The 96654-nt window shown below is 64.5% G+C and carries 86 protein-coding genes, 1 tRNA gene and 2 pseudogenes; 29 read left to right on the top strand and 60 right to left on the bottom strand.

The window, feature by feature from the left end:
- Positions 1 to 840: 840 nt before the first annotated feature.
- Together UP10_RS45835 and UP10_RS42095 are read left to right on the top strand one after the other, a co-directional pair.
- A pseudogene (locus UP10_RS45835) lies at positions 841 to 1026 on the top strand (IS5/IS1182 family transposase); the annotation flags it as partial.
- A 144-nt stretch (positions 1027 to 1170) separates the two neighbouring features.
- Positions 1171 to 2121, top strand: coding sequence for an ankyrin repeat domain-containing protein (locus UP10_RS42095; RefSeq protein ID WP_245321770.1), 951 nt, complete (start codon positions 1171 to 1173; stop codon positions 2119 to 2121).
- On the opposite strand, the gene UP10_RS17290 is transcribed toward UP10_RS42095, so the two are convergent.
- The 8 genes from UP10_RS17290 to UP10_RS17255 form a co-directional block, all read right to left on the bottom strand.
- Entirely contained in the window at positions 2103 to 2669 is a 567-nt protein-coding gene (locus UP10_RS17290) for a c-type cytochrome (RefSeq protein ID WP_044588516.1), read from the bottom strand. The genes UP10_RS42095 and UP10_RS17290 overlap by 19 nt on opposite strands.
- Before the next feature lie 181 nt (positions 2670 to 2850).
- Positions 2851 to 4563: a pyrroloquinoline quinone-dependent dehydrogenase gene (locus tag UP10_RS17285; protein WP_044588515.1), complete on the bottom strand. Its 1713-nt coding sequence runs from the start codon at positions 4561 to 4563 to the stop codon at positions 2851 to 2853.
- A 416-nt stretch (positions 4564 to 4979) separates the two neighbouring features.
- On the bottom strand, positions 4980 to 6476 hold the full coding sequence (locus tag UP10_RS17280; protein ID WP_044588514.1) for an ABC transporter substrate-binding protein: 1497 nt from the start codon (positions 6474 to 6476) through the stop codon (positions 4980 to 4982).
- Positions 6477 to 6538: 62 nt separating this feature from the next.
- A complete protein-coding gene (locus UP10_RS17275; RefSeq protein ID WP_044588513.1) occupies positions 6539 to 7567 on the bottom strand; it encodes an ABC transporter ATP-binding protein in 1029 nt (342 codons plus the stop codon).
- A complete protein-coding gene (locus UP10_RS17270) occupies positions 7564 to 8574 on the bottom strand; it encodes an ABC transporter ATP-binding protein (protein ID WP_502692206.1) in 1011 nt (336 codons plus the stop codon). Before UP10_RS17270 ends, UP10_RS17275 begins: the two co-directional genes overlap by 4 nt.
- 2 nt (positions 8575 to 8576) lie before the next feature.
- Entirely contained in the window at positions 8577 to 9473 is an 897-nt protein-coding gene (locus UP10_RS17265; protein ID WP_044588511.1) for an ABC transporter permease, read from the bottom strand.
- Positions 9470 to 10420: an ABC transporter permease gene (locus UP10_RS17260; protein ID WP_044588510.1), complete on the bottom strand. Its 951-nt coding sequence runs from the start codon at positions 10418 to 10420 to the stop codon at positions 9470 to 9472. The genes UP10_RS17265 and UP10_RS17260 overlap by 4 nt, the downstream gene beginning before the upstream one ends.
- Before the next feature lie 72 nt (positions 10421 to 10492).
- Positions 10493 to 11914: an amidase gene (locus UP10_RS17255; RefSeq protein WP_044588528.1), complete on the bottom strand. Its 1422-nt coding sequence runs from the start codon at positions 11912 to 11914 to the stop codon at positions 10493 to 10495.
- Between the two features lie 124 nt (positions 11915 to 12038).
- On the opposite strand from UP10_RS17255, the gene UP10_RS17250 reads away from it, so the two are divergent.
- On the top strand, positions 12039 to 12926 hold the full coding sequence (locus tag UP10_RS17250) for a LysR family transcriptional regulator (protein WP_044588509.1): 888 nt from the start codon (positions 12039 to 12041) through the stop codon (positions 12924 to 12926).
- A gap of 32 nt (positions 12927 to 12958) precedes the next feature.
- Here UP10_RS17250 and UP10_RS17245 read toward each other — a convergent pair whose 3' ends face one another.
- From UP10_RS17245 to UP10_RS17205, 9 genes are all read right to left on the bottom strand, one after another.
- Positions 12959 to 13897, bottom strand: a complete 939-nt coding sequence (locus tag UP10_RS17245) for a carbohydrate kinase family protein (RefSeq protein WP_044588508.1) — start codon at positions 13895 to 13897, stop codon at positions 12959 to 12961.
- Positions 13898 to 13910: 13 nt separating this feature from the next.
- Complete coding sequence (locus UP10_RS17240; protein WP_044588507.1) at positions 13911 to 15566, bottom strand: FGGY-family carbohydrate kinase; 1656 nt, start codon at positions 15564 to 15566, stop codon at positions 13911 to 13913.
- 83 nt (positions 15567 to 15649) lie between these two features.
- Positions 15650 to 16423, bottom strand: a complete 774-nt coding sequence (locus UP10_RS17235; protein WP_044588506.1) for an SDR family NAD(P)-dependent oxidoreductase — start codon at positions 16421 to 16423, stop codon at positions 15650 to 15652.
- A gap of 78 nt (positions 16424 to 16501) precedes the next feature.
- Positions 16502 to 17509 carry an ABC transporter ATP-binding protein gene (locus UP10_RS17230; RefSeq protein WP_044588505.1) on the bottom strand — a complete coding sequence of 336 codons (1008 nt, stop codon included), beginning with the start codon at positions 17507 to 17509 and terminating at the stop codon, positions 16502 to 16504.
- Positions 17510 to 17525: 16 nt separating this feature from the next.
- Positions 17526 to 18356 (bottom strand): carbohydrate ABC transporter permease, encoded by an 831-nt coding sequence (locus UP10_RS17225; RefSeq protein WP_044540678.1) that lies wholly within the window; start codon positions 18354 to 18356, stop codon positions 17526 to 17528.
- Between the two features lie 4 nt (positions 18357 to 18360).
- On the bottom strand, positions 18361 to 19233 hold the full coding sequence (locus tag UP10_RS17220) for a carbohydrate ABC transporter permease (RefSeq protein ID WP_044540733.1): 873 nt from the start codon (positions 19231 to 19233) through the stop codon (positions 18361 to 18363).
- Between the two features lie 134 nt (positions 19234 to 19367).
- Positions 19368 to 20681, bottom strand: coding sequence for an ABC transporter substrate-binding protein (locus tag UP10_RS17215; protein WP_044588504.1), 1314 nt, complete (start codon positions 20679 to 20681; stop codon positions 19368 to 19370).
- Between the two features lie 286 nt (positions 20682 to 20967).
- On the bottom strand, positions 20968 to 21132 hold the full coding sequence (locus UP10_RS17210; protein ID WP_197086837.1) for a YjiS-like domain-containing protein: 165 nt from the start codon (positions 21130 to 21132) through the stop codon (positions 20968 to 20970).
- Between the two features lie 74 nt (positions 21133 to 21206).
- A complete protein-coding gene (locus UP10_RS17205) occupies positions 21207 to 22634 on the bottom strand; it encodes an MFS transporter (RefSeq protein WP_082077161.1) in 1428 nt (475 codons plus the stop codon).
- A gap of 248 nt (positions 22635 to 22882) precedes the next feature.
- On the opposite strand from UP10_RS17205, the gene UP10_RS17200 reads away from it, so the two are divergent.
- Entirely contained in the window at positions 22883 to 23623 is a 741-nt protein-coding gene (locus UP10_RS17200; protein ID WP_044588502.1) for an ArsR/SmtB family transcription factor, read from the top strand.
- Between the two features lie 351 nt (positions 23624 to 23974).
- Here the strand turns inward: UP10_RS17200 and UP10_RS17195 are convergent, their stop codons facing one another.
- The 7 genes from UP10_RS17195 to UP10_RS17165 form a co-directional block, all read right to left on the bottom strand.
- A complete protein-coding gene (locus UP10_RS17195; RefSeq protein WP_044588501.1) occupies positions 23975 to 24928 on the bottom strand; it encodes a sugar-binding transcriptional regulator in 954 nt (317 codons plus the stop codon).
- Between the two features lie 9 nt (positions 24929 to 24937).
- The gene (locus tag UP10_RS17190; RefSeq protein ID WP_044588500.1) at positions 24938 to 25603 is read right to left on the bottom strand and encodes an HAD family hydrolase; all 666 of its coding nucleotides are present in this window, start codon (positions 25601 to 25603) and stop codon (positions 24938 to 24940) included.
- Positions 25604 to 25623: 20 nt separating this feature from the next.
- Positions 25624 to 25872 (bottom strand): hypothetical protein, encoded by a 249-nt coding sequence (locus tag UP10_RS17185; RefSeq protein WP_044588499.1) that lies wholly within the window; start codon positions 25870 to 25872, stop codon positions 25624 to 25626.
- Positions 25872 to 26297: a hypothetical protein gene (locus UP10_RS17180; RefSeq protein WP_044588498.1), complete on the bottom strand. Its 426-nt coding sequence runs from the start codon at positions 26295 to 26297 to the stop codon at positions 25872 to 25874. The genes UP10_RS17185 and UP10_RS17180 overlap by 1 nt, the downstream gene beginning before the upstream one ends.
- 69 nt (positions 26298 to 26366) lie before the next feature.
- A complete protein-coding gene (locus UP10_RS17175; RefSeq protein WP_044588497.1) occupies positions 26367 to 29486 on the bottom strand; it encodes an efflux RND transporter permease subunit in 3120 nt (1039 codons plus the stop codon).
- On the bottom strand, positions 29483 to 30670 hold the full coding sequence (locus UP10_RS17170) for an efflux RND transporter periplasmic adaptor subunit (RefSeq protein WP_245321769.1): 1188 nt from the start codon (positions 30668 to 30670) through the stop codon (positions 29483 to 29485). Before UP10_RS17170 ends, UP10_RS17175 begins: the two co-directional genes overlap by 4 nt.
- Positions 30660 to 31214: a hypothetical protein gene (locus tag UP10_RS17165; protein ID WP_050043707.1), complete on the bottom strand. Its 555-nt coding sequence runs from the start codon at positions 31212 to 31214 to the stop codon at positions 30660 to 30662. The genes UP10_RS17170 and UP10_RS17165 overlap by 11 nt, the downstream gene beginning before the upstream one ends.
- Before the next feature lie 138 nt (positions 31215 to 31352).
- On the opposite strand from UP10_RS17165, the gene UP10_RS17160 reads away from it, so the two are divergent.
- Complete coding sequence (locus tag UP10_RS17160; protein ID WP_044588496.1) at positions 31353 to 32270, top strand: LysR family transcriptional regulator; 918 nt, start codon at positions 31353 to 31355, stop codon at positions 32268 to 32270.
- A gap of 15 nt (positions 32271 to 32285) precedes the next feature.
- Here UP10_RS17160 and UP10_RS17155 read toward each other — a convergent pair whose 3' ends face one another.
- The 10 genes from UP10_RS17155 to UP10_RS17110 form a co-directional block, all read right to left on the bottom strand.
- On the bottom strand, positions 32286 to 33800 hold the full coding sequence (locus UP10_RS17155) for a glycerol-3-phosphate dehydrogenase (protein ID WP_044588495.1): 1515 nt from the start codon (positions 33798 to 33800) through the stop codon (positions 32286 to 32288).
- Positions 33797 to 34528 (bottom strand): class II aldolase/adducin family protein, encoded by a 732-nt coding sequence (locus UP10_RS17150; protein WP_044588494.1) that lies wholly within the window; start codon positions 34526 to 34528, stop codon positions 33797 to 33799. The genes UP10_RS17155 and UP10_RS17150 overlap by 4 nt, the downstream gene beginning before the upstream one ends.
- Before the next feature lie 18 nt (positions 34529 to 34546).
- Complete coding sequence (locus UP10_RS17145) at positions 34547 to 35587, bottom strand: 2-hydroxyacid dehydrogenase (RefSeq protein WP_044588524.1); 1041 nt, start codon at positions 35585 to 35587, stop codon at positions 34547 to 34549.
- A complete protein-coding gene (locus UP10_RS17140) occupies positions 35580 to 37160 on the bottom strand; it encodes an FGGY-family carbohydrate kinase (protein WP_044588493.1) in 1581 nt (526 codons plus the stop codon). The genes UP10_RS17145 and UP10_RS17140 overlap by 8 nt, the downstream gene beginning before the upstream one ends.
- Positions 37161 to 37162: 2 nt before the next feature.
- Positions 37163 to 38278 (bottom strand): ABC transporter ATP-binding protein, encoded by a 1116-nt coding sequence (locus UP10_RS17135; RefSeq protein WP_502692204.1) that lies wholly within the window; start codon positions 38276 to 38278, stop codon positions 37163 to 37165.
- Between the two features lie 13 nt (positions 38279 to 38291).
- Positions 38292 to 39389, bottom strand: coding sequence for an ABC transporter ATP-binding protein (locus UP10_RS17130; protein WP_044588492.1), 1098 nt, complete (start codon positions 39387 to 39389; stop codon positions 38292 to 38294).
- A 4-nt stretch (positions 39390 to 39393) separates the two neighbouring features.
- Positions 39394 to 40251: a carbohydrate ABC transporter permease gene (locus tag UP10_RS17125; RefSeq protein ID WP_044588491.1), complete on the bottom strand. Its 858-nt coding sequence runs from the start codon at positions 40249 to 40251 to the stop codon at positions 39394 to 39396.
- A 16-nt stretch (positions 40252 to 40267) separates the two neighbouring features.
- Positions 40268 to 41197: a carbohydrate ABC transporter permease gene (locus UP10_RS17120; protein ID WP_197086839.1), complete on the bottom strand. Its 930-nt coding sequence runs from the start codon at positions 41195 to 41197 to the stop codon at positions 40268 to 40270.
- Between the two features lie 115 nt (positions 41198 to 41312).
- Positions 41313 to 42752 (bottom strand): extracellular solute-binding protein, encoded by a 1440-nt coding sequence (locus UP10_RS17115; protein ID WP_044588489.1) that lies wholly within the window; start codon positions 42750 to 42752, stop codon positions 41313 to 41315.
- A gap of 26 nt (positions 42753 to 42778) precedes the next feature.
- Positions 42779 to 43795, bottom strand: a complete 1017-nt coding sequence (locus UP10_RS17110) for a sugar-binding transcriptional regulator (protein ID WP_044588488.1) — start codon at positions 43793 to 43795, stop codon at positions 42779 to 42781.
- Between the two features lie 145 nt (positions 43796 to 43940).
- Here UP10_RS17110 and UP10_RS17105 point away from each other — a divergent pair, with 145 nt between their 5' ends.
- Genes UP10_RS17105 through UP10_RS17095 form a run of 3 tightly spaced genes read left to right on the top strand, consistent with a single transcriptional unit; the run spans position 43941 to position 47126 of the window.
- A complete protein-coding gene (locus UP10_RS17105) occupies positions 43941 to 45221 on the top strand; it encodes an FGGY-family carbohydrate kinase (RefSeq protein WP_044588487.1) in 1281 nt (426 codons plus the stop codon).
- Positions 45218 to 46087 carry a TIGR01459 family HAD-type hydrolase gene (locus tag UP10_RS17100; protein ID WP_044588486.1) on the top strand — a complete coding sequence of 290 codons (870 nt, stop codon included), beginning with the start codon at positions 45218 to 45220 and terminating at the stop codon, positions 46085 to 46087. Before UP10_RS17105 ends, UP10_RS17100 begins: the two co-directional genes overlap by 4 nt.
- Before the next feature lie 10 nt (positions 46088 to 46097).
- Positions 46098 to 47126 (top strand): class II aldolase/adducin family protein, encoded by a 1029-nt coding sequence (locus tag UP10_RS17095; RefSeq protein WP_044588485.1) that lies wholly within the window; start codon positions 46098 to 46100, stop codon positions 47124 to 47126.
- Positions 47127 to 47134: 8 nt separating this feature from the next.
- On the opposite strand, the gene UP10_RS17090 is transcribed toward UP10_RS17095, so the two are convergent.
- The 4 genes from UP10_RS17090 to UP10_RS46355 all read right to left on the bottom strand — a co-directional run bounded on the left by UP10_RS17090 (position 47135) and on the right by UP10_RS46355 (position 49953).
- Complete coding sequence (locus UP10_RS17090) at positions 47135 to 47359, bottom strand: hypothetical protein (protein ID WP_044540694.1); 225 nt, start codon at positions 47357 to 47359, stop codon at positions 47135 to 47137.
- A 27-nt stretch (positions 47360 to 47386) separates the two neighbouring features.
- Complete coding sequence (locus tag UP10_RS17085) at positions 47387 to 47665, bottom strand: chaperone modulator CbpM (RefSeq protein WP_044588522.1); 279 nt, start codon at positions 47663 to 47665, stop codon at positions 47387 to 47389.
- 2 nt (positions 47666 to 47667) lie between these two features.
- Positions 47668 to 48570 (bottom strand): DnaJ C-terminal domain-containing protein, encoded by a 903-nt coding sequence (locus tag UP10_RS17080; RefSeq protein ID WP_044588484.1) that lies wholly within the window; start codon positions 48568 to 48570, stop codon positions 47668 to 47670.
- Between the two features lie 153 nt (positions 48571 to 48723).
- Positions 48724 to 49953 carry a YXWGXW repeat-containing protein gene (locus UP10_RS46355; protein WP_082077158.1) on the bottom strand — a complete coding sequence of 410 codons (1230 nt, stop codon included), beginning with the start codon at positions 49951 to 49953 and terminating at the stop codon, positions 48724 to 48726.
- 355 nt (positions 49954 to 50308) lie between these two features.
- On the opposite strand from UP10_RS46355, the gene clpB reads away from it, so the two are divergent.
- The 3 genes from clpB (at position 50309) to UP10_RS17060 (ending at position 55007) form a co-directional block, all read left to right on the top strand.
- The gene (gene clpB / locus UP10_RS17070; RefSeq protein ID WP_044588483.1) at positions 50309 to 52921 is read left to right on the top strand and encodes an ATP-dependent chaperone ClpB; all 2613 of its coding nucleotides are present in this window, start codon (positions 50309 to 50311) and stop codon (positions 52919 to 52921) included.
- Positions 52922 to 53131: 210 nt separating this feature from the next.
- Positions 53132 to 54196, top strand: coding sequence for a Dyp-type peroxidase (locus tag UP10_RS17065; RefSeq protein ID WP_044588482.1), 1065 nt, complete (start codon positions 53132 to 53134; stop codon positions 54194 to 54196).
- Positions 54189 to 55007: a family 1 encapsulin nanocompartment shell protein gene (locus UP10_RS17060; RefSeq protein WP_044588481.1), complete on the top strand. Its 819-nt coding sequence runs from the start codon at positions 54189 to 54191 to the stop codon at positions 55005 to 55007. Before UP10_RS17065 ends, UP10_RS17060 begins: the two co-directional genes overlap by 8 nt.
- Positions 55008 to 55117: 110 nt before the next feature.
- On the opposite strand, the gene UP10_RS17055 is transcribed toward UP10_RS17060, so the two are convergent.
- Positions 55118 to 56338: an MFS transporter gene (locus UP10_RS17055; protein WP_156180069.1), complete on the bottom strand. Its 1221-nt coding sequence runs from the start codon at positions 56336 to 56338 to the stop codon at positions 55118 to 55120.
- 420 nt (positions 56339 to 56758) lie between these two features.
- Between UP10_RS17055 and UP10_RS17050 the strand changes: the two genes are divergently transcribed.
- Positions 56759 to 57559, top strand: a complete 801-nt coding sequence (locus tag UP10_RS17050; protein ID WP_283807654.1) for a tetratricopeptide repeat protein — start codon at positions 56759 to 56761, stop codon at positions 57557 to 57559.
- Positions 57560 to 57700: 141 nt separating this feature from the next.
- Here UP10_RS17050 and UP10_RS17045 read toward each other — a convergent pair whose 3' ends face one another.
- The 6 genes from UP10_RS17045 to mnmA all read right to left on the bottom strand — a co-directional run bounded on the left by UP10_RS17045 (position 57701) and on the right by mnmA (position 63877).
- Positions 57701 to 58393: a hypothetical protein gene (locus UP10_RS17045; protein ID WP_044540702.1), complete on the bottom strand. Its 693-nt coding sequence runs from the start codon at positions 58391 to 58393 to the stop codon at positions 57701 to 57703.
- A 279-nt stretch (positions 58394 to 58672) separates the two neighbouring features.
- Positions 58673 to 60256: a porin gene (locus UP10_RS17040; RefSeq protein WP_044588478.1), complete on the bottom strand. Its 1584-nt coding sequence runs from the start codon at positions 60254 to 60256 to the stop codon at positions 58673 to 58675.
- A gap of 1148 nt (positions 60257 to 61404) precedes the next feature.
- Positions 61405 to 61481, bottom strand: a tRNA-Met gene (locus UP10_RS17030).
- A gap of 116 nt (positions 61482 to 61597) precedes the next feature.
- Complete coding sequence (locus tag UP10_RS17025; RefSeq protein ID WP_044588476.1) at positions 61598 to 61963, bottom strand: hypothetical protein; 366 nt, start codon at positions 61961 to 61963, stop codon at positions 61598 to 61600.
- Positions 61964 to 62017: 54 nt separating this feature from the next.
- Complete coding sequence (locus UP10_RS17020; RefSeq protein ID WP_044588475.1) at positions 62018 to 62656, bottom strand: class I SAM-dependent methyltransferase; 639 nt, start codon at positions 62654 to 62656, stop codon at positions 62018 to 62020.
- Between the two features lie 24 nt (positions 62657 to 62680).
- Positions 62681 to 63877, bottom strand: a complete 1197-nt coding sequence (mnmA, locus tag UP10_RS17015; protein WP_044588474.1) for a tRNA 2-thiouridine(34) synthase MnmA — start codon at positions 63875 to 63877, stop codon at positions 62681 to 62683.
- Positions 63878 to 64242: 365 nt separating this feature from the next.
- Between mnmA and UP10_RS17010 the strand changes: the two genes are divergently transcribed.
- Together UP10_RS17010 and UP10_RS17005 are read left to right on the top strand one after the other, a co-directional pair.
- Positions 64243 to 65805, top strand: coding sequence for a flagellar hook-length control protein FliK (locus UP10_RS17010; RefSeq protein ID WP_044588473.1), 1563 nt, complete (start codon positions 64243 to 64245; stop codon positions 65803 to 65805).
- A gap of 10 nt (positions 65806 to 65815) precedes the next feature.
- Positions 65816 to 66520 carry a flagellar hook assembly protein FlgD gene (locus UP10_RS17005; RefSeq protein WP_044588472.1) on the top strand — a complete coding sequence of 235 codons (705 nt, stop codon included), beginning with the start codon at positions 65816 to 65818 and terminating at the stop codon, positions 66518 to 66520.
- A gap of 202 nt (positions 66521 to 66722) precedes the next feature.
- On the opposite strand, the gene eno is transcribed toward UP10_RS17005, so the two are convergent.
- On the bottom strand, positions 66723 to 68018 hold the full coding sequence (eno, locus tag UP10_RS17000; RefSeq protein ID WP_044588471.1) for a phosphopyruvate hydratase: 1296 nt from the start codon (positions 68016 to 68018) through the stop codon (positions 66723 to 66725).
- Positions 68019 to 68204: 186 nt separating this feature from the next.
- Between eno and UP10_RS16995 the strand changes: the two genes are divergently transcribed.
- On the top strand, positions 68205 to 69092 hold the full coding sequence (locus UP10_RS16995) for a LysR substrate-binding domain-containing protein (protein ID WP_044588470.1): 888 nt from the start codon (positions 68205 to 68207) through the stop codon (positions 69090 to 69092).
- 95 nt (positions 69093 to 69187) lie between these two features.
- Here the strand turns inward: UP10_RS16995 and UP10_RS16990 are convergent, their stop codons facing one another.
- The 3 genes from UP10_RS16990 to mdcA are packed head-to-tail and all read right to left on the bottom strand — an operon-like array spanning position 69188 to position 72925.
- Complete coding sequence (locus UP10_RS16990) at positions 69188 to 69967, bottom strand: alpha/beta fold hydrolase (protein ID WP_044588469.1); 780 nt, start codon at positions 69965 to 69967, stop codon at positions 69188 to 69190.
- 36 nt (positions 69968 to 70003) lie between these two features.
- Positions 70004 to 71263 carry a malonyl-CoA decarboxylase gene (locus UP10_RS16985; RefSeq protein ID WP_044588468.1) on the bottom strand — a complete coding sequence of 420 codons (1260 nt, stop codon included), beginning with the start codon at positions 71261 to 71263 and terminating at the stop codon, positions 70004 to 70006.
- A 15-nt stretch (positions 71264 to 71278) separates the two neighbouring features.
- A complete protein-coding gene (gene mdcA, locus UP10_RS16980) occupies positions 71279 to 72925 on the bottom strand; it encodes a malonate decarboxylase subunit alpha (RefSeq protein ID WP_044588520.1) in 1647 nt (548 codons plus the stop codon).
- Positions 72926 to 73030: 105 nt separating this feature from the next.
- Between mdcA and UP10_RS16975 the strand changes: the two genes are divergently transcribed.
- The 7 genes from UP10_RS16975 to flbD all read left to right on the top strand — a co-directional run bounded on the left by UP10_RS16975 (position 73031) and on the right by flbD (position 79758).
- Positions 73031 to 73891 (top strand): LysR substrate-binding domain-containing protein, encoded by an 861-nt coding sequence (locus tag UP10_RS16975; RefSeq protein ID WP_044588467.1) that lies wholly within the window; start codon positions 73031 to 73033, stop codon positions 73889 to 73891.
- 265 nt (positions 73892 to 74156) lie between these two features.
- Positions 74157 to 74432 (top strand): CtrA inhibitor SciP, encoded by a 276-nt coding sequence (gene sciP / locus UP10_RS16970; protein WP_002714638.1) that lies wholly within the window; start codon positions 74157 to 74159, stop codon positions 74430 to 74432.
- A gap of 174 nt (positions 74433 to 74606) precedes the next feature.
- A complete protein-coding gene (gene fliF, locus UP10_RS16965) occupies positions 74607 to 76241 on the top strand; it encodes a flagellar basal-body MS-ring/collar protein FliF (protein ID WP_044588466.1) in 1635 nt (544 codons plus the stop codon).
- Between the two features lies 1 nt (position 76242).
- Positions 76243 to 77325, top strand: a complete 1083-nt coding sequence (gene fliG, locus UP10_RS16960; RefSeq protein ID WP_044537167.1) for a flagellar motor switch protein FliG — start codon at positions 76243 to 76245, stop codon at positions 77323 to 77325.
- Positions 77325 to 77948 carry a FliH/SctL family protein gene (locus UP10_RS16955; protein WP_044588465.1) on the top strand — a complete coding sequence of 208 codons (624 nt, stop codon included), beginning with the start codon at positions 77325 to 77327 and terminating at the stop codon, positions 77946 to 77948. The genes fliG and UP10_RS16955 overlap by 1 nt, the downstream gene beginning before the upstream one ends.
- 19 nt (positions 77949 to 77967) lie before the next feature.
- Positions 77968 to 78318, top strand: a complete 351-nt coding sequence (gene fliN / locus UP10_RS16950; protein ID WP_044588464.1) for a flagellar motor switch protein FliN — start codon at positions 77968 to 77970, stop codon at positions 78316 to 78318.
- A 54-nt stretch (positions 78319 to 78372) separates the two neighbouring features.
- Complete coding sequence (gene flbD, locus UP10_RS16945; RefSeq protein WP_044588463.1) at positions 78373 to 79758, top strand: sigma-54-dependent transcriptional regulator FlbD; 1386 nt, start codon at positions 78373 to 78375, stop codon at positions 79756 to 79758.
- A 39-nt stretch (positions 79759 to 79797) separates the two neighbouring features.
- Here the strand turns inward: flbD and UP10_RS45285 are convergent, their stop codons facing one another.
- Entirely contained in the window at positions 79798 to 79953 is a 156-nt protein-coding gene (locus tag UP10_RS45285; protein WP_044588462.1) for a hypothetical protein, read from the bottom strand.
- 167 nt (positions 79954 to 80120) lie between these two features.
- Between UP10_RS45285 and UP10_RS16935 the strand changes: the two are divergent.
- A pseudogene (locus UP10_RS16935) lies at positions 80121 to 80503 on the top strand (hypothetical protein).
- On the opposite strand, the gene UP10_RS16930 reads toward UP10_RS16935, so the two are convergent.
- The 8 genes from UP10_RS16930 to UP10_RS16895 form a co-directional block, all read right to left on the bottom strand.
- Entirely contained in the window at positions 80493 to 82565 is a 2073-nt protein-coding gene (locus UP10_RS16930; protein ID WP_245321767.1) for a putative bifunctional diguanylate cyclase/phosphodiesterase, read from the bottom strand. The pseudogene UP10_RS16935 and the gene UP10_RS16930 sit on opposite strands and share 11 nt — an antisense overlap.
- A gap of 328 nt (positions 82566 to 82893) precedes the next feature.
- Entirely contained in the window at positions 82894 to 83484 is a 591-nt protein-coding gene (locus tag UP10_RS16925; RefSeq protein WP_044588460.1) for a flavin reductase family protein, read from the bottom strand.
- Positions 83485 to 83491: 7 nt separating this feature from the next.
- Positions 83492 to 84337: an ATP-binding cassette domain-containing protein gene (locus tag UP10_RS16920; protein WP_044588459.1), complete on the bottom strand. Its 846-nt coding sequence runs from the start codon at positions 84335 to 84337 to the stop codon at positions 83492 to 83494.
- Between the two features lie 8 nt (positions 84338 to 84345).
- Positions 84346 to 85152 carry an aliphatic sulfonate ABC transporter permease SsuC gene (gene ssuC / locus UP10_RS16915; protein ID WP_044588458.1) on the bottom strand — a complete coding sequence of 269 codons (807 nt, stop codon included), beginning with the start codon at positions 85150 to 85152 and terminating at the stop codon, positions 84346 to 84348.
- Complete coding sequence (ssuD, locus tag UP10_RS16910; RefSeq protein WP_044588457.1) at positions 85149 to 86330, bottom strand: FMNH2-dependent alkanesulfonate monooxygenase; 1182 nt, start codon at positions 86328 to 86330, stop codon at positions 85149 to 85151. The genes ssuC and ssuD overlap by 4 nt, the downstream gene beginning before the upstream one ends.
- Positions 86312 to 87265, bottom strand: coding sequence for a sulfonate ABC transporter substrate-binding protein (locus tag UP10_RS16905; RefSeq protein ID WP_044588456.1), 954 nt, complete (start codon positions 87263 to 87265; stop codon positions 86312 to 86314). The genes ssuD and UP10_RS16905 overlap by 19 nt, the downstream gene beginning before the upstream one ends.
- Positions 87266 to 87291: 26 nt before the next feature.
- On the bottom strand, positions 87292 to 88242 hold the full coding sequence (locus tag UP10_RS16900; RefSeq protein WP_044588519.1) for a sulfonate ABC transporter substrate-binding protein: 951 nt from the start codon (positions 88240 to 88242) through the stop codon (positions 87292 to 87294).
- 237 nt (positions 88243 to 88479) lie between these two features.
- Positions 88480 to 89685: an LLM class flavin-dependent oxidoreductase gene (locus UP10_RS16895; protein ID WP_044588455.1), complete on the bottom strand. Its 1206-nt coding sequence runs from the start codon at positions 89683 to 89685 to the stop codon at positions 88480 to 88482.
- 223 nt (positions 89686 to 89908) lie between these two features.
- Here UP10_RS16895 and UP10_RS16890 point away from each other — a divergent pair, with 223 nt between their 5' ends.
- Positions 89909 to 91018, top strand: coding sequence for an ATP-dependent DNA helicase (locus UP10_RS16890; protein ID WP_044537154.1), 1110 nt, complete (start codon positions 89909 to 89911; stop codon positions 91016 to 91018).
- Positions 91019 to 91155: 137 nt separating this feature from the next.
- Here UP10_RS16890 and UP10_RS16885 read toward each other — a convergent pair whose 3' ends face one another.
- The gene (locus UP10_RS16885) at positions 91156 to 92889 is read right to left on the bottom strand and encodes a caspase family protein (protein WP_044588454.1); all 1734 of its coding nucleotides are present in this window, start codon (positions 92887 to 92889) and stop codon (positions 91156 to 91158) included.
- A 278-nt stretch (positions 92890 to 93167) separates the two neighbouring features.
- Between UP10_RS16885 and msrA the strand changes: the two genes are divergently transcribed.
- The 5 genes from msrA (at position 93168) to UP10_RS16860 (ending at position 95818) form a co-directional block, all read left to right on the top strand.
- Positions 93168 to 93884 carry a peptide-methionine (S)-S-oxide reductase MsrA gene (gene msrA, locus UP10_RS16880; protein WP_082077157.1) on the top strand — a complete coding sequence of 239 codons (717 nt, stop codon included), beginning with the start codon at positions 93168 to 93170 and terminating at the stop codon, positions 93882 to 93884.
- 115 nt (positions 93885 to 93999) lie between these two features.
- Entirely contained in the window at positions 94000 to 94413 is a 414-nt protein-coding gene (gene msrB / locus UP10_RS16875) for a peptide-methionine (R)-S-oxide reductase MsrB (protein WP_044588453.1), read from the top strand.
- Between the two features lie 108 nt (positions 94414 to 94521).
- The gene (locus UP10_RS16870; protein WP_063775384.1) at positions 94522 to 94899 is read left to right on the top strand and encodes a hypothetical protein; all 378 of its coding nucleotides are present in this window, start codon (positions 94522 to 94524) and stop codon (positions 94897 to 94899) included.
- A 237-nt stretch (positions 94900 to 95136) separates the two neighbouring features.
- Positions 95137 to 95301, top strand: coding sequence for a DUF3309 family protein (locus tag UP10_RS16865; RefSeq protein WP_082070006.1), 165 nt, complete (start codon positions 95137 to 95139; stop codon positions 95299 to 95301).
- Between the two features lie 223 nt (positions 95302 to 95524).
- A complete protein-coding gene (locus UP10_RS16860) occupies positions 95525 to 95818 on the top strand; it encodes a hypothetical protein (protein ID WP_044588452.1) in 294 nt (97 codons plus the stop codon).
- A gap of 154 nt (positions 95819 to 95972) precedes the next feature.
- Here the strand turns inward: UP10_RS16860 and UP10_RS16855 are convergent, their stop codons facing one another.
- Positions 95973 to 96509, bottom strand: a complete 537-nt coding sequence (locus tag UP10_RS16855; protein WP_044537148.1) for a DUF4112 domain-containing protein — start codon at positions 96507 to 96509, stop codon at positions 95973 to 95975.
- Between the last annotated feature and the right edge of the window lie 145 nt (positions 96510 to 96654).

Below are 96654 nucleotides of genomic sequence, written 5' to 3'. Positions count from 1 at the left end.
TTGTCGCCTCAAATCGTCCGACAATTCATCGCGTGCGACCCCATCCGCAGCTCATTGGTCAGCCGCTCAACTGCCGAACATCTCGTTGTATCGGCGCGATTCCAATCAGTCGGCTCACCCGTGGCGCTCAAATCGCCATAGCGCCTGCGGCACCGCCGCACGTTCCCCAAGCGCGCTTTCCTCCCTTGGAGGCTTTCGGACGCCGGCCGCCGAACTCGCGGCCACGTCATTCATGCGGCCGGCATCCGAAACCCTTCACAAAAGGCGACCAAAGCTCTGCCTCCGAACCAGGTCGATACCCTTAATTCGAATTTCTGAGGTGAGGTGGAAGTGAAGGAGAAGACACTGACTGTGTTTCGGTGCCGTCGTCGTCATACCAAATCGCGATTGAAATTCTTTGTTGAAGTGCAGTGTTCCCCGATAGGTTCGGGATGGTGTGATAGGAGATGTTTGTTTCGCTCTTGATAATGCTGCAATTTGGCGATTCTCGACGCCAAATGTTTACCTGCCGTTCAATGTCTTTGGCATCCGGACCGATAAACATTTTGAGTTTCATGTGCGTGCTCCCTTCGCTACCGTTGATAGGCATTTCCGAGCCGGTTGGGGGCCGCCGTCAAGCCGGGACCGTAATCGGTTCCTTACAAGCCAATCGGGGAAAAGAAATGTACCAAGTCTGATGTCCTTAGTCGAATGCCCGATGTCCGGTTCGGGTCATGAACGACAAAACTGAAGGTAAACATAGTAGGTCCGCTTTCGGGTGCATAGCGACCAGTTGAGCCTGACAGCCGAGCCATGATTCAAGCCACCAGACGGAAGGGGCCGATCATGCGCTACGAACTCAACATCCCGCCGAAAAGCAATCGCAGCGATCCGATCTGCTTCAGCCCGCACCTCCACCGCGCTCGCAATCAGGTCGAACGGTTCTTCAACAGGATCAAGCAATTCCGTCAGGTGGCGACGCGCTACGACAGGCTGGCCGCCAACTACCTTGGATTTGTTCAACTCGCGTCAATCCGGTTGTGGCTACGCCTTAATGAGTCCGCGTCCTGGCACGGCACGACAAAGCTGCACGGCTCAACTTCGCTGCGCGGCTCAGTTTCGCAACGCAGCTTGGCAGCGGAGGAGGATCATGCGACCTTGAACCGACATGACAATGCGCTTAGCAGCGCCATGCCGGAGGAAGACGTCTTGTATCGCCGCATCGGCCTCGCCGCGCTGCTTGTCGCCGGCAGCATCCACAGCAGCCTCGCCGCACCGGATCCTGCGCGGTGCCGCGAGCTGATCCGCAAATACGAGACCGACAAGGCGCAGTTCACCGCGATCGAGGTGTCGCTGACGCTGTTCTCCGCCGCCGACGCCGATTGCCTCAACCTCGCGACCGAGCTGCTCGACCGGGGCGCCTCGGTCGATGCGCGGGATCGGCTCGGCGCGCGGCCGCTGAGCCACGCCGCCCGCTCCGGCCATCTCGACATGGTCGATCTCTTGCTGGGGCGCGGCGCGCCGGTCGATGCGCGCAATCTTGCCGGATCGACGGCGATGTATTTTGCTGCCGAGCGCGGCCATGTCGCGATCGTGCAGCGGCTGATCGACCGCGGCGCCGACGTCAACCTCACCGGACAAAGCGGCGCCTCGCCGGTCGCAGCTGCCGCCTATGCCGGCCGGGACATGGTGGTGCGACTGCTGCTGGCGCATGGCGCAGACGGCCGCAAGGCTGACGATACCGGCAAGCCGCCGGTGGTGTATGCGGCAGCCGGCGGCCAGCTCGGCATCGTCAAGCAATTGCTGGTATCAGATATCGACGTCAACGCGCGCTACGCCAACGATCTCACGCTGTTGATGTGGGCCTCGGGCCCTGACGAGGCCGTGGCGGAGGCGCAGGCGCTCGACATCGTCTCATATCTGCTCGACGCCGGTGCGAAGATCGATTTTTCCGATGCGCGCGGGCGCACGGCGTTGATGATCGCAGCCGAAGGCAATCATCCCGCGATCGTCAAGGCGTTGCTGGCGCGTGGCGCAGATCCAGCGCTGACCGACAAGGCCGGCAAGCATGCCGCCGATCTCACGGTGCTGTCGGCACTGCGCGAGGAACTCAGCGCGCGTACTCAGAGCCCCGCCAGATAGTCCACCAGCGCGGCGAGATCGTCGGGCGAGGTCGCCAGCATCAGGTCGGACATACCAGGGTTGTTGCCGCGCGCGCGCGTCCGGAAATCGTCGATGGTCCTGGCGAGGTAATCGCGTCCCATGCCGGCGAGGCGCGGCACCGTGCCGTCGCCCTGGAAGTGGTCGAGATGACAGGCCGGGCACCCGACCGAGCCGCTGGCACTGACCGCCTTCGCCGCGACGTCCTTGGGCGCGCGCGGTTGGCCAAGATCGGGCCACGGCTTCTGCGAGAAATACTCGCCGATCGCCAGCATGTCGTCGCGCTCGAACTGCGACGCGATCGGCTGCATGATGTCGCTCTTGCGGTCGCCGCGCTTGAAGTCGCGGAGCTGAATGTAGAGATAGCCGGCCTGCTGGCCCCAGATCGTCGGAATCGTCTTGTCGATCGGCTTGCCGTCCGCACCGTGGCACCCGGCGCAGATCTGGACCTTGTCCTCGATCGTTTCAGCATGCGCTTGTGCCGCAATCAGCAACAGCGCAACACCGCAAATCGCAAGTTTATCGAACATCGGTTGATCCCGAAAGACTATGCCTCGTCATTGCGCGCGAAGCGAAGCAATCCATGTTTCCGTGTACGCTGCGCGATGGATTGCTTCGCTTCGCTCGCAATGACGTGGATGGACGTTTCCGCCGGAGAAAACGGAAGCGGGACCGACCGGGTCCCGCTTCATAGTCATTATTTTCTTCTTCTTAGTCGAGCGTGAAGGCGATGATGTTGTTGCCGCGCTTGAAATCGAGCTGGGTGTTACCGCCAGCGCCGACCACGACATATTGCTTGCCGCCGATCATGTAGCTCGACGGCGGTGCATTGACGCCGGCACCGGCGTGGAAGTTCCACAATTCCTTGCCATTGGAGGAGTTGTAGGCTGCGAACTTGCCGTTGCCTTCGCCAGAGAACACCAGGCCGCCGGCGGTGGCGAGAATGCCACCGATCATCGGCTCAGGCGTCTTGACCTGCCACTTGATCTTGCCGGTGTTGTAGTTGACAGCGGTGATGTTGCCCGACTGTTTCTCGCTCGGGATAACCTTGAAGGCGCCGCCCAGCCACAACTTGCCGTTCGGATAGGCCGAGCTTTCGACGTGATAGGTCATCGGCTGGTGCAGGTTGATGGCGTAGGCCAGCTCCTGTCCCGGATCGGTCGCGATCGGCGACCATTCGACGCCGCCATTGGCGCCCGGCAGCATCCGCGCGCCTTCCTTGGTCGGCAGCACCCACATGTTCTCCTGCGGCACCATCGCCTCGGAGAAGCGGATCAGGCTGCAGTCCTTGCGATCGTGCACATAGATGTGCCCGGTCTTGCCGGCATGGATGACGCCGGGAATGGTCTTGCCGTCCTTGTCCTTAACGTTGACCAGCACGGTCGGGCTGACCGCGTCGAGGTCCCACACGTCATGGGCGATGTACTGGGAGTGGCAGACATACTTGCCGGTGTCGAGATCGAGCGAAACCAGCGAGTTGGTGTAGAGGTTGTCGCCGGGCCGATTCGATCCGTCGAGATCGGGTGACGGGTTGCCGACCACGAAATAGATCCGGTTGGTCGCAAGGTCGACCGAAGGGTTCTGCCACACGCCGCCGCCGAGCTTGGCAAAGGGATCGCCGATCTTGGCAAGCGTATCCTTCTCGGCCTGGATATTGCGATGCATGTCGCGACCGGTGGCGTCCTTGGTCGCCCAGACGCCGACGGAGTTGTCCGGAATGGTGTTGAAATTCCAGAGCTGCTTGCCGGTCTTGGCGTCATAGGCGCGCACGAAGCCGCGGATGCCGTATTCGCCGCCATTGGTGCCGATCAGCACCTTGTCCTTGACCACGGTCGGCGCCATCGTCTCGCTGTAGCCGGCCTCGGGATCGGCAATGTTGGTGGTCCACACCACTTCACCGGTCTTGGAGTTCAGCGCAAGCAGCTTGGAATCGAGGGTCGCCAGATAGACCCGATCGTCCAGCACCTGGACGCCGCGATTGTTGGGACCGCAGCAATAGGTGGTGATCGGCCCCATCTTGTGGGCGTAGTGCCACAGCTGCTGGCCGGTCTTGGCATCGAGCGCGTAGACATGGCTGAACGACGTCGTGACATACATCACGCCGTCGACGACGATCGGGGATGTCTCCAGCGATTCCTTGACGTCGGTCTGGAAGATCCAGGCGACGTGCAGGTTCTTCACATTGTCGCGGCCGATTTGCTTGCCCGGATAGAAACGCGTCTGGGCATAATTGCCGTTGGTCAGCAGGAAATCCCGCGTGTTCTTGTCGGCCGCATTGAGCTGCTCCTGCGTCACCGGAGCGACGTTGGCATTGCCGATCTGGGATTTTTGGTCCTGCTTGACTTCCTGTCCGACGGCAGCGCCTGACAACAGGCCAACGCCGACCGCCGCGGCGAATGCCGCAAGCGCTTTCACATTCTTCATGTTTCCCCACCGCGGTTGTTGGTTGCAGCGTTATGCATGGTTTCTGTTTCTACCCTGTCCAAACCTGACCGAGGTGAGCTGCCTACATAGGCGACAACCGTTGGGTTGTTTGCACTGCAATAGGTAATCAAAACGACGGCAAGCAATATGGACGGGTTCCACCTTACCGCCGTCTTGCGCAAAGACAACTGATGCGCGCAATGCGAAGCGCAAACCGCACGCGCACCTGCGTCATCCTCGCGGCAGACGGAAATTCACGCCATTCAGCCCGGATAAAGGGCTCACCACATCGCAATCACGTGGTGACGCCGCAAGACTCTTTGCGGCGCAACAATCAAAATGAGACTGCGCGTCAAGTAACGGTATCGAAACAGGAGGTAGCCGGCGGGAGCGTCTGCGTCCCGCCGGGCACTCAGCTACTCCCAGGACCAGGTCGAGAAATCGTTCTCGAATTGCGGGACTTCCTTCCACACGCCCTTCAGCTTCTTGCTGGCAACCGTGATCCATTGCGGCTGGAACAGGAAGCCGGCCACCGCATCGGTCGCCAGCATGCGCTGCGCGTCGCCGAGCAGCTTGGCGCGGTCGGCCTCGGCCGGCGTCGCCGTGATCTGCTTGTAGAGCGCGTTGAACGCCTGTGACTGGTAGCCGAGATAGAAGTCGGGCTCGGTCAGCTTCACGAGATCGAACGGCTCGACATGCGACACGATGGTCAGGTCGAAATTATGCGGGCCGTTGGGGGCGAAGACCTGCGACAGCCATTGCGCCCATTCGATGTTCTCGATCTTGGCTGTTATGCCGACCTTGGCAAGCTGGGCCGCGAGGATTTCGCCGCCCTGCCGCGCGTAAGGCGGCGGCGGCAGCCTGAGCGACAGCTCGAGCGGCGTGGTGACGCCGGCCTCGCTGAGCAGCTTCTTGGCCTTTTCGGGGTCGTAGGGATTGATATCGGTGGTGTCGATATAGCCAAGCGACCCCGGCGTATAGAAGCTGCCGATCGGTGCGCCGAAGCCATCGACGGCGCCGTCGACCATCGCCTTGCGATCGATCGCGGCAAGGATGGCGCGGCGGACGCGTACGTCGTCGAGCGGCTTCTTGCGTTCGTTGATGGCGACGATGGTCTTGGCCTTGGAGCCGCCGACCAGCACGTTGAAACGCGGATCGGCCTTGAACTGTGCCAGGCTGCGGGCGGCTGCGACCCGCGGATACGCGTCGACGTCGCCCGACAGCAGTGCTGCGACCTGCGCCGCAGGATCGCTGATGAAGCGGATGGTCACCTTGGACAGCTTGATCGCGGCGGCGTTGCGATAGTCCGGCCACTTGTTCAGCGTGATCGACGATCCCTTGGCCCAGGCGCCGAGCGTGTAGGGTCCGGTGCCGACCGGCTGGGTGACATCGGTTGGCGCGCTCTTCGGCTCGACGATCGAGGCGGACGCCTGGGCGAGCAGGAACGGCAGGTTCGGTTCGGAATATTTCAGCGCGACCACGATCGTTTCCGGATCGGGCGCAGTTACCGTCTCGAAGGCCTGGAACAGGCTCTTGTCCTTGTTGGTCGAGGTCGGCGCTGCAGCACGCTCGTAGGAGAATTTCACGGCGGCGGAATCGAACGGCTCGCCATTGTGGAATTTGACGCCCTTGTGCAGCTTGAACGTGTAGGTCTTCAGGTCCGGCGTGGCCTGCCAGCTCTCGGCCAGCAAGGGCGACACCGAGCCGTCCTCATTGATCTTGGTCAGCGTCTCATAGAGGTTATAGAGCGTGACCTCGGCGATGGCGGCGGCAGCCGCATTGGTCGGATCGAGCCCCGGCGGCTCTAGCGTCATGCCCACGACGACGCCGTCCTTCTTGCCCTGCGCCAGGCTCGGCAGCGGCACCGCGGCGAATGCGGCGGCCACGGCGAAAACAGTCAATCTCTTCAACATACGCTTGCTCTCCGGACCTATTGCGCGACCAGTTTAGGCCGGTCCCGCACAAAATACTAACCTCACTCAGCCGCCGCCGGCGGCAGCGTCATCACGGCCTCGGCGTGGTGGCACGCGGCCAGATGGGCTTGTCCCACTGTCCGTAGCGCAGGCGCGGTCTCGCGACAATGCTGGTCGGCCAGGACACAGCGCGACGCATAGGGGCACCCCGTCGCACCCGTCGACTGCGAAGCGATCGCCTGCGCCCCGCGGCGCCGGCGGACGCCGCCGGCCCTGATACGCGGCACCGCCTCCAGCAGCGCGCGGGTATAGGGATGGGCGGAGTGCGCGAACAGATCTTCAGAACGCCCCTGCTCGACGATCCGGCCGAGATACATCACCGCGATCTCGTCACAGAGCAGGTCGACGACAGCGAGATCATGGCTGATCAGGACGTAGCTCAGACCGAACTCGTCCTGCAGGTCCTGCATCAAATTGAGCACCTGCGCCTGCACCGAGACGTCGAGCGCGGAGACCGGCTCGTCGGCGACGATCAGCTTCGGCTGGGTGATCAGCGCCCGCGCGATTGCGATCCGCTGGCGCTGGCCGCCGGAGAATTCGTGCGGGAACTTGTCCATGTCGGCGTCGCGCAGCCCGACCTGCCGCAGCACCTTGGCGACGCGATCGCGCAAACTGCTCCCGTCCATTCGCCCCAGCGCCGTGAGCGGCTCGGCGACGATGCGGGCGATGGTCTGCCGCGGATCGAGCGAGCCATAAGGGTCCTGGAACACCATCTGGAAATCGCGCCGGGCGTGACGGAGTTCGTCGGCCGGCATCTGGTTCAGGTCGCGCCCCAGCAGCGCGACCGTCCCCGACGACGGCCGCTCCAGCGCCATCACGACCCGCGCGAAGGTCGACTTGCCCGAACCGGACTCACCGACGACGCCGAGACTCTTGCCCGACACCACTTGAGCCGTGACGCCGTTGAGCGCGTGCACCTGCGGCGCCGGTTTGAACAGGCTTTCGCGCGGCAGCGTGTAGCGCTGCACGAGGTCCTTCACCTCGAGCAGTGGCGCGGCGCGCGCGGACGGTGACTGGTCGAGCAAGGTCATGCGCTCAGCACTCCGGCCGCGTCAGCCATCGACACATCCGTCCTGACGCAGCGCACGCCATGGCCGGCGCCGACATCCACCACGACTGGCAGTGCCGCGCGGCAACCCGCCTCGACGATCGCGCAGCGATCGGCGAAGGTGCAGCCGGCCGGCAAATCGGCAAGCTCGGGCACCGTGCCGGCAATGGTCGTCAGCCGCGTCCCCTTCTTTGCTCCAAGTCGTGGCCGTGCGCGGAACAGGCCCTGGGTATAGGGATGCCCCATCCGCGTGAACACGGCATTGGTGACGCCGCTTTCGACGACGGTGCCGCCATACATCACCATCATGCGCTGGACGTTCTCGGCGATCACGCCGAGGTCGTGCGAGATCAGGATCATCGCCATGCCGCGCTCGGCGACGAGATCGGCGATCAGATCGAGGATCTGTCCCTGGATCGTGACGTCGAGCGCGGTGGTCGGCTCGTCGGCGATCAGCACGTCGGGCTGGCAGGCCAGCGCCATCGCAATCGTGATGCGCTGACGCTGGCCGCCGGAGAACTGGTGCGGATAGGCGTCGACGCGCTTGGCAGCGTCGGGAAGGCCGACGCGATCGAGCAAGGCAATGGTCTCTTTCCGCGCCTGCGCCGCCGAGCAGCCGGTGTGACGCCGCAGCGGCTCGGCAACCTGCCGCCCGATCGTGTGCATCGGATTGAGCGCGGTCATCGGCTCCTGGAAGATCATGCTGATTCGATTGCCGCGCAGCTTGCAGTAGCTCGCATCCGGCAGCCCCACCAGCTCGCTGCCCTCGAGCCGAATGCTGCCGCTGACCACGGCGCTGTCGGGCAACAGGCCCATCAAAGCGAGCGCGGTGATCGACTTGCCGCAACCGGACTCGCCGACCAGCCCGAGTGTCTCGCCGCGCCTCAGTGCAAAGCTGACGCCACGGACGGCCTGTGCCGGACCGCGGCTGGTGTTGAGCCGGATGCCGAGATCCTTGACTTCGATCAGGGGTGCGTTGGCGTCGTTCACAATCATCGCTCCCGCGCCAGCCGCGGATCGAACAGGTCGCGCAGCCCGTCGCCGAGGAGATTGAGGCCGAGCACGGCGATCGCGATCGCCACACCCGGATAGACCGCAAGCATCGGCGACTGGAACAGCAGCGTCTGCGCGTCGTTGAGCATGCGTCCCCAGGACGGTTGCGGCGGCTGTGTCCCGAGCCCGAGATAGGACAGCGCAGCTTCGGCGAGGATCGCCAGCGCAAACTGGATCGTCGCTTGCACGATCAGGATCGACAGGATGTTGGGCAGAACGTGCTCGATGGTGATGCGGAATTTGCCCTTGCCCGCGGCACGCGCCGCGAGAATGAATTCGCGCGCCCAGATCGCATTGGCCGATCCGCGGGTGACGCGGATAAAGGTCGGAATCTGGAAGATGCCGATGGCGATGATCGAGGTCACCATGCCCGGACCGACCACGGCGGCGAGCATGATCGCCGAGAGCACGGCCGGAAAGGCAAAGGTGAAGTCGCTCAGCCGCATGATGAGCTCTTCGGTCCAGCCCTTGCGGGCGGACGCGACCAGGCCGAGACAAACGCCGAACGTCAGGCCGATGCCGACAGCGATGATTCCGACCATGATGGTGGCGCGGGCACCGACCAGCAGCAGCGAAACAATGTCGCGGCCGAGCACGTCAGTGCCGAGCCAGTGCGCGGCCGACGGCGGCCGCAGCTTTGCGGCGACATCGATGTCGTAGGCCGACCACGGCGTCCAGACCAGTGACAGCAGGGCCGCTCCCAGCACCAGCAGGCTCAATACAGCGCCGAGCACAAAGCTGCGATGGCGCATCGCGCGCCGCCAGAAGCCGATCGCCGGTCTGGCGCCGGGAACAATCGCCGGCTCGCCGGCCGCAGCGGTCAGCGGCGTATTCACAGGTTAGCCACCTTGATGCGTGGATCGATGAAGGCATAGAGCACATCGACCACGAAGTTGACTGTCACGACCATGGCCGCCAGCAGCATCACGCAATTGCGCACCACGATCAGGTCGCGGTTGGCGATCGACTGGAAGATGAGGCGGCCGAGCCCCGGCAGATAGAACACGTTCTCGATCACGATCGTGCCGGCCAAGAGATTGGCGAATTGCAGGCCCATCACCGTCATGACCGGGATCATAGCGTTGCGCAGCACATGACGCCACAGCACCTCGCGCTTGCCGAGCCCCTTGGCGCGCGCGGTGCGCACGAAATCCTCGCGCAGCACCTCGAGCACGGCCGAACGCGTGACGCGGGCGAGGATCGCGGCCTGCACCACGGCGAGCGAGATCGCCGGCAGCAGCAGCGATCGGATGCCGGCCCATATGCCGTCGTCCCAGCCGGCGAATCCGCCGGCTGACAGCCATTGCAGCTTCACCGCAAACAGCAGGATCAGGAGGATCGCGAACCAGAAGTTCGGCAGCGCGATGCCAACTTGCGTCAGCGACATCACGCCGACGTCGCCGAGCTTGTTATGGTTGGCGGCGGTGTAGATGCCGGCAGTCAGCGCCAGCACGACGGAGATCGACATCGACATGATCGCAAGCGGAATGGTCAGCACCAGCCGCTCCGCGATCAATCCGGCCACCGGCGTGCCGTAGACATAGCTGTTGCCGAGATCGCCGACCGCCATGCCCTTGATCCAGAGCAAATAGCGCAGCGCGAGCGGCTGATCGAGCCCGAGCTTGACGGTCAGCGCACGCACCGCATCGGGTGACGCGTCCGCCCCCATCAGCATCTGGGCGGCATTGCCGGGCAGCGCGTCGAGCACGAGAAAAATGATCAGCGAGGCGGCGAACAGCGTCGCCACCAGGGTCAAGATCCGCCGTAGGACGAATACGCTCATGCGCTTCCGGATTCAGTGAATGGACCCGCACGTTTCAACATGTTCGCCGCCGAAAGCAAGCCCCGCATGACATCAGGCCGGCCAGCGGCCGAGCAGATCGCTCGCGGCCTCGAACAGCGCCGAGACGCGCAAAAGCTCGGCATCGTCGCGGAAGCGCCCAACGAGGTGCAGGCCGATCGGCAGGCCGTCGCGGCCAAAGCCGGCCGGGAGGCTGATCGCCGGGTGCCCGGTCATGTTGAAGGGCATGGTCCAGGGAAACCAGTGCGGCCGCACGCTGTCAAAAATCTGCCCGTCGATATCGATGGTGCCGAACAGGTCCTGGTCGATCGGCAGCGCAGTGCGCGTGAGGGTCGGCATCGCGAGCCAGTCGGCAGTTGCAAGCATCGACTGCACACGGCGGAACAGCGCGGTGCGATCGAACATGGCCTGCTGGTAATCGACGCCGCTGACCTTCTCGGCAAGCGCGAGCTGTTTGAGGAACGTTGCGCTGAGGTTGTTGGGATGATCGGCCGCGAGCTTTTCGAAGCGGGTGCGCCAGGCGGTGTGGTTGATCGCGCGCCAGATCGGCTCGATATCAAAGCCCTCGCCGGAAAACTCCTCGAGCTCGGCACCCAGACTGGCCAACCGATCGAGACTTGCCTTGAACGCAGCGGCGACGTCCGAGGTCACCGGACGTCCCGGCGGCGAGAGGCAGAACAGGATTTTCTTAGCCTTGAGATCGCCGCGCGGCGCGGCGACGTCTGGATAGTCCGGCACCGGCACGCCGATCGACCAGGGATCGGAGGCGTCCTCGCCCGCCATCGCCTGCAGCATCAGCGCGGTATCGGCGACGGTACGCGTGGTCGGCGTGACATAGGTCTGGTTGCCGAAGGCATCCTGCACCTGGCTGTGCGGGATCACGCCGTTGCTTTGCTTTAAGCCGACGACGCCATTGCAAGCGGCCGGAATCCGTGTCGACCCGCCGCCATCGCTCGCCACCGCCAGCGGCGCGATGCCGCTTGCGACCGCCACCGCCGCGCCACCGCTTGAGCCACCGCTGGAGCGGTCAGCGCTCCACGCATTGCGCGTGCGGCCGAACAGCGGCGAGTCGGTGAGGCACTTGCTGCCGAACTCCGGCGTCGTGGTCTTGCCGATCAGGATTCCACCCTGCGCGCGCAATCGAGCTACCGCCACCGCATCGTGATCGGGCACATTGTCCTGGAACGGCACCGCGCCGAACGTCGTCCGCACACCCCTGGTGTTGACGAGATCCTTGACCGTGAAGGGAATGCCATGGAGCAGGCCGAGCGGCGCACCGGCCATGATTTGGCGCTCGGCGTCCTTGGCCTGCGCCATCGCTTCGTCGCCGCACAGTGTGATGAAGCAGTTCAATTCCGGCTGCAACCGCTCGGCCCGGGCCAGCACGGCGCGGGTGATCTCGACGGGCGAGACGTCCTTGCGAGCAATGCGCGCGCGAAGCTCGGTCGCAGAGAGAAAGCAAGGATCGCCGCTCATCGTCGAGAACTCTCCGTCAAGGCCGCCTCGCAAGAGCGACGGCATTGACAGCCAGAATGACACTCCTGTTAACTCGCCGTCCAATACGAATTTGAAGACCAACCCATACGTTTTTGGTATGCCTATGGATCTCCGTCGGCTTCGTTACTTCGTGGCCGTGGCTGAGGAGCGCAGCGTCGGCAAGGCGGCTGAACGGCTGCGGATGGCGCAGCCGCCGCTCTCCGTGCAAATCCGAAAGCTCGAGGCTGAACTGGGCACGCCGCTGTTTCGCCGCGGGACGCGCGGCATGGATTTGACCGAAGCCGGCCTCGCTTTGATGTCACGGGCGAGCGAAGCGCTCGCGCTCGCCGCCGAAGGTGTTGAAGCGGCGCGTGCGGTCGCGGCCGGGCGGCGCGGACGGTTGTCTGTCGGATACATGTTCGTGCTCGCCAGCGCCGTGCTGCCGCAGCTGGTGCCGGAATTGCGCCGGTCGCTACCGGGCGTCGATCTCGACTTCGTCGAGCTGAGTGCGTCGACGCGCGAGCCCTTGCTGCTCGACCGTGCCGTCGCCGTCGCGCTCTGCATGCCGGCGATTCATCACCCGGAGATCCAACTGGCCCAGATCGGCACGCAAAAGCTGATGCTCGCCGTGCCGGCCCGCTCACCGCTGGCGCGCCTCACCGCCGTGCCCGTCGACAAATTGCAGGGACGCCCTCTGATCGCGCTGCCGAGACCGGAGGAAGAGCCGACCTCGTCCGCGGTGGCGGCGTTACTTCGGCGGCATCAGGTCGTGATGCCGATCGCCAGCCGGGTTGAAACCGTGCATTCGGCACTCGGTCTTGTTCTCGCCGGGGAAGGTCTCTCGATACTGCCGGCCTGCGCCAAACTGGGAGCGCCGCCCGGCATCGTGTTTCGTCCCTTCCTCGACGCCGCCGACACGATCGAGATCGCGGCGTGCTGGCGGCGGGATTCCTCGTCCCAACTGATCCGGACCTTCCTCAAGAGCGCGGAGAAAGTGGTTGCACGGATCTGAGGCCCGCATCCGGCGCCGTCGGATGGCATGGCCTACCAATAATCCACGGGTAGCTCGCGGCTGCGCGGCGGATCGGCACCGGCGCGCGTGCAGGTGAAGGCGGCGCATTTGCAGGCAAAGGACAGCGCGCGCTTGAGCTCGGCCGCGGTGATGTCTCGCAACCGCTGCCGGTCGATCCGCCCGAGCCGATGCAGTGCGGCCAGCAAAGCGGCCTGAAAGCTATCGCCGGCGCCGATCGTATCGACCACCTTGACTACGGGCGCGTCGACCTCGATCAATCCCGTCTGATGAGGCCAGGCGCAGGCGCCGTGGTTGCCGCGTGTCACGACGACGAGGGACGAGCCGTCCGAAAGCAGTTTCTCCGCCCTGTCAGCATATGGCTCGTCGCCGAACAGATAGGCGAAGTCGACGTCGGACATTTTTACGATGTCGGCCTTGCCGCAGAAGGTCATCATCCGCGCGCGATAGGCCTCCTTGTCCTTGACCAGGTTTGGCCGGCAGTTCGGATCGAGCGAAATCGTCGCGCTCGGCCGGGCGTCCTCGATGAGAGCCAGTGTTTCGGCCGCGCCCCTGTCATGAACCAGCGTTGTCGAGCCGGTGTGAATGCATTCAACGCCTCCGAGCGCTATCGCATCACGCCAATAGACCCAGTTTCGCGACGCGGTGTCAGCGTCATAGAACGCGTATTGGGTCTCGGTTCCGGTCACGCGCGCAAACGCAAGCGTCGCCTGGCGATCGCTTCGAGTCGCGAAACGAAGATCCACCGCCGAATTCAGCGCGTGATCGGCGATCATCTTGCCGAACGTATCGTTAGCGATGCCGCCGACGAAGCCTGTCGGGACATCGAGCCGCGCACAGCCGATCGCGATGTTGAGACAGGAGCCACCAACCGCGGGCGTCAACGCTTCGCGGCCATCTGCCGTCTTCGACGGCAGGAAATCAATCAGCGCATCTCCGCAACTCAGCAGCATCTTTCAAAACGTCCTAAGTCGATAGTGCTTCGCCGGGCGCCCGCTTCATCGCCTCGCGCGTGCTGCGATCGACCTCCCGCAGCATCTTGTGCACGCCGCGCTTCCGGCGGTGGAACTCGGCCATCTCGGGCCTGGTCGGCTCGCTCAATCGGCCCAAAGCCGACATGCCGGCCATCGCTGCATTGATCGAGTTGTGCGCACCGCTTGCGACGGCACCCAGCATCGCAGCGCCCAGCAACACCGGCTCCTGGGTCTGCGGCAGCGCCACGGTGTAACCTGTCGTGTCGGCCATGATCTGGCGGACCAGCGGGCTGCGACTGGCGCCGCCGCCGATCACGATGGTCTTGCCGTCGACGCCGTGGGCCTGCAAGGCGTCGATGACATCGGCAAGGCCATAAGCGAGCCCGCACAGGCCGGCGATGAACAGCCGCTCCATCGCCGACGCGTCGGTATCGAGATCGAGTCCCGCGATCACGGCGCGCGATCCCGGATCGGAATAGGGCGAGCGGTTGCCGAGGAATTCCGGCAGCACGTGAACGTTGCGCGCCAGCAGCGCCGCGGCGCCGGCGTTGCCCGCGCGCGCAAGGATGCGCTTCTCGAGGAACTCGATGACATCGACGCCGTCGCTCTTCGCCGCAGCCAGAATCTCGGCATGCGCCGGATGCGAGCGGAGCAGATGATCGATCGCAGCACCCGCCGCGGACTGACCACCCTCGTTCAGCCAGAAGCCCGGCACCATGCCTGCGAAATACGGCCCCCAGACGCCGGGCACAAAACATGGCTCGACTGTCGTCGCCATGATGCAGGCCGACGTTCCCATGATGTAGGCGAGCCGCTGGCAGACATCGACGTCGGCACCGGACCCGTCGCGACCGCCGATCGCGCCAACCCCGCCGGCATGGGCATCGATCAGCGAGGCGCCGACTGCCGTCCCCGGCATCAAACCGAGATCGCGGGCGGCGTCTTCCGATAGTCCCCGTCCGAGCGGCGACCCGGGCGGGACGATCTCGGTGCCGATCCGCGCGAAACGATCGGCTGCGAGATCCTCGAGCCCAACCCGCCTGAAGAAGGCTTCGCTCCAGCCGCCCTCGCCGGCCACATAGGTCCATTTGCAGGTCACCGTGCAGGTCGACCGTGCCAGCGAGCCGGTGGCGCGGAACGAGAGATAGTCGGCAAGGTCGAAGAAATGCCCCGCGGCATCGAAGGTCGCGGTCAGATGCCGCTTCAGCCAGAGGATCTTTGGGATTTCCATCTCCGGCGAGATCGCGCCGCCGACGTAGCGCAGCACACGATCGCCGGTTGCGTTGACGAACTGGGTTTCGTCCATCGCACGATGATCCATCCAGACCACGACATTGCGCGCAGGATCGCCCGACGGACTGACGGTGAGCGGCCGCCCCGTTTTGTCGAGCACCACGAGCGAGCAGGTCGCGTCGAAGCCGACGCCCTTGACGTGCTCGGCCGCGACCGCGGCCTCGCGCATCGCACCGCGGACGGAAGCGACGCAGGCCGCCCAGATGTCCTCGGACGATTGCTCGACGATGTCGCCGGTCTCATGCCAGACGCGAATCGGATGCCGGGCCGCGCCCAGCAATTGTCCGGCCTCGTCGAATACCCCCGCCCGGGCGCTGGTGCTCCCGACGTCCACCCCGATATAGGCTTGCCGCATAGTCGCGCTCTACGTTTTGAGCATGCTCTTTTCGGAAAACCGGTCGCCACTTTTCCGGAGCATGCTCTAGCTTCGGCGCGAGCTTACCAGCAAGTGTAGCCGCCATCGACCAAAACGATGCTTCCGGTCATCAGGCTGGCGGCCTCGGAGGCGAGGAACAGAACGACGGAGGCGATCTCGTCGACCTGGCCCATCCGGGCCATCGGAGTTCCGCCGATCCAGGCGTCATACATCCGGGGGCTGTTCTTCACAAAGGCGTTCAGCGGCGTCTCGATATAGGTCGGCGCCACCGCGTTGACGCGGACGCCGCGCGCCGCCCATTCGGCGGCCAGCGATTTGGTCAGGTGGTGCACTGCGGCCTTGGACGCATTGTAGAAGCACTGTTCCTGCGGCTTGTTGACGATGAAACCGGACATCGAGCCGACATTGACGATGGTTCCCGACTTCGACTTCAGCATGTGGTTGCCGAAGGCCCGGCAGCACCAGAACGTGCCGTTCAGATTGACGTCGACGACATTGAGCCAATGCTCGTCGGTCACGGTCTCGGCCGGCGTTTCGCTGCGGGCAATGCCGGCATTGTTGACGAGGATGTCGACCTTTCCATACTTTTTGACCAGTTCGTCCGCGACCTCGGACACGCGTTTGGAATCGGTGACATCCATCACGGCGATATCGGCGTCAAAGCCCTTGGCCTTCAGCTCCGCCCTGGCGTCATTGGCGGCCTTGGCGTCGCGATCGCCGATGATGACCTTGGCGCCGGCTTCGGCCAGCGCCTCGGCACAGCCGAGACCGATGCCCTGGCCCGCACCGGTGATGATCGCGGTCTTGCCGTCCAATCTGAACTTCTCGAGATACATTTTCTTCTTCCTTTGCCTGTGCCCGCGAACAGCGGGCGCGTCGCCCCGGCCTGAGCGTATCCAACCCTCGTCCGCGTCTTACGCGTGGATCGATTTTCCGCTGTCGTCGAAACGATAGACCCGCGACGGTTCCGGGATCATTGACACCTTGTCGCCCGGGTGCAGGCCGAGCTCGCCGACATAGCGCGCCGTCAATGTCCCGAGCGGTCCGGCGTCGATATAAAGGAAGGTGTCGCTGCCGAGATGCTCGGCAACCGCGACCGTCCCGGGCCAGCCGCCCTTCCCGTTCGGTTCGACCTTCAGATGCTCGGGCCGCACGCCGATGGTGGTGGCGCCCTGCTGTTTCGCCGGCTCGCCAGTGACGAAATTCATCTTGGGCGAGCCGATGAAGCCGGCGACGAACAGGTTCGCGGGCTTCTCATAGAGTTCGAGCGGAGAGCCGTACTGCTCGATCTTGCCGGCGTTCAGCACCACGATCTTGTCGGCCATGGTCATGGCCTCGACCTGGTCGTGGGTGACGTAGACCGCCGTGGTGCCGAGCTGCTTCTGCAGCCGCGTCACCTCAAGCCGCATCTGCACCCGCAGTGCGGCGTCCAGGTTCGACAGCGGCTCGTCGAACAGGAACGCCTTCGGCTCGCGCACGATGGCGCGGCCAATCGCGACACGCTGCCGCTGGCCGCCGGACAATTCGCGCGGCTTGCGATCAAGATACGGTGTCAGATTGAGCGTCGACGCGGCGCCCTCGACCTTGCGGTTGATCTCGTCCTTCGGCAACCCGGCCATCTTGAGGCCAAAGGCGATGTTGCCGCGCACGCTCATATGCGGATAGAGCGCGTAGGACTGGAACACCATCGACAGCCCGCGCTTGGCCGGCGGCACGTCGACCACGTTGCGTCCATCGATCAGGATCGCGCCGCCGGTGACGTCTTCGAGCCCCGCGATCAGCCGCAGCAGCGTGGTCTTACCGCAGCCGGACGGTCCGACGAAGACGACAAAGGAGCCGTCGGTGATATCGAGGTCGGCCCCCTTGATGATGTGGACCGGCCCGAACGATTTTTGCACACCCTGCAGCGTAATCTGACCCATGGCAAAAGCCTTTCTGCTACTTGACCGCACCGAAGGTCAGACCGCGGACGAGTTGCCGCTGACTGAACCAGCCGAGCACGAGGATGGGCGCGATCGCGAGTGTCGACGCCGCGGACAGTTTGGCCCAGAACAACCCTTCCGGACTCGAATAGGATGCGATGAACACGGTGAGCGGCGCGGCATCGAGCGTCGATAGATTCAGCGTCCAGAATGCCTCGTTCCAGGCCAGGATCAAATTGAGCAGCATGGTCGAGGCGAGCCCCGGTATCGCCATCGGCGTCAGCACATAGATGAGCTCGCGTCCGATGGTGGCACCGTCCATTCGCGCAGCTTCAAGGATGTCCTTCGGAATCTCCTTGAAATAGGTGAACAGCATCCAGATCACGATCGGCAGATTGCCGAGGCACAGGATGAAGACCAGCCCGGCGCGGGTGTCGAGCAGGCCGAAATTGCGGTAGATCAGGTAGATCGGCACCAGCACGCCGACCGGCGGCATCATCTTGGTCGACAGCATCCAGAGCAGGATGTCCTTGGTCCGCTTGGTCGGCGAGAACGCCATCGACCACGCCGCAGGAACCGCGATGACCATCGCGATCAATGTGGATCCGCCCGCGATGATGATCGAGTTGAGCGCATGGTGGAGATAGTCGCTGCGCTCCTGTACCGTGACGTAATTTTCGGTCGTCCAGTGAAAGAACAGGAACGACGGCGGGATCGAGAAGGCATCAAGTTCGGTCTTGAAGCTCGTCAGCACCATCCAGAGGATCGGGAAGAAGATCAGGAAGCCGACCAGCCACGCCGCCGCCGTCGAGATCACCTTGTTCTGTGTCGTGACCATCCGTGCCATGACGTTACGCCTCCAGATTCCGGCCGACGATACGAACGAGGAAGAAGGCGACGATGTTGGCGATCACCACGGCGACGAGGCCGCCAGCCGAGGCGCTGCCGATATCGTACTGGATCAACGCCTGTGAGTAGATCAGGAAGGCGATGTTGGTGGTTTGCAGGCCGGGGCCGCCGCCGGTGGTGACGAAGATCTCGGCGAACACCGTCAGCAGGAAGATGGTCTCGATCAGGATCACCACCGTGATGGGGCGCGCCAGATGCGGCAGCGTGATGTAGATGAAGGTCGACATCGCCCTCGCCCCGTCCATCTCGGCCGCCTCCTTCTGTTCTTCATCGAGCGACTGCAGGGCGGTCAGCAGGATCAGGGTGGCGAACGGCAGCCATTGCCAGGAAACGATCAGGATCACCGCAAGCAGCGGCGCGTCGGTGAACCAGTCGATCGGCGTCGCGCCGAATAATTTCGCGATCCAGGCAAACAGGCCCGACACCGGATGCATCAGCAGGTTCTTCCACACCAGCGCGCTGACGGTCGGCATCACGAAGAACGGCGCGATCACCATCAGCCTCACAATACCGAGCCCGACCACATGTTGATTGAGCAAGAGGCCCAGCGGCACGCCGAGCAGGATCGTGATCGCGAGCACCGAGCCGACCAGCACCAGTGTGTTCTGCAGCGAGGCGAGGAACGCCGGATCGGTCAGGAAGTAGCGGAAGTTCTCGAGGCCGACGAACGCTTCGGACCCGGGATCGAGCAGGTTGTAACGCAACGTCGAGAAATAGATCGTGAGCGCGAGCGGCACGATCATCCAGATGAACAGCAGCGCCACGGCAGGAGTGAGCAGTGTTCGCGCGAGCAGTTGGGTCTGCCGGGTCGCCATCTCCGCCTCCTTTTGGGAAAGTGCGACCATCCCGTTGCGGAACAGGATGGTCGCGAGTGGCCCAGCTCGGGAGGATTGAGCTGGTCAGAAGGCCAAGGCGCTAGTCCGCATTGCGTCTTGGCTTTTCGTTTGCGCTACTTGATGTAGCCCGCCCGCTTCATTTCCCGCTCGGTCGAGATCTGCGCCGCCGCGAGCGCGGCGTCCACGGAGGTGTTGCCCGAGAGCGCAGCCGCGAACTGCTGGCCCACCGAGGTGCCGATGCCCTGGAATTCAGGGATCGCCGCATATTGCACGCCGACATAAGGCACCGGCTTCACGGTCGGGTGGCTCGGATCAGCCGCATCGATCGAGGCCAGCGTCATCTTGGCGAACGGTGCCACCTTCAGATAGTCGGGGTTCTTGTAGAGCGAGATGCGCGTTCCGGGAGGTGCCGAGGCCCAGCCTTCCTTGTCCGCGACGAGCTTGGAGTAATCCTTGCTGGTCGCCCAGGCGATGAACTTTTGGGCCGCGTCAACCTTCTTGGAGCCGGCGGGGACCGCGAGGCTCCACGCCCACAGCCAGTTGGCGTTCTTGCCGAGCCCGGTGTTGGGCGCCAGCGCGAAGCCGACCTTGTCGGCAACCTTGGAATCCTTCGGGTTGGTCACCATGGACGCCGCCACCGTGGCGTCGATCCACATTGCGCACTTGCCGGCGCTAAACAAAGCGAGGTTCTCGTTGAAGCCGTTCGAAGAGGCGCCGGGAGGGCCGGCCTGCTTCATCAGGTCGACATAGGTCTCAAGCGTCTTCTTCCATTCCGGCGAATTGAACTGCGGCTCCCACTTCTCGTCAAACCAGCGCGCGCCGAACGAATTCGACATCGCGGTCAGGAAGGCCATGTTCTCGCCCCAGCCGGCCTTGCCGCGCAGGCAGATGCCGTAGGTGCCGGCCGACTTGTCGGTTAGCTTCTTGGCGGCATCGACCACGAAGTCCCAGGTCGGGCTGTCCGGCATCTTCAGGCCGGCCTTGTCGAACAGGTCGGTGCGATACATCACCATCGAGCTCTCGCCATAAAACGGCGCGGCGTAGAGCTTGCTATCGACCGAGACGGCGTCGCGGATCTTCGGCAGAAGGTCACCAACGTCGTAGTCGGCGCCGAGCTTGTCGAGCGGCACCAGCCAGCTCTTCTTGGCCCAGATCGGCACTTCATATGTGCCGATGGTCAGCACGTCGAACTGACCGCCCTTGGTAGCGATGTCGGTGGTGACGCGCTGACGCAGCACGTTCTCCTCGAGCGTCACCCATTTCACGGTGATGTCGGGGTTCTTGGCGGTGAATTCGCTGGTGAGCCCCTGCATGCGGATCATGTCGCTGTTGTTGACCGTCGCGATCGTCAGCGTGGTCTGGGCAAGCGAGGGGGCGGATAACAAAAGGGCAGCGGCGCCCGCAACGGCGCGAAGGACGTTTTTCAAGGTAACCTCCCATAGCCACGTTGAGCATATGCCCACGTGTTGAGCGTATGTTCACCCTGTCGCCGAATTTTGTCAAGCGCGCGAATGCACCGTGGCGCGCGATTGTTGACGTCGTCACAGCTTGAGTTATTGCAGGTGCGAAGGACGCGCTGAGTACGGACAGGCCAGTTCGAATCGTGGCCGCGGCTTCATATGGTGCCGCTGCAATGCCAAACACTGTCCAGACAAACACTTACGACCCCCGACGGCGCGGGGCGACATCGTCGCTTTTATCTTGCCGTCGCCATCAATCTCGCCAATCGCGAGGGGGCCGCCAGAACGGCTGGCACACCTCGTGGTTGACGACGCCAGGATCGATGCAGAGGTCGCGCAGTGTCCGCTCGTCGCACTTCGCGAGCTCGCGGCGTCCCACGTGGCGGCGGCGCCGCTCGCGCAGCGTCGCGACGATCAAGCCCAGGGTCAGGCTCCAGCTCCCGCGCGGTGCCACCACCGGTGCAAGACCTGAAGACCCGGCCCTGTTGCCCCTCACCGCGGTTCCCTCGCGCGGCCATAGGAGATCGCGATCGCGCCTGCGAGCAGCACGGCGGCCGAAATCACAAGCGAGGCATGCGCGCCCGCAATGAACTCGTTGCCCCCTCCGACCAGCGAGCCGAACAGGGCAACGCCAAGCACGCTGCCGGTCTGCCGCGTCGCGTTCAGCACACCCGCGGCGATGCCAGATCGCGACTTATCTACACTGCCGAGCAGCGTCGAGGTCAAGGGCGGCACTAGCAGGCCGAGCCCGCCGCCAAGGACGAGGAGCTGAGCGCCGATCGCCCAGTAGCTCGTGTCTGAGGCCATGGGCAGCAGCGCAACGCAGCCCGCGGCCGTGATCACCGAAGCCAGCGCGATGGTTTGCGGCGCGCCGAGGCGTTCGCTGACCGACGCGGCGACGAGGTTGGCGGGCAGCACCATGGCCATCATGGGCACGAAGGCGAGGCCCGTTGCGAACGGCGACCAGCCACGGATATTCTGGAAATAGAGGCTCAGCACGAAGATCAGGCCGTAGAAGGCGATGTTGAAGAGAACCCCGACCAGCGCGGTGAGCGCGAACATGCGATGGGCAAACAGCGAGAGCGGGAGCATCGCTTGTGGCGCGCGCGCCTCGCGCCACGCGAACAGGAATCCGACTACGGCCGCCGCCACGAAGCCCACGATGACGAGCGGATGGCTCCAGCCGAGCCTGCCGCCCTCGATCAGGGCGCCGGCCAGCGTGCCGAGCGCTGTGATCGCCGCGATCTGGCCCGGCAGATCGATTTCGCGCTGCGAGAGCCGCGGCGTCTCCTCGGCATAACGCCAGGCGAGCCAGAGGCCGGCGGCGCCGATCGGCAGGTTGACCAGAAAGATCGAGCGCCAGCCAACCAGCGCGATCAGCACGCCGCCGACGAACGGCCCTGAGGTGAGTGCGACGCTCGCGCCTGCGGCCCAGAAGCCGACCGCGCGGCCGCGCTCCTTCGGATCGGCATAGGCGTGATTGAGCAGCGTCAGCGAGTTCGGCACCAGGATCGCCGCCGCCAGGCCCTGCACGGACCGCGCGACGATCAGGAACACCGCCGACGGCGCCAGCGCGCAGGCGAGCGACGCCAACGTGAAGATCGCAAAACCCGCCATGAAAATCCGTTTGGCGCCGAGACGGTCGCCGAGCGCGCCGGCGGTCAAAATGAAGGCGGCAAACGCGATGGTATAGGCGGTCACGACCCATTGCAGCTCGGCGACGCTACCGCCGAGCGAGGCGCCGATGCTGCTCAGGGCGGTATTGACGATGGTGATGTCGAGCTGCACCACGCCAAGGCCGAGGCTCATGGCGGCAAGCGCCAGCGCCGTCGCGAGCGGCGAACGGGATGACGTGTTGTCGGAGTGGGCTTGTTCCGGCCGCCCCGCGACTGCGCGAATGTTGGGCGAAGTTGTTTGCATGGGTCATCCTCAGTTATCTCGGGAATTTTGCGGCTCAGATAGGCCCGATTTTGCGATTATCCTTCGATATCAATCGAATTGTCGAAGCGCGGGATGATCTTTCGCTTCATGGCGGCGCTTGCTTTCGCGGGGCACATCGGTGTCTGCGCAATCTATGTTCCGCGATCGGACCAGTCTCGCGGAACTGCTACCGTCCTGGCCGTAGTATTTGTGCTTGGCGGTGCGTTCTCATCGGCGTAGGAGGAGACATGGACACGGGACCCAAAATCGCCCAGGTCGCGGCACTCGTCGGCGATCCGGCGCGCGCCAACATGCTTAGCGCGCTGATGGATGGCCGAACGTTGACCGCCACGGAACTCGCCTATGTGTCCGGCGTGGCGCCGCAGACAGCGAGTGGCCATCTTGCGAGACTCAGCGACGCCGGATTGCTAGCGCTCGAAAGGCAGGGCCGACGACGATATTTTCGCCTGGCCTCTCCGCTCGTCGCGCGCATGCTGGAAGGTCTCATGGTCTTGGCGCAGGAAGGCCCCGCCCGGCAGCGCAATCTCTGGCGCGGTGGAGAGACGCTCCGACACGCGCGTACGTGCTATGACCACATGGCCGGCCGCATTGCCGTCGCGATCGCCGACCGGCTGGCCCAACAGTCGTTTATTCTCCTCGACGAGGATGGCGGACAACTAACCGATGCCGGTCGGTCGTTCTTCGATGAGGTCGGCGTCGATCTTCGCCTCACCTCCAAGCGCCGAGTGTTCTGCCGACCCTGTCTCGACTGGAGCGAGCGCCGGCCGCATCTGGCCGGGGCGGTCGGTGCTGCCATTCTTCGACACGCTCTCGATCACGATTGGGTCGAGCATGTCCGGGATAGCCGCGCGCTCGTCGTGACCCCTGTTGGTGTTAGTGGACTCGCCACAACCTTCGGCATCGAGGACGCACCCCCGACGGACGGCCGCGAAGGGCGGGTTGCATCATGCGGCGTGCCGAGCGTGTAGCTTGTCTAAGACCGCGAAGATGTCAGAGGCTTGGGCCGCCGCAGGCGTAGCGCGAATTCGCAGGTCGTCGCGGTATTGCCGATTGGAGCGCGTGGCAGGCTCCGGCATCATAGCGCCACGGCGAAGCAGTAGTGCCCATCGTCATCTGCCGTGGCGCGGGACTGCGCTCCCTCGCCCCGTTCTTACGGGGAGAGGGTTGGGGTGAGGGGCTCTCTCCGCGCATACGGCGGCAGATTAATACGTGGAGACTCCCCCTCACCCGGAACGCATCTAACGATGCGTTCCGACCTCTCCCCGCACGCGGGGCGAGGTCAAGCTTGCCCGTTGCTCAATTCGACAAACTCGCCGCGCTCAGCGCTCGAGGATCGCCCGCGCGGTCGCCTCGTCGGTGATCAGGCCGTTGATGACCCGGCCTGCCAGCGCGGCCTTGATGGCCGGTACTTTGCCAGTGCCGACCGCTGCGGCAATCGTGGCAGATTGCGCGGGGATCTGCGGTGGAATGCTGGTCAACCGCTTGTTGGTGCCGCCCTTGATCAGCTTTCCCTTGGCGTCGTAGGCCCAGCCGGTCACCTCGCCGACCGCGCCGAGCCGCATCATCTCCAGCAGCTCTTCGCGGGTGACGAACCCGTCGACATGGATCTGCGCCTTCTGATCCATCTGGCCGATGCCGATCAGCCTGAGATCGGCCCTGGCCGCGACCGCCTTGACCCGCGCGATCGGCTCGATGCGGACCATGCGATTGCGCTCGTCCTCGCTCGACATCAGGAACGGCAGCGGCATCGGATAGTGGCGCGCGCCGGTGCGGTCGGCCAGCCGCCCTACGGTGTCGTAGAAGCTCGCCGAGCCGTCGGCGGAGATGTTGCCGACCAGCGAGACGATCTGGTGATCGGGCCGCTCGATCGGCGAGACGCGCTCGACCGCGGCGCGCACGGCGCGACCGGTGCCGAGCGCGACGATGACGGGCGTTTCCGAACGCAGGGTCCTCTCCAGAACATTCGCGCAGCGTTCGGCGATCCCGGCGGTCGAGAGCGGCGCCGACGGATCGGTCGGCACGACGTCACAATGCGCCAGCTCGAAGCGGTCCTTCAGCCGGGAGGCCAATTCCATGCAGGCCGCAATGGGATGCTCGAGACGAAACGTGATCAGCCGTTCGGCGAGACAGAGCGACACCAGGCGCTGCGCCGAGGCGCGCGACACCTGCAGCATTTTCGCGATTTCATCCTGGGTGTGGCCGGCGATGAAATAGAGCCAGCCGGCGCGCGCCGCATCGTCGAGGCGGGACTTTTCGTTGTCGGGCGTCGCCATGATCGTGCGTCAGCTTTCGATCCAGAAATCCGTCATGGAAGCGAATATCCGACTCGCTCCGGCTTCCCGCAACAGACTATTGCCATCGTGCGCGCGATAGTGGGCGCCGCCAACAAATCCCCACACTTTCATGCCGGCCGCCTTGGCCGCCATCACGCCGCTGACGCTGTCCTCGATCACCAGTGCCCGGTGCGGCTCGCACCCCATCTCGGCTGCTGCATGCAGAAACAGATCCGGCGCCGGCTTGCCGCGCCTGACCATCTGGGAGGTGTAGAGCCGTTGCCCGAAATACGCCGCAAGGCCGGTCAACTCCAGCGAAAACCGGACGCGCTCGAGGTCGCTCGATGACGCGACGCAATGCGGCAGCGACAACTCCGCGAGCACTGCTCCGACACCTTGTATCGGCTTAAGCTGGGATCGGAAGGTTTCACGGACCCGTCCGGCCAGATCGGTCAGGAAGTTTGCGGGCACGGGCTGTCCGGCGGTCCGGCAATACTCGACCACGGCCGCCGTGCTGCGGCCGAGGAACAGTTTGAGCGCCAGCTCGGTGCTCATCTCGACGCCGATTTGCCCCAACGCGTCGGACAGGCAGCGGCAGCTCAACTCCTCGCTGTCGACGAGGACGCCGTCGCAGTCGAAGATGACGAGATCGGTCTCGGGCAGCCGGGAGTCCATTCCGCCATGAGATCATATGCTCAGACGATGAGCAATAGATCAGAATTTGCGAGCAGGCGTATCAGCAGGTCGCCGCACAGCGCACCCAGGATTCCGGTCAGCACAAAGGCGATCCAGAACAGCGCGGGGTGCGATATCCGCGCCCACCGGAAGGCCGCGGCCAGCGCGGGCAGGCCGAGCGCGATCGCGACCAGCACGATGGCCGAACCGATCTGGCCGGGATCGATCACCCAATCGGCCAGCGCACTGGCGTATGTCTGCGCAAGCATCACAACGATCCAGACCTGAACGCTATTCCGGATCGAACCGATGGAGCCGATCGCGACGTTCCGGTGCTCCGAAACCACACGATCAGCGAAACCGCGAGCAGCGCAGCGAGATGAACGGACGCGAAGAAATCGCCGATGCCGAGCGAGCGGTCTGTCGCATGCGCCAGCACCGCGCTAACGATGGTCACGGCGACCATTGCGAGCCAGAAGCCGGCCTGACCGACCCGATCGACCGCAAACAGGACTGCGACCGACGCAGCGCAGGTGATAGCGACGCGATAGCTCCCCGCCGCCGCGACGCCATGGGCGCCGATCTCGCCCAACGCCGTTGCACCGGTCTGCATCACCCAAAATCTGAATGTGATCTCGGGGATTCCACTCAAATATCCGGTCGTCCCCAGCACCTTTTCCTGACCCATCTCCATGCTTGGCTCCACGCTAGCGAACAGGCTGGAATGTCGATCGTCGAGCACCGGAATCGGCTCGGCTCCGGTTCAGCCGGACAATGATGGGTGCGCGGCTGGCTCGGTCGAACGGCTGCCGCGCTTTTGCCTGATCCAATGCGCGAACCCATCGAGATAGATGTAGACCACCGGCGTGGTGAACAGCGTTAGGAGCTGCGAGACGATCAACCCGCCGACCATGGCGTAGCCGAGCGGCTGCCGGAGCTCGGCACCGGTGCCGGCGCCGACCATCAGCGGCACGCCAGCGAGCATCGCGCACATCGTCGTCATCAGGATCGGGCGGAAGCGGGTCTTGCAGGCTTCGAACGCCGACTGCTCGGCGGTCAATCCGCGATTCCGCTCGGCCTCCAATGCGAAGTCGATCAGCATGATGCCGTTTTTCTGCACGATGCCGATCAACAGGATGATGCCGATGATCCCGATCACGTCGAGGCCGAAGCCGAACGCCATCAATGCCGCCAGCGCGCCAAGTCCGGCCGACGGCAGCGTCGACAGGATCGTGATCGGATGGATCGCGCTCTCATAAAGCATGCCGAGGATGAGATAGACCGCGACCAGCGCTGCCACGATCAGGATCGGCGTGCTGGCGAGCGACGCCTGGAAGGCCTGCGCGTTGCCCTGGAAACTGGTGGCGACCGTCGTCGGCATGTGCATGTCCGCCGTCGCCTTCTGCACGGCGGCGACCGCGGTGCCCACCGCCGTGCCGGGCGACAGGTTGAAGCTCAGCGTCACCGACGGGAACTGGCTCTGGTGATTCACCGCCAACGGCGCGGTGCCATACTCGATCGAGGTAAACTGGCCGAGCGGCACCATCGTGCCGCTGCCGGAGCGGACATAGATTCGGTTCAGCGCGTAGGGCCCGAGCTGGAACGACGGATCGACCTCGAGAATGACGTAATAGGTGTTGAGCGTGGTGAAGAGTTGCGCCACGTGGCGCTGGCCGAACGCATCGTACAGCGTGTTGTCGACGGTTGCGGGATCGATGCCGAGGCGCGAGGCGGCGTCACGGTCGATCTTGAGCTTGAGCTGCCGTCCGGCATTGGCCTGGTCGCTCGCGACGTCTGCGAGCTGCGGCAAGGTCTTCAGCTTGTTGTACAGCCTGTCCGACCAGGTGTTGAGCTCGTCCTGGTTCACGTCGGTGAGCGTGAACTGGTACTGCGTCTTGGACAGGCGGCTCGCCAGGTTGATGTCTTGCGTCGCCTGCATGAACACCTGAATGCCCTGAAGCTTCTGCAATTTGCCATTGAGCTGGCGGATCACCTCGTCGGCGGTGAAGTCGCGCTGCTGGCGCGGCTTCAGCAGGATGAACAGGCGGCCATTGTTCTCGGTCACAGTCGGCCCGCCCGGTCCGATATAGCCCGTCGCGTTCGCAACCGAGGGATCGCGCGCGATGATGTCGATGACGTTGCGCTGCAGGCTGGCCATCTGCGCCGGCGAGACGTCCGCGGACGCCTCCGTGATGCCGGCGATCATGCCGGTATCCTGCTGCGGAAAGAATCCTTTCGGGATCACCACGAACAGCACGCCGGTCAGCGCGATGCTCGCGAGCATCACCGACATCGTCGCCGGCTTGTAGCGAAGGGCCAGCCGCAGCACGGCCTCATAGCCGGACTGGATCGCGACAAAGCCGTTTTCCAGCCATCGCGACACCGCACCCGGCCGTGCATCATGCAACGGCGTGAGCAGATAGGCACACATCATCGGCGTCAGCGTGACCGAAACGATGACCGAGACCGCGATCGCGACGCACACCGTGACGGCAAATTCCTGGAACATGCGGCCGATCACGCCGCCCAACAGCAGCAAGGGGATGAACACCGCGACCAGCGACACCGAGATCGAAATAATGGTGAAGCCGATCTCGCCCGCGCCCTTGAGCGCGGCCTCGCGCGGCGACAGCCCCTCCTCGATATGCCGCGAGATGTTCTCGATCATGACGATGGCGTCGTCGACCACGAAGCCGACCGCGATCGACAGCCCCATCAGCGAAAGATTATCGAGGCTGTAGTTGAACAGGTACATCACGCCGAAGGTCCCGATCAGCGAAATTGGCACCGCGACGCCGGGAATGATGGTGGCCCAGACGTTGCGCAGGAACAGGAAGATGACGCCGACCACGAGCGCAATGGTCAGAAGCAGCGTGAACTGGACGTCGGCGACGCTGGCGCGGATGGTCAGGGTGCGGTCCGAAGCAATCTTGACCTGGATGTCGCTCGGAAGGCCCGCAATCAGTTGCGGCAGGATCGACTTGATGCGGTCCACGGTGGCGATCACGTTCGCGCCCGGCTGACGCTGGATCGCCAGCACGACGGCCGGCTTGTCGTTGTACCAGCCGTGCAGCGTGATGTCCTCGGCGTCGACCACGGCATGGCCGACGTCGCGCAGCCGGAGCGGCGCACCGTTGCGATAGGCGATGATCAGATTGTCGTAATCGTCGGCCTTCAGGACCTGGTCGTTGGTCGCGAGCGTATAGGCCTGCTGGTTGCCATAGAGCACGCCCTTCGGTTGGTTGACGGTCGCAACCCCGAGCACCGAGCGTACCTGTTCGAGGTCGAGGCCGGTGGCCGCGAGCTTGGCTGGATTGATCTGCACCCGGATCGAGGGCTTTTGCGCGCCGCCGATGGTGACGAGCGACACGCCGGGCACCTGCGACAGTTTCTGCGCCAGGATGCTGTCGGCATAGTCGTTGACCTTGGTCAGCGGCAGCGTGTCCGACATCAGCGCGATCAGCAGCACCGGGACGTCGGCCGGATTGATCTTCTTGTAGGTCGGCGGCGATGGCAGGGTCTTCGGCAACTGCCCCGCCGCGGCATTGATCGCGGTCTGGACGTCTTGAGCCGCCGCATCGACGCTGCGGTTCAAGGCGAATTGCAGCGTGATCTGGGTGTTGCCGAGCCCGCTGCTCGAGCTCATGCCGGTCAGCCCGGCAATCTGCCCGAACTGCCGTTCCAGCGGGGTCGCGACCGAGGAGCCCATGGTCTGCGGATCGGCGCCGGGCAATTGCGCGGTCACCTGGATCGTCGGCGTATCGATCGACGGCAGCGCCGAGATCGGAAGTTGAAAGAACGCGATCATGCCGACCAGCGTGATGCCGATGGTGAGGAAGGCGGTCGCGATCGGCCTGAGGATGAAGGCTCTGGAGATGTTCATGGCAGCATTCCCGCGCTCGCAGTCGATGCATTCTGCACCCGCGATTCCTGGTCGGCGGGAACGGCCTCCACCGCGGCGCCGTTGGCGAGGCGATACTGGCCGGCGACGACCACCGTGTCGGATGCTGACACGCCCTGCTCGATCATGGCCTCACCCGCCCGCGATTGACCGACGGTGACATTGCGCACCTCGACCGTGTGATCAGGCTTGACCAGATAGACGAACGGGCCGTTCGGTCCCTGCAGCACCGCCGTCAGGGGCACCGTGAGTGCATTGGGCTTGACGGCAATGGTCAGATGGATGTTGACGAAGGCGCCGGGCCACAGCGTCCGGTTGGCATTCGGGAAGGACGCCTTCAGCCGCACTGTGCCGGTCGAAGCGTCGATCTGGTTGTCGATCAGCATCAGGCTGCCTTGGTCGAGTTGCCTGCGGTTCTGCGCATCGAACGCGTCGACCGAGGCATTGCCTGCCGTCATCGCCCGCTGCACGTCGGGGATCTGCGTCGACGGCAAGGTGAAGATCACCGAGATCGGTTGCAACTGGGTGAGGATGACCAGGCCGTTGACGTCGGTGGGCGCGACGATGTTGCCGGGGTCGATCCGGCGGATCCCGGTGACGCCGTCGAACGGCGCCGCGATCGACGTGAAGCCCAATTGGGTGCGCGCAGCTTCCAGCGCCGCCTGGTCGAGCTGCAGCGTGCCCTCGCCCTGCGCCACCTGTGAGGTCTGGGTATCGAGCAATTGCTGGGTCGCGAAGCCGCGGTTGGCCAGCGGCAGGGTGCGCGCAAGGTCGGTTTTCACGTTCTTCAATGTCGCCTGGTCGCGGGTGAGCGCCGCGGCGGCCTGATCCACCTGGGCCTGGTAGACGCGCGGATCGATCTTCGCGAGCGGCTGCCCGCGCTTGACCGGCTGCCCCTCGACAAAGTCGACGCTCTCGAGCGTGCCTTGCACCTGGGTCCGGATGGTCGCGGTGTTGATTGGCGTGACGGTACCGAGCCCTTCGAGCACAATCGGCACGTCGTGCTGCCGAACATGCGCGACGGTGACGGGCACCGCACTTACGGCTTGAGAGAGACCGTCTCCGCCTGGGTGCGAAGCCGGCCGATAGCGGACATAGGCGCTCCCGGCGATCAGAACGCCGATCGCCAGAGCCGCCATGCTGATTGTCTTCGTCCTAGTCATCATGCGATCGAACTCCATTGCTGGCCTGACGGCTGATGGTGGCGACCAGCTCAAGCAGGAAGGTTCCGGTTGCGCTCGCGATCGCCTGGGCGTCGCGGGTGGCTCCCGGCGGGAGCATCAAGATTCGCTCGTCGAGATCGGCCGCGCGCAACGCATCGATCAGGCCATCCGCCGGTACCGGCCCATCCTTGCGCACGACCAGCCGCACCGCGGTGGTGCTCGACACGATCGGCAATCGCGGCGGCGCGCAGGGAATATCGGCGACGACAATGCCGGCGCAGGCGAGAACGTCCTCGAGCACCAGCTCAAGCGCCAGCCGGCCGGCTGCTCCGGCTCCGAGCAGGATCAAATGGGTTGGATGCTTGTGCCACCGGTCACGCGAGGCAGTGACGGCCGCGATCAGCGCTGCGCGCCGCAATTCGGCCGAACCGCCCGGCACGTCGGCGCGAGCCCAGACCGCGAGGGGATTCTGCTGTCGCCAACGCTGGAGATCCGCCGCCATCGACATGGCAGGCGCATTGGCGTCGCTGACGACGGTCACCAGCACCCGCGCTGTCGTCTCGGGTGCGTGACGACCGGTCTGTGGGTTACCTGATATGAGCATGCCGCGAAGGTGGGCGCGACGGCTATATTAATCAAATGAATTGATCTAATATGGAGATGCACAACACGAATATGGCGCGCCATGAAGGTGAGGAATCTCGATCTCAATCTGCTGCTCGTGTTCGACGCCGTGATGCGCGAACGCAGCGTACTGCGCGCGGCTGATGCGCTTGCGCTCAGCCAGCCGGCGGTCAGCCACGCGCTGAACCGGTTGCGGCAGGCGATCGACGACCAGCTCTTCGTTCGCACCCCCGCGGGCATGATGCCGACGCCGCGGGCCGAGCAGCTCGCACTGCCCGTCCGAAAGGCGCTGAACGATCTGCAGGTCGCCATCGCCGGAGACAGCTTCGATCCCGCAACCGCCGAGCGGCGTTTCGCGATCGCGGTGAACAATTATGCCGCGGTGGTGCTCGCCGGACCGATCGTGGCGGCAGCGCGGGCGCAGGCGCCGAACGTGCGGCTCTCGCTGGTGCCGAGCGGCACGCTCGACCTCACCGACAGGCTCGATCGCGGGGAGCTCGACCTCGTGATATCGGCACGGCAAGCCGATGCCGAGCGGCTCGCCTCAAAGGTGCTGATCGAGGACCGCTACGTCGCAGTGCTGAGACGCGGCCATCCGGCACTGAAGAAGAAATTGACGTTCGCGGCACTGGCGGAGCTGGAGCATCTCGCGATTTCCTCCAGCGGCGAGGACATGAGCTTTCTCGACCAGGCGATGCAGGCGCGAAACGCGGCCCGCCGGGTGGCTCTCGACGTGCCCTATCTTGCGGCGGGCGCCGTGCTCGTGCAGTCCAACCTGGTCGCGATCCTCAGCCGAAATCTGGCGCAGGAGTTTCGCCGGGCGCATCCGATCGAGATCAGGGACCTTCCGCTCGAAGCTCCCCGGCTCCGCAGCGTCATGCTATGGCACCGCCGCTTCGACGACCTGCCTGCGCATCGCTGGCTGCGCGAATCCATCGCCGCGGTAGCGGGCACGCTTGGTGAAAGCCCGCGCGCCTGAACTCCTGCCTCCACTCTAGTTGCCCGCAATGTAGCTTTCGAAGGCGTCGCGCTGTGCTTGTGTCAGATGCAAGCCGTGCTTGGTGCGGCGGTCCAGAATATCCGCTGATGTCGTCGCCCATTCGGTTTCCCGCAGATAGGCGACCTCGCGCTCGTAGAGCTGTCCGCCGAAATGGCGTCCAAGATCGGCACAGCTACGGGCCGGCCCGAGCAGCGCGCGCGCCCGGGTGCCGTAGAGCCGCGCATAGTGCAGCACCAGTTCGCGCGGCAGATCGGGATAGTCGCCGGCAAGTTCGCTTGCGAAATCGCTGAAATCGCCGATGTCGCCGCCCGGCAGCGACTTTCCGGATGTCCATGCCGGCGACAGCTTCGGAAACCACGGTTCGAGGCGCTGCAGCGCGTGTTCGGCGAGCCGCCGATAGGTGGTGATCTTACCGCCGAAGATCGACAGCAGCGGCGCAATATCGGTCGCGCCGTCGACCTCAAACACATAGTCCCGTGTCACCGCGGACGGATTCTCGGCATTGTCGTCATAGAGCGGCCGCACGCCCGAGAAGGCGTGCACGATGTCGGATTGTTGCGGCGCGTTCTTGAAGTAACGCTGCAGCACCTGCAACAGGTAGGCGATCTCGGATTGATCGATCGCGACCTGTTCGGCGCGGCCCTCGTAGGGAATGTCAGTGGTGCCGACCAGAGCGAGATCGTTCTCGTAGGGATTGACGAAGATCACGCGGCGATCGTCATTCTGCAGCAGATAGGCCTGTGGCCCGCGCCAGAATTTCGGGACCACCAGATGGCTGCCCTTGACCAGCCGCACATTGTGCCCGGAATTGAGACCGGCGACTCCTTGCACGACGTCCTGCACCCACGGCCCGGCTGCGTTGACCAGCGCCCGCGCGCGCACGACCTCAGTGATGCCATCGTCGCGCCGCATCTCCAGCCGCCACCGATCACCCTCCCGGCGCGCGCCGACGGCGCGGGTGCGCGGCAGGATCACGGCACCGTGGCCGGCGGCATCGATCAGATTGAGGATGACCAACCGCGCGTCATCCACCCAGCAGTCGGAATATTCGAAGGCCCGGCGAAATTCCGAACGTAGCGGCGCGCCTTCCGGTGCGCGCGACAGATCAAGGCTGCGGCTCGACGGCAGTCGCTTGCGGCCGCCGAGATGATCGTAGAGGAACAGTCCGGTGCGGACCAGCCAGGCCGGCCGCTGCTCCGGCGAATGCGGCAGCACGAAGCGCATCGGCCAGATGATGTGCGGCGCGGAGGCCAGCAGCACCTCCCGCTCGATCAGCGCCTCGCGTACCAGGCGGAACTCGTAATATTCGAGATAGCGCAGGCCGCCATGGATCAGCTTGCCCGAGCGCGACGAGGTGCCTTCGGCGAAATCGTCCTTCTCGCAGAGCAGCACCTTCAGCCCGCGGCCCGCGGCGTCGCGTGCGATGCCGGCGCCGTTGATGCCGCCGCCGATGACGGCGATATCGACCAGCCCGTGATCCCTGCCTGCGGCCGGCGCAGCGCCATTCATCGCTTGCTGCTACGCCTCTTCTCGGCACGGCGAGGCGCCGCCTTCGCCGCCGCGCGCATCTTCGGTTTCGATTTCGGCGTCTGCAGGCCGTAGCTGGAGAACCCTTGCGCCGTCTCGGCGATCTCCTCGTCGGACAGGACGACGCGCGAATCGAGCGCAAGCGAGAGATAGTACTGCCGTGCGATGGTCTCGAGTTCGACCGCCAGCCACATCGCCTTGTCGAGATTGGCGCCGAGCGCAATCATGCCGTGATTGGCAAGCAGGCAACCGTTGCGGCCCTCGAGCGCTGATATCGCGTGCTCCGATAATTCCTTGGTGCCGTAGCGCGCATAGCACGCGCAACGGATATCGGCGCCGCCGAACGCCGCGATCATGTAATGGCAGGCCGGGATCGGCTTGCGCGCGATCGCAAGCACAGTCGCATAGGTGGAATGGGTGTGGACGATGCCGCCGACATCGGGCCGCGCGCGCATGATGTCGAGATGGAAGCGCCATTCGGTGGACGGCTGCAACGGGCCGTCCCAGTCGCCATAGGCGCCTTCGAGCGGCATCGACGCGATCATCTCGGGCTTCATCGCATCATAGGGCGTCGCCGACGGCGTGATCAGCATCCGGTCCTTGTAGCGGGCGGAGATGTTGCCAGATGTCCCCTGATTGAGACCCGACGCGTTCATCCATCGGCACTTGGCGATGATTGCCTCGCGCAATTGTCGTTCCTCACGGGTCATGCGGACTGCCTTTCCTCTTCAGCACGGATGGAGTGGCGGTTCGCCCGCCAGGAAGCGGCGAACCTCTTCGGCCGCCTGCTCGGCGGCGACGGTGACGGTGCGCACGGAGGCGCCGGCGATGTGCGGCGTCAGGGTGACGTTGGGCAGTTGCAAGAGCGGCCAGTCCGCCGGCACCGGCTCGACGGCGAATGTATCGAGCATGGCGCCGCCCAGATGTCCCGAGGCCAGCGCATCGTGAAGCGCCGCATAGTCCACCAGCGGACCGCGCGCAGTATTGATCAGCAACGCACCCTGCTTGACCTGCGCCAGCGCATCCCGCCCGATGAATCCGGTGGTCTCAGGCGTGACCCGCGCGTGCAGCGTGACGACATCGGCGCGCGCAAGCAATTCGCCGAGCGCGACGTGCTCGACGCCGTCATTGCGGTCCTGGGCGCTGATCTGGACATAGGGATCGGCGACCAGGATCCTGCAGCCGAACGCCTTGAGTAGCTTCACCACGCGGCTGCCGATCGCGCCGTAGCCGACGATGCCGACAGTCATCTCGCCAAGCTCTCGCCCGGTGCGGTCGGCGCGATAGAGATCGCCGCGCCACTCGCCCGCGCGCAACGCCTCATGACCGCTGCGGATCAGGCGGGTCTCGGCGAGGATGGCGCCGATGGTGAACTCCGCCACCGCGCTGGCGTTGCGGCCGGGCGTGTTGACGACCAGCACGTTGTGATCCCGCGCGGCCTGCAGGTCGATATTGACGGGTCCGCCGCGCGAGACCGCGATGAATTTCAGATTCGGCAGGCGCTCCAGCATCGACCGTGAGATCGGCGCCAGATGGGTGACCAGGAGTCCTGCGTCGCCGATGAAGGCTGTGATCTCGTCCGGCTGCCCCATGAATTCCTTCAGCCCGTCGAGCTTCGATCCGGCATAGCCGTGCTCCATCGGCTCGTCCGGCCAGGGCTGCTCCAGGGTGCGGATATCGACGCCATTGCCACAGGCGGAATTGATGCGTTCGGCGAACATCGACGGCAGCATGAAGCGGTCGCCGATGATGGCAATGGATCTAGACATGGTCGTCTCCGGCACGCAGCGCGGCAAGTTGCTTCCAGACCGGCCGCGACGCCAGCCTCGCATCACGGTAGGTCGGGAACATCCTGGCGTAGCGCTTCGCCAGATCAGCGTCGGGCGGCTGCGGGGCGCTGAGATGTGGTGCCACCCAGCGCTCCGCGCACGCGGTCATGTCGGGATAGGCATCGATCGCAACGGCCGCGATCATCGCAACGCCCGCCGCGCCGGCCTCGGCGCGGCTGCAGACGCGGATGTTACAATCCAGCGCGGCCCCGAGAATAGCGCCAAGCGCACGGCTGCGCGACGCGCCGCCCGTGATCCTGACATCGCGCGGCAGCGGGCCCATCGCGGCGTAACAATCGCGCGCGGCAAAGGCGAGCCCCTCGATGACACCGCGCATCAGGTCTCCATAGCGATGGCGCGAGCGCAGGCCGAAGAATTGCGCGCTGGCCTCATGCGAGACAAACGGGCCGCGCTCCCCGGCATCCGAGATGAACGGATGAAACAGCACCTCGCCAGGTTTTGCCTCCAGCACCTGATCGTCGAGCCGGCGGATCAGATCGGCGCGCGTACGCGTCACACCTTCGGCCGCCAGCACATCGCGCGCCAGGTCGAGCATCCAGTCGATATTCAGCGTCGCCGCCATGTTGGACTGCATCTGGGCATAGTGCCCCGGGACCGGGAACGGCATCGTGTAACCGGTCGCCTCGGGGTTCAGCGTCACCGCGTCGGCGCTCCTGACGAGACGCATATGCATGCCGGTTGAACCGAGGATGGTGCAGCCGACATCCGGCACCGGGTCGTAGAGACCCGCACCAAGCGCGTTGCAGAGCACGTCCACATAGCCGAGACAGACCGGCACGCCCTCCGGCAGGCCGGTTTCGATCGCGGCCGCCGCAGTCAGCGGATGCGTCACCGCTGATCCGTCGATAACTGGTGGAAACAGCCGCACCAGGTCGGCGATGCCGATCAATCGCGCGGCTTCCACGTCAAAATTCCGCTTGCGGAAATCGCCGCATGTGAAGGTCGCTTCCGACGGATCGGTCGCGCGCTCGCCGGTGAGCAGGAAATAGAGCCAGTCCTTGCAATGAAAGGCGGTCGCAGCCCTTGCGATCGTGTCCGGCGCGTGCGCCTGCAGCCACGCCAGTTGCGGCCCCTGCTGGCAGGCGCTGAGCCCCGAACCGGTGCGCCGATAGAGCGGCGCATTGTGCTCGCTCGCACGGATCTCCTCGACCAGCGGGCCGGCGCGGGAGTCGAGCCAGAGCAGCCCTGGTGCGACCGGCCGGCCGTCGTCATCGATCAACCAGGTGCCGTCGCCCTGCCCGGTCACCGCGATCGCCGCCACCCGTGAAGACAGTTCAGGTACGGCGCTCGCGAGTCCGTGAATCACCGCCACGGTATCGCGCCAGGTCCGCGCCATGTCCTGCTCGACATGGCCGCCGCCCAGGGTGCTGTAGGCATTCGGCAGCGAGATATCGGCCAGCTGCTCGCCGGCCAGCGTGAACGCCACCGCCTTGATCAGCGATGTGCCGGCATCGATGCCGATGATGACGTCGCGGTTCACGGAAGCGACCATCGTCAGGACACCTCCGCGTGTCGAATGCAGGTCCCGTCCACCCCGAAGAGATGAAAATGACGCGGCTCCAGCGCGAACGGCACCATCCCGCCCGGCCGCGCCGCGACGCGGCCTTGCGTCACCGCAATCAGCATGCGGCCGCCGCAGTCGCCGGCGACATGCGACTGATCGCCGAGCCATTGGTTGGAAACGACCTTGACCGGGACATTCCCCGTGCCGACCGCAATCTTCTGCGGCCGGATGCCGATCCGTACTTTGGTCGTCTCTCCAAGCGTCCTCGCCGCCTCGCGGCTTAGCGCGGACGCGCCGATATCGAAGGTCATGCCTGAACCGATCGACAGGCGGAAGCCGCCATCCGACCTGATAACGTCCGCGTCGAGCAGGTTCATCGGCGGCTCGCCGATGAAGCTCGCGACGAACAGGTTTGCGGGCCGGTTCTTCAGCTCCTTTTCGCTGGCGAATTGTTGCAGCAGACCGCCCTCCATCACCGCAATGCGATCGGCCAGCGCACTCGCCTCGGTCTGATCATGCGTGACGAAGATCGCCGTCATGCCGCGTTCGGCGAGCAGGCTCTTGATCCGCCCGCGCAGCACGGCGCGCAGCTGCGGCTCGAGCTGTCCCATCGGCTCGTCGAGCAGATAGAGATCGGCATCGCGCACCAGCGCCCGCGCCAGCGAGACGCGCTGCTGCTGGCCGCCGGAAATCGCGCGGGGGTAGCTGTCGAGGATGTCGTCGATCTCAATCAGACGGGCGATCTCGTCGACGCGGCGCGAAGCATCAGCTCGCGACAATTGTGTGGATTTCAGCGCGAACGCGATGTTCTCGCGGACCGTCAGCGGCGGATAGAGCGAATAGCCTTCAAAGGCCATCGCCACCTTCCGCCGCGCCGGCGGCAATTCGTGGATCTGCCGCCCGTGCAGCGCAATCGATCCGGCCGAAACATCCTCGAAGCCTGCGATCATGCGCAAGGTCGAGGTCTTGCCGCAGCCCGACGACCCCAACAGCGCCACGATCTCGCCCTTCTCGACCACCATGTCGAGCGCGCACACGGCCTGGACCGGCGGCTTGCCGCGGCTGTGGTAGACTTTGTCGATGCCCCTGAGTTCGAGCATGTCCATGGTCATCCGCTCCCTATGCCGCCTGGCGGCGATGCGACAGGCCGATCCAAAGCCCGGTCGCGCGATCGAACAGCATCGTCGCTTCAGGGGCGAAGCGGACGAAGACGGCATCATCGGCCACACCTAGAGATGCGTCGTGCGGCAGCGCCGCCAGCCACTCCGTTCCATCGGCGAGACGGAGCAGCAGCACCGCCTTCTCGTGCATCGGTGTAACCGCGAGAATCCGCCCCGGGATGGCGTCGTCGCCAGGTGTGGACGAAATCACGAGATCTTCCGGCCGGACCCCAAGCCAGCACGGACCATCAGGCGCGACACCGACGGCCGAACCGAGCCACGTCCTCGCACCCGCGACAACAGCCGACAGCGCGCCGTGCTCGGCGACGGGTGTGACCTCCGCAAGATTGATGGTGGGGTCGCCGAACAACCGCGCGACGGCGACGGAGGCCGGCTGCGCGTAGATCTCGTCTGGCGTCCCAATCTGCGCGAAACGGCCGTCGATCAGCACAGCAATCCGGTCGGCGATCGCCATCGCCTCGCGATAGTCCTGCGTCACATAGAGCACGGCAGCCGAGCCGCGCCGCAGCAGGCTCGGCAACTCGAGCCGCATCTCGTAGCGCAGCTTGGCGTCGACGTTGCGCAGGGGGTCGTCGAGCAGCAGCACGTCGGGATTGCCGATCAGCGCGCGGGCGAGCGCGGTGCGTTGTTTCTGTCCGTTCGACAATTCGCGCGGCGTGTGGCCGAGCACGTGCTCGATCTTGAGCAGTTTGCTGATTGCAGCGACGCGGGCCGTGACTTCGGCGGCCTTGGCGCGCAGGCCGCTTGCGATGTTGTCGCGTGCGGTCATGTGCGGAAACAGCGCGAAGTTCTGGAACGCCATGCCGATGCCGCGCCGCTCGGGCGCGGCACCCACGATCGAGCGGCCACCGACCTGGATGTCGCCGTCGTCGGGCTCGAACATGCCGGCGATCATACGCAACACCACGGTCTTGCCGCTGCCGGACGGACCGAACACGGCGACGATCTCGCCGGACTCGACCGTCAGCGACAGGCCATCGGCCGGCCGCATTGCGCCGAATGCCTTGCTAACCGAATTGATATCGAGACGCGCCATCGGATCAGCCTTTCACCGCGCCGAGCGACAAGCCCTCGACCAGATAGCGCTGCGCGTAGAGCGCCAGCAGCAGCGTCGGCGTCACCGACAGCACGATCGCGGCGGCGATCTGGCCGTACTGGATGCCGGACGCGGTCACGAAGGCGAGCGCGCCCACCGTCACCGGCTGCTTGTCGGCCGACGCCAGGATCAGCGCGAAGACGAAATTGTTCCAGCAGAAGATGAACGACAATAGCCCGGCTGCGGCGATGCCCGGTCCCGCCAGCGGCACCGCAATACGGGTAAACGCCTCCCACCAGGAATGCCCGGCCAGCCGATAGGCGTGCTCGATGTCGGGGCTGATGTCCTCGAAATAGCCGCGCACGATCCACAGGATCAGCGGCAGCGCGATCAGCTGGTAGACCCAAACGATGCCGAAGTAGGTGTCGTTGAGACCGAGCTCCTGATAGTAGAGCGACAGCGGCAGCAGCACGAGCAGCGGCGGCGCGAAGCGGAACGACAGCAGCGTGAAGGCAATTGTCTCGCCGAGCCGAAACTTGAAGCGGGCAAAGGCATAGGCCGCCGGCACGCCGAGCAGCAACGCCAGCGCCACCGCCGCGCTCGACAGCACGACGCTGTTGAACAGGTTGCGCATGAACGTAATCTGGAGATTACCCGCAGCGGTGTGCAACTGGCCCGAGATCAGCGCTTTGTAGTTCGACAGCGTCGGCTCGAACAGGAGGCGCGGCGGAATCCGCAAGATCTGGTCGTTGTTCTGGAACGACATCATGAAGATCCAGACGATCGGAAACATGAAGAACAGCACGATGAGCGTGAGCGCCACGCCCCGGAAGATGCGGCCGGCAAGGCTGGAGTGTTCCATCACAATCCTCCCGGCGTCACGCGTGGCCGTGCGCACGCGCGCGCAGGCGAAGCCAGTTCTTGATGAAGATGTTCGACAGGATGTTGGTGATGAGCCAGAGGATCATCAGCAGCGCCGCCGACCGGCCGACATTGGTGTACTGGAAGAACTCGAGATAGGCCTGCACCTGGAACACCATCAGCCGGTCACCCGGGCCGCCTTGCGTCATCGCGTAGATGATGTCGAATTGCTGGATCGAATCGAGTAACCGAAACAGCGACGCGGTGATGATGTAGGGCGTGAGCATCGGAAGCGTGATGCGGAAGAACACGAAGGTTGCCGGCACGCCGTCGAGGGCCGCCGCCTCGAACGGCTGGCGCGGCAGCGAGCGCAACCCCGCGAGCAGCAGGATCATGATAAACGGCGTGTAGACCCAGATATCGACCAGCACCACCGTGAACAGCGCGGTCGACGGATCGGAGGCCCATTTGAAATCGGTGACGCCGAACAGGCTGACCAGGTAGGACAGGATGCCGAAGCTCGGATTGGTCATCAGCTTCCACATCAAGGCCGCGATCGCCGGCGCGGTCATCAGCGGCAACAGCAGCATGATCGAGACCGCGTTGTGGAATCGGGTCGGCCGGCGCAGCAGCAGCGCGATCGCAAGGCCGAGCAAGAGCTCGAGCACGACCGTCAGCACGGTATAGGTGATCGAGATGCGGAGCGTGTTCCAGAACGCAGGATCCGAGAGGAAGTCGATATAATTGTCGAGGCCGATGAAGCCGCGCAGATACGGCAGGTTCAACCGGTAGCGCTGCAGCGAATAGATCGCCGCGGTCACGAACGGAACCAGGATCGCGATGCAGATCAATAGCGCCGGCAGGCTGAGGAGATAGGGCAGCCAGCGGACGCGCGGCTTTGGTCTTGCCGGCGCGGCCTGCGCGTTCGTCTGAAGAAGTTGGACCATGCTCATGATGATAAGGGATCGCTTGCAGGAGGCAAAGCCGCCGGCTCGGAATGGGGCCAGGGTCCGAGCCGGCGGGGTTGGCGTGGTGCGGAGGAAGCGGCACCACGCGATGGGGTCAACCGAGACCAGCCTGTTTGAGCTGGCGGTTGATGCTGTCGGCGAGCTTGTCGAGCCCTTCGTCGACGGTGACCTCCTTCGCCACCATCTTCTGCAACGAGGCGGCCCATTCGGTCGTCAGGTCGAAGAACAGCGGCTGCGCGGTGAAATAGATCTTGGCACCGGGCGCCGAGACGTCATGCTGCTCGAGATAGCCGGGGTACGACTTCGCGATGCGGTCGCGGAACTCGCTGTCCTTCCACACCGAGGCCCGCACCGGGTTGACGAAGTCCATCTTGCGGGCGCCGAACAGATCGTGCTCGGTCGACGCCGCCCACTGCATGAACAGCCACGCCGCGTCCTTCTGCTTGGAGAAGGTCGACATCGCGAGCGACCAGATCCAGACATTCGGGGTCGGCGCCTTGGCGGCCGGGTTGGCGGCAAACGGCGCATAGCCGAGATGTCCCTGCTCCTTGTTGTCGCCGCCATTCATGAAGTAGCCGAGGATGTCGGCGTCGAAGATCATGCCGGAGGCGCCGGCGCCGACGTCGGTGCCGACCTGATACCAGGTATAGGTCGACCAGTTCTTCGGGCCGGAGCCCTGGATCATCTTGACCCACTTCTCGTGGAAATCCTTCGACGCCTTGGTGTTCATCGCGGCCTTCAGCTTGCCGCCTTCCATCACAAAGTCCTTCTGGCCGAAGTTCGAATAGGCCGACAGGAAACCGGGATGGATCGACGCCCAGGAGCGCGAGCCGCGCACGCCGATGCCGTAGGGACCGCCGGCGTCCTTGGTGATCTTGGCCGAGACCTCCAGCATCTCGTCGAGATTCTTCGGCGGCTTGACGCCGACCTTGTCGAAGATGTTGCGGTTGTAGGTGATGTTGTTGAGCTCATAGCCCCAGGGGATGCACCACTGCTTGGCCTTGCCCGAACCGAGCTCGGAGCCGGCGACGCCGTCCCATGCCGTCGAGGCGCGCAGGCCCGGCAGCACGTCGTCCCAGGCGAAGGCCGGATTGGTCTTCGCCGGATCCTTGATGTAGGTGTTGAGGTCCTCGATCCAGCCGGCCGGACCGTAGGTCCAGGTCATGTAGGCGCCGGTCATGAAGGCGTCGTACTGATCCGACTTGGACGACAGCGCCGCGGTCACCTTGTCGAAATAGACGTCCTCCGGGAAAATATCGTAGGTGATGTTCATGCCGGTCAGGGCCTTGAACGCCTCGATATCGCCGATCATCGCATCCACGTAAGGATGCTTGTTCAGGAGCAGCTTGATGGACTTGCCGCTCTGCGCCTTCCAGTTGAAGTCCGCGGCCATCGCCTTCGACGTCGATGACGCGAAGGCGGCGTTCGCGGCGATGCCCGCGATGCCGAGCTTGGCGGCACCGTCGAGCAGGTCGCGGCGGCTGATGCGTTTGGCGGCGTAGGAGTCGAACAGATTCTTCTCGCGATCGAACATGTATTTCCTCTCCTTGTTGACGCTTGTTACGTTTCCTTCCGGGTCTTGCTTCTCGTCCTGCCGGATGTGGTCTCCGGCTTGTCGGTGGCGAGTGCTTTCGCGGTCACTTCGTCGGTGATGAAACCATGCAGCACGCCGCTGCGCAGCACGCCGCGCAGTGCCGTCACCTTGGCCGTGCCGCCGGCGATCGCGACGATGCGATGCTTCCTGAGGTCGGGCACGCTCATCGAGGTCGCACGCGCCGAGAGATCGGTGTCCAGCACCGCTCCGTCGGCGCTGAAGAAATGTCCGAGCAGGTCGGCACAGGCACCGACGCGCTTCAGCTCGGTCACTTCATCGGGCTTGATCATGCCGCTCGACACCAGGAAGCCCTCGCGGCTGATCTGGCCGATGCCGACGAACAGCAGCGAGGCCTTGCGCGCCAGCGCGAACACCTCGGCGATGCCGAATTGCTGCATCAGCACGGCGCGGTCGGCGACCGAATTGGCGAACACCGGCACCGGCAGCAGATAGGCCTCCGCGCCGGTGCGCTCCGCCAGCCGATGGATCACGTCGAACGGATTGGCGGCGAATTTCCGGGTCAGTCCGCCGAGCAGCGACACGAATTGCACGTCGCGCGCCGGCGTCTGCGGCATCTGCTCGACGACGGCGGCAAGGGTGCGACCGTGGCCGACGCCGATCACCTTGTCGTCGCCGCGCTCCAGCGTCTGGCGCAGGAAACTCGCGCCTTCCAGCGCCAGCGCCTTCAACGGCAACTCGCCCTCGCCGAGATCCGGCGCGACCCGGCAGAATGACAGACCAAAGCGCTGCACGAGTTCGTTCTCCAGCGCGACGCATTCGGCAACCGGCCCCTCGACGAACACGCGGATCATGCCCTCGCGGCTGGCGCGCGCGATCAGCCGGTGTGCCTTGGTGCTCTGGATGTTGAGGCGATCGGCGACCTCCGACTGGGTCAACCCCGCTGCGAAATACAGCCACGCCGCGCGCGTCGCGAGCGACGCTTCGCCATCGATCACCGGCAGCCTGTCGGTCGGGGGAGCCATTCCTGGAAAAGTCCCACTTGCAAATTTCTTCACGGCCTGCAAAAAATTGCAGAGGCCGGGCGGGGCGTCAACCCCCTAAACGTGCTGCAGCGCAACCGAACACCCAAAGCGGCGGAGCGCGGGCACCAGATCACGGTGGAGCCACATGGGAGGTTTGTTCCTCGGCATCGATGTCGGAACTGGAGGAGTCCGCGCCTGCGCCATCGATGCGCAGGCCGGCATTCGCGGCTTCGCGTCGACCGCACTGCCCGCACCGCGCGTCGACGGCAATGCCATCGACCAGACGCCTGAGCTTTGGTGGCAGGCGACGGTCGACACGATCGGCAAGCTCGGCGAAACCGTCGATCTCGGCGAGATCGCACGCATCGTCGTCGATGGCACATCGGGAACGCTGTTGCTGACCGATGCAGCCGGCCGCCCCTGCACGCCGGGGCTGATGTACAACGATGCCCGCGCGACGCGGCAGGCCGCGCGCGTTGCTGCGATCGCCCCGGCGGAAAGCGGCGCGCATGGCGCGAGCAGCGCGCTGGCCAAGCTGCTCTATCTGCTTGATAACGGCACGAGCGGCGACATCAGCCACGCGGTTCACCAGGCGGACTGGATCGCCGGCCGGCTCGCGGGCCGTTACGGCATCAGTGACGAGAACAATGCGCTGAAGCTTGGCTACGACCCGGTCGCGCGCAGCTGGCCGGCCTGGCTCGACCAGCTCGGCGTGAACAGCGATCTGCTTCCCCAGGTTCTGGTGCCGGGAACGCCCTTCGCCGAGATCGACCCGGCACTCGCGCGGACGCTCGGCCTATCGCCATCAGCGCAGATCGCCGCGGGCACCACCGATGGCGTCGCCGCTTTCATCGCGACGCGCGCCGACCAGCCGGGAGATGCCGTCACCTCGCTCGGCACCACGCTGGTGGTGAAACAGCTCGCGACGCAGCCGATCTTCGCGGCCAATCAGGGCGTCTATTCACACCGGCTCGGCGATCGCTGGCTTGCCGGCGGCGCCTCCAACTCCGGCGGCGCCGCGCTGTTGATGCATTTCAGCGCCGACGAGATGGAGCGACTGACGCCGCAGGTCGAGCCGGATCAACCGACCGGGCTCAACTATTATCCGCTGCCCAAGCCCGGGGAACGTTTCCCGATCGCCGATCCGGCGCTCGCCGCGCGGATCACGCCGCGCCCTGCGGAAGATCACCGGTTCTTCCAGGGCCTGCTCGAGGGCATCGCCTCGGTCGAAGCGCTCGCCTATCGTCAATTGGCAGGGCTCGGCGCTCCACGCCTGCGTCGCGTCATCGGGATCGGCGGCGGCGCGAAGAACGAGGCGTGGACCAGGATCAGGCTCCGAACTCTCGGCGTCCCTGTCTCCGTCGCCGAACAGTCTGAAGCAAGCTACGGCGCCGCGCTGCTCGCCTTGAAGGGCGGTCCGCCATGAAGGCCGATGCCACCGCGATATCAGGCCTTCGCGCCATCGCCGACCGCTTCGATCATGTGCTGCTCGACCAATGGGGCACGCTGCACGAAGGCATGGCGGTGTTTCCCGCAGCCCATGATTGCGTGGTGCAACTGCACGCAGCCGGCAAGCGCATCCTGATTCTCTCCAACTCCGGCAAGCGCGCCGACAGCAACCAGCGCCGCCTCGCCGCGCTCGGCCTTGCGCCGGACACCTACGACGGCGTGCTATCTTCGGGTGAAGTCACCTGGCGCGGCCTGCAGTCGCGCGAATATGGGCCCTTTGCCGGCCTCGGCAGCGCCTGCTTTCTGATCTCGCGCGACAGTGACCGCTCGATCGTCGATGGGCTCGACCTTACAGTCGCTGCCGATATTCACGACGCCGATTTCATCCTGCTGGCCGGACTCGACGACAGCGCCGCCGAGCCCGAGCAATGGCGCGACCGTCTGACGGAGGCCGCAGCGCGCAAGCTGCCGATGCTGTGCGCCAATCCCGATCTCGTGATGTTCGGTGTCACCGGACTGGTCCCCGCGCCGGGCGCGCTGGCGGCCTTCTATCGACAGCTCGGCGGCACCGTGATGTTCGTCGGCAAGCCACATGCGCCGATGTTCGCGGCCGCGCTCGAACGACTGGAGCGCCCGCGACCGGAACGGGTCCTTGTCATCGGCGACTCCCTCGATCACGATATCGCCGGCGGGCGCGCCGCAGGGATGTTGACCCTGCTGATCGGTTCGGGTGTCCACCGCGAGACCTTGGCGCAATCGGACGACGCGCGAAACGCGACCCGAGATGCAGCCGGCGCAGAAGCCCGGATGCCGCACTGGACGATGCAACATTTGGCCTGGTGAGAAAACGGCGATGCAACAGCCCACAATCCTGAACGAACTTCGCCGCATGTCGGCGCGCGTCGGCCGGAACATCCTGCTGGTGCAAGGCGCCGGCGGCAATTCATCGATCAAGGACGGCGACGTGCTGTGGGTGAAGGCGTCCGGCACCTGGCTGTCCGACGCCGAGAATAAGGACATTTTCGTGCCGGTCGCGCTGGCTGCAGCGCGTGCGGCGCTGGCCGCGGGCGACGAACGGGCGCCGCTGGCGTCGGGCGCGCAGACGACACTGCGCGCCTCGATCGAGACCGCGCTGCATGCCCTGATGCCGCACCCGGTCGTGCTGCATGTCCACTCGGTCAACACCATCGCATGGGCGGTGCGAACCGATTCCGGCGAGGAATTTGCCGCGAGATTACAGGGATTGTCGTGGTGCCGCCTCGGCTATCATCATCCGGGCCTGCCGCTGGCGCAGGCCGTGCACAAGGCGATCGCGCAAGGTAATTTCGACGTGCTGATCCTGGGCAATCACGGCCTCGTGGTGGGTGCTGCGACCTGTGCCGAGGCGGAAGCACTCGTTGCCGACGTGGAGAGGCGCCTGGCGTTGGCGCCGCGCGACGCTGCAATCGCGGATCAAGACGCACTTCAGCGAATCTGCGTTGGTACTGACTATCGCTTACCCAACGATCCGCTCAGCCACAGCACTGCCACCGACCCGCACAGTCTCTCGATCGCGACCGGGGGTTCGCTCTATCCGGATCATGTCGTCTTTCTTGGGCCGGCGATGCCGGTCTTGACTGATAATGCAAATCTGGCGGCCGAAACCACACGCATCACGGCCGGCGGCTTGCCGCCACCGGTCGCATATCTGGTACCCGGCGCAGGCGCAGTGATCCGCAACGATGTCAGCGCCGGTGCGGAAGCCATGTTGAGCTGCCTTGCCCTGGTGACCGGCCGCATCCCGCTCGCCGCCGACGTCATCTATCTGTCGCAAGTCAGCGAACAGGCGCTGCTGAACTGGGATGCCGAGCATTACCGGCAGCAGCTCACCGCCAACCGTTGAGGTCGGCATCACCCGCCAAGAAATGCCGGCGCCAGGTCTTCCTGCACGATGATCTGGGCTGCTTCCGACGTCAGCTCGCCGCCAACCGGATCCAGACCCTTTGCGGCTTCGAACAGCAGTGCCCGGACGTCGTCCGGCGTAAGCACGCCCTTCGCAACAAGCTTGCGCACCAGGGCCTGCAGAATCAGAACATCGATTTCGCCATGTGCAAGCGGCATCGCCTTTTCGACCATGATCGTCTCCCGGATCGTTGGGCCTCGTTATTCGCCAGCGGGTCGCTTGAGGTCTTCGTGCAATTGCTCGAATGCGCCGCGCAGGCCATGAAGCTGATCGACGAGATGCAGGATGACGTCGACGCCCTCGTCGTTGACCCCGAAATCTCTTTTCAGGTCCCGGATCAGATGGGCCCGCGCCACGTCGGTGTCGGAAAAGGTCACCTCTTCGGAGGTCCGATCCGGAATGAGCCATTGTTGCTCGATCCAGACCTCCAGGGTCTGCACTTCGAGACCCGCATTGGACAGGAATTGCTGCTTGGTCATGATCATGATGCGCCATCCTCGCGCGGGTTGAATCCTTTTCGATCCCAGTTCGAAACGAACGCCTCGAGTTCGGGATCGGGCCCTTTGGGCAATACAACCTTCAGCTTGACGAATTCGTCCCCGTGACCGCCGCCGTGGCGGGGCGCGCCCTTGCCTCTCAGCCGCATCGTCGTGCCGGTGTTCGATCCCTTCGGGACCGTCATCGTGACGTCGCCGGTCGGCGTCGGAACGCGAATTTTTCCGCCGAGCACGGCCTCGGACAGCGAGATTGGCAATTCGAGCGCGATGTCATCGCCCTCGCGTGTGAAACGCGGATCCGGGCGGACCTCGACCTCGATCAGCGCGTCGCCAGCGCCGCCCTTGCCGGTGCCGGGTGCGCCCTTGCCGCGCAGACGGATCATCTGCCCGTCGATGAAGCCCGGCGGAATCGTCACGTCGAGCGTGCCGCCGTCGGGCAATGTCAGACGCTTGCTTGCACCGGTGATCGATTCGGCGAAATCGATCGCCAGACTGTAGTGCAGATCGCGTCCACGCCGGTTCGCGCGCGCCTGCTCGCTCCGCCTCAACAGTTCGGCGAATGCATCATCCGAATCCATGTAGTCGGCGTAGCCGGAATTGTCGGCATAGGGATGTGCCGCGTCCGAGGCGGCATAATCCCGATAGAAATGCTGCTGCGGTCGCTCGGCACCACTCGCATCGATCTCGCCGGCGTCGAAGCGCTTGCGCTTGTCGGCATCGCTGAGCAGATCATACGCGCCGGCGACTTCCTTGAACTTCTCTTCGGCCGCCTTGTCGCCCGGATTGAGATCCGGATGCAGCTTCTTCGCCAGCTTCCGATAGGCTTTCTGGATCTCGGCTGACGACGTCGTCGGGTCAACACCGAGAACCTCGTACGGATTTCTCACGAGCTCCTCCGCAGGAAAATGAGTTCGCGCGAAATCATGAGGGCGCAAAACCGGACGATTTGCAAGACGGCTCGCGGCTCCGCTTATCCTGCGAGTGCACCGTTCAAAAAATACCGCGCCCCGCCGGAAACCGGCGGAGCGCGGACACCATGCTTAACGTTGCTCGGGCCGCTTCTCTTCAGCCGGATGACCAGCCGGCGGACGCGGAGGAGCCGCCTGAACTTTCGGCGCCGGCGCAGCGGGCCGCGCCTCGGGCCGGGCGATCTGCTCCGGCCGCGCTTCAGGCCGTGCCGCGGGCTCCGGTCGTGCTTCGGGCCTCGCCGCAGGTTCGGGTCGCGCGATCGGCTCCTCCTTGCGCACCTCTGCAGGCCTCTTCTCTTCCACCGCCGGCCTGTTCTCCTGGACGGCAGGCCGCGCCGGCTCGGCTGCCGGCCTCGGCTCAATCCTCGTCTCGGGAACAGGAGCCGCGCGCCTCTCCTCGACGGCAGGTCTGTTCTGCTGAGCAGGAGCAGGAAGCTCCTTCCCCGGGACCGGGAGTGCATGAGACGACTCCGCAGGCGCAGGTCCCGGCTCTGGCCGCTTCAGCTCCTCGACCGGCCTCGCGCCATTCGCAGGCAAGACCTCGACGGCCGGCCGCGCGCGGACCACGCCCGGGCCCTTCAGCTCGCCGGGACGCGCGGTTGCGCCAATAGCCGGCACACCGTTGTTGGTTCGCTTGAACAGGCTCGGATCCTGGCTTGCCGCCTCGACCTGCTTGCGCTGCAATGGCGTGGGAGCGAAGTGCTGCTCCTTGGCGATCGCCCGATCACCAGCAGTCGGCCGCACTTCGATGCCGCCCTTGCCGCCGTTATAGCTGATGTTGTTGATCGTCTGATTGATGGTGACGTTCTTCTCGTAGACGTTGGTGATCCGCGCGCCCTGCAGATTGTTCACGGTGCGATTGTAGAAGAAGTTGCCATGGTCCCAGCGCCCGCCCTCGTAGCCTGCGCCGCCATAGCCGAAGCCGTAATTGATGCCGCCATAGAAGCCAACTCGTTCACCCCAATAACCGGGATGGAAAAGATAGCCGCCGCCAAACCCGCCCCAGTAGCCCGGGGTCCACAACAGTCCGGCCCGCGGCGGCTGAACCCAGGTGCCCGGCACCCAATAATAGTCACCCTGATCCTCGTCCCAGGACCAATTGCCCGGCGACCAGAGATAGCCGGGTCCAGGCAGCGGCGGCTGATCATAGGTCGGCAGCGGCGGCGGCGCCGTCTCGACGGCGTTGACGGGCGCGCAAGCCGCGTCCTGCGCGACCGCGGGCGCTGATATCGCGCAGGCTGCGCCGAACAGCGCCGCGGCCATCGTTGCACGCGACACAGGTAAAGGGAGACGAACTGTCATTTGTGGGGAGCCTCTATCTTTCGGGAAGGGTTGAACGGCAAGTCGGAACAAAAGTTCCCGGCGCGCCAGCGAACAGCCGGCGCGCGTCACCGCTACCCCTTTGACCTTACACTAGACTGAATTCCGGCCTGCGACGCCGGTCTCACTGCTGCGCGGAGCAGCCCTGCCGAAGCCACAATCTGGTGCCGCCGCGTCGATTTTCACCCCGGCGTCTTGTTGGCGATATTGTTGAGTTCGGTATTATCGATAGTCTGACCGTCACATGATGTTTGCCATCGTTCTGCCATCTGCCGCCGGCGTGAACGCCGTGGCGTGCAAGGTCCTCGACGAACATGTGTTGCCTTGAGGTGCCACGATGAATGTAGAAAAATACACCGATCGCCTGCGGGGCTTCATCCAGTCGGCTCAATCGCTCGCTATGCGCGAGGGGCATCAGCAATTTTCGCCGCTCCACATCCTGAAGGTTCTGCTCGACGACAGCGAAGGTCTTGCCGGCGGCCTGATCGATCGTTCCGGCGGCAACTCGCGCGCGATCCTGAAGGCGACCGAGGACGCGCTGGCAAAGCTGCCGAAGGTCAGCGGCGCCGGTTCGGGACAAATCTATCTTGCGCCTGAGACCGCGCGCGCCTTCACTGCGGCGGAACAGGCCGCGGACAAGGCCGGCGACAGCTTCGTCAGCGTCGAACGCCTGCTGCAGGCGCTCGCAGCCGACAAGGACAGCGAGGCCGGCAAGCTGCTCGCCACGGGCGGCGTCAACGCGCAGAACCTGAACGCGGCCATCAACGCGCTGCGCAAGGGACGCACGGCCGACAGCGCATCGGCCGAGAATGCCTATGACGCGCTGAAGAAGTACTCCCGCGATCTCACGCAAGCCGCACGCGACGGCAAGCTCGATCCCGTGATCGGCCGTGACGAGGAAATCCGGCGCACCATCCAGGTGCTGTCGCGCCGGACCAAGAACAACCCGGTGCTGATCGGTGAGCCCGGAGTCGGCAAGACCGCGATCGTCGAAGGGCTTGCGCTGCGCATCATCAATGGCGACGTTCCGGAAAGCCTGCAGGACAAGGCCCTGCTCGCGCTCGACCTCGGCGCGCTGATTGCCGGCGCAAAGTATCGCGGCGAGTTTGAGGAACGGCTCAAGGCGGTGCTGCAGGAGGTGACATCAGCCGAGGGCGGCATCGTCCTGTTCATCGACGAGATGCACACGCTGATCGGCGCCGGCAAGGCCGATGGCACCATGGACGCGTCTAATCTCCTGAAGCCGGCGCTCGCTCGCGGTGAACTGCATTGCATCGGCGCGACCACGCTCGACGAGTACCGCAAGCATGTCGAAAAGGATGCCGCGCTGGCGCGGCGCTTCCAGCCGGTGTTCGTGTCGGAACCGACGGTCGAGGACACGATCTCGATCCTGCGCGGCCTGAAGGACAAATACGAGCAGCATCACGGCGTCCGCATCGCAGACTCGGCGCTGGTCGCGGCCGCCACGCTGTCGAACCGCTACATCACCGACCGCTTCCTGCCCGACAAGGCGATCGACCTGATGGACGAGGCGGCAGCGCGGCTGAAGATGCAGGTCGACTCCAAGCCGGAAGAACTCGACTCGCTCGACCGCGAGATCATCCGGCTCAAGATCGAGCAGGAGGCGCTCAAGAAGGAGACCGATCGCGGCTCCAGGAGCCGCCTCGAGACCCTCGAGAAGGACCTTGTCGAACTCGAAAAGAAGTCCGCCGACATGACGTCGAAATGGCGGGCCGAAAAAGGTAAGCTCTCCGATGCGCAGAAGATGAAGGGCGAGCTCGAGCAACTGCGCACCGAGCTTGCCAATGCACAACGCAAGGGAGAATTCCAGAAGGCCGGCGAACTTGCCTACGGCCGCATTCCGGAGCTCGAGAAGAAGCTCGCCGCGGTCGAGGCCAGCGCGACCTCCTCGACCGGCGAAACCGTGACCGCCGACAACATCGCACAGGTGGTGTCACGCTGGACCGGCGTTCCGGTCGACAGGATGCTGGAGGGCGAAAAGGACAAGCTCCTGAAAATGGAGGAGATGCTCGGCAAGCGCGTCGTCGGCCAGGCGCCGGCCGTGCGCGCGGTGTCGACCGCGGTCCGCCGTGCACGCGCCGGCCTGCAGGACCCCAACAGACCGATCGGCTCCTTCATGTTCCTGGGGCCGACCGGCGTCGGCAAGACCGAATTGGCAAAAGCGCTCGCCGAATATCTGTTCGACGACGAGAACGCGATCATCCGCATGGATATGTCGGAATACATGGAGAGGCATTCGGTGGCGCGGCTGATCGGCGCGCCTCCCGGCTATGTCGGCTACGACGAGGGCGGTTCGCTGACCGAGGCGGTGCGCCGGCGGCCCTATCAGGTCGTGCTGTTCGACGAGATCGAGAAGGCGCATCCGGATGTCTTCAACGTGCTGCTGCAGGTGCTCGACGACGGCCGCCTGACCGATGGCCAGGGCCGCACCGTCGACTTCCGCAATACGCTGATCATCATGACCTCGAACATCGGCGCGGAATATCTTGTCAGCCAGCCGGAAGGCCAGAACACCAGCGCGGTGCGCGACCCGGTGATGAACATGGTGCGCGCCCACTTCCGTCCTGAATTCCTCAACCGCATCGACGAGATCATCCTGTTCCACCGGCTGCAGAAGAACGAGATGGGCCGGATCGTCGAGATCCAGTTCACGCGCCTGCAGAAACTTCTGGAGGATCGCAAGATCGAGCTGTCGCTTGACGCGAAGGCGCGGGATTGGTTGGCCGACAAGGGCTGGGATCCCGCCTATGGCGCGCGTCCGTTGAAGCGGGTGATCCAGCGCAGCGTTCAAGATCCGCTCGCCGAAATGATCCTCGCCGGCGACGTGCGCGACGGCTCGCAAGTGAAGATCTCCGCGACCAAGGCCGGCCTCACCTTCAACGGCAAGAGGCCGGAGACCGCCTCAGCAGACGAATTCGAATCGGTGTGAAGCCGGACAGCATCGCCCGACGCCGCTGTCGCAGTGATCCTCGAGGAGGAGAGGTCCGGAAAACCGGTCGATCCTTCCGCGGAAGCCTAGCAATTCGCACTCTTGTCAAGATAACGGTTGCATGCTCCTCTCCGTGTCTCTCGGCCGTCCGCCGAGCATTCTGCGTTGCTCTCTGCAGCCGTGGAATCGTAGTTCAGTAGGGAGAGATGCGTGCCATCAGCTGTTCCGCAACCGGTCGCTGCGAAGCTGACGCGCGCTGCCATTTTCCTTGCCGTCACGATCAAGCCAGATCCGAACTATGATGCCGTGGTGCGCTCCTTGTGCGGCGATCTGGCCGGGCTTGTGCGCGCCGTTGGTTTTCGCGATCTCGAGGGCCGGCTGTCATGCGTCATGGGGATCGGCTCTGACGCCTGGGATCGGCTGTTCAGCGCGCCGAGGCCGAAGGATCTGCACCCGTTCCGCGAAATCCACGGCGTTCATCACGCCGTCGCAACGCCGGGCGATCTGCTGTTTCATATCCGCGCTGTGCCGATGGATCTGTGCTTTGAGCTCGCGACACAAATCATGACGCGGCTCGGCGACGCGGTCGCCTCGTCGGACGAGGTGCACGGCTTCAAATATTTCGACGAGCGCGACCTGCTCGGCTTTGTCGACGGGACGGAGAATCCGGAGGACCAGGCGGCCAGCGATGCCACCATCATCGGCGATGAGGATGCGGCCTTTGCCGGCGGCAGCTATGTGATCGTCCAAAAATACCTCCACGACATGAAGAAGTGGAATGAGCTGCCGGTCGAGATGCAGGAGAAAATCATCGGCCGGACCAAGCTGTCCGACATCGAGCTGGACGATGCGGTGAAGCCGAGCTACGCGCACAATGCCCTGACCACCATCGTGGAGAACGGCGAAGAGCTCGATATCGTACGCGACAACATGCCGTTCGGCAACATCAGCAAGGGTGAGTTCGGCACCTACTTCATCGGCTATGCCAAATCCCCGCACCGCATCGAGCAGATGCTGGAGAACATGTTCGTCGGCCGTCCGCCGGGCAATTATGATCGCCTGCTCGACTTCAGCCGCGCCGTGACCGGCACGCTGTTCTTCATACCGTCGGCGACGTTCCTGGAAGATGCCGCGAGTGAAGCACGCGCGCCATCGCCGGCAGCGCCATCCCTGGACGACGAAGATCAGACCGACGCTGCAACCACACAAAAAATGCCGCCGTCCGATGGCGCGCTCGGTATCGGCTCGCTGAAAGGAGACGCTGGACATGAATAACCTTCATCGGGGATTAGCCCCCATCTCGGACGCGGCATGGACCCAGATCGAAGGGGAAGCCTCCCGCACGCTCAAGCGCCATCTGGCGGCGCGCCGTGTGGTCGATGTCGACGGCCCGAAAGGCACGGATTTCTCCGCGGTCGGCACCGGGCATCAGCAGAAAATTCAGACACCGGGCGACGGTGTCGAAGCCGCACAACGCGACGTCAAGGCCTTGGTCGAACTGCGCGTCCCGTTCGAGCTCACCCGGCAGGCGATCGACGACGTGGAACGCGGCTCCAATGATTCCGACTGGGACCCGCTGAAGGATGCCGCGCGCAAGATCGCCTTCGCCGAAGATCGCGTCGTCTTCGATGGATACGCCGCCGCAGGAATTCAGGGCATCCGCCAGGGCAGCAGCAACCCGGTGCTGACGCTCCCCGCAAACGTGAAAGGCTATCCCGGTGTGGTCGCGCAGGCGGTGAGCCAGTTGCGGCTGGCGGGTGTCAACGGACCCTATGCGCTGCTGCTCGGCACCGATCCTTATACCGCAATCGGCGGCGCCACCGACGACGGTTATCCGGTGCTGCAGCACATCCAGCGTCTGGTCGATGGAAAGATCATCTGGGCGCCCGCCATCGCGGGCGGCGTTGTGCTGACCACCCGCGGCGGTGACTTTCAGCTCAGCATCGGTCAGGACCTCTCGATCGGCTATCTCAGCCATTCGGCAACGTCAGTCCAGCTCTATTTCCAGGAGACCATCACCTTCCTGATGCTGACAAGCGAGGCCTCCGTGGTACTTGCCGCGCCGGAAGCGAAGAAGCCCGCCTGACCGTCAACGGACTTCGGGTCGCCCAGCCAGCTTGTGTCGTCAAACGCGAATGGAGAGGAGACGTTCGGGCACGCCTTTCGCGACATGGATTGAACGCGGGCTTCTGCGCGTCACGTCTCGCCGATCTTGACCGGTGCCGTCTCGGGCATCAGGCTCATGGCGACCAGCCCGACCGTCGCCGCGATCAGAAGGTACCACGAGGGTGCCAGCGGATCGCCCGTCACGTGAAGCAGCCACGTGACCACGAGCTGGGCGGTGCCGCCAAAGGTCGCGATCGCAACCGCATAGATCGTGGCAAACACGCCGCCGCGAATGTTCTGCGGCAGCGCTTCGGTGAACGCCGCATAGAAGGCGGTGAACGGCAAGGATCCGATGAACGACAGGATGCCGAAGCCGAACAGCAGCGACCACGCGCCGGGCGCTTGCACGATCCACAGGAAGGCCGGATAGGTCAGCACCAGCACGACCAGCTGGGGCCAGATCATGATCGGCTTGCGTCCAAAGCGGTCGGCGAGCCAGCCACCCAATAGCGCGCCTATGATCTGGAGCCCGTTGCTGACCAGCGACACGGTGAACGCTAGCGACGGCGACACATGCAAGGTGTTCTTGGCATAGGTCGTCATGTACTGGGTGACATAGGTCGAGATCGTACCGCTGGCGAGGATCATCAGCGCGAGCACGATCACGCGGATATGCCGGCGCGCCTGCATGACATGGCTCGAGCTCTCGACGCTTTCGGCCGCGCGCTCATCGTGCGAGATCGTTTCGGGCAGTGTTCGGCGCATCCACAGGCCGAACGGCAGGCAGACGGCGCCGATCAGAAATGCGAGACGCCATCCATAGGTATCGAGCAACTCTGATGCCATCGTACTGCTCAGGATGACGCCGACCAGGGCGCCGGCGGTTGCCGCGATCTCCTGGCTGGCGGGCTGCCACGCCACCACCAGGCCGCGGCGCTGCGGCGAAGCGATCTCGATGAGATAGGCCGTGGTCGGCCCGACCTCGCCGCCGAGGGCAAATCCCTGCACCATCCTTGCTGCGATCACGATGATCGGGGCCGCGAGACCGATCGTGTCATAGGATGGCGTGAACGTGATGGTGAGGATCGCAACCCCCATCAGCGCGAAGCTGAGCAACATGGCCGGCCGCCGGCCGACGCGATCGGAATAGATGCCGAGCACGATGCCGCCGATCGGCCGCGTTAGGAATCCGGCGCCGAAGGTCGCAAGCGACAGCATCAGGCTGGCATACGCGCTGTGCGCCGGGAAGAAGGTGCGCCCGATCTCGACCGCGAAGAAGCTGTAGGTGATGAAATCATAGAATTCGAGCATGTTGCCGATGGTGGCGGCAAATGCTGCGCGCTGGACGTTGAACTCGCCTTTGCCCTCGACGCCCGGCAACAATTCCAGCTCCTCACGCACCTGCTTCGACCGGATACTATTACTCCGGCGGCGTCAGACAAGGCATGGGACCGCCACGAGACCCATCGCCATTTCGCCAGGGCCTGAAACTGCTGCACGCTGTTTGAGTCAGATTCCAGGGAACGCCCTCACGGTCGCCTCCCAACTGTACCATCGCAGCCGACGGCATACGCGTGCGCTCCACGGGCCTTGCTCTTGACGCGACAAGTGTTGGAGGTTTCCACCACCGTGGTGGTTATCGCTTCGCTGGAGATATGGTAACAAGCTCCCGTGCCAAAGCATCCAAATCCTTCCGCCGGCCGCGGGCCGCAGCCTTCCCGTGCCGCCCAGTTGCTCGAACGCGCATCGCTGGCACTGCGGATGGGGCGCTTCGCCGAGGCCGAGCAGCTCGCCGGGGAGGTCTTGCGTGCGAGCCGCACCGACGCCGCTGCCGCCGAGATCCTGGCTCGCGCCCTGCTGGTGCAGAACCGCGCCGCGGAGGCGATCGCGCCGCTCGAGAAGGTGGCGCGCCGCGGTGGCGATGCGGGCATCGAAACTCTGCTTGGCGCGGCGCTGGCCGGCGCCGGGCGACACGCGGAAGCGGTCGAACAATTGCGCCAGACCGTTGCGCGGCGCCCGCCCTTTATTCCGGCCTTCAAGGAACTGGCCGGGCAGCTTGGCGCGGCCGGACGCGTCGAGGAGGCCATCGCCGTCCTCGAAAGCGGGCTCGCATTGGCGCCCGGCGGCCTCGATCTCGAACTGGACCTGGCGTGGATGCACCTGCTCCGCAACGCACGTGGCCCGGCGCGCGTGATCCTTTCACGGGCGAGCCAAGCAGCACCCGGGCGTCCCGACATCCTGGCAGCGCTGGCGCGCATTCTGCTGTTTGACGGTGACTATGCCGCCGCCGCCGACGCCTTCCGTCAGCTGCTGAGGCTGCATCCCGACGATGCGATGACGCGCGCCGATCTCGCCACATGCCTTCTGGAAATGGGGGAGCGCGATGCCGGCGAAGCCGAGCTGCGTAAGGCGTTGAGCAGCGGGCCGCAGATGCTCGGTCGAACCACGATCGCGCTCGCAAATTCATCGCATGGCCGGTTCTTCTTCCGGCCGAGCGCGGTTGCGAAATTCCTGCAGCACGACAAGGCCTGAGCCAGAGCGTTGTCGAGCGAAGTGGATACCGGTTCGCATGAAGAAAACGCGTCAAAACAAGAGTCTGGAGTTTCGTTCCAATTCCGTCGGAACGGAAACGGCTCAATGCTCGCGTCACCTCTGCCTGCGGGCGAGGGTGGCCTAAGCCCGGAATTGCCGCCGGTAGACTCCGGCTTCGCGGCTGATCGTCTTGGTCAGCTCGTGCACCCGTTGCGTCTCCTCCGCGCTGTACGGCGCGGTCTCTACGATCCAGTCCTCCCGCTTCACCGGCACGCATTGCGCAACCGGCGTGCCCTTCGGCAGCGTGCCACTGAAATTCACATCGTGCCAATGCGCCGGGAAATGAATCCAGGTGTCGCGATAAGTGTCGCAATCGACCAGGCCGGTCAGCGTCGTGAACGGCAGATCGAAGCGGTTGAGCGGATGCGTGAACAGCAGCGAATACCCCTCCGGCGCCTCGATGCTCCACAGGTTGTGAAACTTGATCACGAACCGGTCGGGCTCGAATAGCGGCGAGCCCGTGACCTGGCTCGAGTCATGGAATCCGATTGGTGAGCGCGGGAAATCGAGTTCGCCGCCAGGTGGAATATCGTTGTCCCAGGTGATCTCGCCGTTCTCGAACCGGAGATCGCACATCAGCGGAATCAGGAAGCCGCTGGTCATGGCGTCGACGAAGGGGGGACAGCGCTTGACCGTATTGTCGTCGCGCATGTTGAGCGCGCTGAAGGCCTGGGTCGGCATCGCCTTGAGCCAGCCGGGAAGGCCTAACGAGGCCGGTATCGGCGGCGGCAGTTTGCCCTCGAGTTCGGCCGGGCAGCGGAATTTGAGCTTCATCGGTCTGTTGGGGTCGGGCACGGTTCTCGCTTTTGGTTGGCGCGCTGGTCCGCCGCAGCTTCGCGCCTGATCTAGCATGTTCCGCGGCAGCCGCGAAGCCGCGCCCGATGGGCCACCGGAAACGTGGGCTTGCATCGCGCGGATGATCCTCAAGGACGAGAGAAATCCTTGGCCAACAAATGCTGAGATTGGATCGGGAATTCCAAGTATAGACAAAAAAAGACCCCCGGCGATTTCTCGCCGGGGGCTCTGTTAGATCGTGATCAGATCAACCGGGTATTACCAGTTGCGCTGAGCGCGGAGGAGCAGCGAGACACCGTCCTGGTCCTTCAACTGATAGACTGTAGCCGGCTTGCCGATACCGGCGCTGCCGGGATAGGCGATGGTGCCAGCGTACTTCTGGTCGAGGTGCTGGTAGATCAAGTCTGCTGTAAAGGTCAGGTTCTTGACCGGGGTCCACTGGGTCTGCGTACCGATCTGCGCGATGTTGTAGTTCGGGTTGCAGGAGGTCAGGCCGGCGGTGCCGAAAGTTGCACCGAACGTACCACCCACACCGTCGCCGGCCGGGCCGCAGATGTAGGTCTTGGCCGTGCTGTTATACATGATCTGGGCGTAGGCACCGTAAATGCTGGTGTTCCAGAAGGGGTTCCAGTTGTGGACGTATGCACCGCGCATACCCCAGGTCGAAACCAGCTGCTGCGAGCCACCGGTCACGAACACGCTGTCCGGGGCAACGCCGAGGCCAATGCTCTGGTAGGCGCCTGCGACGTTGGTGCCACCGAACATCGTGGTTGCACCAGCCAGCGACAGGTCCTGGACGTTGTAGCGGGTTGCACCGTTGGTATAGACGCCCTGGACGTTGATGGTGTCGCCAGGTCCGGTCGGGATGTTCTTGATCGACAAGGCCAGCGCACCAGCCCAGCCCCACTTGTCGTCCGGATGACCGGTCAACTCGGTGGCGCCGTAGTAGGCCGCGTGGTTGTCATGCGCCGCGAACGACGCCTGGAACAGACCCCAAGCCTGGTCGACGCGCAGCATGGCGATCAGGTCCGGAGCAATCGTACCCGCATAATCGCTCGCGCCGTAAGCCCCGAGACCAGCGAAGGCAGGAGTTCCGGCAGGAACGGCAGCGCCGAAAGCAGCGCCGAGGTTCTGGACACCAGCCTGAGTGTACTGGGTCTGGTCCTGGGCCGACAGAGTCAGCGACACGCCATTGCCGAACTGAGCGGTGTAGCTGAACTGGTTCACACCAGTAACCGTGCCGCCGCCGCCGACGAGACCGTCGAAGTTGTTACCCGGGTAGTTGACCCAGGGAGCAGAGAACTGCGAGACCGCCTTACCCATCGTGAACCCAGCGAACTGGATGAAGGCAAGGTAGACACCGAGCGAACCGCCGGCGACGTTGCCGCCAGTGGCATTGCCCGGAGCAGCAACCGCACCGATGGGCGCGTAAATGGTTGCGCCGGTTCCTGCGCCAGCGTAGCTATCGTTCGTCCAGCTGAAGGTCGCATCGAAGTAGGTGCGAACCACGCCGTATTCGGTCGCGGTGCGCGTATCGATGTCGAAGTCTTCACGAGAACGCCAGGTGTAGCCGTTGGTGAAACGGTTCTGCGCGCCACCGGCGCCAGCGAATGGACCCGAGAAGTCCGAGTTCGTGTTCGCCAGCACTTCTGCACGCAGGTAGCCGCTCAGCTTGATGCAAGTGTCGGTGCCCGGGATGTAGTAGAAACCCGGACCATACAGGGAGCAAACCTTCACGTATTCAACGGCTTTCGCCTTGACCGGAAGGTCAGCTGCCTGTGCCCCGCCGACTGCGACCAGAGCCGCTGCCGAGCCGAGGATAAGGCTCTTAACCATCTTCATGTTAACCTCCAAGTTGAGACTTCGTACAAAGCTAGGTACAAAGTCGTTTGAAATACCCGCGAAAAGACGTTGAAGATCAACGCATCCTCGTATCGGCGGTGGACTTAAGCGAACCACCTAACGGGACGACCTTGGGATGCCCCCCTCCGTCGCAGTTCCATAAGAGACAGAAGGCCCCCGATCACGCAACAAAAGACAGCTTGGTTTTGGGCCAGTCGCGGCTCTTTTCGGGCAGATGTTGCACAAATATCACGGGCGCGTGAGGTCAAGCCACCAGGTAACATATTGATATTACTAAAGAATAATTCTGCTACCGTCAACCGGTTCAAAATTGGGCAGCATTGGGCGGAACGGTGGGTAAAGCTGGGCTATCCAACCGCGGGCCCGGGAATCGACAGCCGAAACCCGCTTCGGCGACTCGGCGCCAGCAATAAAAACCAACAATATTTCAATGATATGGGAGATTTTTACGCCTCCGACTCGCGTTGTCCGATGGGTACGGCACGAGCGAGCGGATCGCCGGGTTCTGCGACGGAATTGTCACATCTTCACTGGCAGGCCTGTGGGTAACACGATCCGCCGCGCGTTGACCTTGTGCAGCTGTCCGCGACGTTGATCGCCATCGCTCGCGGTTACCGCGGCCCGTAGCTGGACACCAATTGCGGACAAACGATTTCCGATCTCACCGAACGTCGAGGCATCGATAACGTCTCGACGATCGCGCCAACGTCGACGCCACGGGTCGGCTCGTCGAAGATGATCTGCCAGGTGAACCGCTGCTCGAGGATGTGACCGTCCTCTGCCGCAGGTGCCACGATAAGGCACGTCGATGCGGCGCAGAGTGCAAGCAGAAGCCTGACCCGCGCGGGATATGGCTACCGGAGATGTGGCGAGCGGCCTGCTGCATCGGGCGACAAATCGCGGCTCTTGCGATTGACTCGTTTGTGCGAACGAAGCGTTTGAATTGATGAAGCCAACCACTCATCGCGAGGTCAGCACACGTGCATCCCTCCACCGACACGATCGATGCAAATGTCCGGCGCGATACTCCGTCGGGCGCCATGATTGCGTGCGTGCGAGTTGGACAACGCGCGACCGGTATCGGAGTGGCTAAGTCTATTTGATGAACTCAGACCCTTGCGCGCTTGTGGTAGCGGGAGAGGGACTCGAACCCCCGACCCCAGGATTATGATTCCCGTGCTCTAACCAGCTGAGCTACCCCGCCACAACGTCGCTGTCGGCGGCCTACAGGCCGCGGGCGCGAACGCGCGGCATATAAAGAGTGGGGCGCGCGCCTGTCAAGCAAACCGGACCCGACCTCCAACTTATTGGAGAGAGGGGCTATTTCGGCCGGACCGACGGGTCGCCGCCGGGGCTTCCGGGCGGCGGAATCACCGGGGTGTTGCCGCTATCCGGCGTCGGTGCACGCATCTCGGGATCGACGCCCGCAGGCGGGCACAGCACACCGTCGGATCTGGCGAGTTTGTCACCTAATGGCTCGGCGCGCTGCCCGGTGGTGGTCCCCTCGGGTGCCGCTACGCCGGGATGCGAGGGCTGCTGCATCGGCGCGCAATTGGCGGCACGCGATGGCGACGGCGGCGCAGTCTGGGCCGGCGGCGTTGCCGGCGCAGGCGGCGCTTGCGCGGCGGCCACGACGGGCACGGCTATCAGCGCGCAGGACAAAGCGAGTGTTCGATTGATCCTCATGACAAGGAAAACCGCGACGGCGCGCCGATGTTCCTTATCAAAATCGTCGCCGCCTCACGATTTGCGGAAGCGGATCAGCGAGAAATGGCCCATCGGCGGCATCGGCCGCCGTTCCGCGAGGCTGACACCGCCGTGCCGGGCGGCCCAATCGGTCAACCGCGCCCACGGGAATTCCGGCCGCCAGCCGAGCCGCCGTGCCAGCGGCGCAAACGCGAGTTCGAAGATCCGGCGCGGCCCGCTTTCGGCGCCGATGTGATTGACCAGGATCAGCTCGCCGCCGGGCTTCAGCACGCGGATGAAATCATCCAGCGTCGCCTCCGGGTCCGGCACCGCCGTGATGACATATTGCGCGACCACCGCATCGAAGAACGAATCCGGGAACGCGAGGTTCTTGGCATCCATCACCGCCAGCGACTCGACATTGCTCAAGCCCAGCGCGCGCACGCGCTGCTGCGCCCGCCGCAGCATAGGCTCGGAAATATCGACGCCGCAGAGTTTTGTGGTGCGCGAATAATCCGACAGCGACAGGCCGGTGCCGACGCCGACGTCGAGCACGCGGCCGCCGATCCGGTCGGCCTCGGCAATGGTCGACTGGCGGCCCTGGTCGAACACCTTGCCGAACACCAGATCGTAGATCGGTGCCCAGCGGCCATACGCCTTTTCGACCCCCTCGCGGTCGATGTCCCCAGCCATTCCCTGCCCCGACGCCTCTTTTATCTATCCACGAACCGCTTCTACGAGCGGCGTTATTGTGTCTCGCGTCATAGCCCGCGCCGCACGGCTTGCGGTCGCGCTCTTGATGAAGCCGCCGCCGAGCACGCGCGCCTGCCCCGAGGCAGCGTCGTAGAACACGCAGGCCTGACCGGGCGACACGCCCTCTTCGCCCGCAACGAGTTCGACCTCGTAGCCGCCGGCAACCGCGCGCAGCCACGCCGGCTGCGGCGCGCGGGTCGAGCGCACGCGGACATACATCTCGATGCCCTCGCCGATCACGCGATCCAGCGGCCCGTCGCCGATCCAGTTGACGTCGCGCAGCGCGATGCGATCCATGCGCAACGCCTCGCGCGGTCCGACCACGACACGGCGCGTCGCCGCATCGAGCCTGATCACATAGAGCGGTGCACTGGCCGCGATGCCGAGACCTTTGCGCTGGCCGACCGTGAAATGAACGATGCCCTGGTGCTGGCCGATCACGTTGCCATTGAGATCGACGATGTCGCCGGGCGCGATCGCGTTCGGCTTCAGGCGGCCGATGATGTCGGTGTAGCGGCCGGTCGGCACGAAGCAGATGTCCTGGCTGTCCTGCTTGTCGGCCACCTCGAGATCGAAGCGCCGCGCCAGCTCGCGGGTCTGCGGCTTGGTCATGTCGCCGAGCGGGAAACGCAGGAAGTCGAGCTGCTCTCGCGTGGTCGCGAACAGGAAATAGCTCTGGTCGCGATCGGCATCCGCCGCGCAGATCAGCGTGCGCGATCCGCCCGCGAGGCGGCGCGACGCGACATAGTGGCCGGTGGCGAGCGCCTGGGCGCCGAGCTCGCGCGCTGTCGCGAGCAGGTCGCGAAACTTGACCGAACGGTTGCACTCGATGCACGGCACCGGGGTCTCGCCGAGCGCGTAGCTGTCGGCAAAATTGTCGATCACGGATTCCTTGAAGCGGCTCTCATAGTCGAGCACGTAATGCGGAATGCCGATCCGCTCGGCGACATTGCGCGCGTCATGGATGTCGCGGCCGGCGCAGCAGGCGCCCTTGCGATGGGTGGCGGCGCCATGGTCGTAGAGCTGCAGCGTGATCCCGACCACGTCATAGCCCTGCGACTTCAACAGCGCGGCCGTGACGGAGGAATCGACACCGCCGGACATGGCGACCACGATCCGTGTGTCCTCAGGGCGGCCTTGGAGATCCAGATTGTTGAGCATCTTATGGGGTCATCGATCGTTGTCGCGGCGAGGTTTTAGCGCTCCGCGACGGGATTTGAAAAACGTCTTTATTCAGAGAGCCTAAGAACGCATCCAAGAACAGTTGCAAGGCCGGTTCGGGACGCATGGGAGACTGCACTCTCTAATATAGGCCGTATTCCGGGGAGGCAATCAGAGGAAGCGACGACGATGCACCGCCAGCCACGGCAAATCTTGCCGCCGGGCAAAAAGGAGACCGCCGGGAACCCGTTTCGACCAGTCTCGCATTCTGATAAATAATTGAAATTATTATACATTTTTTCCTTGCCACAATTGGCCCAGTCCTTGCTGACAGTAGGACGGAAATCTCATTACGAGGGTTGGCTGTGGTCAGCGTCACGTCGGAAACATTGGCAACCCTGTCCTTTCAGGCTGCAGCCCAGCGCTCGGCGCGGCAGGACCAAGCGTCACAAGCGGGAAATGACGGCTTTGCCGCGCTGGTCGACAGCAACAATGCGGCCAGCACCGACTATTGGCCATCCGCCCCGTCAAACACGCCGCCCCCGCCCCCGCGCCGGACCGACGATTCATCGTCGACATCATCGTCGACAACGACAGATCCGTCATCGCGCGACACCAGCGCTTCGTCCGACGACAGCACGGTTGACGACAGCAGCAGCAGCGGCTCGCGCAAGACCAAGTCGAAATCGAAATCCGACGACTCCAAGTCTGCAGACAAAAGCCAATCCACCGACAACACGCCGCCGGCGGCCACTCAGACCGACGCCAAGCAGGACGCGTCCAATGCGGCAAACGCGGTCGCCACCGTGATTGTCGCCGCTCCTGCGCCGACCAATACACCGGCGCCGCCTGCCCCATCCGACAAGCCTGCAGCTCCGCTGGCGATCGCGGCTGCGGCCATTGCTGCAAGCTCGGCCATCGCCGGCACGGGCGTTCCCGCCGGAACCAACACCGCAACCGCCGTCACCACCACCGCGAACGCAGCCAACGTCGCCAAAGCGGCCGGCGCGAAAACCGACGCGCAGGCCGCGACCCCCGCTGCGACGGCGCAAGGCGCCGCGTCCGCAACCAGCAGCGCGACCGCCGGAATGGCGCTCGCCGTCACGGTCGCGCCGGCAAAACCCGCCGGCAAGACCACCGCGCAGCCCGCCGCCCAGCCGACTGCGAAAGCCACCCCGGCCGCAGCGCCGGCCGATCAGGACAGCAGCGCCGGATCGAGCGCCGCCGCCACGCCGACGACCATCGTTCCCGGTGTCACCCAGCCCGACGCCGTCGCCGGCAAGGCGAAGGCCGATAGCGACGTCGCCGATGCCGCCAAGGCCGACGGCAACGGCAATGCGACACCGGCACCAGCGACCAATGGCCATGCCGGCACGACCGCGCAGACCCAGGTCACCACTCCCGACCTCAGCGCGCAGGCCGCGAACGCGATTCAGCCGCAACAGCCGACCACGACACCGATTGCGACGGCGCAATTGACCGCCAGCACCGCCTCGCAAAGCGCCGCGGTGCCGATGAGCAGCCTTGCAGTCGAGATCGCGGCCTCCGCCAAGAGCGGCAAGAGCCGGTTCGAGATCCGGCTGGATCCTGCGGAGCTTGGCCGCATCGACGTTCGCATCGATGTCGATCGCAACGGCCAGGTGACCTCGCATCTCACCGTCGAACGGCCCGAAACGCTGTCGATGCTGCGCCAGGACGCCAATCAACTGCAGCGCGCGCTCGACAATGCCGGCCTGTCGACCAGCAATGGCGGATTGCAGTTCAGCCTGCGCGACCAGTCGCAGTCGGGCCAGAACAACAACGGCCAGTCCAACCCGAACGGCCACCAACTGATTGTCAGCGACGAAGACGCCACCCCCGCCGCCGCGGCTGGCCGCTCCTACGGGCGCACCGCCAGCGCACTCGGCGGCGTCGATATCAGAGTGTAGGGAGTTCACGATGTCAGTCGATGCAACCATGCCGGCGCCGGTTGTCTCGGCGCCAGGAACCGGCACCGGATCGAGCTCCGGCAGCAGCGCGTCGACGGCGACAACAGGCATCGCCGACAATTTCCAGACCTTCCTGACGCTGCTGACGACGCAGCTGAAGAACCAGAACCCGCTCGATCCGCTCGACACCAACCAGTTCACCCAGCAGCTCGTGCAGTTCGCCGGCGTCGAGCAGCAGCTCAAATCGAACGACCAGTTGAAGTCGCTGGTCGAGATCGAAAAGAGCGCGCAGTCGACGCAGGCGCTGATCTATGTCGGCAACACCGTGGCGGTCGACGGCAGCAAGGCCCAGTTCGACAAATCCGCGACCTGGAACCTGACCGCGGCAAAGGGCACCAACGCCGCGGTCACGATCACCAATTCGACCGGCCAGACCGCCTATTCCGGCAACTTCACCTTGAACCAGGGCAATGCCAGCTTCGTCTGGGACGGCAAAGGCAATGACGGCTCCCAGTGGCCGCCGGGCACCTACACGCTGACCGCCACCGGCAAGGATTCCAGCGGCAACAGCATCTCGATCTCCACCGAGGTGCAAGGCATGGTCGACTCCGTCGACCTGACGGCCTCGCCCCCGCTGCTGTCGATCGGCGGTCAATCCTACACCGCCGACAAGGTCAAGCGCGTGGTGCGGACGACGACCACGAGTTCGAGCTGACGGCATATCGTTCCGACGCTTTGCGCGCGCGATGTGAGCGGTTAGCGAAGGTGCTGCCGCACACACCGCCGTCGTCCTGGCTTTCCAGGCCGTGCAAAAACGTCGGCGTTGCGCCCGGAACTAAGGGCAAGAAGGTGGGCTCACACTGGACAGGGCTTGAGCGCCTTGAGCAGGGCGGGCATCCCCTTGATGGCGATCAGTCTCATGCCGTCCACTGCGGCAGGCCGACATTGATCGCATCGCGACCGGCATAGACGGCCTCCGCGCCCAGCTCGCGCTCGATCCGCATCAGGCGATTGTACTTCGCCGTCCGATCGGAGCGCGACAATGAGCCGGTCTTGATCTGTCCGCAGTTGGTGGCCACCGCGAGGTCGGCGACCGTGGTGTCCTCGGTCTCGCCCGAGCGGTGCGACATCACCGCCGTGTACCCGGCCTTGTGGGCGCGAGCCACGGCCTGCAGCGACTCCGTGAGAGTCCCGATCTGGTTGACCTTGATGAGGATCGAGTTGGCGATGCCGTCACGGATGCCCGCCTCCAGGAGGCCGATATTGGTGCAGAAGACGTCATCGCCGGTGAGCTGGCACGTCGTGCCGATCGCCCCGGTGATGAGCTTCCAGCCGGAGTGGTCGTTCTCGGCCATCGGATCCTCGATCGAGCACACCCGATATTGCCTGACGATATCGACCAGATATTGCGCGTGCTCGTCGACCGATCGGATCAGCTTCTCGCCGCGATAGTGATAGGTGCCGTCCTCAAAGAATTCCGACACCGCCGGGTCGATCACGATGGCGATGTCGGGTCCGGCCCGGTATCCCGCTTTGCGGATAGCTTCCATGATCAGATCGATCGCCTCGATGGCGCTGCCGACATTGGGCGCGAAGCCGCCTTCGTCGCCGACATTGGTCTGATGCCCGGCTCGCGCCAGCTCCCCCTTCAGCGTGTGGAATATCTCGGCCCCCATCCGCACTGCTTCCGCGAAGCTCGGCGCGCCGATCGGCATGATCATGAATTCCTGGAAATCCAGCGGGTTGTCGGCGTGCGCCCCGCCATTGATAATGTTCATGCCGGCGGCCGGCAGCAGCCGGGCGTTGACGCCACCGAGGTAGCGGTAGAGCGGGAGCTTGCGCGAGACGGCTGCGGCCTTCGCGACCGCGAGCGAAACGCCGAGGATGGCATTGGCGCCGAGCCTGCTTTTGTTGGGCGTGCCATCGAGCGCAATCATGGCCTGATCGATGCTGGCCTGCGCCAGCGCATCCATTCCGCACAGCGCGTCGCGGATCTCGGTGTTAACAGCGCCGGCGGCGTGCAGCACGCCGCGTCCCAAAAATCGGTCGCCGCCGTCACGCCGCTCATGCGCCTCGTGCAGGCCGGTCGATGCGCCTGATGGCACCGCTGCGCGTCCCCGCGCGCCGTCCTCGAGCACGATTTCGACCTCGATCGTCGGATTGCCGCGGCTGTCGAGGATCTCGCTGCCGAGAATGTGGATGATGGTTGTCATGAGCGGACGATTCCCTGGAGTGATGGAGGCGCGCGGGATCGGCAGCGCTGGCGAAGCTCTGTGATCCATTTGCACAAGATGGTCGCGGCCGAATATCACGATGCTCTGTTCCTATGCTGCAGGGTGCGGATTTGATATCGAGTTCGCTTCATGTATCTGTGATCTAAACTCACAGAGTACAAACCGATGTCGCGCCGCCTGCCACCGCTGTTTGCCCTGAAGGCCTTTGAAGCGACCGCGCGTCTCGGCTCGGTCACCCGCGCGGCCGAGGAGCTTGGCCGCACCCACGGTGCGGTCAGCCGGCAAATCCGCGCGCTCCAAGAGCACGCCGGCGCCGCGCTGTTCGACAAGGCCGGCACCGGGCTGCGTCTCAACCCGCAGGGCGAGACGTTGCGGCAGGTGGTGACCCAGGCGCTCGATCAACTGGAGCAGGGATGGCTTCGGGTGCTGGACGACGCGCGGGGATCGAGCGTGCATGTCGCGTGCAGCGCCACCTTCGCGATGCGCTGGCTGGTGCCGCATCTTCCCGGTTTCTATCGCCAGCATCCTGACGTCCGCGTGCGCCTCTCGATGACGTCCGCGCGCGAGATCAGGCATCAAGGCGCCGACCTGGTGCTCGCGTGGGATCGGCAGTCCTATCCGGAGCGCGACCGCACGCGCGCGGTCCGTATCGCCAATGTCGCGTTCGGACCGGTGTGCGCGCCGCGCTACCGCGTAGCGGCCAGGCAGCGGCGTCTCATTTGCCAGACCCGGATCACGCACGAATACACCACACGCGCCTGGACGACGTGGCAAGACAACAGCGGGATCGTGGTCAGGAACGACACGGAGCTGAGCTTTCCGCACACCCACCTCTGCATCGAGGCAGCCGTGTCCGGCCTCGGTGTCGCGCTGGTCGAGCAGCGGATGGTGCGTGACGACCTTGCCGCTGAAAGACTGATCGCACCTTGCGGCTTTGTCCCGTTTGCGGATGGCCTTGCGGCCGTGCCGGCTTCGGAGCGCGCGGCTTCGCCAGCGGCACGCGCCTTCGTCACATGGATCACGGAGGAATTGTCGGGGATCATGCCGGTCTGATCTGTCGACAATCATTCCGGTTGAACCGCGAGTCGGCGCTGTTCTAGCGACGGGCTGATGAGGCGGCCCTTCGCGGACCGCCCCACGGCCCGCGATCAAGCCGGCTGCCCCGCAGCATCGAGGATCAGCCGTGCAATCGCGTCGGGCTGCGAGATCAACCCGAGATGGCTTGCCTTCACCTCGATCGTGGTGGCGCCCATCCGCTTGGCCATGAAGCGTTCGAGATCCGGATTGATGGTGCGGTCTTCGGTCGAGACCGCGTACCAGCTCGGCTTGGTTCGCCAGGCCGCCTGGGTGGTCTTGCCGGTCAACAGGGCCTTGTGGAAAGGCTGCTGCACCGCATAGAGCACCTTCGCCTTTGCTTCCGGCAGGTCGCCTGCGAAATCGTGCAGGAAGGCCTGCTCGGAGAGCCGGCCCTCATCGCCATCGAACACGATGCCTGCGCTTGCCGGCGGGGTCGGATAGGTCTTCGCCAAGGCGGTGTAGTCCTCGCCCGCGTCAGGCGCGCGCGCGGCCACATACACCAGCGCCGAGACCTTCGGATGCACGCCGGCCTCGCTGACGATCATTCCGGAGAAGGAATGACCGACCAGAACCGTCGGGCCATCCTGGCGATCGAGCACGCGCTGGGCTGAGGCAACAGCGTCGGGCAGCGTGGTCAGCGGATTCTGCACCGACGTCACATTGAGCCCGGCCGCCTGCAGCTGTGGGATGACCTCGGACCAGCAGGATCCATCGGCAAACAGTCCGTGCACCAGCACAACGTTGCGCGCCTTCACCGGCGGCGAAGTTGCGGCGATGCCGCGCGTGGAGACCAGGGAAGCCGCCGCGCCGGCGAGTAAGGTGGTCGCGAAGGTGCGTCTGTTCATCATCATGACATTTACTCCATCATTGTGCAGTCGATTGATTGGTTACAGCAGCGCGTCCACCTGCGGCGAACGGACAATCTCTCCTACGCGCGCAAAGGCCTCGTGGTTACGTTCGATGCTGTCGTGGTCGTAAAGATAATTGACCATGATGCCGAAGGATTCCTGCATCGCGCGGCCGGCCGTGTTGCCGAGCCAGTTGATCCGCTCCAGCCGCGCACCGTTGCCGAGATGGAAGCGTGCGACGGGGTCGATACGATTTCCCGACGCCGGTGAACGCGTCAGATATTGCGCGCACAGCTTCATCAGCACGGGACGCAACGCCTCGCTCTTTGCCGCGTCGCGCCACCAGTCTTCGCTGTCAATATCTCGCAGCATCGCGGCAGCGTCATGGCCGGATGCGGAGCCCTGGCCGAGCCAGCGCCGGAAGCCCGGTATCGGCGACAGCGTGGAAAAGCGCTGCAGCTGCGGGAATTCGGTCTGCAGCTCCTCGACCACCTGCTTGATCAGGAAATTGCCGAACGATACGCCGCGAAGCCCGTCCTGACAGTTGGAGATCGAATAGAAGATCGCGGTATCGGCGCGCGCGCCGCGCGTTCGCGCCGTGTCTTCATCGGTGTCCGGCAACAGCAATGGCGCAAGCGCGGTCGCCAGTCCTTCCACCAGCGCGACCTCGACGAAGATCAGCGGCTCGCCGGGAAGCGCGGGATGGAAAAAGGCAAAGCAGCGCCGGTCCGGCGCAAGGCGGCGCCGCAGATCATCCCAGCCCTTGATCTCATGCACCGCCTCGTGGGCGATCAGCTTCTCGAGCACCGCGGCCGGCGATTGCCAGTCGATCCGGCGCAGTTCGAGAAAGCCGCGATTGAACCACGAGGCAAACAGATGCTTGAGATCGGCATCGAGCAGCTTGAGATCCGGATCGGACTTCAGATGCGGGGTGATTTCGCTGCGCATCGCGATCAGCACGGCCGTGCCGCCGGGCGCCATGTTCATTCGCCGCAATACCTCCTGCCGGGGCGGATCGGCAGCCTGGGCCAGCGCTGCCGCCGCTTCCGCGGTGCTATCCGCGAGATAGCGTTTGGCCGCGTCACGCAGTGTCGTCGGGTCGGGCTGAAACGCGGCGGCCAGATAGTTTTGAAAGCCGTGCCGGCCGGCAGCATCCAGCGTTTGCATCGTCCGGTGCAGCTCCCGCGCGATCATCGCGCCGGACGCTTCGCCGCGCTCCGACAGCAGGGCCGCGGCAAGTTGCTTGGCACCCTCGGGCGACGCTGGCTCACGGCTTGAGATTTGCTCGGTTGGGGTCATTGTAGCCTCCTTGTGTTACGCGCGCGCAACGGTGCGGAATTTTGCAGGCGGCGCGTAGAGGCCACCGGACGCAACCACGAGGTCATCGATCGTCTTCGCGGCGAGCCAGTCGCGGGTCGCCGTCGCGCTCTCGATGCCGAGATCGGAGGGAAACATCACGATGCCGCGGCGACGAAGGGCCTCGGTCGTTTCGGCGTCCTGCCGCTTGCCGAAATCGGTGTCGCCGGCGACCGCGCGCAACGCAGCCTCGCGCTCTCCAGGCGAGCGGCAGCGCAGCAGATTGCAGACGCCCTGCTCGGTGATGACGTGGCTGACATCGTCGCCATAGACCATCACCGGCGGCAGTGCGAACCCGGCCGATGCCGCGAGGTCGTACGCATCGAGGCGCTCGACAAAACTCGGCGCACCGTTTGGCTGACGGGTCTGGACCATCTGGACCACCAGCTTGCGGCCGCGCAGGCTCTCTCCTGCCTCCTCGCCGGCACGCAACCAGGCGGGACTGTCGTGGCGTCGGCCGCGCGCGTCCGCGCCCATGTTCGGCGCGCCGCCGAAGCCGGTGATTCGCCCTTTGGTGGCGGTGGAGCTGTTGCCCTGCGGGTCGATCTGCAGCGTGCCGCCGACAAAGAGATCGCAGGCATATTGTCCGGCGACCTGGGCAAGCGTCCGGTTCGAACGCAGACTGCCGTCCGCGCCGATCGGAAACACGTGCGCGCGGTTTGCGACATAGCGCTCCATGCCGAGTTCGGAGCCGAAGCAATAGACGCTGTCGACAAAGCCTGATTCGATCGCCGGGATCAGTGTCGGATGCGGGTTGAGCACGAAATTCCGTGCGACCTTGCCCTTCAGCCCGCGCCGCGCCGCAAAGGTCGGCAGCAGCAGTTCGATCGCCGCGGTGGCGTAGCCGATGCCGTGATTGAGCCGCGTCACCTGGTAAGGCTCGTACACCGCTGAAATCGCCATCATGGCCATCAGGACGTTCTCGTTCCTGATCTTGGCGGGATCGCGCGTGAACAGCGGATCGATCGCATAAGGCTTCGGGCCCGGCACCACGACATCGACCCAGTCGCCGGGAATGTCGACACGCGGCAGCCGATCGACGATCTCGTTGACTTGCGCCACGACAATGCCGCCGCGGAACGCGGCTGCCTCAACGATGGTGGGCGTGTCTTCGGTGTTCGGGCCGGTATAGAGGTTACCGCCGCGGTCCGCCTTGTCGGCAACGACCAGGGCAACATGCGGTGTCAGGTCGACCAGCATGCGCGCATAGAGTTCGAGATAGGTATGGATGGCGCCGATCTTGAGCGCCTTGGCGGCGACCAGTTCGGCAAGCCGGCGGCTTTGCGGACCGGCAAAGGCGAAATCCAGCCGGTTTGCGATGCCGCGCTCGAACACGGCCAGATGGTCGGGAAGCGCCAGAACCGACTGCACCATGTGCAGATCGTGAACGCGTGCCGGATCCATCTTCGCCAAGCAAGCTGCAAGGAAGTCCGCCTGCTTCTGGTTGTCGCCTTCGAGCGCCACGCGATCGCCGGACATGATGATCGCTTCGAGCAATTGCGTCGTGCGCTCGGGCGGACAGATTTTTCCGTTGGCGCCGCAGACGTCGCGTGCGCGCTGCAGCCGCGTCGCGCGATCGGCCGCTGGTTGTGAAGTCTGGGACATGATGAACCTCATCCGCTTTGTTGCCTGAAGCGAAGGTAGGAGGCCATCATTGATAATAGAAACGATATTCTATAATATGATTGATTACATATATGGATCAATCGCATGCTCGACCTGGAGCTCTTGCGTGCCTTTGTCGCGGTCGCGGATTGCGGCGGCTTCCACCGTGCCGCCGAACAGCTCAATCTGACCCAGTCGACGATCAGTCAGCAGATCAAGCGCCTCGAAGTCGAGACCAGGCGCCCCCTGTTTCGGCGCACGACGCGCAGTGTCGCGCTGACCGACGAGGGCGAGATGCTGCTTGGCGATGCGCGGCGCCTGCTTCAGCTCGAGGAGGCGGCCCGGCAGCGGCTGATGGCGCCACGTCTGTCTGGCTCGGTGCGGCTCGGGGTGGTCGAGGAAGTGGCAGGCGGTTCGCTGCCGTCGGCGCTGGGCCGCTTTGCCGCACTTCATCGTGGCGTCAAGCTCGAGGTACAGATTGGAGTGAGCGCCGAGCTGATCGAGCAGCTCAATGCGGGGCGGCTCGATTTGGTGTTCGCCAAGCGTCCGCTCGGAACGTCAAAGGGACGCCTAGTGTGGCGCGAACCACTGGTGTGGACCGCTTCCGAGGCGTTCGACCTGATCCCCGGTGCACCGCTGCCGCTGGCGCTGTATCGCGAGCGATCGGTGTCGCGCGACGCGGCACTCTCCGCGTTGCGCAATGGCGAACTCAGCTGGGAGATCGTCTATACCAGCCCAAGCCTGACCGGCGTCCGCGCGGCGGCAGTCGCGGGCCTCGCCATCACACCACTTCCCTTGAGCGCGGTGACCGCAGGTCTGCGCGTGCTCGGCATCGAGCACGGCCTGCCGCAGCTGCCCGATCTTGAATTTGCAATCTACGAGAAGCGGCGGCCGGACAAGGCTGCAGAAGAACTCGCCGCAGCCTTGCTGGCGCTCGCACGCGGTCCGATGCGTCCGACGATATAATCTACGCGCTTCGATACGCGCGACCGAGAAACAGCGCTCCCATCGATGGTCGCGCCCGCGGTACGCGCCTGTACAGACCGGGACATGGTGGACGGGTGTTCGGAGACATCGTGGACACTTTCGACCGCGAAGCAGGGGGTCCGAGGCCTCAGTTCCCGGCCATTCCAACGAGATTCGTATTGAACGCTTGGGCTTAGGCAAATTTTAAGCCGGCCCGCGTAGGTTACCACAGTGAGTTCAGTGGTTGAGAGTTTGTGAGTACGCCATGACAGAACCCCATCGCCCGAGGGTGAAATACGTCATCGGGCCTGACGGCAGCCCGTTAACGATTGCGGACCTGCCTGCGCCCGGTACCAAACGGTGGGTTATCCGCCGCAAGGCCGAAGTCGTAGCCGCGGTCCGCGGCGGCCTGCTTTCTCTCGAGGAAGCCTGCAGCCGATATACGCTGACCGTTGATGAATTCCTATCCTGGCAGTTCTCGATCGACCAGCATGGTCTGGCCGGGCTGCGGACCACCCGGATCCAGCAGTATCGGCAGTAAGCAGAAACCAATACCTGCGGCATTTGACGAAAACCGGCTTTGCTTTGCGAAGCCGGTTTTTTTCATGTCCGCGCTTTTGCCGTGGACCTTAACCTTCGTTAACCAGATAGAAACCATACCCTAGGCAATATTTGCCCAGTCGGACCCATCGGGGCCGAATCCTGGGGGCCGTGCGTGCAAAGTCTGGTTGCTTTCCTGCGAGGTCTTGGTGCGGCCCGGCTTGTGGCAATGGTGGCGGTCACCGCCGCCCTGATCGGTTTCTTCGCCTTCGTCATCATGCGCGTCACCACGCCGCAGATGACCACCCTCTTCACCGACCTGTCGACCGAGGATTCCTCCGGAATTATCAAGGAGCTGGAGCGTCAGGCGATCCCCTACGAACTGCGCAATGACGGTGCCGCGATCATGGTGCCGAAGGACAAGGTGACCCGGCTGCGGATGAAGCTCGCCGAGGGCGGCATGCCCAAGGGCGGCGGGGTCGGCTACGAGATCTTCGACAAATCGGACGCCTTGGGCACCACGAGCTTCGTCCAGAACATCAATCATCTGCGCGCGCTGGAGGGCGAACTGTCCCGCACCATCCGCGCCATCGACCGCGTCCAGGCCGCGCGCGTCCATCTGGTGCTGCCTGAGCGGCCGCTGTTCTCGCGCGAGACGCCGGAGCCGTCCGCCTCGATCGTGCTGCGGGTGCGCGGCGCCCTCGAACCGCAGCAGATCCGCGCCATCCGCCACGTGGTCGCCTCCGCCGTCAACGGGCTGAAACCGCAGCGCGTCTCGATCGTCGACGAGTCAGGCCAGTTGCTCGCCGACGGCGCCGCCACCGATGGCGATGCCACCGCCGGCGACGAGCGCCGCACCGCCTACGAGAAGCGGATCCGCAAGCAGGTCGAGGACATCGTCTCCTCGGTGGTCGGCGCCGGCCGTGCCCGCGTCCAGCTCGCGGCCGATTTCGACTTCAACAAGATCACCGAGACCTCGGACAAGTTCGACCCCGAAGGCCGCGTGCTGCGTTCGAGCCAGACCCGCGAGGAAAGTAGCCTCACCGCCGACAATTCCGGCCAGGTCACGGTCAACAACGAGCTGCCCGGCAACCAGAACAACGACAACGCCGCCCGCGCCAAGGACCAGAGCAAGAAGAGCGAGGAAACCAACAATTACGAGATTTCCCGCACCACCAAGACCGAGGTCACTGAGGCCGGCCGCGTCAACCGGATCTCGGTCGCGGTGCTAGTCGATGGCAGCTACGCCAAGAACGAAAAAGGCGAGATGGTCTACCAGGACCGCAGCAAGGAGCAGCTCGACCGTATCGCCACCCTGGTGCGCTCGGCGATCGGTTTCGACCAGAAGCGCGGCGACCAGGTCGAGGTCGTCAATCTCCGCTTTGCCGAACCGCCGGCGACGACCCCGATCATCGAGCCGACCGGCCTGCTCGGCATGCTGCAATTCACCAAGGACGACGTCATGTACGTCATCGAGCTCGGCGTGATGATGCTGCTCGGCCTGGTCGTGCTGTTCATGGTGGTCCGTCCGCTGGTCAAGCGCATCGTGGCCGCCGACCCGGCTCCCCGTGCAGGCACAGTGCCCGCCCTCGCCGACGCCGGCGCGCATGGCGCCGACGGTTCGGCCGGAGCGACCGGCCAGGCCCTGATCCCGAACAACAGTGCCGCGGCGCAATTGATCGACGTCGCCCAGATCCAGGGCCAGGTCCACGCCCAAGCCGTACATCGGGTCGGCGAACTGGCCGAACGCAATCCGAACGAGACCGTCTCCATTGTCCGTCAATGGTTGAGCGAGCCTGCCGAGAGCTGACATGGCCTTACCGCAGACCACAAACCAGAACGACATCACCAACGTCCTCTCGACGCTGGCGAGCCGGCAAAGTGGCCGGCCGAAGAGCAAGCCGCTGTCCGGCCCGAAGCGTGCGGCGATCCTGATGCTCGCGCTCGGCGAGCAGCATGGCGGCAAGATCTGGGCGATGCTCGACGACGACGAGGTCCGCGAATTGTCGGTGCAGATGTCGACGCTCGGCACCGTCGAGGCCGACGTGGTCGAGGACCTGATGCTCGAATTCGTCTCGCGGATGTCGGCCTCCGGCGCGCTGATGGGTAATTTCGACGCCACCGAACGCCTGCTGCAGCAATATTTGCCGTCCGAGCGCGTCACCGGCATCATGGACGAGATCCGCGGTCCCGCCGGCCGCAATATGTGGGAGAAGCTCTCCAACGTCCAGGAAGAGGTGCTCGCCAACTACCTCAAGAACGAATACCCGCAGACCATCGCCGTCGTGCTGTCGAAGCTGAAGCCGGAGCATGCCGCCCGCGTGCTCGCGATCCTGCCCGAGGACATCGCGCTCGACGTCGTCGGGCGCATGCTGCGGATGGAAGCGGTGCAGAAGGAAGTCATCGAGCGGGTCGAGCAGACGCTGCGCACCGAGTTCATGTCGAACCTGTCGCAGACCCGGCGCCGCGACGCCCATGAGGTGATGGCCGAGATCTTCAACAATTTCGATCGCCAGACCGAAACCCGGTTCATCACCTCGCTGGAAGAGGAAAACCGCGAATCCGCCGAGCGCATCAAGGCGCTGATGTTCACCTTCGACGATTTGATCAAGCTGGACTCCGCCTCGGCCCAGACGCTGATGCGCAACATCGACAAGGACAAGCTGGGCGTCGCGCTGAAGAGCGCCAACGAGGAAGTCCGCAGCTTCTTCCTCGGCAACATGTCCTCGCGCGCCGGCAAGATGCTGATGGACGACATGGCCGCGATGGGACCGGTTCGCTTACGCGACGTCGACGAGGCGCAGGCGCTGCTCGTCAACCTCGCCAAGGATCTCGCCGCCAAGGGCGAGATCACCCTGACCAAGAACCGCGCCGACGACGAGTTGGTGTACTGATGGCCGCGCCCGCAAAGTTCATGTTCGACACGGACTTCTCGGCGCCCGACCGCGCGCGCGAACGCGCCGCCACCCCGGCCGAAGTCGCGCAGAAGATCGCCGATGCGGAAGCGAGGGCCTATCGCGCCGGCCATGAGGCGGCCCAGCGCGAGGCCAAGGTCGAGAGCGACCGCCGTTCCGCGCAGGCGCTGGAGCAGATCGGCACAGCTATCAAGGGCATCGCGGCGCGCTTTGGCGGCATCGAGACGCGGATGGAGACCGAGGCCGTCGACGTCGCGGTCGCGGTCGCCCGCAAGCTCTGTTCCGAATTGATCGCCCGCGAGCCGCTCGGCGAGATCACAGCCCTGGTCAGCGACTGCTTCTCGCATCTGGTGTCGACGCCGCATCTCGTGGTGCGCATCAACGACGCGCTGTACGAGGGTGCCCGCGAGCAGATCGAACGGACGGCGGCGCAGAGCGGCTTCCAGGGCCGGCTGGTGATCCTCGCCGAACCCACCATCGCCACCGGCGACTGCCGGATCGAATGGGCCGACGGCGGCGTGGCGCTGGAGCGTGCGACGATCGAAGCCAAGATCAACGAACTCGTCGGGCGCTATCTGGCGTCCCGCGGTCAGGCCGGCTGACGGCCATGAGGACTGAACCATGAGCGACACCGACACACACGTCCCGCTTCCCGATCTCAACTCGACCGATACGCCTGCCATCGACGATGTCGGTTACAACGAAGATGAAAATGCGGCCCGCATCGCCGCCGATCTCGAGGCGGTGTTCGACGTGCCGGTGCAGGTGTCGGCCGTGCTCGGCCGCTCCAAGATGGACGTCGGCGACCTCCTCAAGCTCGGGCCGGGCACGGTGCTCGAGCTCGACCGCCGGGTCGGCGAAGCGATCGACATCTATGTCAACAACCGGTTGGTGGCGCGTGGCGAAGTTGTGCTGGTCGAAGACAAGCTCGGTGTGACCATGACCGAAATCATCAAGGCGGACCGCTCTTAAACAATTCAACGCGTGCGCGCGCGACCTGCGCGACCAGACGAACAGGAGACTATCATGCGGCTTCTCATCGTTGGCACCCTGAAGGGCCAACTCACGACCGCCACCAAGATCGCGATGGACAACGGCGCGTCCGTGACCCACGTCGAGGCTGCCGAACAGGCGATGAACGTGCTGCGCGGCGGCAAGGGCGCCGACCTGCTGCTGGTCGATGTCGCCCTCGACATCCGCGACCTCGTGATGCGGCTGGAAGCCGAGCACATCCACGTCCCGATCGTCGCCTGCGGCATCTCCAACGATGCCCGCGCCGCGGTGGCTGCGATCCACGCCGGCGCCAAGGAATACATCCCGCTGCCGCCCGATCCCGAATTGATCGCAGCCGTGCTCGCCGCGGTCGCCAACGATGCGCGCGATCTCGTCTATCGCGACGAGGCGATGGCCAAGGTGATCAAGCTCGCGCAGCAGATCGCGGGCTCGGATGCTTCGGTGATGATCACCGGCGAGTCCGGCACCGGCAAGGAGGTGCTGGCGCGCTACGTCCATTCCCGCTCGGGCCGCGCCAAGCGGCCGTTCATCTCGATCAATTGCGCGGCGATCCCGGAGCACCTCCTGGAATCCGAACTGTTCGGCCATGAGAAGGGCGCCTTCACCGGCGCGATCGCGCGCCGCATCGGCAAGTTCGAGGAGGCGACCGGCGGCACGCTGCTGCTCGACGAAATCTCCGAAATGGACGTCCGCCTGCAATCCAAGCTGCTGCGCGCGATCCAGGAGCGCGTGATCGACCGCGTCGGCGGCACCAAGCCCGTCGCCGTCGACATCCGCATCATCGCGACCTCGAACCGCAACCTCGCCGACGCCGTGCGCGAAGGCAGCTTCCGCGAGGACCTGCTGTTCCGCCTTAACGTCGTCAATCTGAAGATCCCGCCGTTGCGCGACCGCCCGGCCGATATCCTCGAACTGGCCCAGCATTTCGCCAAGAAATATGCCGAGGCCAACGGCGTGCCGGTGCGCCCGATCTCGCCGGACGCCCGGCGCGTCCTGACCGCAAACCGCTGGCAGGGCAACGTCCGCGAGCTGGAAAACACCATCCACCGCTCGGTCCTGATGGCTCAGGGCGACGAGATCGGCGCCGACGCGATCCTGACGCCGGACGGTGACCGCCTCGATCTCACCAAGACCGCACCGGCGGTCGCGCACGCCACCTTCGCCGCCGAGCAGGTCACCCGCGCGCTGGTCGGCCGCACCGTCGCCGACGTCGAACGCGACCTGATCCTGGAGACGCTGAAGCACTGCCTCGGCAACCGCACCCATGCCGCCAACATCCTCGGCATCTCGATCCGCACGCTGCGCAACAAGCTGAACGAATATGCCGATGGCGGCATCCCGATCACGCCGGCCGGCAATGGGGCGGGCGACTATCAGCGGCTGGCGACGGCGGGCTGAGCAACATAACCGCAGGGGCCATCGGCGCGATGGCCTGCATTACGAATAGCTCGGCGCGTCCGGCCTGCGAAAGATGTGGATGGGATCGCCGGGCACGAGTTCGCGCCCGGTGAACGTCGCATAGGCGTACAGCGCGAGATAGCCGACGGCGAGCGCGCCGACGAGATAGAACAGCCAGGCTCCCACGCGCTTCATCGAACCGTCACGCCTCCGAAACATTTCCGGCTTTTAATCCGCTGCCCATCAAAGCGCCACGGGCAACATGCCGCGTCGGGCCACAACCCTTGATCCCTTGAATCTCGAAGCCGATTGCCTTACTCAATCTCCTATTGCTTTTATTTTTTAGACAACTGGAGAGAGACATGACCCTTTACGCGCAGACCAGCGGCACCCTGTCCACCAATTCCGGCTCGTTCACACCGATGAAGGGCCTCAGCCTGACGATCCCCGAGGGCGTCGGCACCACCGCCATCATGATCCTCAACGTTCCGATGCCCTACGCCGAAGGCAATAACAATCCGGGCGGCACCTTCGGTATCACGGTCAACGGGACGCCTTCGTCAGTCGTAGCGAGCTTTACCTACAACGAGCAGGCCCGACAAGCTTCGGCCGCGTCCCGATGACGCTGGTCGTCGGCATCCCGCTGGGCAACGCGCCGCAGACCGTTCAGGCCGTCTGGTACGGCGTCCGCGGCAGCACCGTGATCATCGACAGCCCGGCAACGCTGACCGCGATCATGAACTAGCCTGGAGCCGATTCCGTTTTGGCTGTATCCGGCACGCCTCGCGCTCGATGCTGGCCGCCACCAGCGGCGCCTCGTCGGCGGCGATCGGCGGGGAAAAGACGAAGCCCTGCACCACGTCGCAATCGAGCCCGCCGAGCAAGTCCAGTTCGGCCGGCAGTTCGGCGCCCTCCGCCACCACCTTCATGCCCAGCCCGTGCGACAAAGCGATGATGCCGCCGAGCAGTTTGCGCTTCTCCGGCGCGGTGGAAATGCCATCCACGAAGGCCCGGTCCACCTTCAGCGAGTGGAAAGGCAGGCGCGTCAGATAGCCGAGCGAGGAATAGCCTGAGCCAAAATCGTCCAGCGCCAGCCGGACGCCGAGACCGGAGAGGGCCGTCAGCGTGCGACTGATCCGCTGCTCGGTATGATCCACGAACAGGCTTTCGGTGAGCTCCAGGCAGAGCAGCTCCGCCGGAAAGCCGGTTTCCGCCAGCACGGCCGAGACTGCCGTCTCGAAATCCCCACTCCAGATCTGCGCCGGCGAGACATTGACCGAGACGGAGCGCCGCGGCAATCCGGCATCCAGCCAGGCACGGCCCTGCCGGCAGGCCTCGCGCAGCACCCACAGGCCGAGATCGACGATCAGCCCGGAGCTTTCGGCGATCGGGATGAACTCCGCCGGAGAGATCGGCCCGCGCTCGGGATGGGTCCAGCGCAGCAGCGCCTCGAAGCCGGTGACGCGGCCGGTCCTCAGGTCCACCTGCGGCTGGTAATGGGCCTGGAGGGCGTCGGCCTCCACGGCGTGGCGCAGATGACGGGCGAGATCAAGCCTTTGATCGACCGCCTGGGCATAGACCGGCTCGAACAGTTGCGCCCGGCCGCGCCCGGCCTCCTTGGCCATGTAGAGCGCGAGGTCCGCGTTGCGCACGGCGGTCTCCGCCGTCACCCCATGCTCCGGCAGGCGGGCGATGCCGATCGTGGCGCCGACGAAGGCCTCGCCCTCGGTGAGATCAACGGGGCCGGACAGCCTGCCGATGAGCCGATCGGCAAGCCCGGTCAGCGCGGCGTCGGACGTGCCGCATCCCTCCGCCAGCACGGCGAATTCGTCGCCGCCGAGCCGGGCGATAAAGGCTCGCGGACCTAACTCCTGCCGCAGCGCAGCCGCCACCCGGATCAGCAATTCATCGCCGGCGGCATGGCCGAGGGAATCGTTGACCTCCTTGAAGCGATCGAGGTCGATGAGCAGCACGGCTGCGCCCCGGCCTTCCAGGGTGCAGACTTCGATCAGGGCGGCGAGCTGGCGCTTGAACAGCGCGCGATTGGCAAGGCCGGTCAAAGGATCGCTGTAAGCGAGCTGCTCGAGCTGGCGCTCAGCCTCCTTGAGCTGGGTGATGTCGCTGGAGGTGCCGCGATAGCCGAGAAAGGCGCCATCATCAGCGAAGATGGGCTTGCCGCTGGTGGAGATACTGATGCGCGACCCGTCCTGGCCGATCAGCGTATAGGTGAAGTCGCGAAAAGGGCGATGGGCCTCCATGTCGGCCCGGAGCCGTGCCATGCCCTCCTCGTCCTCGGGCGCATAAGCCAGCTCCCAGCGCGCCTTCCCGCCAGCGGCCACCGTCTGGAACGCCGCATTGCCGGGAAGCGACTTGGGATAGGGCAGCATCCGATGGGCGGCGTCGCTCTCCCAGCACCAGTCCGAGGCGGTGCTGACAAAATCGGCCAGCCGCTGCTCGCTCTCCGCCAGGCGCCGCAATGCGGAGGTCTCCTCCGTGACGTCGCGGACAATGCCGGACACGCGCCGGACCTGACCGAGCGCGTCGAATTCCGGCTCGCCATGCACCACGCAGTCAAGCAGGCTGCCATCGGACCTGCGAAGCCTCGCTTGCACCGCATAGGGCCGCCCCTCCGCCCAGCACGTCGCGTAATGCGCCTCCAAAATCTTGCGGCTTTCAGGCACGTAGCGCCTGCTCGCTGTGACGATGGGGATCAAGCCATCGACCGTCTCGAATTCGTAGAAAGCAGCGAGCTCAGGCGATATCCAGAAATCGGTAGCGGCGGCGCTCTGCGACTCCCAGTAGCCCATGCGGGCCATTCTGATAGCGGACCGCAGCGACCGTTCCTCATGCCAGCGGCGACGCGCCACCCCCATGGGGGCCTGCCCTTGCGACAATCTGCGAGCGGTCATCAGTCCCCGACCAAAACGCTAACGTACAATCACCCAGGCAACCATTAGCATAGCGAGCGATAACGTTGGAGCAACGCCGGTTACAATCTGAGGTTCGTCCGCAGATTTGGTGTAGTTTCGGTGAATTCGGCCGACACCAAGTATTAAGACTTCAAATCCAAGCGGCGTTTAACAACGCCAAGCTGCGCACTTGACGTATTTCGGGAACGCAACCAGAGCGGGAAGTCTAGCGCAGCCCCCGGGCATGGACGTGACGGGACGGCAGGCTGACCTCGGCCAGCTTGAGCTGGTCCTCTTCCCTGTCGATCGCGACATATTCGCCCTGCCAGTATGCCAGCGCGGCGGTTCGCTGCGAGGCCACCACATCGAGCACGCGGCCGATCACGATCGCGTGCGAATGACGTTCGATCACTTCTTCCACCTCGCAGTCGATCGCCGTGAGCGATCCGACCAGCAGTGGAACGCCCGAGGCGCGCGTCGTCCATTCAGCGCCGGCGAACCGGTCCGCGCCCTTCAGCCCACCCTTGCCCGTGAAGCGTTCGGCGACATCGAGCTGGTCCGCCGTCAGGATGTTCACGCCGAATACGCCATGGCGCTTGATCAGCTGATATGACGACGCCGCGCGGTTGATGCTCACGATCAGCGACGGCGGATCGACCGACAATGACGACACCGAGGTCACCGTCATCCCGGAAATGTCGTCGCCGCGGCCGGCTGTGATGATGCTGACGCCACCGGTCAGATGCCGCATCGCGCCGCGAAAATCATCGGCGGAGACGGCCTGGGCGATGGAGAGGTTGCGGACGGCGGTGTTCATGACGGCCTCACAGATCAGACGTATCTTCGCTGCCTTCGAGCAGGTGCTTCAGGATCGCGCCTTCGAGCGCGGCGAGTTCCGCCGAGCCGCGCCGGCGTGGCCGCGGCAGATCGACCAAGACGTCCTGGGCGATGCGGCCGTCCTCGATGACAAGCACGCGGTCGGCGAGCGCGACCGCCTCGGCGACGTCATGCGTCACCAGGATCGCGGTAAAGCCCTGGTCGCGCCAGACACGTTCGAGCAATGCCTGCATCGAGATCCGGGTCAGCGCATCGAGCGCGCCGAGCGGCTCGTCGAATGCCAGCGTCCGCGGCTGGCTGACCAGCGCACGCGCCAGCGCCACCCGCTGCTTCTGGCCGCCCGAGAGCACCGCGGGCCACTGCCCGCGCTTGTCGTCGAGACCGACCTCGACCAGCGCATGCTCGGCACGCGCCTGGGCATCCGCGGATTTGCGTTCACGACCGAGGCCAACCTCGACATTGGACAGCACCCGAGCCCACGGCAACAGCCGCGGCTCCTGGAACATGACGCGGAGGTCCTGGGCGCGAGGCGTCTCGCTGAAGGAAATGCTGCCGGCGGTCGGTGTCTCGAGGCCCGCGATCAGGCGCAGCAGCGTGCTCTTGCCGCAGCCGCTGCGGCCGACGATGGCAACGAACTGGCCGGCCGGAATGTGCAGGTCGATGCCAAGCAGCACCTCATTGTCGCCGAACGACTTGCGCAAGCCGCGGATGGTCAGCGACAGGCCGCGCGGCGCGCCTTCCGACGCACGCCGCAATTGCCGCGCTTGCGGGATGATATCGGCACGCTCGACCGGCTCGGCGTCCACGGACTGAAAACGAAGCGCCTCTTGCATTCTCATTCTCACTTCTTCTGGAAGGCGGGATGCCAGGACAGGGTCAGCCGCTCCAGCGCGCGCGAAGCGCTGTCGGCGAGCTTGCCCAGCAAGGCGTAGATCAGGATCGAGAGCACGACGACGTCGATCAGCATGAACTCGCGCGCCTGCATCGCCATGTAGCCGAGCCCGGACGAAGCCGCGATGGTCTCGGCCACGATCAGCGTCAGCCACATGATGCCGAGCGCAAAGCGCAGGCCGACGAAGATCGACGGTAGCGCGCCGGGGAAGATCACCCGGCGGAACAACTCGCCGTCAGTCATGCCGTAGATCCGCCCCATCTCGATCAGCTGCGGATCGACGGTGCGGATGCCGTGCAGCGTGTTGAGATAGATCGGGAAGAACACCCCGAGCGCGACCAGAAACAGCTTTGCCGACTCGTCGATGCCGAACCAAAGGATGACGAGCGGGATCAGCGCCAGATGCGGGATGTTGCGCACCATCTGCAGCGTGGTGTCGGTGAGCTTGGCCGACAGCTGCGACAGGCCGTTGGCCAGACCGAACGCGAAGCCAATGCTGCCGCCGATCAGGAAGCCGATGCTGGCGCGCCAGAAACTCACCCAGATGTTGCGGATCAACTCGCCTGACAGCAACAGCTTCCAGCCGGCCAGCGCGACGTCGCTGGGCGCCGGCAGCACGCGCCCGGGCACGAAGCCGGTGACGCTGGCGAGTTGCCAGACCAGGATGATCGCGAGCGGCACGATCCACGGGATCAGGCCGTCGACCTTCGGCAGTTTCGGTGCGCTAAGGCGCGGAAGAGAATCGATCAAGCTCATGATTGCGATGCCTGTTTCTGCGGCCGGTACTCGTTGCCGATAGTCTCGCCGAACGGCCCGGTGTTGACGCGGATCGGCGTCACGTTGTTGCCGTGCCCGAGCGACAGCAGCGGGAACACCAGTTCCGCGAAGCGATAGGCTTCCTCGAGATGCGGGTAGCCGGACATGATGAAGGTATCGACGCCGATCTCCTGATACTCCTTGATCCGGGCTGCGACCGTCTCGGGATCGCCGACCAGCGCGGTGCCCGCGCCACCGCGCACCAGGCCGACGCCTGCCCACAGGTTCGGGCTGATCTCGAGCTGGTCTCTGCGGCCGCCGTGCAGTTGCGCCATGCGCTGCTGGCCGACCGAGTCCATCCGCGAGAAGATCTTTTGCGCCGCCGCCACCGTGTCGTCGGTGACGTGCTGGATCAGTTCGTCGGCGGCCTTCCAGGCCTCCGCGTTGGTCTCGCGCACGATGACGTGCAGGCGGATGCCGAACGACAGCTTGCGGCCGCGCTGCTCGGCGATCGCCTTGACCCGCGCGACCTTTTCGGCGACCTGCGCCGGCGGCTCGCCCCAGGTCAAATATTTGTCGACGGTGTCGACCGCGACGTCGATGCCGGCGTCCGACGAGCCGCCGAAATACAGCGGCGGTCGCGGCGATTGCACCGGATGGAACAGCAGGCGGCCATCCTCGATCTGGATGTGCTTGCCCTCGACATTGACGGTCTTGCCCGCGAGCAGATCGCTGTAGACGTTCAGGAACTCGCGCGTCACCGCGTAGCGCTCGTCATGACCTAAGAAGATGCCGTCGCCCTTGTTCTCGACGGGATCGCCGCCGGTGACGACGTTGATCAAGAGGCGACCGTTCGACACCCGGTCCAGCGTCGCGGTCATGCGCGCGGCGACGGCAGGCGACTGCAGCCCGGGCCTGACCGCAACCAAATAGCGCAGGCGCTCGGTCCACGGCGCGACGGCCGAAGCCACCACCCAGGAATCCTCGCAGCTACGGCCGGTCGGCAGCAGCACCCCGTAATAGCCGAGCTGGTCGGCAGCCTGCGCGATCTGGCGCAGATAGTTGAAGTTGACCTCGCGGCCGCCGATCGATGTGCCGAGATAGCGGCTGTCGCCATGGGTCGGCAGGAACCAGAGGATATTGGCGTTGGTTGCGGTGCTCACGTTCCCGGCCTCCATGCGACGTCTGAAATCTTGATCTGTTTGGGGATCAGGCCGAGGGCGAAGAACGCATCGGCGACCTGCTGCTGATCGGCGATGACAGCATCGGTGACCGGCTTGATGCCGTAGGCCTGGCGTTTCAGCGCGACCTCCACCACCGGGACCGACAGGCCGATGGTCGGCGCCAGTTGTTCGGCGACTGCGTGAATGTCGCCCTTGGCCCAGTCGTCGACCTCGCTCAACTGCGCCAGCACGAGATCGACGATCTTCGGATCGCTCTGCAGGAACGCCTTCGAGGAGAAATAGAACTGATAGTTCGAGACGATTCCGGTTCCGTCAGCCAGCGTGCGCGCGCCGGTGGCCGATTCCGCTGCGGCCTGGAACGGATCCCAGATCACCCAGGCATCGACCGCGCCGCGCTCGAACGCTGCGCGGGCATCGGCAGGCGCGAGATAGGCGACCTCGACATCGGAATATTTGACGCCGGCCTTCTCCAGCGCCTTCACTAGGAGATAGTGGACGTTGGAGCCCTTGTTGAGCGCGACCTTCTTGCCCTTCAGCTCGGCGACCGACTTGATCGGGCTGTCCTTCGGCACCAGGATCGCCTCGCCCTTCGGCGCCGGCGGCTCATAGGCGACATACTGGATCGGCGCACCGGCGGCCTGCGCGAAAATCGGCGGCGCTTCGCCGGTGTTGCCGAAATCGATCGCGCCGACATTGAGCGCCTCGAGCAGCGGCGGCCCGGACGGAAACTCGGTCCACACCACCTTGGTGCCGACCGCTTTCAGCTTCTCTTCGAGCGAGCCCTTGCTCTTCAGCAGCACCAGCTTGCCGTATTTCTGGAGGCCGATACGAACCACCTTGTCCTGCCCATAGGACGCGCTGACCGCGGCTGCGACGATGCTGACCGAGAGCACCGCGCTGGTGATCCAGCGTTGAATGATACGTCGCATGATGACGCCCCTTGCGTTGAATGAAATCAGGTCTGGCTGCTGCGCCAGACGATGTCGCGGACCACGATCTGCTTCGGGATCAGGCCGAGCTTGAAGAAGCGGTCGGCCACACCTTGCTGGGTCGCGATGATGTCGGCGCTGACGGGGCTGACCGAGAAGCCGGCCCGTTTGGCCGCGATGGTCTGAATGTCGAGCGGCACGCCGGTGACGGCGGCCAGCGATTTCGCGACCTCGTCAGGATGCGCCTGCGCCCAGTCCGCGGTCGCGCTCGTGACATCGACAATCTGCTGCAGCGCGCGACCGTGATTGCTCGCGAAGTCGCGGTTGGCGATATAGAACGAGTTGGTCTTGGTCACTTCACGGCTGTTGACCAGGATGCGGCCGTTCTGCTTGGTCTCGCCGATCGCAAAATATGGATCCCAGATCGCCCAGGCATCGATGCTCCCGTTGCCGAAGGCAGGACCGGCGTCCGGCGGCGTCAGATAGACCGGCGTGATGTCGTCAAAGGTCAGTCCGGCCTTCTCCAGCGTCTGGATCACGACGTTATGCGCGCTGGACCCCTTGGTGAAGCCGACGCGCTTGCCCTTGAGATCGGCGATCCCAGCGATTGCCGAATTTTGCGGCACCAGGATGCCTGACCCATTGATGATGGGCTGAGCCGCGGCATAGACGATGGCAGCGCGCGCAGCCTGGGCGAAAATTGGCGGGGAGTCGCCGACGGCGCCATAGTCGATGCTGCCGACGTTCATCGCTTCCATCAACGGCGGCCCGGAGGAGAACTCGACCCATTTCACCTCGATACCCTGCGGCTTGAAATGATTTTCCAGAACTGCCCGCTGGCGCGCGATAACCAGCACGCCATTCTTCTGGTAGCCAATACGAATCTCCTTCACCCCAACCTCGGCGCTCGCGCGCCCTGACAGCGCGGCCACGGCGACTGAGCCGAGCGACAGTTTGAGGAGCTCACGACGCTTCATTCCAAAAATCCCCTGACAATCGCGCGCGCTGCGCTGCACGATCATGCGATGTCAGGATGATGGGGGTGGCGAATGAAGCTGTCGAGGAGGCAGCAAAAATAGCGATGCCCGCACTGTCATGCGGGCAAGGTGCGTGCGGTTTCTTTCAAGGCGCCGATGGCAGGTAGCGAATTATTTTCCTCACGGAATCGCGATTTCGCTGCCAGGAATCGATCAGGCAATCGATCAGACGATCGATCAGCCGGCGGCGGCCGTTTTGGGCGCGACATTGACCGCCAGTTTACCATAGCGGTCGCTGAAAGCCTGAGTGTCGATCTCCTCGAGTTGAATCGCGCCGCTGAGCACGCCCTCTTTCCAGGCATCGTGCTCGGGATCGTTCTGGAACTCCGGCATCACTTCCCGGGAGAACAGCTCAAGCGACTCGCAGATATGCTCATGCGTGTTCTTGCCGGCCTGGTTGAGCAGGATCACCTGGTCGATATGCGAGGCCCGGAAGCGCCTCAGTTTCTTGGCGATGGTCTCCGGCGAGCCGATCAGGCCGCCGCGCAGCGCGGCTTCCTGCGCTTCCGGATTCTCGCGCTTCCATTTGTTGTACTCGTCCCACATGTTGACGGTGCCCGGCGCCGGCCGTTGCCGGTTCTGCGCCTGCCCGTAATAGCGCAATGCGAACTGGAAGAAGGTGGCGCCATCGGCGCGTGCCCGCGCCTCCTCGTCGGTCTTGGCGCACATGAAGAATGACACCAGCGCCATGTTCGGATTGATCTCGTAGTCGGCGAGCTTGTTCAACCGCTTGGTGATCGCGTTGTAATAGGCATGCACCCAGGCGTGCGCGGCGTCCGCGCTGACGAACTGGAAGCCGAGCGCGCCAAATCCGTTTTGTCCGGCGCGCTCGATGGTCGGCAATTGCGAGCAGGCCATCCAGAGCGGCGGGTGCGGTTTCTGCACCGGCTTCGGCACGACATTGCGCAAGGGAATGTCGAAATACTTGCCGTGATGCTCGGTGCCGATCTTGGTGAACATCGGGAAGATCGCTTGCACCGCCTCCTCGAACACCTCACGCTTGGTCTCCATGTCGCGGCCGAACGGCGTCAGCTCGGTGATCGAGGCGCTCTCGCCCATGCCGAACTCGCAGCGGCCGTTGCTCAGGAGGTCGAGCACCGCGATCCGCTCGGCGACGCGCGCGGGATGGTTGGTGGTGAGCTGGAAGATGCCGTGGCCGAGCCGGATCTTCCTGGTGCGCTGGCTCGCGGCGGCAAGGAAGGATTCCGGCGCCGGCGAGTGCGAATATTCCTCGAGGAAATGATGCTCCACCACCCAGGCGTAATCGTAGCCGAGCCGGTCGGCGGTCTCCAGTTGCGTCAGCGCGTTCTGGTAAAGCCTGAGCTCGTCGCCGTCGCTCCACGGACGCGGCAATTGCAGCTCATAAAAGATGCCGAATTTCATGGCGTCGCTCCCAAGGTCGCCTGTTCCAGCTTGTTGTTGGGATCAGTCTAGTGCCGGCACGGACCAAGTCTAGCCTAGAGGTCTAGCCTTGGCCGCGAAACTCCAATTCCGCGCAGCGGAAGTCGACTTGATTGGAGCGCGCGAATGGCTAGCTTGTGAATGTTGAGTCGCGGCGTTATCGGTCGCGCAATCCTCCCTCCGAAAGCCCCAAGACAATATTCAAGTGACCGCCTTCACGCCGCACCAGGATTCCGCGCTGAAAGCCGTTGCCGACTGGCTGAAAGCCAAACCCGGCAAAAACGGCACGCCGCCGGTGTTCCGCCTGTTCGGCTATGCCGGAACCGGCAAGACCACCCTTGCCCGCCACATCGCCGAGGACGTCGATGGCGAGGTCAAATTCGCGGCCTTCACCGGCAAGGCGGCGCTGGTGATGCGCAACAAGGGCTGCGACAGCGCCTCGACGATCCATTCGCTGATCTATCGCGCGCGCGAATCCGGCGTCGAGCAGCCGAGTTTTGAGCTCTGGGACGACGCTCCAGCCTCGAAAGCCAAGCTGATCGTGATCGACGAGTGCTCGATGGTCGATGCCGAGCTTGGCCGCGATTTGATGTCGTTCGACTGCCCGCTTTTGGTGCTCGGCGACCCCGCCCAATTGCCGCCGATCCAGGGCGGCGGCTTCTTCACCGATTGCGAACCGGATGCGATGCTGACCGAGGTGCACCGCCAGGCGCAGGACGATCCGATCGTGCGGATGTCGATGGATATCCGCGAGGGCCGCGAGCTCGAAATCGGCCGCCACGGCGAAAGCGAAGTCGTCTCGCGCAAGGAGCTCGATCCGGACCGCGTGATGAGCGCCGACCAGGTGCTGGTCGGCCGCAACAACACCCGCCGCGCCTACAACATGCGGATGCGGCAGCGGCTGAAGATCGAGGATCCGCTTCCCGTCGCCGGCGACAAGCTGGTCTGCCTGCGCAACAACCGCAAGAAAGGCCTGTTCAACGGCGGGCTGTGGCGGGTCAAGGCGCGCGCGCAGTCGAAATCCAAGATCATCACCATGCGCGTGACACCGGACGAGGACTTTGGCTACAAGGTCACGAAAGTCTCGGTGCGCGGCGAATGCTTCGACGGCGGGATCGAGGGCATCCCGTGGGAGCAGCGCAAGCCCTATGACGAGTTCGACTACGGCTATGTGCTGACCGTGCACAAGTCGCAGGGCTCGCAATGGGACGACGTGGTGCTGTTCGACGAGAGCTTTGCGTTCCAGGACTCTCGCGCGCGCTGGCTGTATACGGGCATCACGCGCGCGGCGAAGCGGCTGAGCATCGTGGTGTGACATCGTCATTCCGGGGCGATGCGAAGCAGCGAACCCGGAATCTCGAGATTCCCCGATGCGCAATTGCGCATCTGAGGTCTGGTGCTTGCGCACCATCCCGGAATGACGCTTTCGGATGTTTGCACATCCTCCAAGCGTCACTTCCCCGCAAAGTAAAAATCCTCACGTCCGGGCGGCGAGCCGTAGGTGAAGGGCTGCTGTCCGTGTTTGGTCGCAGTCCAGACGTCGTCACGCACGATGTCGAAGAGCTTTCGCACCTCGACCTTCGGCTCCCTGATGTCGCGCGCCAGCGCGGTGGCGAACGGCGAGTTCGCGGAATCGCCGTCGAGCGCGGTTTCGCCGTGCTTGGCGGCATAGACCACCATGAACCCGGCTTCGGGCTCGATATTGGAAAAGCCCTTGCTGACCAGCTTCAACGCGATGGTATGCTGCATGGTCTTTTCGAACGGATTGTCGCGGCAGGCGTCGAGCATCACGAGCCGCAGCTTGCGGGCACCGGAAACAGCGGCAATGACCTGCTCCAGCGCCACCGCCTGCGCATCGGCGTCGCGGTCGGCAGCGAGCCTTGCGTCGGTCGGGATCAGATAATTGACACCGCCGATTTCCATGCCGTGACCGGCATAATAGACAACCGCCCAATCCGATTTTTCGGCCTCGGCGCCAAACTCATGCAGGGCGGCAAAGAATTTGTCACGGGTCAGATCGGGCGCAAGCGTCACGGTCGCAAAACCGAGCTCGCGAAAGGTCGACGCGATCAGTCTGGCGTCGCGCGGCGGGTTGTCGAGCGGTTGCACATTCTTGTAGGCGCCGTTGCCGACGATCAGCGCGACCTTGCGCGGCCCGGCCGGTTCCGCCGGTGCCACAGTCTTTCCCGGTGCGGGCTTGGGCGGCGCTGCGGCCGCCGGAGACGGCAAGACCGCCATCAGTGCGGCCAGGCGTTCCTTGGCGGTCCGGCGCGCAATGGCGGTGTCGGTATCGTCGTATTTCGTCAATGTCGCGCTTGCGGAGCGATAGTCGGAACGCGCCGCGACGAGATCCTTCCGCTTCTCGTAGAGAAGGCCGCGACCGGCGTGGGCACGAATATTGTTGGGGCTGATCTTCAGCGCCTCATTGTAGTCATTCAGCGCGGCGTCCAGTTCGCCCTTGCCGAGATTGGCATTGGCGCGGCTGGTCAGCGTGTAGACTGCTTTCGGGTTCTTGCCGAGCACCGCATTGCAGTCGGCGAGCGCCTCGTCGAATTTTCCCATGTCGGTATAGGTGACGCATCGGTAAGTCGGAATTTGCACGGCGTCGGGATTGAGCTTAAGCGCATCGGCATAGTCGGCGAGCGCGGCGTCATTGTTCTTCTCCAGCCCCTCCACGCGCGCACGGTTGTAGAGATGGATGTAGCGGATCGGGCTGTTGGCCGGGGTCAGATTGACGGCCTGGTTGAAATCGTCGAAGGCGCGTTGCAGATCGCCCTTGCGCATGAAGATCAAGCCGCGATTATTGAAGGCGCTCGCAAAATTCGGGCGCATCTGCAGGCATTGGTCGTAGTCGGCGAGCGCGTGCTCATCGTCGCCCTTGTTGCTGTAGGCGATGCCGCGCGAATTGATGTAGCCGACATTGTCCGGATCAGCATCGTGCGCCGCGCTGTAGGCCGCGATCGCGCCGTCATAGTCGCGCTTTTTGTTCAGCGTATCGCCGCGAAACCAGAACGCGGCGGCTCTGGATTTTCCGATGATGGTCTCGTCGGCAATCACGCTTTCGCAGGCCGCCAGCCGCGCGACCGCCTCGGCCTGGGCATTGCGGCAGGTGTCGATATCGCCGGCCGCACGGGCAGCTCCAGCCAGTGCAAGCAGGACGATCAACGAAAGGAATGCGCGCAACATCGTAACGAGGCCCCCGGCACCTGGAATTTTGTCGCGCGTCGCAACTCACGGTTCACTGGACGGGCCGGCCGGTTCCGCTCGGCAATTATACGGCATGGTCGGGCGGCTCGTCCCTTAAGGCGTTGCAGGAACGCGACTTTATTCACGAAACCGTGTCGCCTTGGCCGTAACGAAACGCCCGCTCGCCCGTATCTTGAGGCATCGGAGCGAACCGGGCCGATTGCGAATGCCGGCCCGCGCTCTAAAATGGCCCCCAACCGCGATCCCACGAGGAACCCATGCCCCGCAGCTCCCTCAGCCGCTTTTCGATCTGCGCCGCCGCGATCGGCGCGCTGGCCGTCGCCGCCTTTGCCGTTGCGCCCTCGCTTGCCGCGGAGGACGCGGTGATCATCCCGCCGCCCGCGACCGACGCGCAGGAGAGCGGCATCAAGACGGTGGTCGTCGCCGGCGGCTGCTTCTGGGGCGTGCAGGGCGTGTTCCAGCATACCGCCGGAATCGTCAACGCGGTGTCCGGCTACTCCGGCGGCGCCAAGGCGACGGCGGATTACAGCATGGTGTCGACCGGCTCGACCGGGCACGCGGAGTCGGTCGAGGTCAAATACGACCCGCAGAAGATCACCTATGGCAAGATCCTGCAGATCTTCTTTTCCGTCGTACACGACCCGACCCAGTTGAACCGCCAGGGCCCCGATAGCGGCACGCAATATCGCTCGGCGATCTTCACCACCAGCGACGAGCAGAAGAAGGTGACGGACGCCTATATCGCCCAGCTCAACGCCGCCAAGGTCTACGGCAAGCCGATCGTCACCAAGGTCGGCGCACTTGCGGCGTTCTATCCGGCGGAGGGTTATCACCAGGACTATCTGACGCTGCACCCGACCCAACCCTATATTGCCTACAACGACATCCCGAAGGTCGAGAACCTGAAGAAGATCTTCGCGGAGAATTACATCGAGAAGCCGACGCTGGTGAGCAGCGCCAAGGTCACCAACTGAGGCAATAGCTTCCGTCATTGCGAGGAGCGAAGCTGACGAAGCAATCCATCGTGCTTCCCTCACACTGGATTGCTTCGCTTCGCTCGCAATGACGATCCAACCTGGAGGAGTTTCCATGTCCGACACCAAGACTGACGCCAAGGTCCGCAAGAGCGAAGCCGAGTGGCGCAAGGAACTGACGCCGATGCAATATGCGGTACTGCGGGAAAAGGCGACCGAACGTCCCTTCACCGGCGAATATGAGCACGATCCCCGCAAGGGCACCTATGTCTGCGCCGGCTGCGGGCAGACGCTGTTCGAGTCCGACGCCAAGTTCGACTCCGGTTGCGGCTGGCCGAGCTTTTCGCAGCCCGCGGCCGAGAGCAACGTCGACGAGGAGCGCGATGTCACCCATGGCATGGTCCGCACCGAGGTGCTGTGCTCGAAATGCGACGGACATCTCGGTCACGTCTTCAACGACGGCCCCGGCCCGACCGGCCTGCGCTACTGCATCAACTCGGCATCGCTGAAGCTGAACGAGAAGAAATAACTGCCGCCGACCGAACGTATCGTCCGCCCCGTGCGACCAAGGACCGGTCGCGCGGGGTTTTGTTTTGGCTTCACCGGTCTCTCCCGCGCGCAAACGAGGGAAGATTTGATGCCGCACATTCCAGGAAAGCTTTTGTTTGGTCTCGGCCTCGCCGGACTCATCATGGGGAGCGTCGTGAGCGGGCCGGCCCTTGCCGCCGACAAGGTCTCCCTGTTCAAGGTCATCACCAGCAAGGACGAGGTCGTGATCGGCCTCACGGACGCCGATCTCGCCCAGCTCGAGGGCCAGAATGCCGGCGGGCTGGCAAAAATGCTGGTCGCCAAGGGCTCGATCAGCGTCTGGCAATACGCCGTGCACAAATCCGCCTCCGGCGATCTCGAAGAGGCGCCACTGCACAGAATAGGCCTGATCGCCAGCGACTCGCTGCGCGTCGAGCCCTATCCGACGCCGCTCAAGGTGCTGCCGATCGACGAGAGTAAGAAATAGCGAAGGCATCGTCATTCCGGGGCGATGCGCAGCATCGAACCCGGAATCTCGAGATTCCCCGGTGCGCAATTGCGCACCTGAGGTCTGGTCCTCTGGACCATCCCGGAATGACGACGCGCGCATAACCCAGAATGACGACGAAGTTATCGGCCACCAGGCCAAAATGTGCTTTGCTCTCCGATGCGGGGCCGTCGGCGTCTCGCCGTGCGGCTGCCGCCCTTTTTCGAGGAGGGCACCATGTCGCTTGGACTGATCCTCATCATCCTCCTGCTGATTATTCTGCTTGGCGGCGCCAGCGGCCGGATCCGCGGCTATGGCTACGGCCTCGGCCATTCCGGAACCGGGCTGATCGGGGTAATTTTGGTCGTGGTTCTGGTCATGGTCCTGCTGGGCAAGCTGTAATCGCCATAAATATTTGAAATAAAACAACTTATTCGATCTATTCCGCTGCTATGCGCGGATTCATCATGTGCCTTGCCCTGACGGTTCTGGGGTCGCATTTTTGTCAAAGAAGCCTATATTAGCCTCTGAATGATGTGCGCGGCGCGCCGCCGGTAGTGGCCCACCGTCCCCCAAAAACCAATTCGATAGCTCCAGCCGTCACGAAGATAAGAGGTCGTCGACAATGCGTCCCTTGCGTCCGTTCAACTACAACACCTCCGCCGAACTGTTTCCCGCCGCGATCCGCAAGAAGAAGCGGGCCGGGTTCGCCTATCGCCGTTTCGGTACCGCCGCCGAAGCCGTGCTGTTCGCGATGGAGCAATTGCCTGCGGACTCGCTGAACGGCGCCTATCTGCAGGTCGAGGAAGCGCGCTTCGACCAGAATGGCATCCGCTCGCTGTACGAGAGCGAGTCATTTCCGTTGCAGCGCCATCCGCGCCCGGTTCAGGCCCAGCAGACCAACGCTGACGCCGCCTAAGCCTTTCTTTCTCTCTTCCCAACGAAAAGCCCTCGGACGTGTCCGGGGGCTTTTGTTTGAGTCGTGCACATTTGCGCATGATCTCCGCGCAAACGCGTCCCGCGTTTGTCGCGAGGGAAAACCGCTTCACACTTTTCCGGATCATACGCGTGCGCTACAGGCGCGGCTGCCTGTCGAGCCAGCGCCGCAGCAGCCGCACGTTGCGGATGTTGGCGCGGAACATGACGTCGAAGGCGTCGCCCACGACCGGCACGATGCCGACCACGCCGTCGACGGCGACATTGGCGAGCATCCGCGCTGTGATGTGCCAGGGCGCGCCGAGCGCACGGGCCTCGCGCACCAACCACAGCGAGATCGCCGTCGTGATGATGTCGCCGACGATGGGGATCAGGCCGATCAGCCCGTCGATGCCGTAGCGGATGTTGGTGCCAGGCAGCACGAAGGCGACGTCGAGCAGTTTTGCGATCGCCTCCAGCCGCGCCAGCCGCTGCTCGCGCGTCAGATTGCCGAACGGGTTGGCGGCGGAGTTGCGGAAGTCGAAGTGAAAGCTCTCGAACTGCGGACGCGGTCCGGCATCCGGGATTTCGTGCCCGTCCTGGTCGATGATCTTGCCGCGCGCCTGCGCCCCGCCGAACGGCGGCCGCGATCGCGCAGCATTCGATGTGAAGATGTCGTTCTCGGGCATGGCCATCACATGGTAACGCCAGTGGGCGGTTCAAGTTGCGTTACATTACCACTGTGTCATCTCTTGCAACTGTCGTCCCTGCGAAACAGGCTGTGCGAGAAGTCGCGCTGCTTGCGACGGGATGGCTGCATCGGCCAGCAAAAATGCTCAG

The organism is Bradyrhizobium sp. LTSPM299 (assembly GCF_000938235.1).
Taxonomy (GTDB): Bacteria; Pseudomonadota; Alphaproteobacteria; order Rhizobiales; family Xanthobacteraceae; genus Bradyrhizobium.
The sequence above is the reverse complement of the archived record's forward strand: the minus strand, read 5'-3'. Positions and strand labels throughout refer to the sequence as shown.

Coding starts and splice junctions, on each gene's coding strand:
- UP10_RS42095 (WP_245321770.1), top strand. CDS start 1,171: ATGCCGGAGGAAGACGTCTTGTATCGCCGCATCGGCCTCGCCGCGCTG.
- UP10_RS17290 (WP_044588516.1), bottom strand. CDS start 2,669: ATGTTCGATAAACTTGCGATTTGCGGTGTTGCGCTGTTGCTGATTGCG.
- UP10_RS17285 (WP_044588515.1), bottom strand. CDS start 4,563: ATGAAGAATGTGAAAGCGCTTGCGGCATTCGCCGCGGCGGTCGGCGTT.
- UP10_RS17280 (WP_044588514.1), bottom strand. CDS start 6,476: ATGTTGAAGAGATTGACTGTTTTCGCCGTGGCCGCCGCATTCGCCGCG.
- UP10_RS17275 (WP_044588513.1), bottom strand. CDS start 7,567: ATGACCTTGCTCGACCAGTCACCGTCCGCGCGCGCCGCGCCACTGCTC.
- UP10_RS17260 (WP_044588510.1), bottom strand. CDS start 10,420: ATGAGCGTATTCGTCCTACGGCGGATCTTGACCCTGGTGGCGACGCTG.
- UP10_RS17255 (WP_044588528.1), bottom strand. CDS start 11,914: ATGAGCGGCGATCCTTGCTTTCTCTCTGCGACCGAGCTTCGCGCGCGC.
- UP10_RS17250 (WP_044588509.1), top strand. CDS start 12,039: ATGGATCTCCGTCGGCTTCGTTACTTCGTGGCCGTGGCTGAGGAGCGC.
- UP10_RS17245 (WP_044588508.1), bottom strand. CDS start 13,897: ATGCTGCTGAGTTGCGGAGATGCGCTGATTGATTTCCTGCCGTCGAAG.
- UP10_RS17240 (WP_044588507.1), bottom strand. CDS start 15,566: ATGCGGCAAGCCTATATCGGGGTGGACGTCGGGAGCACCAGCGCCCGG.
- UP10_RS17235 (WP_044588506.1), bottom strand. CDS start 16,423: ATGTATCTCGAGAAGTTCAGATTGGACGGCAAGACCGCGATCATCACC.
- UP10_RS17230 (WP_044588505.1), bottom strand. CDS start 17,509: ATGGGTCAGATTACGCTGCAGGGTGTGCAAAAATCGTTCGGGCCGGTC.
- UP10_RS17225 (WP_044540678.1), bottom strand. CDS start 18,356: ATGGCACGGATGGTCACGACACAGAACAAGGTGATCTCGACGGCGGCG.
- UP10_RS17220 (WP_044540733.1), bottom strand. CDS start 19,233: ATGGCGACCCGGCAGACCCAACTGCTCGCGCGAACACTGCTCACTCCT.
- UP10_RS17205 (WP_082077161.1), bottom strand. CDS start 22,634: ATGCAAACAACTTCGCCCAACATTCGCGCAGTCGCGGGGCGGCCGGAA.
- UP10_RS17200 (WP_044588502.1), top strand. CDS start 22,883: ATGGACACGGGACCCAAAATCGCCCAGGTCGCGGCACTCGTCGGCGAT.
- UP10_RS17195 (WP_044588501.1), bottom strand. CDS start 24,928: ATGGCGACGCCCGACAACGAAAAGTCCCGCCTCGACGATGCGGCGCGC.
- UP10_RS17190 (WP_044588500.1), bottom strand. CDS start 25,603: ATGGACTCCCGGCTGCCCGAGACCGATCTCGTCATCTTCGACTGCGAC.
- UP10_RS17185 (WP_044588499.1), bottom strand. CDS start 25,872: ATGCTTGCGCAGACATACGCCAGTGCGCTGGCCGATTGGGTGATCGAT.
- UP10_RS17180 (WP_044588498.1), bottom strand. CDS start 26,297: ATGGAGATGGGTCAGGAAAAGGTGCTGGGGACGACCGGATATTTGAGT.
- UP10_RS17175 (WP_044588497.1), bottom strand. CDS start 29,486: ATGAACATCTCCAGAGCCTTCATCCTCAGGCCGATCGCGACCGCCTTC.
- UP10_RS17170 (WP_245321769.1), bottom strand. CDS start 30,670: ATGATGACTAGGACGAAGACAATCAGCATGGCGGCTCTGGCGATCGGC.
- UP10_RS17160 (WP_044588496.1), top strand. CDS start 31,353: ATGAAGGTGAGGAATCTCGATCTCAATCTGCTGCTCGTGTTCGACGCC.
- UP10_RS17155 (WP_044588495.1), bottom strand. CDS start 33,800: ATGAATGGCGCTGCGCCGGCCGCAGGCAGGGATCACGGGCTGGTCGAT.
- UP10_RS17150 (WP_044588494.1), bottom strand. CDS start 34,528: ATGACCCGTGAGGAACGACAATTGCGCGAGGCAATCATCGCCAAGTGC.
- UP10_RS17145 (WP_044588524.1), bottom strand. CDS start 35,587: ATGTCTAGATCCATTGCCATCATCGGCGACCGCTTCATGCTGCCGTCG.
- UP10_RS17140 (WP_044588493.1), bottom strand. CDS start 37,160: ATGGTCGCTTCCGTGAACCGCGACGTCATCATCGGCATCGATGCCGGC.
- UP10_RS17135 (WP_502692204.1), bottom strand. CDS start 38,278: ATGGACATGCTCGAACTCAGGGGCATCGACAAAGTCTACCACAGCCGC.
- UP10_RS17130 (WP_044588492.1), bottom strand. CDS start 39,389: ATGGCGCGTCTCGATATCAATTCGGTTAGCAAGGCATTCGGCGCAATG.
- UP10_RS17125 (WP_044588491.1), bottom strand. CDS start 40,251: ATGGAACACTCCAGCCTTGCCGGCCGCATCTTCCGGGGCGTGGCGCTC.
- UP10_RS17120 (WP_197086839.1), bottom strand. CDS start 41,197: ATGGTCCAACTTCTTCAGACGAACGCGCAGGCCGCGCCGGCAAGACCA.
- UP10_RS17115 (WP_044588489.1), bottom strand. CDS start 42,752: ATGTTCGATCGCGAGAAGAATCTGTTCGACTCCTACGCCGCCAAACGC.
- UP10_RS17110 (WP_044588488.1), bottom strand. CDS start 43,795: ATGGCTCCCCCGACCGACAGGCTGCCGGTGATCGATGGCGAAGCGTCG.
- UP10_RS17105 (WP_044588487.1), top strand. CDS start 43,941: ATGGGAGGTTTGTTCCTCGGCATCGATGTCGGAACTGGAGGAGTCCGC.
- UP10_RS17100 (WP_044588486.1), top strand. CDS start 45,218: ATGAAGGCCGATGCCACCGCGATATCAGGCCTTCGCGCCATCGCCGAC.
- UP10_RS17095 (WP_044588485.1), top strand. CDS start 46,098: ATGCAACAGCCCACAATCCTGAACGAACTTCGCCGCATGTCGGCGCGC.
- UP10_RS17090 (WP_044540694.1), bottom strand. CDS start 47,359: ATGGTCGAAAAGGCGATGCCGCTTGCACATGGCGAAATCGATGTTCTG.
- UP10_RS17085 (WP_044588522.1), bottom strand. CDS start 47,665: ATGACCAAGCAGCAATTCCTGTCCAATGCGGGTCTCGAAGTGCAGACC.
- UP10_RS46355 (WP_082077158.1), bottom strand. CDS start 49,953: ATGACAGTTCGTCTCCCTTTACCTGTGTCGCGTGCAACGATGGCCGCG.
- clpB (WP_044588483.1), top strand. CDS start 50,309: ATGAATGTAGAAAAATACACCGATCGCCTGCGGGGCTTCATCCAGTCG.
- UP10_RS17060 (WP_044588481.1), top strand. CDS start 54,189: ATGAATAACCTTCATCGGGGATTAGCCCCCATCTCGGACGCGGCATGG.
- UP10_RS17055 (WP_156180069.1), bottom strand. CDS start 56,338: ATGCTCGAATTCTATGATTTCATCACCTACAGCTTCTTCGCGGTCGAG.
- UP10_RS17045 (WP_044540702.1), bottom strand. CDS start 58,393: ATGAAGCTCAAATTCCGCTGCCCGGCCGAACTCGAGGGCAAACTGCCG.
- UP10_RS17040 (WP_044588478.1), bottom strand. CDS start 60,256: ATGAAGATGGTTAAGAGCCTTATCCTCGGCTCGGCAGCGGCTCTGGTC.
- UP10_RS17025 (WP_044588476.1), bottom strand. CDS start 61,963: ATGAGGATCAATCGAACACTCGCTTTGTCCTGCGCGCTGATAGCCGTG.
- UP10_RS17020 (WP_044588475.1), bottom strand. CDS start 62,656: ATGGCTGGGGACATCGACCGCGAGGGGGTCGAAAAGGCGTATGGCCGC.
- mnmA (WP_044588474.1), bottom strand. CDS start 63,877: ATGCTCAACAATCTGGATCTCCAAGGCCGCCCTGAGGACACACGGATC.
- UP10_RS17005 (WP_044588472.1), top strand. CDS start 65,816: ATGTCAGTCGATGCAACCATGCCGGCGCCGGTTGTCTCGGCGCCAGGA.
- eno (WP_044588471.1), bottom strand. CDS start 68,018: ATGACAACCATCATCCACATTCTCGGCAGCGAGATCCTCGACAGCCGC.
- UP10_RS16995 (WP_044588470.1), top strand. CDS start 68,205: ATGTCGCGCCGCCTGCCACCGCTGTTTGCCCTGAAGGCCTTTGAAGCG.
- UP10_RS16990 (WP_044588469.1), bottom strand. CDS start 69,967: ATGATGATGAACAGACGCACCTTCGCGACCACCTTACTCGCCGGCGCG.
- UP10_RS16985 (WP_044588468.1), bottom strand. CDS start 71,263: ATGACCCCAACCGAGCAAATCTCAAGCCGTGAGCCAGCGTCGCCCGAG.
- mdcA (WP_044588520.1), bottom strand. CDS start 72,925: ATGTCCCAGACTTCACAACCAGCGGCCGATCGCGCGACGCGGCTGCAG.
- UP10_RS16975 (WP_044588467.1), top strand. CDS start 73,031: ATGCTCGACCTGGAGCTCTTGCGTGCCTTTGTCGCGGTCGCGGATTGC.
- sciP (WP_002714638.1), top strand. CDS start 74,157: ATGACAGAACCCCATCGCCCGAGGGTGAAATACGTCATCGGGCCTGAC.
- fliG (WP_044537167.1), top strand. CDS start 76,243: ATGGCCTTACCGCAGACCACAAACCAGAACGACATCACCAACGTCCTC.
- UP10_RS16955 (WP_044588465.1), top strand. CDS start 77,325: ATGGCCGCGCCCGCAAAGTTCATGTTCGACACGGACTTCTCGGCGCCC.
- fliN (WP_044588464.1), top strand. CDS start 77,968: ATGAGCGACACCGACACACACGTCCCGCTTCCCGATCTCAACTCGACC.
- flbD (WP_044588463.1), top strand. CDS start 78,373: ATGCGGCTTCTCATCGTTGGCACCCTGAAGGGCCAACTCACGACCGCC.
- UP10_RS45285 (WP_044588462.1), bottom strand. CDS start 79,953: ATGAAGCGCGTGGGAGCCTGGCTGTTCTATCTCGTCGGCGCGCTCGCC.
- UP10_RS16930 (WP_245321767.1), bottom strand. CDS start 82,565: ATGGGCTACTGGGAGTCGCAGAGCGCCGCCGCTACCGATTTCTGGATA.
- UP10_RS16925 (WP_044588460.1), bottom strand. CDS start 83,484: ATGAACACCGCCGTCCGCAACCTCTCCATCGCCCAGGCCGTCTCCGCC.
- UP10_RS16920 (WP_044588459.1), bottom strand. CDS start 84,337: ATGCAAGAGGCGCTTCGTTTTCAGTCCGTGGACGCCGAGCCGGTCGAG.
- ssuC (WP_044588458.1), bottom strand. CDS start 85,152: ATGAGCTTGATCGATTCTCTTCCGCGCCTTAGCGCACCGAAACTGCCG.
- ssuD (WP_044588457.1), bottom strand. CDS start 86,330: ATGGAGGCCGGGAACGTGAGCACCGCAACCAACGCCAATATCCTCTGG.
- UP10_RS16905 (WP_044588456.1), bottom strand. CDS start 87,265: ATGCGACGTATCATTCAACGCTGGATCACCAGCGCGGTGCTCTCGGTC.
- UP10_RS16900 (WP_044588519.1), bottom strand. CDS start 88,242: ATGAAGCGTCGTGAGCTCCTCAAACTGTCGCTCGGCTCAGTCGCCGTG.
- UP10_RS16895 (WP_044588455.1), bottom strand. CDS start 89,685: ATGAAATTCGGCATCTTTTATGAGCTGCAATTGCCGCGTCCGTGGAGC.
- UP10_RS16885 (WP_044588454.1), bottom strand. CDS start 92,889: ATGTTGCGCGCATTCCTTTCGTTGATCGTCCTGCTTGCACTGGCTGGA.
- msrA (WP_082077157.1), top strand. CDS start 93,168: ATGCCCCGCAGCTCCCTCAGCCGCTTTTCGATCTGCGCCGCCGCGATC.
- msrB (WP_044588453.1), top strand. CDS start 94,000: ATGTCCGACACCAAGACTGACGCCAAGGTCCGCAAGAGCGAAGCCGAG.
- UP10_RS16870 (WP_063775384.1), top strand. CDS start 94,522: ATGCCGCACATTCCAGGAAAGCTTTTGTTTGGTCTCGGCCTCGCCGGA.
- UP10_RS16865 (WP_082070006.1), top strand. CDS start 95,137: ATGTCGCTTGGACTGATCCTCATCATCCTCCTGCTGATTATTCTGCTT.
- UP10_RS16860 (WP_044588452.1), top strand. CDS start 95,525: ATGCGTCCCTTGCGTCCGTTCAACTACAACACCTCCGCCGAACTGTTT.
- UP10_RS16855 (WP_044537148.1), bottom strand. CDS start 96,509: ATGGCCATGCCCGAGAACGACATCTTCACATCGAATGCTGCGCGATCG.